Annotated in this window: 111 protein-coding genes and 1 riboswitch (1 of these 112 only partly in view); of the genes, 48 read left to right on the forward strand and 63 right to left on the reverse strand. The window is 72.7% G+C overall.

All coding sequences use genetic code 11. From position 1 onward, the window contains the following. Positions 1-137: 137 nt before the first annotated feature. A complete protein-coding gene (locus ACH4K4_RS17155) occupies positions 138-1,781 on the reverse strand; it encodes a cation acetate symporter (RefSeq protein WP_398168085.1) in 1,644 nt (547 codons plus the stop codon). Next, positions 1,778-2,122 carry a DUF485 domain-containing protein gene (locus ACH4K4_RS17160; protein ID WP_398168086.1) on the reverse strand — a complete coding sequence of 115 codons (345 nt, stop codon included), beginning with the start codon at positions 2,120-2,122 and terminating at the stop codon, positions 1,778-1,780. The genes ACH4K4_RS17155 and ACH4K4_RS17160 overlap by 4 nt, the downstream gene beginning before the upstream one ends. A gap of 190 nt (positions 2,123-2,312) precedes the next feature. Between ACH4K4_RS17160 and ACH4K4_RS17165 the strand changes: the two genes are divergently transcribed. Then, complete coding sequence (locus tag ACH4K4_RS17165) at positions 2,313-2,501, forward strand: hypothetical protein (protein ID WP_398168087.1); 189 nt, start codon at positions 2,313-2,315, stop codon at positions 2,499-2,501. A 199-nt stretch (positions 2,502-2,700) separates the two neighbouring features. Beyond that, on the forward strand, positions 2,701-4,221 hold the full coding sequence (locus tag ACH4K4_RS17170; RefSeq protein WP_398168088.1) for a S8 family serine peptidase: 1,521 nt from the start codon (positions 2,701-2,703) through the stop codon (positions 4,219-4,221). A 75-nt stretch (positions 4,222-4,296) separates the two neighbouring features. Here the strand turns inward: ACH4K4_RS17170 and ACH4K4_RS17175 are convergent, their stop codons facing one another. The 3 genes from ACH4K4_RS17175 to ACH4K4_RS17185 are packed head-to-tail and all read right to left on the reverse strand — an operon-like array spanning position 4,297 to position 6,983. Continuing rightward, positions 4,297-5,343 carry a zinc-dependent alcohol dehydrogenase family protein gene (locus ACH4K4_RS17175; protein WP_398168090.1) on the reverse strand — a complete coding sequence of 349 codons (1,047 nt, stop codon included), beginning with the start codon at positions 5,341-5,343 and terminating at the stop codon, positions 4,297-4,299. A gap of 18 nt (positions 5,344-5,361) precedes the next feature. Then, positions 5,362-6,069: a lysoplasmalogenase gene (locus ACH4K4_RS17180; RefSeq protein WP_398168091.1), complete on the reverse strand. Its 708-nt coding sequence runs from the start codon at positions 6,067-6,069 to the stop codon at positions 5,362-5,364. Beyond that, positions 6,066-6,983 carry a sterol desaturase family protein gene (locus tag ACH4K4_RS17185; protein WP_398168093.1) on the reverse strand — a complete coding sequence of 306 codons (918 nt, stop codon included), beginning with the start codon at positions 6,981-6,983 and terminating at the stop codon, positions 6,066-6,068. The genes ACH4K4_RS17180 and ACH4K4_RS17185 overlap by 4 nt, the downstream gene beginning before the upstream one ends. A 323-nt stretch (positions 6,984-7,306) precedes the next feature. Between ACH4K4_RS17185 and ACH4K4_RS17190 the strand changes: the two genes are divergently transcribed. The 5 genes from ACH4K4_RS17190 to ACH4K4_RS17210 all read left to right on the forward strand — a co-directional run bounded on the left by ACH4K4_RS17190 (position 7,307) and on the right by ACH4K4_RS17210 (position 12,101). Then, a complete protein-coding gene (locus ACH4K4_RS17190) occupies positions 7,307-8,338 on the forward strand; it encodes a DEDDh family exonuclease (protein ID WP_398168094.1) in 1,032 nt (343 codons plus the stop codon). Between the two features lie 63 nt (positions 8,339-8,401). Then, positions 8,402-8,635 carry a hypothetical protein gene (locus tag ACH4K4_RS17195; RefSeq protein WP_063726112.1) on the forward strand — a complete coding sequence of 78 codons (234 nt, stop codon included), beginning with the start codon at positions 8,402-8,404 and terminating at the stop codon, positions 8,633-8,635. A gap of 57 nt (positions 8,636-8,692) precedes the next feature. After that, the gene (locus tag ACH4K4_RS17200) at positions 8,693-9,526 is read left to right on the forward strand and encodes an SURF1 family protein (RefSeq protein ID WP_398168095.1); all 834 of its coding nucleotides are present in this window, start codon (positions 8,693-8,695) and stop codon (positions 9,524-9,526) included. Between the two features lie 29 nt (positions 9,527-9,555). Beyond that, positions 9,556-11,340, forward strand: coding sequence for a glycoside hydrolase family 15 protein (locus ACH4K4_RS17205; RefSeq protein ID WP_398168097.1), 1,785 nt, complete (start codon positions 9,556-9,558; stop codon positions 11,338-11,340). Positions 11,341-11,345: 5 nt separating this feature from the next. Further along, on the forward strand, positions 11,346-12,101 hold the full coding sequence (locus ACH4K4_RS17210) for an SDR family oxidoreductase (RefSeq protein WP_398168099.1): 756 nt from the start codon (positions 11,346-11,348) through the stop codon (positions 12,099-12,101). 48 nt (positions 12,102-12,149) lie between these two features. Here ACH4K4_RS17210 and amaP read toward each other — a convergent pair whose 3' ends face one another. The 5 genes from amaP to ACH4K4_RS17235 form a co-directional block, all read right to left on the reverse strand. Further along, entirely contained in the window at positions 12,150-12,755 is a 606-nt protein-coding gene (gene amaP / locus ACH4K4_RS17215) for an alkaline shock response membrane anchor protein AmaP (protein ID WP_398168100.1), read from the reverse strand. An 8-nt stretch (positions 12,756-12,763) separates the two neighbouring features. After that, on the reverse strand, positions 12,764-13,456 hold the full coding sequence (locus tag ACH4K4_RS17220; RefSeq protein WP_398168102.1) for a DUF6286 domain-containing protein: 693 nt from the start codon (positions 13,454-13,456) through the stop codon (positions 12,764-12,766). Next, positions 13,453-13,857, reverse strand: a complete 405-nt coding sequence (locus tag ACH4K4_RS17225) for a hypothetical protein (protein WP_398168103.1) — start codon at positions 13,855-13,857, stop codon at positions 13,453-13,455. Before ACH4K4_RS17225 ends, ACH4K4_RS17220 begins: the two co-directional genes overlap by 4 nt. 6 nt (positions 13,858-13,863) lie before the next feature. Continuing rightward, a complete protein-coding gene (locus tag ACH4K4_RS17230; protein ID WP_398168104.1) occupies positions 13,864-14,061 on the reverse strand; it encodes a hypothetical protein in 198 nt (65 codons plus the stop codon). Between the two features lie 78 nt (positions 14,062-14,139). After that, positions 14,140-14,622, reverse strand: a complete 483-nt coding sequence (locus ACH4K4_RS17235; protein WP_398168105.1) for an Asp23/Gls24 family envelope stress response protein — start codon at positions 14,620-14,622, stop codon at positions 14,140-14,142. A gap of 191 nt (positions 14,623-14,813) precedes the next feature. Between ACH4K4_RS17235 and ACH4K4_RS17240 the strand changes: the two genes are divergently transcribed. Then, positions 14,814-15,572 (forward strand): hypothetical protein, encoded by a 759-nt coding sequence (locus ACH4K4_RS17240; RefSeq protein WP_398168106.1) that lies wholly within the window; start codon positions 14,814-14,816, stop codon positions 15,570-15,572. Positions 15,573-15,575: 3 nt separating this feature from the next. Here the strand turns inward: ACH4K4_RS17240 and ACH4K4_RS17245 are convergent, their stop codons facing one another. From ACH4K4_RS17245 to abc-f, 3 genes are all read right to left on the reverse strand, one after another. Further along, entirely contained in the window at positions 15,576-16,355 is a 780-nt protein-coding gene (locus ACH4K4_RS17245; RefSeq protein WP_398168107.1) for an enoyl-CoA hydratase/isomerase family protein, read from the reverse strand. Positions 16,356-16,475: 120 nt separating this feature from the next. Continuing rightward, on the reverse strand, positions 16,476-16,697 hold the full coding sequence (locus ACH4K4_RS17250) for a helix-turn-helix domain-containing protein (RefSeq protein ID WP_030021347.1): 222 nt from the start codon (positions 16,695-16,697) through the stop codon (positions 16,476-16,478). Positions 16,698-17,031: 334 nt separating this feature from the next. Beyond that, positions 17,032-18,630, reverse strand: a complete 1,599-nt coding sequence (gene abc-f / locus ACH4K4_RS17255; RefSeq protein WP_398168108.1) for a ribosomal protection-like ABC-F family protein — start codon at positions 18,628-18,630, stop codon at positions 17,032-17,034. A gap of 323 nt (positions 18,631-18,953) precedes the next feature. Between abc-f and ACH4K4_RS17260 the strand changes: the two genes are divergently transcribed. Beyond that, entirely contained in the window at positions 18,954-19,370 is a 417-nt protein-coding gene (locus tag ACH4K4_RS17260; RefSeq protein ID WP_398168110.1) for a VOC family protein, read from the forward strand. Between the two features lie 119 nt (positions 19,371-19,489). Here ACH4K4_RS17260 and ACH4K4_RS17265 read toward each other — a convergent pair whose 3' ends face one another. The 3 genes from ACH4K4_RS17265 to ACH4K4_RS17275 all read right to left on the reverse strand — a co-directional run bounded on the left by ACH4K4_RS17265 (position 19,490) and on the right by ACH4K4_RS17275 (position 22,937). Continuing rightward, on the reverse strand, positions 19,490-20,926 hold the full coding sequence (locus ACH4K4_RS17265) for a hypothetical protein (protein WP_398168111.1): 1,437 nt from the start codon (positions 20,924-20,926) through the stop codon (positions 19,490-19,492). A 122-nt stretch (positions 20,927-21,048) separates the two neighbouring features. After that, positions 21,049-22,176 (reverse strand): alpha/beta hydrolase, encoded by a 1,128-nt coding sequence (locus ACH4K4_RS17270; RefSeq protein ID WP_398168112.1) that lies wholly within the window; start codon positions 22,174-22,176, stop codon positions 21,049-21,051. Positions 22,177-22,283: 107 nt separating this feature from the next. Then, positions 22,284-22,937 carry a class II aldolase/adducin family protein gene (locus ACH4K4_RS17275; protein WP_398168113.1) on the reverse strand — a complete coding sequence of 218 codons (654 nt, stop codon included), beginning with the start codon at positions 22,935-22,937 and terminating at the stop codon, positions 22,284-22,286. Positions 22,938-23,426: 489 nt separating this feature from the next. Here ACH4K4_RS17275 and ACH4K4_RS17280 point away from each other — a divergent pair, with 489 nt between their 5' ends. The 8 genes from ACH4K4_RS17280 to ACH4K4_RS17315 all read left to right on the forward strand — a co-directional run bounded on the left by ACH4K4_RS17280 (position 23,427) and on the right by ACH4K4_RS17315 (position 32,937). Continuing rightward, on the forward strand, positions 23,427-24,767 hold the full coding sequence (locus ACH4K4_RS17280) for an inorganic phosphate transporter (protein WP_398168114.1): 1,341 nt from the start codon (positions 23,427-23,429) through the stop codon (positions 24,765-24,767). A 38-nt stretch (positions 24,768-24,805) separates the two neighbouring features. Further along, entirely contained in the window at positions 24,806-25,042 is a 237-nt protein-coding gene (locus ACH4K4_RS17285; protein WP_398168115.1) for a hypothetical protein, read from the forward strand. A 176-nt stretch (positions 25,043-25,218) separates the two neighbouring features. Beyond that, positions 25,219-25,369: riboswitch (cobalamin riboswitch) on the forward strand. 130 nt (positions 25,370-25,499) lie between these two features. Continuing rightward, positions 25,500-26,471: a cobalamin biosynthesis protein gene (locus tag ACH4K4_RS17290; RefSeq protein WP_398168116.1), complete on the forward strand. Its 972-nt coding sequence runs from the start codon at positions 25,500-25,502 to the stop codon at positions 26,469-26,471. Between the two features lie 31 nt (positions 26,472-26,502). Beyond that, positions 26,503-28,122: a cobyric acid synthase gene (locus ACH4K4_RS17295; RefSeq protein ID WP_398168118.1), complete on the forward strand. Its 1,620-nt coding sequence runs from the start codon at positions 26,503-26,505 to the stop codon at positions 28,120-28,122. Then, complete coding sequence (locus ACH4K4_RS17300) at positions 28,122-30,251, forward strand: putative cobaltochelatase (RefSeq protein WP_398168120.1); 2,130 nt, start codon at positions 28,122-28,124, stop codon at positions 30,249-30,251. The genes ACH4K4_RS17295 and ACH4K4_RS17300 overlap by 1 nt, the downstream gene beginning before the upstream one ends. After that, positions 30,251-30,850 (forward strand): cob(I)yrinic acid a,c-diamide adenosyltransferase, encoded by a 600-nt coding sequence (cobO, locus tag ACH4K4_RS17305; protein ID WP_398168121.1) that lies wholly within the window; start codon positions 30,251-30,253, stop codon positions 30,848-30,850. Before ACH4K4_RS17300 ends, cobO begins: the two co-directional genes overlap by 1 nt. 55 nt (positions 30,851-30,905) lie before the next feature. Then, positions 30,906-32,303, forward strand: coding sequence for a cobyrinate a,c-diamide synthase (locus ACH4K4_RS17310; protein WP_398168123.1), 1,398 nt, complete (start codon positions 30,906-30,908; stop codon positions 32,301-32,303). Next, positions 32,296-32,937 (forward strand): VOC family protein, encoded by a 642-nt coding sequence (locus tag ACH4K4_RS17315; protein ID WP_398168125.1) that lies wholly within the window; start codon positions 32,296-32,298, stop codon positions 32,935-32,937. The genes ACH4K4_RS17310 and ACH4K4_RS17315 overlap by 8 nt, the downstream gene beginning before the upstream one ends. A gap of 50 nt (positions 32,938-32,987) precedes the next feature. Here ACH4K4_RS17315 and ACH4K4_RS17320 read toward each other — a convergent pair whose 3' ends face one another. Beyond that, positions 32,988-33,713, reverse strand: coding sequence for a ZIP family metal transporter (locus ACH4K4_RS17320; protein WP_398168126.1), 726 nt, complete (start codon positions 33,711-33,713; stop codon positions 32,988-32,990). A gap of 92 nt (positions 33,714-33,805) precedes the next feature. On the opposite strand from ACH4K4_RS17320, the gene ACH4K4_RS17325 reads away from it, so the two are divergent. From ACH4K4_RS17325 to ACH4K4_RS17335, 3 genes are all read left to right on the forward strand, one after another. Further along, positions 33,806-34,228, forward strand: coding sequence for a cobalamin biosynthesis protein (locus tag ACH4K4_RS17325; protein ID WP_398168127.1), 423 nt, complete (start codon positions 33,806-33,808; stop codon positions 34,226-34,228). 52 nt (positions 34,229-34,280) lie between these two features. Beyond that, positions 34,281-35,357 carry an Rv2231c family pyridoxal phosphate-dependent protein CobC gene (gene cobC, locus ACH4K4_RS17330; protein WP_398168685.1) on the forward strand — a complete coding sequence of 359 codons (1,077 nt, stop codon included), beginning with the start codon at positions 34,281-34,283 and terminating at the stop codon, positions 35,355-35,357. Positions 35,358-35,431: 74 nt separating this feature from the next. Continuing rightward, on the forward strand, positions 35,432-36,421 hold the full coding sequence (locus tag ACH4K4_RS17335; RefSeq protein ID WP_398168128.1) for a bile acid:sodium symporter family protein: 990 nt from the start codon (positions 35,432-35,434) through the stop codon (positions 36,419-36,421). A gap of 37 nt (positions 36,422-36,458) precedes the next feature. Here ACH4K4_RS17335 and ACH4K4_RS17340 read toward each other — a convergent pair whose 3' ends face one another. After that, a complete protein-coding gene (locus ACH4K4_RS17340) occupies positions 36,459-37,550 on the reverse strand; it encodes an amidohydrolase family protein (RefSeq protein ID WP_398168130.1) in 1,092 nt (363 codons plus the stop codon). A 453-nt stretch (positions 37,551-38,003) separates the two neighbouring features. On the opposite strand from ACH4K4_RS17340, the gene ectA reads away from it, so the two are divergent. The 4 genes from ectA to thpD all read left to right on the forward strand — a co-directional run bounded on the left by ectA (position 38,004) and on the right by thpD (position 41,364). Next, a complete protein-coding gene (gene ectA / locus ACH4K4_RS17345; RefSeq protein ID WP_398168131.1) occupies positions 38,004-38,567 on the forward strand; it encodes a diaminobutyrate acetyltransferase in 564 nt (187 codons plus the stop codon). A 61-nt stretch (positions 38,568-38,628) separates the two neighbouring features. After that, positions 38,629-39,897, forward strand: coding sequence for a diaminobutyrate--2-oxoglutarate transaminase (gene ectB, locus ACH4K4_RS17350; protein WP_398168132.1), 1,269 nt, complete (start codon positions 38,629-38,631; stop codon positions 39,895-39,897). 57 nt (positions 39,898-39,954) lie between these two features. Continuing rightward, positions 39,955-40,377, forward strand: a complete 423-nt coding sequence (locus ACH4K4_RS17355; protein WP_398168134.1) for an ectoine synthase — start codon at positions 39,955-39,957, stop codon at positions 40,375-40,377. Positions 40,378-40,464: 87 nt separating this feature from the next. After that, positions 40,465-41,364 (forward strand): ectoine hydroxylase, encoded by a 900-nt coding sequence (thpD, locus tag ACH4K4_RS17360; RefSeq protein ID WP_398168136.1) that lies wholly within the window; start codon positions 40,465-40,467, stop codon positions 41,362-41,364. A gap of 36 nt (positions 41,365-41,400) precedes the next feature. Here the strand turns inward: thpD and ACH4K4_RS17365 are convergent, their stop codons facing one another. The 4 genes from ACH4K4_RS17365 to ACH4K4_RS17380 form a co-directional block, all read right to left on the reverse strand. Continuing rightward, positions 41,401-42,678 (reverse strand): maleylpyruvate isomerase family mycothiol-dependent enzyme, encoded by a 1,278-nt coding sequence (locus ACH4K4_RS17365; protein ID WP_398168137.1) that lies wholly within the window; start codon positions 42,676-42,678, stop codon positions 41,401-41,403. Between the two features lie 76 nt (positions 42,679-42,754). Further along, on the reverse strand, positions 42,755-43,360 hold the full coding sequence (locus ACH4K4_RS17370) for an RNA polymerase sigma factor (RefSeq protein ID WP_398168138.1): 606 nt from the start codon (positions 43,358-43,360) through the stop codon (positions 42,755-42,757). A 139-nt stretch (positions 43,361-43,499) separates the two neighbouring features. After that, positions 43,500-44,561 carry an aminotransferase class V-fold PLP-dependent enzyme gene (locus ACH4K4_RS17375; RefSeq protein ID WP_398168139.1) on the reverse strand — a complete coding sequence of 354 codons (1,062 nt, stop codon included), beginning with the start codon at positions 44,559-44,561 and terminating at the stop codon, positions 43,500-43,502. Between the two features lie 127 nt (positions 44,562-44,688). Continuing rightward, entirely contained in the window at positions 44,689-45,399 is a 711-nt protein-coding gene (locus ACH4K4_RS17380) for a DsbA family oxidoreductase (protein WP_398168141.1), read from the reverse strand. Positions 45,400-45,526: 127 nt separating this feature from the next. On the opposite strand from ACH4K4_RS17380, the gene ACH4K4_RS17385 reads away from it, so the two are divergent. Next, positions 45,527-46,177 carry a class I SAM-dependent methyltransferase gene (locus ACH4K4_RS17385; RefSeq protein WP_398168142.1) on the forward strand — a complete coding sequence of 217 codons (651 nt, stop codon included), beginning with the start codon at positions 45,527-45,529 and terminating at the stop codon, positions 46,175-46,177. Here ACH4K4_RS17385 and ACH4K4_RS17390 read toward each other — a convergent pair. Continuing rightward, complete coding sequence (locus ACH4K4_RS17390; protein ID WP_398168144.1) at positions 46,158-46,700, reverse strand: GNAT family N-acetyltransferase; 543 nt, start codon at positions 46,698-46,700, stop codon at positions 46,158-46,160. The genes ACH4K4_RS17385 and ACH4K4_RS17390 overlap by 20 nt on opposite strands. Before the next feature lie 10 nt (positions 46,701-46,710). Beyond that, positions 46,711-48,285: an aldehyde dehydrogenase (NADP(+)) gene (locus ACH4K4_RS17395; RefSeq protein ID WP_398168145.1), complete on the reverse strand. Its 1,575-nt coding sequence runs from the start codon at positions 48,283-48,285 to the stop codon at positions 46,711-46,713. Between the two features lie 127 nt (positions 48,286-48,412). Here ACH4K4_RS17395 and ACH4K4_RS17400 point away from each other — a divergent pair, with 127 nt between their 5' ends. From ACH4K4_RS17400 to ACH4K4_RS17420, 5 genes are all read left to right on the forward strand, one after another. After that, the gene (locus ACH4K4_RS17400; RefSeq protein WP_398168147.1) at positions 48,413-49,183 is read left to right on the forward strand and encodes an IclR family transcriptional regulator; all 771 of its coding nucleotides are present in this window, start codon (positions 48,413-48,415) and stop codon (positions 49,181-49,183) included. 8 nt (positions 49,184-49,191) lie between these two features. Beyond that, positions 49,192-50,448 carry a sensor histidine kinase gene (locus ACH4K4_RS17405; protein ID WP_398168149.1) on the forward strand — a complete coding sequence of 419 codons (1,257 nt, stop codon included), beginning with the start codon at positions 49,192-49,194 and terminating at the stop codon, positions 50,446-50,448. After that, on the forward strand, positions 50,445-51,143 hold the full coding sequence (locus tag ACH4K4_RS17410; protein ID WP_398168150.1) for a response regulator: 699 nt from the start codon (positions 50,445-50,447) through the stop codon (positions 51,141-51,143). The genes ACH4K4_RS17405 and ACH4K4_RS17410 overlap by 4 nt, the downstream gene beginning before the upstream one ends. A gap of 320 nt (positions 51,144-51,463) precedes the next feature. Continuing rightward, positions 51,464-51,973: a hypothetical protein gene (locus ACH4K4_RS17415; protein WP_398168152.1), complete on the forward strand. Its 510-nt coding sequence runs from the start codon at positions 51,464-51,466 to the stop codon at positions 51,971-51,973. A 150-nt stretch (positions 51,974-52,123) separates the two neighbouring features. Beyond that, positions 52,124-52,816 carry a class F sortase gene (locus ACH4K4_RS17420; RefSeq protein ID WP_398168154.1) on the forward strand — a complete coding sequence of 231 codons (693 nt, stop codon included), beginning with the start codon at positions 52,124-52,126 and terminating at the stop codon, positions 52,814-52,816. On the opposite strand, the gene ACH4K4_RS17425 is transcribed toward ACH4K4_RS17420, so the two are convergent. Further along, positions 52,806-54,023 (reverse strand): hypothetical protein, encoded by a 1,218-nt coding sequence (locus tag ACH4K4_RS17425; protein ID WP_398168155.1) that lies wholly within the window; start codon positions 54,021-54,023, stop codon positions 52,806-52,808. The two genes, ACH4K4_RS17420 and ACH4K4_RS17425, sit on opposite strands and share 11 nt — an antisense overlap. Then, positions 54,023-54,970 (reverse strand): 5-dehydro-4-deoxyglucarate dehydratase, encoded by a 948-nt coding sequence (locus tag ACH4K4_RS17430; RefSeq protein WP_398168156.1) that lies wholly within the window; start codon positions 54,968-54,970, stop codon positions 54,023-54,025. Before ACH4K4_RS17430 ends, ACH4K4_RS17425 begins: the two co-directional genes overlap by 1 nt. Before the next feature lie 327 nt (positions 54,971-55,297). Between ACH4K4_RS17430 and ACH4K4_RS17435 the strand changes: the two genes are divergently transcribed. From ACH4K4_RS17435 to ACH4K4_RS17445, 3 genes are all read left to right on the forward strand, one after another. Further along, on the forward strand, positions 55,298-56,107 hold the full coding sequence (locus ACH4K4_RS17435) for an NAD-dependent epimerase/dehydratase family protein (protein ID WP_398168158.1): 810 nt from the start codon (positions 55,298-55,300) through the stop codon (positions 56,105-56,107). 114 nt (positions 56,108-56,221) lie between these two features. Then, a complete protein-coding gene (locus ACH4K4_RS17440) occupies positions 56,222-56,494 on the forward strand; it encodes a GlsB/YeaQ/YmgE family stress response membrane protein (RefSeq protein ID WP_360126140.1) in 273 nt (90 codons plus the stop codon). Positions 56,495-56,577: 83 nt separating this feature from the next. Further along, positions 56,578-57,798 carry a TerD family protein gene (locus ACH4K4_RS17445; protein WP_398168686.1) on the forward strand — a complete coding sequence of 407 codons (1,221 nt, stop codon included), beginning with the start codon at positions 56,578-56,580 and terminating at the stop codon, positions 57,796-57,798. An 80-nt stretch (positions 57,799-57,878) separates the two neighbouring features. On the opposite strand, the gene ACH4K4_RS17450 is transcribed toward ACH4K4_RS17445, so the two are convergent. Both ACH4K4_RS17450 and ACH4K4_RS17455 read right to left on the reverse strand, forming a co-directional pair. Further along, positions 57,879-58,898 carry an LLM class flavin-dependent oxidoreductase gene (locus ACH4K4_RS17450; protein ID WP_398168160.1) on the reverse strand — a complete coding sequence of 340 codons (1,020 nt, stop codon included), beginning with the start codon at positions 58,896-58,898 and terminating at the stop codon, positions 57,879-57,881. 74 nt (positions 58,899-58,972) lie between these two features. Continuing rightward, a complete protein-coding gene (locus ACH4K4_RS17455) occupies positions 58,973-60,421 on the reverse strand; it encodes an alkaline phosphatase PhoX (protein WP_398168161.1) in 1,449 nt (482 codons plus the stop codon). Positions 60,422-60,887: 466 nt separating this feature from the next. On the opposite strand from ACH4K4_RS17455, the gene ACH4K4_RS17460 reads away from it, so the two are divergent. Beyond that, positions 60,888-62,048, forward strand: a complete 1,161-nt coding sequence (locus ACH4K4_RS17460; protein ID WP_398168162.1) for a hypothetical protein — start codon at positions 60,888-60,890, stop codon at positions 62,046-62,048. A 23-nt stretch (positions 62,049-62,071) separates the two neighbouring features. Beyond that, positions 62,072-62,512: a hypothetical protein gene (locus ACH4K4_RS17465; protein ID WP_360126494.1), complete on the forward strand. Its 441-nt coding sequence runs from the start codon at positions 62,072-62,074 to the stop codon at positions 62,510-62,512. A gap of 127 nt (positions 62,513-62,639) precedes the next feature. Here ACH4K4_RS17465 and ACH4K4_RS17470 read toward each other — a convergent pair whose 3' ends face one another. Beyond that, positions 62,640-64,130 (reverse strand): hypothetical protein, encoded by a 1,491-nt coding sequence (locus tag ACH4K4_RS17470; RefSeq protein ID WP_398168163.1) that lies wholly within the window; start codon positions 64,128-64,130, stop codon positions 62,640-62,642. A 241-nt stretch (positions 64,131-64,371) separates the two neighbouring features. Here ACH4K4_RS17470 and ACH4K4_RS17475 point away from each other — a divergent pair, with 241 nt between their 5' ends. Further along, positions 64,372-66,237: an endonuclease/exonuclease/phosphatase family protein gene (locus ACH4K4_RS17475; RefSeq protein WP_398168164.1), complete on the forward strand. Its 1,866-nt coding sequence runs from the start codon at positions 64,372-64,374 to the stop codon at positions 66,235-66,237. A 125-nt stretch (positions 66,238-66,362) separates the two neighbouring features. Next, positions 66,363-67,217, forward strand: coding sequence for a 4-hydroxy-tetrahydrodipicolinate synthase family protein (locus tag ACH4K4_RS17480; protein ID WP_398168688.1), 855 nt, complete (start codon positions 66,363-66,365; stop codon positions 67,215-67,217). On the opposite strand, the gene ACH4K4_RS17485 is transcribed toward ACH4K4_RS17480, so the two are convergent. The 5 genes from ACH4K4_RS17485 to ACH4K4_RS17505 all read right to left on the reverse strand — a co-directional run bounded on the left by ACH4K4_RS17485 (position 67,174) and on the right by ACH4K4_RS17505 (position 70,889). Continuing rightward, the gene (locus tag ACH4K4_RS17485) at positions 67,174-67,980 is read right to left on the reverse strand and encodes an EI24 domain-containing protein (RefSeq protein ID WP_398168166.1); all 807 of its coding nucleotides are present in this window, start codon (positions 67,978-67,980) and stop codon (positions 67,174-67,176) included. The genes ACH4K4_RS17480 and ACH4K4_RS17485 overlap by 44 nt on opposite strands. 56 nt (positions 67,981-68,036) lie before the next feature. Further along, on the reverse strand, positions 68,037-68,603 hold the full coding sequence (locus tag ACH4K4_RS17490) for a hypothetical protein (RefSeq protein WP_398168167.1): 567 nt from the start codon (positions 68,601-68,603) through the stop codon (positions 68,037-68,039). 365 nt (positions 68,604-68,968) lie between these two features. Beyond that, positions 68,969-69,958: a 2,3,4,5-tetrahydropyridine-2,6-dicarboxylate N-succinyltransferase gene (gene dapD, locus ACH4K4_RS17495; protein ID WP_398168168.1), complete on the reverse strand. Its 990-nt coding sequence runs from the start codon at positions 69,956-69,958 to the stop codon at positions 68,969-68,971. A gap of 71 nt (positions 69,959-70,029) precedes the next feature. After that, on the reverse strand, positions 70,030-70,569 hold the full coding sequence (locus tag ACH4K4_RS17500; RefSeq protein WP_398168169.1) for a TetR/AcrR family transcriptional regulator: 540 nt from the start codon (positions 70,567-70,569) through the stop codon (positions 70,030-70,032). Then, positions 70,569-70,889 (reverse strand): DMT family transporter, encoded by a 321-nt coding sequence (locus ACH4K4_RS17505; RefSeq protein ID WP_398168170.1) that lies wholly within the window; start codon positions 70,887-70,889, stop codon positions 70,569-70,571. The genes ACH4K4_RS17500 and ACH4K4_RS17505 overlap by 1 nt, the downstream gene beginning before the upstream one ends. Before the next feature lie 87 nt (positions 70,890-70,976). Here ACH4K4_RS17505 and ACH4K4_RS17510 point away from each other — a divergent pair, with 87 nt between their 5' ends. Next, positions 70,977-71,852: an alpha/beta fold hydrolase gene (locus ACH4K4_RS17510; protein ID WP_398168171.1), complete on the forward strand. Its 876-nt coding sequence runs from the start codon at positions 70,977-70,979 to the stop codon at positions 71,850-71,852. 10 nt (positions 71,853-71,862) lie between these two features. On the opposite strand, the gene ACH4K4_RS17515 is transcribed toward ACH4K4_RS17510, so the two are convergent. From ACH4K4_RS17515 to ACH4K4_RS17525, 3 genes are read right to left on the reverse strand one after another with little or no spacing between them, the layout of a single operon-like run. Beyond that, positions 71,863-72,228: a VOC family protein gene (locus ACH4K4_RS17515; protein ID WP_398168172.1), complete on the reverse strand. Its 366-nt coding sequence runs from the start codon at positions 72,226-72,228 to the stop codon at positions 71,863-71,865. 40 nt (positions 72,229-72,268) lie between these two features. Continuing rightward, positions 72,269-72,484, reverse strand: a complete 216-nt coding sequence (locus ACH4K4_RS17520; protein WP_398168174.1) for a DUF397 domain-containing protein — start codon at positions 72,482-72,484, stop codon at positions 72,269-72,271. After that, positions 72,477-73,295, reverse strand: coding sequence for a Scr1 family TA system antitoxin-like transcriptional regulator (locus tag ACH4K4_RS17525; protein WP_398168175.1), 819 nt, complete (start codon positions 73,293-73,295; stop codon positions 72,477-72,479). Before ACH4K4_RS17525 ends, ACH4K4_RS17520 begins: the two co-directional genes overlap by 8 nt. A gap of 117 nt (positions 73,296-73,412) precedes the next feature. On the opposite strand from ACH4K4_RS17525, the gene ACH4K4_RS17530 reads away from it, so the two are divergent. Beyond that, complete coding sequence (locus tag ACH4K4_RS17530; protein ID WP_398168176.1) at positions 73,413-73,637, forward strand: hypothetical protein; 225 nt, start codon at positions 73,413-73,415, stop codon at positions 73,635-73,637. A 73-nt stretch (positions 73,638-73,710) separates the two neighbouring features. Here ACH4K4_RS17530 and ACH4K4_RS17535 read toward each other — a convergent pair whose 3' ends face one another. Genes ACH4K4_RS17535 through ACH4K4_RS17570 form a run of 8 tightly spaced genes read right to left on the reverse strand, consistent with a single transcriptional unit; the run spans position 73,711 to position 80,378 of the window. Next, positions 73,711-74,043, reverse strand: coding sequence for a metal-sulfur cluster assembly factor (locus ACH4K4_RS17535; protein ID WP_073760145.1), 333 nt, complete (start codon positions 74,041-74,043; stop codon positions 73,711-73,713). Further along, a complete protein-coding gene (gene sufU / locus ACH4K4_RS17540) occupies positions 74,040-74,498 on the reverse strand; it encodes a Fe-S cluster assembly sulfur transfer protein SufU (RefSeq protein ID WP_003983960.1) in 459 nt (152 codons plus the stop codon). Before sufU ends, ACH4K4_RS17535 begins: the two co-directional genes overlap by 4 nt. Positions 74,499-74,518: 20 nt before the next feature. Further along, the gene (locus ACH4K4_RS17545) at positions 74,519-75,775 is read right to left on the reverse strand and encodes a cysteine desulfurase (RefSeq protein ID WP_398168177.1); all 1,257 of its coding nucleotides are present in this window, start codon (positions 75,773-75,775) and stop codon (positions 74,519-74,521) included. Beyond that, positions 75,772-76,536 (reverse strand): Fe-S cluster assembly ATPase SufC, encoded by a 765-nt coding sequence (gene sufC / locus ACH4K4_RS17550; protein WP_398168179.1) that lies wholly within the window; start codon positions 76,534-76,536, stop codon positions 75,772-75,774. The genes ACH4K4_RS17545 and sufC overlap by 4 nt, the downstream gene beginning before the upstream one ends. A gap of 6 nt (positions 76,537-76,542) precedes the next feature. Continuing rightward, positions 76,543-76,878, reverse strand: a complete 336-nt coding sequence (locus ACH4K4_RS17555; protein WP_360126539.1) for a non-heme iron oxygenase ferredoxin subunit — start codon at positions 76,876-76,878, stop codon at positions 76,543-76,545. Continuing rightward, positions 76,875-78,059, reverse strand: a complete 1,185-nt coding sequence (gene sufD / locus ACH4K4_RS17560) for a Fe-S cluster assembly protein SufD (protein ID WP_398168181.1) — start codon at positions 78,057-78,059, stop codon at positions 76,875-76,877. The genes ACH4K4_RS17555 and sufD overlap by 4 nt, the downstream gene beginning before the upstream one ends. A gap of 55 nt (positions 78,060-78,114) precedes the next feature. Continuing rightward, the gene (gene sufB / locus ACH4K4_RS17565) at positions 78,115-79,536 is read right to left on the reverse strand and encodes a Fe-S cluster assembly protein SufB (RefSeq protein WP_398168183.1); all 1,422 of its coding nucleotides are present in this window, start codon (positions 79,534-79,536) and stop codon (positions 78,115-78,117) included. After that, positions 79,533-80,378 (reverse strand): helix-turn-helix transcriptional regulator, encoded by an 846-nt coding sequence (locus ACH4K4_RS17570; protein WP_398168184.1) that lies wholly within the window; start codon positions 80,376-80,378, stop codon positions 79,533-79,535. The genes sufB and ACH4K4_RS17570 overlap by 4 nt, the downstream gene beginning before the upstream one ends. Before the next feature lie 313 nt (positions 80,379-80,691). Here ACH4K4_RS17570 and ACH4K4_RS17575 point away from each other — a divergent pair, with 313 nt between their 5' ends. The 3 genes from ACH4K4_RS17575 to ACH4K4_RS17585 all read left to right on the forward strand — a co-directional run bounded on the left by ACH4K4_RS17575 (position 80,692) and on the right by ACH4K4_RS17585 (position 83,570). Further along, a complete protein-coding gene (locus ACH4K4_RS17575) occupies positions 80,692-81,654 on the forward strand; it encodes an ABC transporter ATP-binding protein (RefSeq protein WP_398168186.1) in 963 nt (320 codons plus the stop codon). Continuing rightward, complete coding sequence (locus ACH4K4_RS17580; protein WP_398168187.1) at positions 81,651-82,457, forward strand: ABC transporter permease; 807 nt, start codon at positions 81,651-81,653, stop codon at positions 82,455-82,457. The genes ACH4K4_RS17575 and ACH4K4_RS17580 overlap by 4 nt, the downstream gene beginning before the upstream one ends. Positions 82,458-82,541: 84 nt before the next feature. Next, positions 82,542-83,570, forward strand: coding sequence for a heme A synthase (locus tag ACH4K4_RS17585; protein WP_398168189.1), 1,029 nt, complete (start codon positions 82,542-82,544; stop codon positions 83,568-83,570). On the opposite strand, the gene ACH4K4_RS17590 is transcribed toward ACH4K4_RS17585, so the two are convergent. The 3 genes from ACH4K4_RS17590 to ACH4K4_RS17600 form a co-directional block, all read right to left on the reverse strand. Continuing rightward, a complete protein-coding gene (locus ACH4K4_RS17590) occupies positions 83,534-84,589 on the reverse strand; it encodes an amidohydrolase (RefSeq protein ID WP_398168190.1) in 1,056 nt (351 codons plus the stop codon). The two genes, ACH4K4_RS17585 and ACH4K4_RS17590, sit on opposite strands and share 37 nt — an antisense overlap. A gap of 170 nt (positions 84,590-84,759) precedes the next feature. Beyond that, a complete protein-coding gene (locus ACH4K4_RS17595) occupies positions 84,760-85,143 on the reverse strand; it encodes a hypothetical protein (protein WP_398168192.1) in 384 nt (127 codons plus the stop codon). Positions 85,144-85,279: 136 nt separating this feature from the next. After that, positions 85,280-86,230, reverse strand: coding sequence for a heme o synthase (locus tag ACH4K4_RS17600; RefSeq protein WP_398168193.1), 951 nt, complete (start codon positions 86,228-86,230; stop codon positions 85,280-85,282). A 475-nt stretch (positions 86,231-86,705) separates the two neighbouring features. Here ACH4K4_RS17600 and tkt point away from each other — a divergent pair, with 475 nt between their 5' ends. The 5 genes from tkt to pgl are packed head-to-tail and all read left to right on the forward strand — an operon-like array spanning position 86,706 to position 93,349. Next, entirely contained in the window at positions 86,706-88,784 is a 2,079-nt protein-coding gene (gene tkt / locus ACH4K4_RS17605) for a transketolase (RefSeq protein ID WP_398168195.1), read from the forward strand. Between the two features lie 35 nt (positions 88,785-88,819). Continuing rightward, positions 88,820-89,938, forward strand: coding sequence for a transaldolase (gene tal, locus ACH4K4_RS17610; protein WP_398168196.1), 1,119 nt, complete (start codon positions 88,820-88,822; stop codon positions 89,936-89,938). A 5-nt stretch (positions 89,939-89,943) separates the two neighbouring features. Continuing rightward, a complete protein-coding gene (gene zwf / locus ACH4K4_RS17615) occupies positions 89,944-91,467 on the forward strand; it encodes a glucose-6-phosphate dehydrogenase (RefSeq protein WP_398168197.1) in 1,524 nt (507 codons plus the stop codon). Continuing rightward, positions 91,464-92,570, forward strand: coding sequence for a glucose-6-phosphate dehydrogenase assembly protein OpcA (gene opcA, locus ACH4K4_RS17620; RefSeq protein ID WP_398168199.1), 1,107 nt, complete (start codon positions 91,464-91,466; stop codon positions 92,568-92,570). Before zwf ends, opcA begins: the two co-directional genes overlap by 4 nt. Next, positions 92,567-93,349 (forward strand): 6-phosphogluconolactonase, encoded by a 783-nt coding sequence (gene pgl / locus ACH4K4_RS17625; RefSeq protein WP_398168200.1) that lies wholly within the window; start codon positions 92,567-92,569, stop codon positions 93,347-93,349. The genes opcA and pgl overlap by 4 nt, the downstream gene beginning before the upstream one ends. A 342-nt stretch (positions 93,350-93,691) precedes the next feature. Here the strand turns inward: pgl and ACH4K4_RS17630 are convergent, their stop codons facing one another. From ACH4K4_RS17630 to ACH4K4_RS17695, 14 genes are all read right to left on the reverse strand, one after another. Next, positions 93,692-93,955 carry a hypothetical protein gene (locus ACH4K4_RS17630; protein ID WP_398168202.1) on the reverse strand — a complete coding sequence of 88 codons (264 nt, stop codon included), beginning with the start codon at positions 93,953-93,955 and terminating at the stop codon, positions 93,692-93,694. Continuing rightward, the gene (pgi, locus tag ACH4K4_RS17635; RefSeq protein ID WP_398168689.1) at positions 93,955-95,607 is read right to left on the reverse strand and encodes a glucose-6-phosphate isomerase; all 1,653 of its coding nucleotides are present in this window, start codon (positions 95,605-95,607) and stop codon (positions 93,955-93,957) included. Before pgi ends, ACH4K4_RS17630 begins: the two co-directional genes overlap by 1 nt. Positions 95,608-95,822: 215 nt before the next feature. After that, a complete protein-coding gene (locus tag ACH4K4_RS17640; protein ID WP_003986538.1) occupies positions 95,823-96,158 on the reverse strand; it encodes an RNA polymerase-binding protein RbpA in 336 nt (111 codons plus the stop codon). A gap of 161 nt (positions 96,159-96,319) precedes the next feature. Then, entirely contained in the window at positions 96,320-96,556 is a 237-nt protein-coding gene (secG, locus tag ACH4K4_RS17645; protein ID WP_003986537.1) for a preprotein translocase subunit SecG, read from the reverse strand. A 131-nt stretch (positions 96,557-96,687) separates the two neighbouring features. Then, positions 96,688-97,464, reverse strand: coding sequence for a triose-phosphate isomerase (tpiA, locus tag ACH4K4_RS17650; RefSeq protein ID WP_030017965.1), 777 nt, complete (start codon positions 97,462-97,464; stop codon positions 96,688-96,690). A gap of 6 nt (positions 97,465-97,470) precedes the next feature. Continuing rightward, the gene (locus ACH4K4_RS17655; protein WP_398168203.1) at positions 97,471-98,682 is read right to left on the reverse strand and encodes a phosphoglycerate kinase; all 1,212 of its coding nucleotides are present in this window, start codon (positions 98,680-98,682) and stop codon (positions 97,471-97,473) included. Positions 98,683-98,796: 114 nt separating this feature from the next. Then, complete coding sequence (gene gap, locus ACH4K4_RS17660; protein ID WP_398029991.1) at positions 98,797-99,801, reverse strand: type I glyceraldehyde-3-phosphate dehydrogenase; 1,005 nt, start codon at positions 99,799-99,801, stop codon at positions 98,797-98,799. A gap of 171 nt (positions 99,802-99,972) precedes the next feature. After that, positions 99,973-102,921, reverse strand: a complete 2,949-nt coding sequence (locus ACH4K4_RS17665) for a M14 family zinc carboxypeptidase (protein WP_398168205.1) — start codon at positions 102,919-102,921, stop codon at positions 99,973-99,975. A gap of 267 nt (positions 102,922-103,188) precedes the next feature. Further along, entirely contained in the window at positions 103,189-104,178 is a 990-nt protein-coding gene (whiA, locus tag ACH4K4_RS17670) for a DNA-binding protein WhiA (protein WP_003987139.1), read from the reverse strand. Further along, positions 104,169-105,233, reverse strand: coding sequence for a uridine diphosphate-N-acetylglucosamine-binding protein YvcK (yvcK, locus tag ACH4K4_RS17675; RefSeq protein WP_398168206.1), 1,065 nt, complete (start codon positions 105,231-105,233; stop codon positions 104,169-104,171). The genes whiA and yvcK overlap by 10 nt, the downstream gene beginning before the upstream one ends. Next, on the reverse strand, positions 105,230-106,192 hold the full coding sequence (gene rapZ, locus ACH4K4_RS17680; RefSeq protein ID WP_398168690.1) for an RNase adapter RapZ: 963 nt from the start codon (positions 106,190-106,192) through the stop codon (positions 105,230-105,232). The genes yvcK and rapZ overlap by 4 nt, the downstream gene beginning before the upstream one ends. A gap of 29 nt (positions 106,193-106,221) precedes the next feature. Beyond that, complete coding sequence (gene uvrC / locus ACH4K4_RS17685; RefSeq protein WP_398168208.1) at positions 106,222-108,252, reverse strand: excinuclease ABC subunit UvrC; 2,031 nt, start codon at positions 108,250-108,252, stop codon at positions 106,222-106,224. Between the two features lie 84 nt (positions 108,253-108,336). Then, positions 108,337-109,197: a hypothetical protein gene (locus ACH4K4_RS17690; RefSeq protein WP_398168210.1), complete on the reverse strand. Its 861-nt coding sequence runs from the start codon at positions 109,195-109,197 to the stop codon at positions 108,337-108,339. A gap of 4 nt (positions 109,198-109,201) precedes the next feature. Beyond that, the gene (locus tag ACH4K4_RS17695) at positions 109,202-109,846 is read right to left on the reverse strand and encodes a papain-like cysteine protease family protein (protein ID WP_398168211.1); all 645 of its coding nucleotides are present in this window, start codon (positions 109,844-109,846) and stop codon (positions 109,202-109,204) included. Positions 109,847-110,245: 399 nt separating this feature from the next. Here ACH4K4_RS17695 and ACH4K4_RS17700 point away from each other — a divergent pair, with 399 nt between their 5' ends. Next, positions 110,246-111,121: a hypothetical protein gene (locus ACH4K4_RS17700; RefSeq protein WP_398168213.1), complete on the forward strand. Its 876-nt coding sequence runs from the start codon at positions 110,246-110,248 to the stop codon at positions 111,119-111,121. Positions 111,122-111,146: 25 nt separating this feature from the next. Here ACH4K4_RS17700 and ACH4K4_RS17705 read toward each other — a convergent pair whose 3' ends face one another. Further along, positions 111,147-111,351 carry the 3' portion of an MTH1187 family thiamine-binding protein gene (locus ACH4K4_RS17705; protein ID WP_398168214.1) on the reverse strand. The gene runs 182 nt beyond the window's last position, so the window shows 205 of its 387 coding nt (coding positions 183-387); its start codon lies off the right edge, out of view; it ends in the stop codon at positions 111,147-111,149.

Here is a 111,351-nt window from a genome sequence, read left to right on the forward strand (position 1 = left end):
TTTTCTTTCTTTTGCCTGCTGGCCGTGGGGGTTTCTCACCCACTTCGCCTTGTTTGCTGCACGGGGGGGGGGGGGCGGGGTTTGGGGGCCCCCCCCCCCCCCCCCCCACCCGCCTCCCGTACAGGAGCCTGCCCGGGTCAGTGGGCCCCGGTGCCGGTCAGCGAGCGCACCTCCAGCTCGGCGTACTTCTTCACGTCCGGCTCCTCCTTGGACAGCAGCGAACCGAGCCAGCCCAGCAGGAAGCCCAGCGGGATGGAGATCAGGCCGGGGTTCTCCAGCGGGAAGAAGTGGAAGTCCACGCCGGGGAACATCGAGGTGGGCTTGCCGGAGACGACCGGCGAGAAGAGCACCAGCAGCACCGAGGAGACCAGGCCGCCGTAGATGGACCACAGTGCGCCCTGGGTGGTGAACCGCTTCCAGAACAGGCTGTAGAGGATCGTCGGCAGGTTGGCGGAGGCCGCGACGGCGAAGGCGAGGGCCACCAGCCCCGCGACGTTCAGGCCGCGCGCGAAGACGCCGAGGACGATGGCGACGGCGCCGATGCCCACGGTCGCCCAGCGTGCCGCGCGCACCTCCTCCTTCTCGGTCGCCTGGCCCTTGCGGATGACGTTGACGTACAGGTCGTGGGCGAAGGACGAGGACGAGGCCAGGGTGAGCCCGGCGACGACCGCGAGGATGGTCGCGAAGGCCACCGCCGAGATCACGGCCAGCAGGATCGCGCCGCCGGTGGAGTCGGCGCCGCCGCCGATCTCCTGGGCGAGCAGCGGTGCCGCCGTGTTGCCCGCCTTGTTGGACGCGACGATCGTGGCGGGCTTGATGAGGGCGGCGGCGCCGAAGCCCAGCGCGATGGTCATCAGGTAGAAGACGCCGATGATGCCGATCGCCCAGTTCACGGACTTACGGGCGGCCTTGGCGGTGGGCACGGTGTAGAAGCGGATGAGGATGTGCGGCAGGCCCGCGGTGCCCAGGACCAGCGCGATGCCCAGCGAGATGAAGTCGATCTTCGAGGTGGCGGTCACGCCGTACTTCAGCCCCGGCTCCAGGAAGGCGGCGCCCTTGCCGCTCTCCTCGGCCGCCTTGCCCAGGAGTGTGGAGATGTTGAAGTCGAACTTGAGCATCACCAGGAACGTGATGAGCAGGGTGCCCGCGATCAGCAGGACGGCCTTGACCATCTGGACCCAGGTGGTGCCCTTCATGCCGCCGATGGACACGTACAGGATCATCACGATGCCGACCAGGACGACGACCAGGATCTTGCCGGTCTCGCTGGTGATGCCGAGCAGCAGCGTGACCAGGGCGCCGGCGCCCGCCATCTGGGCGAGCAGGTAGAAGATCGAGACGACGATCGTCGAGACGCCGGCGGCGGTGCGGACCGGGCGCTGACGCATCCGGTACGCGAGGACGTCGCCCATCGTGAAGCGCCCGGAGTTGCGCAGCGGCTCGGCGACCAGCAGCAGCGCCACGAGCCAGGCGACGAGGAAGCCGATGGAGTACAGGAACCCGTCGTAGCCGAAGAGGGCGATGGCGCCGGCGATGCCCAGGAAGGACGCGGCGGACATGTAGTCACCGGAGATCGCCAGGCCGTTCTGGAAGCCGCTGAACTGGCGGCCGCCCGCGTAGAAGTCCTCGGCGCCCTTGGTCTGCCGGCCGGCCCAGACGGTGATGCCCAGGGTGCCGGCGACGAACACCGCGAACAGCGTGATGATCAGCGCCCGGTGCTCGCCGGCGCCGCCCGCCGCGAGCTGCTGTGCGCCGGTGGCGAGCTGCTGGGCCGGGCTCATGCGCCACCCTCCAGGCGGGACTTGATCGCTTCGGCCTTCGGGTCCAGGTTCGCGGCGGCGTGCCGGGAGTACCACCAGGCGATGAGGAAGGTGGTCACGAACTGTGCGACGCCCAGGACGAACGCCACGTTGACGTTGCCGAAGACCTTGGTGCCCATGAAGCCGCCCGCGTAGCTGGAAAGCAGCACGTACAGCAGGTACCAGGCGATGAACGCCACGGTGAGCGGAAAGGCGAACGAACGGTAGGAACGGCGCAGTTCGGTGAATTCCGGGCTCGTCTGGACCTCGGCGAAGTCCGGCGGCCGGTGCGACCCCGGATCGGTGGGCGGTGCGGTGCTCACGGAATCTCCCGGTTGCGTAGCGGTTGCGTAGGTACGGACGACGGAGCCCGACGATAAAGGGTGCGTAAGTGATTCGGATCACGCATCGTAGAGGGGTGGCATGCGAAGCGACAGAGGTCGGTTGGTTGAATTCCGCAGGAAGCGCGGGTGCCGGCCGCCACCGCGGCGGGGCCCGTTCGTTGGGCAGCGTGTGACCTCCACGCCGCCCGCCGAGCCCACGGGGCCCGGCCGCCGCCCGTACGGAACCGTGCGGCTGGCCGCCCCCGTCGCGCCCTCGGCGGCCCTCCGGCGCCCCGTCCGGGCGGCCCCGGGGCGCTGGTACGGCCCGCGGCTGCCACTGCCGCCGCTGAGCCTGGCGTCGCTGCGGCATACGTCCTGACGCGGGACGCGCGTTACTGACGGGGCATCAATCCGCGGCTTGTGGCAGGTTTTCTCCCTGATCCATTGATGTTCCGTGGTCGACACGGATAACTTCACGGGGACTTGCCGCGCGACGGGGCCATTCCCCCGTACGGCGGTATTCACCTGCCCGCACGCGACCCGTGTGCGGGCGGTTTCACGGATGAGGTGGAGTACCCATGGCGCATCCCCGATCCAGACGGGTGCGGGCGCTGGCCGTACCGCTCGGACTGGCCCTGACGGCATCCCTCGGCTTCCTGCCGGGCGCGGCCACCGCCGCCCCCCAGGACGCGGCCCCGGCCGCCGTCACCGCCGACGGCCCGCTGCTCTCGTACGTCGTCAACGCCACGCCCGGCCGTGCCTCGGTCGGCCAGGTGTCGAAGGCGATAACCAAGGCCGGCGGGAAGGTGATCGTCGCCCACGAGAAGATAGGCGTGATCGTCGTCCACTCGGCGAACCCGCTGTTCGCGGCCACCATACGCAAGGCGCCCGGCGTGCAGTCCGCCGGCGCCACCCGTACCGCGCCGCTCAAGGCGTCCGGCACCACGGACGTCGGCAAGCCCCAGAAGGTCGAGAAGCTCACCGCCGACAAGGCGGCCAAGGCGGCCCGCGCGGCCACGGCCAAGGGCGACGACCAGGAGCCGCTGGAGCCCCTCCAGTGGGACCTCCCCGCCATCAAGGCGGACCAGGCCGCGAAGATCGACGAGGGCAGCAAGAAGGTCACCGTCGCCGTCATCGACACCGGCGTGGACGACACCCACCCCGACCTGAAGCCCAACTTCGCCCCCAAGCAGTCGGCGAACTGCGTAGGCGGCGTGGCGGACACCTCCCCCGGCGCCTGGCGCCCGTACGACCCGGCCGAGGACTACCACGGCACGCACGTCGCGGGCAGCATCGCCGCCGCGCGCAACGGTGTCGGCGTGGCCGGTGTGGCACCGGGTGTGAAGCTCTCCGCCATCAAGGTCAGCGAGCCCAAGACGAGCCTGTTCTACGCCGAGAGCGTGGTGTGCGCCTTCGTCTTCGCGGCCGACCACGGCGCCAAGGTGACGAACAACAGCTACTTCGTCGACCCGTGGATGTTCAACTGCAAGGACGACCTGGACCAGGGCGCCATCGTGGACGCCGTCGGCCGGGCCGCGAAGTACGCCGAGGGCAAGGGCGTGGTGAACGTCGCCGCGGCCGGCAACTCCAACATGGACCTGGCGGCGGCGCAGCTGACCGACACCGGCAGCCCGAACGACTCGACGCCGGTCACGCGCACCATCGACCCGAAGAAGTGCTGGGACGTGCCGACGCAGCTGCCGGGCACCGTCACGGTGGCCTCGACGGGCGTGAAGGGCCTGAAGTCGTACTTCTCGAACTACGGCAACGGCGTGATCGACGTGGCGGCGCCGGGCGGCGACAACCGCCAGGTCCCGGAGCTGCCCGCCAAGCACGGTGGCATCCTGTCCACCATGCCCGGCGGTGACTACGGCTACCTGCAGGGCACCTCGATGGCCAGCCCGCACGTCGCCGGTGTCGTGGCGCTGCTGAAGGGCACCCACCCCAAGTCCAGCCCGCAGGAGATCCAGTGGCTCCTGAAGATGCAGGCCGACAACCCGGGCTGCCCGGCCGCCGACAAGACGTGCACCGGTACGCAGCACGTCAACGGCCACTACGGCTACGGCATCGTGGACGCCCTGGACGCGGTCCGGGACTGAAGCGCCTGAAGGACCGGTGACGGTCCGGTGGGGGCCGGGCGGGACACCGCCCGGCCCCCGAGGCGTCTTCGCCGGTCAGGGCTTGACCAGTACCTTCAGTGCGCTGCGGTCGTCCATGGCGCGGTAGCCGTCGGGCACGCCGTCGAGGTCCACGGTCAGGTCGAAGACCGGCGACGGGTCGACGGTGCCGTCCAGGACGTCGGGCAGCAGCTCGGGGATGTAGGAGCGGACGGGGGCGACACCGCCACGTACCGCGATGTTGTTCTGGAACAGCGTCCCCATGTCCAGGCCGCTGCCGCTGCCGTGCGGGACGCCGACCCAGCCGATGGCGCCGCCCGGGCGGGTGATGCCGACGGCCGTGGCCATGGACTGCTCGGTGCCGACGGCCTCGATGACGGCGTGCGCGCCGCGGCCGCCGGTCAGCTCGCGGACCGCGGCCACGGCCGCGTCGCCGCGCTCGGCGACCACGTCGGTGGCGCCGAAGGTGCGGGCCAGGTCGGTACGGGCGGTGTGCCGGCCGAGCGCGATGATCCGCTCGGCACCCAGCCGCCTGGCGGCGAGCACACCGCACAGGCCGACCGCGCCGTCGCCGACCACCGCGACCGTCGCGCCGGGCCGTACGCCCGCGCCGACCGCCGCGTGGTGGCCGGTGCCGAGCACGTCGGAGAGCGAGAGCAGCGCGGTGAGCAGCCGGTCGTCGCCGGCCGCGTCGGCGGGCAGCCCGACCAGGGTGCCGTCGGCGTACGGGACACGGACGGCCTCGCCCTGGCCGCCGTCCGAGCCGGGGGTGCCGCCCCAGAAGCCGCCGTGCTCGCAGGAGGTCGTCAGGCCCTCGGCGCAGAACTCGCACACGCCGTCGGACCAGGTGAAGGGCGCGACGACGAGGTCGCCCGGGCGGAAGCCGGACACCGCGGGGCCGGTCTCCTCGACCGTGCCGAGGAACTCGTGGCCGATCCGCTGCCCGCACTCGCGGTGGGTCTCGCCCCGGTAGGCCCACAGGTCGCTGCCGCATATACAGGCCCGCAGCACCCGCACCACCGCGTCCCCCGGCTCCCTGACCGCGGCGTCCGGCACCTCCTCGACGCGGATGTCACGGGGTGCGTGGATGGTGGTGGCGCGCATACGTACGTTCCTTGCACTTCAGACGGTTGTACTACGCACCTCACCGTACGCCCGTGTGGTACCGGCGCCCCCGGTCCGTTCGCGCCCCGCGTACGCCCGCCGTACGCCGTCGGCCAGCGCGTACTGGGCCGCCGTGTAGGTCAGCATGACCCAGAACTGGGCGGCGGGCGGCTGCTGCCAGTGGGCCAGACCTGTGGCGAGCAGCGTGTCGGAGAACAGGAAGAGCAGCCCGCCGAGCGCGGCCCCCGGGCCGAGCCGCAGGGCGCCGAACGCCGTCGCGGTGAGCAGCAGGCTGTACCCGGCCACCGGCCCGCGCAGGTCCGCCGCCAGGTCGGGCCACAGCAGGGCGACGGCCCCGAGCCAGGCGGCCGCGTATCCGGCGGCGAGCGGTCCGGAGAGCCGGCGCCCGCCGGGGAACGCGCCGCGCCGGGCGAAGAGCACCAGGTAGCAGACGTGCCCGGCGGCGAAGGAGCCCATGCCGACGAGGAACAGCCCGTCGTCGCCGGTCTGGAGGAGGGTGTCGCCGCCGCAGCCGAAGAGCAGCGCGGCGGCGAGCAGCCGGGGCGCGCCGGCCGCCAGCACGTACGCGGCCAGCACCGGCATCAGCGCGGGCTTGGTCAGGTGGGCGACGGTGGTCGCGGCGGTGAGCAGCGCGCCGAGGTGGACGACGGCGAGCACGGCGAAGGCGCCGAGCAGGACCCGCGCCGTCCGTGCGGTGGTCGTCACGCGACGGGCTCCTTCGTGGCGGGCTCCTTCGCGGCGGCGGTCTCGGCGGCCTTGGGCGCCTTGACCGTGTCCGGTGCCCCGGTACCGGCCGGCTGCCACCCCGGCCCCCGGAACACCCGCCCCGCCCGCTCGCTCCAACTGCCCGCGGCCCGCACGTCGCGCGCGATGGCCGCGTACTCGTGGGTGGCGACCCGCAGCGGGTTGTAGGTGTTGATGTTCTTGGTGAGCCCGTACACCGGCCGTTCCGTCTCCGGCACGAACGAGCCGAACACCCGGTCCCAAATGATGAGGATGCCGCCGAAGTTGCGGTCCAGGTAGCCGCCTTGCGAGGCGTGGTGCACCCGGTGGTGGGAGGGCGTGTTCAGGACGTACTCGAACGGCCTGGGCAGCTTGCCGACGCGCTCGGTGTGCACCCAGAACTGGTAGACGAGGTTGGTCCCCGAGCAGAACGCGACCGCGGCCGGGTGCACGCCGAGCGCGATCATCGGTACGTAGAACGGCCAGACGGTCCAGGTCGTCCAGGGCTGGCGCAGCGCGGTGGTGAAGTTGAACTTCTCGCTGGAGTGGTGCACCACGTGGCAGGCCCACAGGACGCGGATGACGTGGTGGCCGCGGTGCGACCAGTAGTAGAAGAAGTCCTGCGCGAGCAGCATCAGCGGCAGCGTCCACCACAGCACGGGCACCCGCAGCGGCGTCAGCGTGTAGACGGCCGAGTAGACCGCCACGATCGGGATCTTCCACAGCGCGTCGAAGACGAGGCTGCCCAGTCCCATACCGACGCTGGTCGCCGCGTCCTTCGCCGCGTACCCGGCCGCTTCCTCGTCGGGACGCAGCCGGTAGCTCACCATCTCCACGACGGTGAGCAGGACGAAGGCGGGCACGGACCACAGCACGACATCGGGCAGGTGCGGCATGTCGGCACCATAGAGGCGCCGACGGGGGCCTCGCTAGGGGTGGTTACCGAGAAGTATGTAAGACGGGGTGTCAGCGGCGGGCCTTCCGTATGCACCACCGCGAACCGGACCTTTGCGACTTAACGCCACAGGAGGGGTCCGGCGGCAGCCCGACACGGGAGGGGACCGCGCGCCACCGCGTGGCCGCTTCCCCCGTTCGGGGCCCAACGGACGGCGAGCCGCCCCGCGTTCACGCAGGCCCGCCACCCGGCGTGCGGGCGCGGACCCGGCGGGGGCGGGGAGGGCGGTGGTGTTGTCAGTGGGGGCCCGTATCCTCAGTGACCATGCTCGAAGACCGTATGGCAGCAGCCCGCCCGATCACCCCGGCGATCGGGCAGCAGCCGTCCCCTCCGGAGGCCGCGACCTCCTGGCCGGACGCGTACCCGAAGGGGTACGCGGTCGTCGACGTGGAGACCACCGGCCTGGCCCGCGACGACCGGATAGTGTCCGCCGCCGTGTACCGGCTCGACACCCACGGCGAGGTCGAGGACCACTGGTACACCCTGGTCAACCCGGAGCGGGACCCGGGCCCGGTGTGGATCCACGGCCTGACGAGCGACGTGCTGTCCGCCGCGCCGCTCTTCCCGGAGATCGTCCCCGAGCTGTCGAAGCGGCTGGAGGGGCGCGTCCTGGTCGCGCACAACGCGATGTTCGACTGGTCGATGATCGCCCGCGAGTACGCCCGCGCCGAGGCCGAGGCCCCCGTGCGGCAGCGGCTGTGCACGATCGCGCTCTCCAAGGAGCTGCGGCTGCCGCTGCCCAACCACAAACTGGAGTCCCTCGCCGCCCACTACGGCGTCGTGCAGCAGCACGCCCACCACGCGCTCGACGACGCGCGGGTGCTCGCCGAGGCGTTCCGCCCCAGCCTGCGGCTGGCCGCCCAGGCCAACCTGCGCCTGCCGCTGCTGGCCTGCCAGCCGCTCACCGAGTGGGCCGAAGGACCGGCGGCGCCCCGGCAGCGGCCCGCCGCTGCCGCCTACCGCCCGACGAGCTGGCGCCCGGCACGCAAGCGGCCCGCCTGCCCGTACCCGAACCCGGGGCGGTACGAGCCCGGCGCCCGTCTCGTGCAGGGCATGCGGGTGGCGTTCTCCGGCGACACCTCCGTCGACCGCGAGCTGCTGGAGGACCGGGCGATCGAGGCCGGCCTGCATGTGGCCACCAGCGTCTCCCGGCTGACCAGCCTGCTGGTCACCAACGACCCCGACGCGCGCACGTCCAAGACCGCCAAGGCCGCCTCCTTCGGCACGCCGGTGATCGACGAGGCGGCCTTCATGCAGCTCCTCCAGGACGTGGCCCCGGCGCCTGCGTCCGGGTGAAGCCCCACAACACGCCTGGGGCAGGCTCGCCCCGCCGCCCGTCGCACCCGCACCCTGTGGCGCATGGCACGTTGTGAGGTCTGCGGAAACGAATACGGCATGACGTTCGAGGTGCACGCACAGGGCGCGGTGCACGTCTTCGACTGCTTCTCCTGCGCCATCCACCGCATGGCGCCGATCTGCGAGCACTGCCGGTGCCAGATCATCGGCCAGGGCGTGGAGGCCGCCGGGCGGTGGTTCTGCGGCGCCCACTGCGCCCGCGCGGAGGGGCAGGCGGGCATCGTCGACCGGGTCTGAGGGGCTCGGCCGACCCCGGCTCGGAGGGGCCGGACGCCGGAGTTGTACCTTCATGGGGTGTACCGCTTCCTGTTGTCCCGGCAGTGGGTGATCCTCACCCTCGTGGGCCTCGTGCTGATCCCAGTGATGATCAAGCTGGGCTTCTGGCAGTTCCACCGCCACGAACACCGGGTCGCGCAGAACCAGCTCATCTCGGACAACCTGCACGCCCGTCCGGTGCCGGTCACCGACCTGACCGCCCCCGGCCGGAAGCTGCCCCGCGACGACATGTGGCGCCGGGTCACCGCCACCGGCACGTACGACACGGAGCACGAGGTCGTGGTCCGCCAGCGGACCGCCGCCGACGAGCAGACCATCGGCTACTACGTGCTGACCCCGCTGGTGCTGGACCAGGGACGCAAGGGCGCCACCGTCCTGGTCAACCGCGGCTGGATCGCCGCCGGCAACGACCTCACCCGCTTCCCCGAGGTGCCCGCGGCCCCCAAGGGCCAGGTCACCGTCACCGGCCGGATGATGGCGGACGAGACCACCGAGGGCAGCGGTATCAAGGACAAGCGCGGCCTGCCGGAGCGCCAGGTCATGCTGATCAACAGCGAGCGGCAGGCAGCGGCCCTGCACCGCCCGGTCCTCGGCGGCTACATCGAGCAGACCGCGCCGAAGCCGCCCGGCGGCAAGCCCGAGCCGGTGCCCGAGCCGGACCACGACAGCATCGGCCCGCACATGGCGTACGCGGTCCAGTGGTGGCTGTTCGCCGCCGCGGTGCCCGTCGGCTGGTTCGTCCTGGTCCGCCGGGAGCGGCGGGACCGGCTCGCGGCCGCCGCCGGGGGCGCCGACACCGCCGAATCCGCCCCTGCCGCGCACCCGGGCCGTACAGTCGCCAGCACCGAATAGCCGCCGGCCGCTGACGGAAGGGGCGCCGCGTGCACGCACCCATCGAGGACTACGCGCTCATCGGTGACCTGCAGACCGCCGCCCTGGTCGGCCGCGACGGCTCGGTCGACTGGTTGTGCCTGCCCCACTTCGACTCCGCCGCCTGTTTCGCGGCGCTGCTCGGCGACCGGGAGAACGGGCACTGGCTGCTCGCCCCCGCCGGCCCCGACGCCCGCCCCGAACGCTCCTACCGCGGCGACTCCCTCGTCCTGGACACCGTCTGGCACACCGGCACCGGCCGGGTGCGGGTCACCGACTTCATGCCGCAACGCGACCGCGCGCCGGACGTCGTGCGCATCGTGGAGGGCCTGGAGGGCGACGTCGCCATGCAGGGGGTGCTGCGGCTGCGCTTCGACTACGGCCTGGTCGTGCCCTGGGTCCGGCACGTCGGCGACTGCCGCGTCGCGGTGGCCGGGCCCGACTCCGTATGGCTGCGCACCGAACCCGAGGTCAAGACCTACGGGCAGGGGTTCAGCACCCGCTCGGAGTTCACCGTCGCGGCCGGCGAGCGGGTGGCATCCGTGCTGACCTGGCACCCCTCGCACGAGCCGCGCCCGGCCGTGATCGACCCGTACGAGGCGCTGGAGAACACCCTTGAGGACTGGCAGGCGTGGTCGGCGCGCTGCCGCTACGACGGGCCCCACCGCGCGGAGGTGCTGCGCTCGCTGATCACGCTCAAGGCCCTCACCTTCGCCCCCACCGGCGGCATCGTCGCGGCACCCACCACCTCGCTGCCCGAGGAGCTGGGCGGCGTGCGCAACTGGGACTACCGCTTCTGCTGGCTGCGCGACGCCACGCTGACCCTCAACTCCCTGGTGACCGCCGGATACACCGAAGAGGCGGCGGCCTGGCGGGACTGGCTGCTGCGCGCCGCGGCCGGCAACCCGGCCGACCTCCAGATCATGTACGGCCTGGGCGGCGAGCGGCGGCTGCCGGAGACCGAGCTGCCCTGGCTCGGCGGCTACGCCGGCTCCACTCCCGTACGCATCGGCAACGCCGCCGTCGACCAGCGGCAGCTCGACGTCTACGGCGCGGTGCTGGACTCCTTCCACATCGCGCGCGTCGCGGGCCTGCCCTCCAAACCGCACGCCTGGAACATCCAGCGCGCGCTGCTGGACTTCCTGGAGTGCCACTGGCGCGAACCGGACGAGGGGCTGTGGGAGGTCCGCGGGCCCCGCCGGCACTTCGTGCACTCCAAGATCATGGCGTGGGTGGCCGCCGACCGCGCCGTCAAGGCGGCCGAGTCCCGGCCCGAGCTGGAGGGGGACGTCGGGCGCTGGCGCGCGATGCGCGACGAGGTGCACCGCGAGGTGTGCGAGAAGGGGTACGACGCGGAGCGCAACACCTTCACCCAGTCCTACGGCTCGGACCTGCTGGACGCGGCGACCCTGCTGATCCCCCGCCTCGGCTTCCTGCCCGGCGACGATCCGCGGGTCGTCGGCACGGTCGACGCGGTCCGCGGGGAACTGGCGCACGGCGGCTTGATACGGCGCTACAGCGCCGACGCCACCACCGTGGACGGGCTGCCGGGCGGCGAGGGCGCGTTCCTGGTGTGCTCGTTCTGGCTCGCCGAGGCCCTGCATCTGACCGGGCGGCCGGAGGAGGCCCGCGAGCTGTTCGACCGGCTGCTGGAACTGCCCAACGACCTGGGGCTGCTGGCGGAGGAGTACGACCCGGTCGCCGGCCGCCAGCTGGGCAACTTCCCCCAGGCGTTCAGCCACATCGGCCTCATCGGTACCGCCTTCACCATGTTCGGGTGCGGCGGGGCAGACTGACCCCTATGGATCTAGGACTCACCGACCGGACCTACATCGTCACCGGCGCCACCCGCGGCCTGGGCCTGGCCACCGCGCGCGAACTCGTCGCCGACGGCGCGAACGTCGTGCTCACCGGCCGTACGGAGGACAGCGCGCGGACCGCCGCCGCCTCGCTCGGCGACCGGGCGCACGGCGTCGCGGCGGACAACGCCGACCCCACCGCCGCCGCGCGCCTGGTCGAGACGGCCCGCGAGCACTTCGGCCGGCTCGACGGCATCCTCGTCAGCGTCGGCGGCCCGCCGCCAGGACAGCCCACCGAGAACACCGACGAGCAGTGGCAGGCCGCCTTCGAGACGGTCTTCCTCGGAGCGGTACGGCTCGCCCGCACGGCGTCCGCCGCGCTCGGCGACGGCGGCGCGATCGGCTTCGTCCTGTCCAGCTCCGTCTACGAACCGGTCAACGGGCTGGCCATCTCCAACGGCCTGCGGCCTGGCCTGGCGGGCTACGCCAAGGCGCTCGCCGACGAGCTGGGCCCGCGCGGCATCCGGGTCTTCGGCGTCCTGCCGGGACGGATCGCCACGGACCGGCTGACGCAGCTGGACGCGCTGTCCGGAAACCCCGAGGAGGCCCGCGCCCGCAACAGCGCGGCGATCCCGCTGCGCCGCTACGGCGAACCGGAGGAGTTCGGCCGCACCACCGCGTTCCTGCTGTCGCCGGCGGCCTCGTACGTCACGGGCGTGATGGTGCCGGTGGACGGCGGCGCCCGGCGCGGCTTCTGACCACGGCCGGCCGTGCGGCGCCCGGCGGGCGCCGCACGGGCCCGGTGGCTAACTCACCCGCTCGGCCCGGTGCTTGACCGCCCGCAGCCGTACCTCGGCGGGCAGCCGCTCCAGCCCGGCCGAGGTGCGCGCGCGCTCGATCGCCTCCGAGGAGAGCCGCGCGACCACGGCACAGGGCTCCGCGTGCGGGGCGAGCGCCAGACCGACCCGTACCCGCGGCTCCGTACGCCGTCCGGTCAGCAGCACCCGGGCCCGGTTCACGCCCTCCAGCGACTCCGACTCCGCCGCCAGCACGCTCTCCAGCGCGCGGCCGCGCAACTGAGCGCCCTCGCCGTCGCCGCTGTCCACGAGCATCTCGCGCAGCCGGTGCCGGCGGAACTGGGACAGCAGCCACCACAGCGCCAGCAGTACGAGCACGGCCAGCGCGGCGATGACCACCGGCCACCACCAGCCGCTGTCCGTCCAGCGCGTCCGGTCCTCGGCCCGCAGCAGGACGTCGCCGGGCCCGGACCAGCGCCAGCCGGACGGCATGCCGAAGCCCCACTTGCGCGGCAGGTCGAGGCCGCCGGCGAGCACCGTGCCGCCGACGCCGATCAGGACCAGCCCCGCCAGGGCGAGCAGCACCCGGTTGACCGTTCGCAGGGTCTTGCGCATCGCCGTGCTCACCTCTTCGCCGACCGGCGGACCCGTACGGACAGCGCGAGCCGCCGGGCGAGGCCCAGCTGCCGCAGGCCGTCGCCGAGCGCCGTTTCCAGGTCACCCCGTACCTCGTACAGTTCACGGAAGTGCGAGACCGCGCGCGCCTTGGCCCGGCGGCGGCCGACGGCGACCCGTACGGCCTGCACGCCCGGCACCTCCATGGCCCGGTCGCGGAGCACCAGCGCGGCCGCCGCGCGGTCCAGGCCGCCCCGTACGCCCGGTGTCGAGCGCCGCATCGGCAGCACGGCCCGCAGGCCGGGCGTCACCGCGAGCAGCACCAGCCAGACGCCGAGGACCACGGCCACCGCGGCGCCCGCCAGCACCCACACGTCGTCCAGGTGACGGGCCGCCAGCTCCGCGGCGAGGCGCTTGCGCCAGGCCATCGCGGGATGGTCGGCGCGCACCGCGGCCACGTCGTAGAGCAGCAGTCCGGCGGCGCCGAGGAGGACCAGGGCGGCCAGCACGGACGGCACCCGGCGGGCCGCCCAGAAGCGCCGGGCCCGCCCGCCGCCGTCCGTCTCCTGGCCGGGCTGCCCGCCGGTGTCCGCCGGGTCCGTGCGCGCCGGTTCGGCCGCCGGGTCCTGGGTGGCGCCCGCCGGCTTGTCGAGGGTGGGCAGCCGCTCGGTGCGGCGCAGGTCGGGATCGTCGTCGTTCATCGCACCCTCCCGCGGCCCGCCCGCTCCCACTGGGGCGCGTGCAGCCGCTCGACCTGTACGGCGATCTCGGGCACGGACATCCCCGCCAGCTCCCGCACCCGCTGGGAGACCTGGCGGCGCACGGCGCCGCACTGGGCGCCGATGTCGGAGGGGTAGCCCAGTTCCACGGCCACCCGTACCCGGGCCTCGCCGAAGTCCTGCCGCCCGTCGCGCCGGCGCACCGTCACCGACGCGTGGGCGTCGGTGGGCGCGGTGGAGGCCTCGCGCAGGGCCTCGCGCGCCGCCTGCGCGGCGATCTTCGCCACGACCCGGTCCGCGACCCGCGTGGCGCCCCGCTCACCCGCCGGGACGACGGGGTGCGCGGCGCCGGGCGCGGCGGCCGCCGGGGTCACGGTCGCCACCGGGCGTCACCTCCGCCGGTCGCCGCGGTCGCCCGTATGCGTCCGGAAGAACTCGCCGGGTTCCAGGTCCCCGTCCACGAATCTCCCCACGATGAATCCGATGGCGCCCAGTGCCGCCACCAGTACGAAGGCTCCGAAGCCGCCGAAGTATCCGGCGAAGCCCAGCGCCATTCCGGCCAACAGACCGACCACGGCCATGCTCATGTCCGCGCTTCCCTTCGCTACCGCCCCGGCCGGGCCCTCAGGAGCCTCGGCTTGTCCGTCCGTTCGTTCCCCGCCCGGTTACTGGAGCCGCGGCTCCTCGTCGTCCTCGTCCTCCTCGTCGTCGGGCAGCTTCACGTCGCTCACCGCGATGTTGACCTCGACGACCTCCAGGCCCGTCATGCGCTCGACGGCGGAGATCACGTTCTCCCTGACGGCTCTGGCGAGGTCCGCGATGGAGACGCCGTACTCGACGACGATCTCCAGGTCCAGCGCGGTCTGCACCTCGCCGACCTCGGCCTTGACGCCGCGGGTCACCGACTTGCTGCCGCCGGGCACCCGGTCGCGCACCGCGCCGAGCGTGCGGGCGAAGCCGCTGCCCATCGCGTGTACGCCCACCACGTCGCGGGCCGCCATTCCGGCGATCTTCTCCACGACCCCGTCGGCGATGGTCGTCCGTCCGCGGGTCGCGGGGTCGCCGCCGCCCCGCTTGGCACCCAGTGTCTTGCCCGGCGAGTCGCCGGTCCTGGGCTCGGGCCGGTTGCCTTGTGCGCTCTCGGTCATCGCCGTTCGTCCCTTCCGAGGGGCGGAGCTCTGAGCCGCTCCGTTTTCCACAGTAAGTCCGCTTCCCCGTGCCCGCTGCGGGGATGCGGCAGCGGGGTGCACCATTTGCGGCCATTCGGGGTACGCGACCCTGCCGCACGCGCGGGTGTGCGGCAAGGTGGAGGAACCGTTCGGGAAAGAGGTGACGGCCGGTGGCCGGTGACCAGTTGGTGACAGCGGTACGGCAGCAGCTCGGGCTGGGCCGGTTGCTGCCGCTCGGCAGCCCGGCGGACGGCTCGTGGATCGCCGAACGGGCGGCCGCCGGGGTGCTGCGGGCGGCCGGCGACGCGCTGCCCGGACTCCGTGTCGGTACGTTGCGGCTCTCTCTGGAGGACGCCGGCGCCGCGCCGGAGCCGGCGGTTCCCGCGCCGCCGAGTGCGCTGCCGCCGGGGCCGCTGCGGATCGATGCCGAGTTCGCGGCCACGCCCGTCCGGCCGGTCCCGGCCACCGCGGAGCTGCTGCGCGACGCGCTGCTGGCCTGCGCCGCCGACCGGCTGGGGCTGGAGGTGTCCGCCGTCGACCTGCGGGCCACGGACCTTCTCGACGAGGACGAGGACGAGGACGAGGACGGACGCGGGGGCGGGCACGGAAACGGGGCCGGGGAGACCGGCACGGCCGAAAGCGGCGGTGTCCAGGGAGCGTACGGGGCCACGGCGGACGACGCCGGTCCCCTGGAGACGGCGGTGCTGGGCGTACCGGGCGTCGTCCGGCTCGTACCGGCCCTGGGGGCGCTGTCCCGCCCGGTGCGCGAGGAGCGCGGGCACGTACTGGTCCAACTGGCCGCGGCGGCGGACCGGCGGACGCTGGAGGTGGCGCGGGCGGTACGCGGCGCGGTCGAGGCGGCGGCCGCCGGGGACCGGCCCACCGTCGCGGTGCTCGTCGCCGCCCTCGAACCGGCCGCCGCGCCCTGAGGCTTACTCCCCCAGCCCCGCCAGGTCCCGCAGGCGGCGTGCCTGGGCGGCCCGTTCGGCGGCCCGCTGCTCGTCGTACGTACGGGCGGCGGCGCCCATCAGCAGGGCCTTGGTCTCGATGACGGCGTCGCGCGGCGCGGCGGCCAGGGCGCCCGCCAGGTCGGCGACGGCGCCGTCGAGGTCGGCGGCGGGCACGACGAGGTTGGCCAGGCCGATGCGCTCGGCCTCGTCGGCGTGCACGAAGCGGCCCGTGGCGCAGATCTCCAGCGCGCGGGCGTAGCCGACGAGCGCGACCAAGGGGTGGGTGCCGGTCAGGTCCGGCACCAGGCCCAGGCTGGTCTCGCGCATGGCGAACTGCGCGTCGTCGGCGCACACCCGCAGGTCACAGGCGAGCGCCAGCTGGAAGCCCGCGCCGATCGCATGCCCCTGGACAGCGGCTATCGACACCAGGTCGGTGCGACGCCACCAGGTGAACGCTTCCTGGTACTCGGCGATCGTGGCGTCCAGTTCGCTGTCCGAGCCACGTGCCATGTCGATGAAGGACGGTTCGCCGTCGAAGCCTTCGGGCGTGAACGCCTGCCGGTCCAGGCCGGCGGAGAAGGACTTGCCCTCGCCGCGCAGCACCACGATCCGGACGTCTCCCGGCAGCAGTGATCCGGCCTCCGCCAGCGCCCGCCACAGGGCGGGCGACTGCGCGTTGCGCTTGGCCGGTCCGGCGAGGGTCACCGTGGCGATCACGTCGTCCACGGTGAGCCGCACACCGTCCTTGTCGAGCAGAGTCATGGGGCGCCTCCGAGTCAGCCGACCGCACTTGCGTGCTTAAGTGACTGAACAGTAACCACCCGGTCGCCTGCTCGACCGACCGGGTGGCACCGTAGCTCCCGGAACCGCCGACCGCCTCGGTCAGGCCGAGGCGGCCTTCTTGCCCCTGGTCGCTCCGCCACGACCACGCAGGGTCACACCGGATTCGCTGAGCATCCGGTGCACGAACCCGTAGGAGCGGCCGGTCTCTTCGGCCAGCGCCCGGATGCTCGCTCCGGAGTCGTACTTCTTCTTCAGGTCTGCCGCGAGCTTCTCGCGCGCGGCGCCGGTTACCCGGCTGCCCTTCTTCAGAGTCTCGGCCACCCGTGCCTCCTCGTGGGAAGTGCGCTCTGGACTCTCATGATCACCCCTCGCGGGCTTCCTGGCCACCCATTCAGCAAGGTCCGTAGGACATCGTTTGCCGTCAGAGGCGCCGTATTGACCCTTGGAATCAGGGATTCCTTTCGGAATTCGAACGCTCCGCACGCTGAATTCTCGGAGAACAGGCAGGTCAGAGGGGGGTTGTACGAAATGATGACGGCCGGGGCCACAGCGCCCGGCCGTCACAGGGAGGCTCGCCGATGTACGAGCCGCTCTCACTCAGATGATGGATCACCCGTCGGCCGAATGATCCATACGTCCTTGATCCCGCCCGGCCTCAGGCCAGCGCCACCAGGTCCGCGTAGTCCTGGCCCCACAGGTCCTCGACGCCGTCCGGAAGCAGGATGATGCGCTCCGGCTGGAGGGCGTCCACGGCGCCCTCGTCGTGGGAGACCAGGACCACCGCGCCGGTGAAGGTGTGCAGCGCGCCGAGGATCTCCTCGCGGCTGGCCGGGTCGAGGTTGTTCGTCGGCTCGTCCAGGAGCAGCACGTTGGCGGAGGAGACGACCAGGGTGGCCAGCGCCAGGCGGGTCTTCTCGCCGCCGGACAGCACGCCGGCGGGCTTGTCGACGTCGTCGCCGGAGAAGAGGAAGGAGCCGAGCGTCTTGCGGATGTCGACCAGGTCCATGTCCGGCGCCGCGGAGCGCATGTTCTCCAGGACCGTACGGTCCGGGTCCAGCGTCTCGTGCTCCTGGGCGTAGTAGCCCAGCTTCAGGCCGTGCCCGGGGCGCACCTCGCCGGTGTCCGGCTTCTCGACGCCCGCCAGCAGCCGCAGCAGCGTCGTCTTGCCCGCGCCGTTCAGGCCGAGGATGACGACCCGGGAGCCCTTGTCGATGGCCAGGTCGACGTCGGTGAAGATCTCCAGCGAGCCGTACGACTTGGACAGACCCTCGGCGGTGAGCGGGGTCTTGCCGCAGGGCGCGGGGTCGGGGAAACGCAGCTTGGCGACCTTGTCGGAGACGCGCTTGGCGTCCAGCCCGGCGAGGAGCTTGTCGGCGCGCTTGGCCATGTTCTGCGCGGCGACGGTCTTGGTGGCCTTGGCCCGCATCTTGTCGGCCTGCGAATGCAGCTGCGCGGCCTTCTTCTCGGCGTTGGCGCGCTCGCGCTTGCGGCGCTTCTCGTCGGCCTCGCGCTGCTGCTGGTAGAGCTTCCAGCCCATGTTGTAGATGTCGATCTCGGAGCGGTTGGCGTCCAGGTAGAACACCTTGTTCACCACGGTCTCGACCAGGTCGACGTCGTGGGAGATCACGATGAAGCCGCCGCGGTACGTCTTCAGGTAGTCGCGCAGCCAGACGATGGAGTCGGCGTCGAGGTGGTTGGTCGGCTCGTCCAGGAGCAGGGTGTCGGAGTCCGAGAAGAGGATCCGGGCCAGCTCGACGCGGCGCCGCTGGCCGCCGGAGAGGGTGTGCAGGGGCTGGCCGAGGATGCGGTCGGGCAGGCCCAGGCTGGCGGCGATGGTCGCGGCCTCCGCCTCGGCCGCGTACCCGCCCTTGGTCAGGAACTCCGTCTCCAGGCGCTCGTACTTCTTCATCGCCTTCTCGCGGGTGGCGCCCTTGCCGTTGGACATCCGGTCCTCGTTCTCGCGCATCTTGCGCAGGACCTCGTCCAGGCCGCGGGCCGACAGGATGCGGTCGCGGGCGAGCACGTCCAGGTCGCCGGTGCGCGGGTCCTGCGGCAGGTAGCCGACATCGCCGGAGCGGGTGACCGTGCCGGCGGCCGGGATGCCCTCGCCCGCCAGGACCTTGGTGAGGGTCGTCTTGCCGGCGCCGTTGCGGCCGACGAGACCGATCCGGTCGCCCTTGGCGATACGGAAGGAGGCGGATTCGATGAGGACGCGGGCGCCGGCGCGCAGCTCAAGGCCGGAGGCGGTGATCACGGGAAGACTCCAGGGCAGGTGAGGACAGCGGAAAGGACGGGAATGATCACGGCCGCGCGGCGCGCCCCGCACCCGGCACGGGCGGGTGCCGACGGGGCGGCACGGACGGGTGCCGGTGCCGTCTAATGCACGAGGAGAATTGCCATACGGACCAGTCTAGCGGTGACTTGCAACCAGTTTTCGCGGGCCGCCGGCCCGGCCGCGCGGGCCTTCGGCGGCGCTGGTCGGGGCCGGTTCGGGAGGCGTTGTCAGACCCCGGTGCCAGACTGTGATGTGGGTCTCGGCAGGGACTCGCAGGACCGATCGCAGGGATGGTGATCGTCATGACCGGTGAGATGGCAGGGGCACCCACGTTCTGCCCGACGCTGCACTACCGCGACGCGAAGGCCGCGATCAAGCAGCTGACGGAAGCCTTCGGATTCACCCGGAGCGCGTTGTACGAGAGCGAGGACGGCACGGTGGTGCACGCCGAGCTGTCCTACGGCAACGGGGTGGTGATGCTGGGCTCGAAGGGCGTCGGCGGAGCGTACGAAGAGGCGCTGGGCGGCAGTGGCCCGGTCGGCGTGTACACGGTCGTCGAGGATCCGGACGCGCATCACCGGCGGGCCGAGCAAGCGGGGGTGGAGATAGCGCTGCCGCTCACGGACCAGGACTACGGCTCCCGCGAGTACACGGCCCGCGATCTGGAGGGCAACCTCTGGACCTTCGGCACGTACACACCGGTCGCACCGCCGGCCTGAGGAGCGGCGGCGCGCCGGGGCCGGGGGCGCCGGGCCGAGGGGCGCCGGGCGGAGGGGCGTCAGACGGAGGGGCGGGACCCAGGCACCGCGGCCGGGTGCCGGGTTCCCGCCCCGGAGCGTCAGGCGCCGCCGGTGTGGACCTGGAAGGCGGCGCGGCGCACGGCCTTGGCGAGGGCCGGGTCGGGGTGCGCGGCGGCCAGCGCGACCAGCACCTGCACGGTGCGCGGGTGGCCGACGGCCCGTACCTCCTCCAGCAGGCGCGGGACCGAGCCCTGGACCGCCGATTCGAGGTGGCGGACCAGCAGCTGGCCCTCGCCGTGGTCGGCGACGGCCGCGGCGGTGTCCACCCACAGCCAGGTCGACTCCTCGCGGGTGAGCACGTCCGGGGCGGTCTCCGGGTCGCCGCCCTCGTGCTCGACCAGCCAGAGCAGGGCGTACGGCCGCAGCCCCGGCTCCTCGGCGGCGGCGCGCACGGCCGGCTCGGCGGGGGCGCCGACGGCCCGCAGCGCCTCGAAGGCGAGGCCGCGCAGCAGCGCGTCCTCGCCGCGGGCCACGGCGAGCAGTTCCTCGACCGCGCCGCCGGCGGACCGGGCGGCGAGCCAGGCGCGGTATTCGGCGCGCGCCGGTCCCGGGGTCAGCCGGGCGCAGCCGCGCAGCATCGCCTCGGCGGACTGCTCGATGTTGCCGGCCGGGCTCTGCGCGGCGACGCAGATCCGCTCCAGTTTGACCCAGACCGACCAGTTGCCGAGGGGGGTGAGCAGCGCTTCGCGTTCGGCGGGCACGCCGGTCTTCGCGCCGTCGCGCACGACGAGCGCTCCCACGGCGGTGAGGCCGTCCAGCGCCCAGTCCAGAAGCACCGCGAGTGACGCCCCCGCGGCGTCACTCACCGCCCCGCCCTGCTCCGCGCCCGCGCCCTGACCGGGTCCGTACGGCACTTCGCAGCGCTCGGTGCGGAGTTCGGCGACCCGCTGCTCCAGCATGTCGAGGAGGACCGGGAGGCGGACCGGGCCGGCGGACAGGTGCAGCAGGGACAGCAGCTGCGGTACGGCTTCGACGACCTCGGCGACGGCGGTCGGCCCGGCGCCGGGCGGCGCGGGGCGCGCCAGCGACCAGGCGTCGAAGAGCGCGACCCAGCCGCGCAGCGCGGCGGTGTCGTCGCGTTCCCAGGCGCGCAACCGCCAGCCGGGGCGGGCCAGGCCGCCGTGCAGTTCGACGAGTCCGGCCAGCCTGGCCAGGTCCCAGTCCGTGCGGACCTGCTGCGGGGTCAGCCGCAGATCGTGCGCCGCCTGTTCGGCGACGTCCGCCGGGAGGGCTCCGTCCTGGCCGGCCCGCAGCCCGGCACCGGTGCCGTGTTCGCCGTCGGCCCAGCGGGCGAGGCGGACGGCACCGGCCAGGCCGGCGCGGGCCTGGCGCGCCAGTTCCGCGGGCGGCGGTGTGCCCTGGGGCGGCCGGGGCGCCGGCCTGGCGGCCCGGGTGCTCACCGCTCGTCGGGCGGCGGCAATCGGTTGACGGGGGACGAGTCGGAGCCGGGAGTCGCGCGGAGTACGGGACGTCACAGGGGCAGTCTTCCCGCTGACGGCCCGAAAGCCCAATCGGAACGGTCGGTACGTTCCCGCGGCACGTCGCGCGAAGGGTGCGCGGACCGGTCGCCGCCGCCGTACGAGCGGGCTTCCGCGGCTCACATGAGGGGCGTGAGGAAGCGGCGCAGGGTCTCTTCGTACGTGGCGGGGTCCGCGTTCCACATGGCGGCGTGCGGGGCGTGCGGAACGGGGTGAAGGGTGATCAGGTCCGGGCGGCGGGCCGCCAGTTCCCGGGAGGCCGCCCAGGGGGCGAGGGTGTCGTGCGGCCCGTGGACCAGGAGCGTCGGCACGGTGAGCAGGTCCGGGGCCCAGGCCTCGGCCAGCCGCCCGGCGTGCAGCCCGGTGCTGCCCTCGGCGGCCCGTACGGCCAGTGGGAGCAGCGGGCGCGGGGTGCGGCGGGCGGCCGCCAGGGCGCGGACGGTGGCCTGCCAGTCCAGGACCGGCGAGTCCAGGACGAGGCCGGCGACGCGGTCGCGCAGGGCGGAGTTGGCCGCGGCGTGCAGGGCCATGGACGCGCCGGTGGACCAGCCGTGCAGGACGACGCGCCGCGCGCCGTAGCGGACGGCGTAGCGGATCGCGGCGTCCACGTCGCGCCATTCGGCGTCGCCGAGGTGGCTGATGCCGTCGGCGGTGTGCGGGGCGCCGGAGTCGTTGCGGTAGGCGAGGTTCAGGACGGGCAGCCGCTGGTCGGCGAGGAACGGCAGGACGACCATGGGGTGCTCGCGGGTGGTGCCCAGCCCGTGCACGGTGATCACCCAGGTCTCCCGGTCGCCGGGCGCGAACCAGGCGGGCAGCGCGCCCAGCTCCCCGGGGATGTCGACGTCGGCGCAGTCGATGCCCAGCGCGTCGCGCGGGTTGCCGATGTGCACCTGGGGTGTCATCCGCATCCGGGCGCCCGGCTGGAGGGTGCCGTGGGTGACCCGTTCCAGGCGGCGGACGACGGTGTCGGCGGGGTGCGGCACGTTGTCCAGGAGGGGGCCGACGATCGCGTGGGCGCCCGCGCCGGTGAGGCCGTAGGTGCCGGGCCGCAGCGAGGCGAGGCTGCGGGTGAGGGTGATCCGTCCGGGCCCGGTGGAATGCACCGTGAGCCGGGGGTCGCCCGGCAGCGGCCGGTCGAGGGCGGGCTTGAGGACCATGCCGCTGGCGTACCGGCCGGCCGCCACCGCGGCCGCGCCGGCACCGATCACCGTGGTGGCGGCCGCTGCCGCCGCAGTACCCAGACGCATCCTCCCCAGTGTGGACGGGGGCCGCGTCCGCGGCCAGCGGGCGGGCGCGGCCGGGTGACGGCGGGGGCGTCCGCGGGCGGCCGGGCGGGCGCGGGCGGCGGCGCGCGTCAGCGGCGCTGCCCGTAGCCGCGCAGCCGGTCGCCCGCCGCCCCGACCTGTTCCGGTGTGAGCAGGGCGGGTTCGCGACCCGGCACCGAGCTGGCGGCGAGCCACACGCGGCACATCCACTCCAGCTGGGCGGTGCGGTCGTACGCCTCGTCCAGGGTGTCGCCGTACACGACGGTGCCGTGGTTGCGCAGGAGGCAGCCGGTGCGGCCGCGCAGTGCGCCGAGCATGTTCCCGGCCAACTCCTCGGTGCCGTAGAGGGCGTAGGGCGCGACTCGGACGGGGCCGCCGAGGGCCGCGGTCATGTAGTGCACCGGCGGGAGTTCGGTGACGAGGGTGGAGACGGCGGTGGCGTGGGCGGCGTGGGTGTGGACGACGGCGGTGGCCCCGGTGGCACGGTAGACGGCCAGGTGCATGGGGAGTTCGCTGGTGGGCCGCAGCGTGCCGCGGGCCTGGCGTCCTTCGAGGTCCACCGCGGTGAGGTCGCCGGGCCCGAGCCGGTCGTAGCGGACGCCGCTGGGGGTGACCAGGACCAGGTCGCCGACGCGGACGGAGACGTTGCCCGAGGTGCCGACGACCAGGCCGTCGGCGACCGTGCGGCGGGCGGTGTCGACCAGTTCGCGCCAGGCGCGGCCGAGGGCTTCCGGGTCCGTCATGCGTGTGCCTCCGGTGTGCGGTGCGGGCGGTGGCCGGCCGAGCGCGCGGGCGTGGTGCGCGCGGGGCTGCCGACACCGTACGGGCCGGGAGCGGGGCCGTGGGGCGGACCCTCGCGCTCCGGTATCCGCTATGTCGGGTTTGACGGTGTGCTGACGTGACCGCGGCGGAGGCGGCGGGCGCCGTGGGCAGGGCGGTGTACGCGAAGGCGCGCGCAGGCCCGGCGCTTCCTGCGCAACGGCGGCGGGTGGCGGGCGGACGGCCGGGCGTTCGCCGCCACCCACCCGCTGTGGCCGGCCCACTGGCACGGCACGCCGGGCAAGCTCCCCGCCGGCTGGGGCTGAACGGCCGGGGCCCGAGTGGCGGGGCGGGTGCCTTCGCGCGACTCCTTCGGGGGCGTCACCGTGCCGCCCGTCCCAGTTCACCTTCCGTTCACCCGTCGTCCGTACGGTCCCGAGCGTCACTGCCCATCGAACTGATTGCCTGGGTGAATGGAACACATCACGCTTCTCATCGGGATCGTGATCGTCACGGCCTTGGTGTTCGACTTTACGAACGGCTTCCACGACACGGCCAACGCCATGGCCACCACCATTTCCACCGGGGCACTCAAGCCCAAGACCGCGGTGGCGATGTCGGCGGTCCTCAACCTGGTCGGCGCGTTCCTGTCGGTGGAGGTCGCCAAGACCATCTCCGGCGGGATCATCGACGAGACCGCCGGCATCAGACCAGAAGTGATCTTCGCGGGGCTGGTCGGCGCCATCGTCTGGAACCTGGTCACCTGGCTGGCCGGACTCCCCTCCAGCTCCTCGCACGCCCTCTTCGGCGGCCTGATCGGCGCGACCCTGGTGTCCGTGGGCACCAGCGGCGTGCACGCCGACGCCGTGGTCATGAAGGTCCTCATCCCGGCCGTCGCCGCGCCGGTCGTGGCCGGCCTGGCCGCGCTGGCCGCGACCCGGCTGACCTACCGGCTGGCCCGCAACCGCGCCGAGGAGGACACCGCCAAGGGCTACCGCGCCGGGCAGATCGCCTCCGCCGCGCTGGTCTCCCTGGCGCACGGCACCAACGACGCGCAGAAGACGATGGGCGTGATCACCCTCGCGCTGATCACCGGCGGCGTGGTCGCCCCGCACGCCGACCCGCCGCTGTGGGTCATCGCCTCGGCCGGTGTGGCCATCGCGCTCGGCACCTACCTCGGCGGCTGGCGCATCATCCGCACGATGGGCAAGGGCATCACCGACATCCAGCCGCCGCAGGGCTTCGCCGCCCAGACCGGCGCGGCGGCCACCATCCTGGCCTCCTCCCACCTCGGCTTCGCGCTCTCCACCACCCAGGTCTGCTCGGGTTCGGTCATGGGTTCGGGCCTGGGCCGCAAGGGCGGCGTGGTGCGCTGGTCCACGGCGGGCCGGATGGTCGTCGCCTGGGGCCTGACGCTGCCGGCCGCCGGCCTGGTCGCGGCGGGCGCCGCGTTCCTGGCCGAGCAGGGCGACTGGGGCATCGCGACCGTGGCGGTCCTCGGGCTCGCCGTGTGCGGCGCGATCTGGGCGGCCTCCCGGCGCAAGCCGGTGGACCACACCAACGTCAACGAGGGCCCGGCGGCGGAGCCGGTGGGTGTCGTCACCGCCGCGCTGCAGGCCGTGACCCCGCCGCCCGCCGGGCCGGTCGTGTCCGCGCCAGCGATGGCCGTCGCCACGGTCCCCGCACCCGCGATGGCCGACACGCCGCTCACGGACCCGGTCGGCACCGCCCCGGTGATCACCGCCCCGGCGGCCGCCCACCCGCACGAGACGCACGCCCAGCGCCGCGCCAAGGCCGGCTCGGCGGTCGGCTGACCCGGCCGCACGGCACCCACGAAGGAACGAGAACGCGAATGAGCATCGACTGGGCAGCTCTGGGCCAGGTCTTCGGCGTCACGCTCGTGGTGACGGTCGGCATCGTCGGCCTGTTCACCCTCGGCATCGTCGGCACGTCCCGCGCCCCGCGGCAGGAGGACGGGGCGGCCGCCGCCGACGGCCCCGGCGCGCCGGCCAGGGCCGGGGCGTACGCCTGCTTCGCGCTGTGCGCGGCGGCCGTGGCGTACGGCATCTATCTGATCGTCGCCGCCTGACGGGCGCCGGCACGGCACTCCGGGGCGCCCGGTGGTCGGCGGCGGACGCCGCGGCCGCCGGGCGCCCCGCGCTGTGTCCTGGGACACAGCCACTGCCACCGCCTGCGGCGCAGGTCAAGCGCGAGTTGACGGGCTCTCGCGGAGCGTGGTGGACTGCCGGAGCCATTCGGCGACAGATGAGGAAGTCCGGTGAGAATCCGGCGCGGTCCCGCCACTGTCACCGGGGAGCGCCCCTCCACCAAGGGCCACGGTCCACGTCGCAGCCGAGAGGTTCCCGTACGGACTGGAAGGCCGGGGGAAGCGCCGATCCGGGGAGCCAGGAGACTCTTGTCGCCGTACCCGTCGAACCAGGGCGCGGACCCTGAGTGAGGACCTACCGTCATGCCCGGCCGCAGTTCGCGATCTTCTGTGCCTTCCCCCGTACCGTCCCTCCGAGGCGCGACGGCGGTCTGATCCGATGCGTGCCGAACACGCCGGCTACGCGTGCGGCGCGGCCCTCGGCTTCCTCGGCGACCTGGTCGCGGGCGATCCCCGGCGCGGCCACCCCGTGGCCGCCTTCGGGCGGGCCGCGGCCGCCGTGGAACGCCGGCTGTGGCGCGACGACCGCGGGCGCGGGGCCCTGCACACCGCGCTGTGTGTCGGCGGGACCGCCGCCGGCGCCGCGCTGCTGGAACGTGCCGTACGCCGCTCCTCCCCCGCCTCCGTCGCGCTGACCGCCGCCGCCACCTGGGCCGTCCTGGGCGGTACCTCGCTGTGCCGCGAAGCGCGGGCCGTCGGCGGCGCGCTCGCCGCAGGCGACCTCGACGTGGCGCGGGAGCGGCTGCCGCACCTGTGCGGGCGCGACCCGCAGGCCCTGGACGGGCAGCAGATGGCGCGCGCGGTGGTGGAGTCCGTCGCCGAGAACACCTCGGACGCGGTGGTCGGCGCCCTCGTGTGGGGCGCGGTCGCCGGCGTACCGGGGCTGCTGGCCTTCCGTGCCGTCAACACGCTGGACGCGATGGTGGGGCACAAGTCGCCGCGCTACCACCGCTTCGGCTGGGCCTCGGCCCGGCTCGACGACGTGGCCGGGTTCCCCGGCTCCCGGCTGACCGCCGCGCTGGCGGTACTGGCGGGCCCCGACCGGCGGGGCGCGTGGCGTGCCTGGCGGCAGGACGGCCCGTCGCACCCGAGCCCCAACGCGGGTCCCGTGGAAGCGGCGTTCGCGGGGGCGCTGGGCGTACGGCTGGGGGGCACCCTGGCGTACGGCGGCCGGGTCGAGCACCGGCCGGTGCTGAACGGTGCCGCCGGGCACCCCGTGGCGGTGCCGGACATCGGGCGGGCCGTGACGCTGTCGCGCCGGGTGAGCGCGCTGGCGCTGGCGGCCACGGTCGCGGGCCGGTGCGCGGCAGGGGCCGTGCGGCGGGCCCGTACGGCCGGGAGGGCCAAGTGAGCAGTGACATGCGGACGGCGAGGAGCGCCACGTGAACGGACCGGGTCGAACGCCGCTCGGCGGCGGGCTGCTGGTGGCGGGCACCACGTCCGACGCGGGCAAGAGCGTGGTGACGGCGGGCATTTGCCGCTGGCTGGCGCGCAAGGGCGTCAAGGTGGCGCCCTTCAAGGCGCAGAACATGTCGCTGAACTCGTTCGTGACGCGCGAGGGCGCGGAGATCGGGCGGGCGCAGGCCATGCAGGCCGCGGCGGCGCGCGTCGAGCCGAGCGCGCTGATGAACCCGGTGCTGCTGAAGCCGGGCAGCGACCGCAGCAGCCAGGTCGTGCTGATGGGCAAGCCGGTGGGCGAGCTGAGCGCGCGCGGCTACCACGCGGGGCGCCAGGAGCAGTTGCTCGGTACGGTCACGGACTGCCTCCAGGAGCTGCGCCGTACGCATGACGCGGTGATCTGCGAGGGCGCCGGCAGCCCCGCGGAGATCAACCTGCGGCGCACCGACATCGTGAACATGGGCATCGCGCGGGCCGCCCGCATCCCGGTCGTGGTGGTCGGCGACATCGACAGGGGCGGCGTGTTCGCCTCCTTCTTCGGCACCACGGCGCTGCTGTCCCGGGAGGACCAGGCGCTGGTCGCGGGCTATCTCGTCAACAAGTTCCGGGGTGATGTGACGCTGCTGGAGCCCGGCCTGGAGATGCTGAGGGAGCTGAGCGGTCGGCCCACCCTCGGGGTGCTGCCGTTCGCGCACGGCCTCGGCATCGACGAGGAGGACGGCCTGCGGGTGTCGCTGCGCGGCGCGGTCCGCGAGAGCGTCGTCGCGCCGCCGCACGGCGCCGACGTCCTGCGGGTCGCGGTGGCCGCCGTACCGCTGATGTCGAACTTCACGGACGTGGACGCGCTCGCCGCCGAACCCGGCGTCGTGGTGCGCTTCGTGGACCGCGCCGAGGAGCTGGCCGACGCCGACCTCGTCGTGCTGCCCGGCACCCGCGGCACCGTCCGGGCGCTCCAGTGGCTGCGCGAGCGGGGCATCGCGGACGCGGTGCGGCGGCGGGCGGCCGAGGGCCGCCCGGTGCTCGGCATCTGCGGCGGCTTCCAGATGCTCGGCGAACGCATCGAGGACGAGGTCGAGTCCAAGGCCGGCACGGTGGACGGGCTGGGCCTGCTGCCTGTACGCGTACGGTTCGCCGCGGACAAGACCCTGGCCCGGCCGTCCGGCGAGGCGCTGGGCGAGCCGGTCGAGGGATACGAGATCCACCACGGCGTGGCCGAGGTCCTCGGCGGGCAGCCCTTCCTGGACGGCTGCCGGTCCGGATCGGTCTGGGGCACCCACTGGCACGGCTCCCTGGAGAGCGACGGCTTCCGGCGGGCGTTCCTGCGGCGGGTGGCCGCCGACGCGGGCCGCGCGTTCGTCCCGGCGCCGGACACCAGCTTCGCCGCGCTGCGCGAGGAGCAGCTCGACAAGCTGGGCGACCTGATCGAGGAGCACGCGGACACCGACGCGCTGCTGCGGCTGATCGAGGACGGGGTGCCGGCGGGGCTGCCCTTCGTGCCGCCGGGAGCGCCGCCGGTACCACCGCCGTCCCGCACCCCGGCCGCACCCGGCGCGGCCTCCCCCGCGCCCGCACACCGCACGTCCCTCGAAGGGGGTACTCCTTAATGGCATCGGTCCCTTACCCGTTCACCGCGGTCGTCGGCATGTCCGACATGCGGCTGAGCCTGCTGCTCAACGCCATCTCGCCGGCCATCGGCGGGGTGCTCGTCCGTGGGGAGAAGGGCACCGCGAAGTCGACGATCGTGCGCGGTCTGACGGCGCTGATGCCCGACGTCCCCGTCGTCACCGGGTGCCGCTTCTCCTGCGACCCCGCGGCGCCCGACCCGGCGTGCCCGGACGGCCCGCACGAGACGGGCGGCTCGGAGGAGCGCCCGGCCCGCATGGTCGAACTCCCCGTCGGCGCCTCGGAGGACCGGCTGGTCGGCGCGCTGGACATCGAACGGGCCCTGTCGGAAGGCGTGAAGGCCTTCGAGCCGGGTCTGCTGGCGGACGCGCACCGCGGCATCCTGTACGTCGACGAGGTCAACCTCCTCCACGACCACCTCGTGGACCTGCTGCTGGACGCCGCCGCCATGGGCGCCTCGTACGTGGAGCGCGAGGGCGTCTCCGTACGGCACGCGGCGCGCTTCCTGCTCGTCGGCACCATGAACCCCGAAGAGGGCGAACTGCGGCCGCAGTTGCTGGACCGCTTCGGCCTCACCGTGGAGGTCGCCGCGTCCCGCGAGCCGGACCAGCGGGTCGAGGTCGTGCGGCGCCGGCTGGCGTACGACGCCGACCCGGCGGGCTTCGCGGCACGCTGGGCCGCCGAGGAGAACGAGCTGCGGGAGCGGATCGCGGCCGCGCGGGCGCTGCTGCCGGACGTGCTGCTCGGCGACGCGGTGCTGCGGCAGATCGCCGCGGTCTGCGCCGCGTTCGAGGTGGACGGCATGCGCGCCGACATCGTGATGGCGCGCACCGCGTGCGCGCTCGCGGCCTGGGCGGGCCGTACGGACGTCCGCGAGGAGGACGTACGGCAGGCCGCCCTGCTGGCGCTCCCCCACCGGCGCCGCCGCAATCCCTTCGACGCCCCCGGCCTGGACGAGGACAAGCTCGACCGGACGCTGGAGGAGTTCGCCGCGGACGAGGACGACGACCCGGAACCGGACGGCGGCCCGGACGACGATCCCGACGGACCGGGCGGCGGCCGGCCGCCGCAGGACGGCGACGGCGGCACGGACGGCCCGCAGGGCGAAGACGCCCAGGCCCCGCACGACCAGCCGCAGGCCCACGACCAGCCGCAGCTGCCCGAGCAGTCGCAGGCCCCGGAGGCGGACCCGGCGCCCGCCGACCCGAAGGCGCAGTCCGGAAGCGAAGGGGAGAACGCTCCGGGCGAGGGCGGCGAGAAGGCCGCCGTCGGCGCGGGCGAGCCGTTCCGTACCCGGCGGCTGGACGTGCCGGGGCTCGGCGAGGGCGCGGACGGCCGCCGTTCGCGGGCCCGTACGGCGCACGGCCGCACCACCGGCGCCCGCCGCCCGCAGGGCACCCTGACCAAGCTGCACCTGGCCGCGACCGTACAGGCCGCCGCGCCGCACCAGGTCGCGCGCGGGCGGAGCGGTCCGGGGCTGGTCGTCCGCCGGGACGACCTGCGCGAGGCGGTACGCGAGGGCCGCGAGGGCAACCTCGTGCTGTTCGTCGTGGACGCGTCCGGTTCGATGGCGGCGCGCAAGCGGATGAGCGCGGTCAAGGGCGCGGTGCTCTCGCTGCTGCTCGACGCCTACCAGCGGCGCGACAAGATCGGCATGATCACCTTCCGCGGTGCGGAGGCCGAGCTGGCGCTGCCGCCCACCTCGTCGGTCGAGGCGGGCGCCGCCCGGCTGGAGTCGCTGCCCACCGGCGGCCGCACACCGCTCTCCGCCGGCCTGCTCAAGGCCCACGAGGTGCTGCGCGTGGAACGGCTGCGGGACGCCTCGCGCCGGCCGCTGCTGGTGGTCGTCACCGACGGGCGCTCCACCGGCGGCCCCGAGCCGCTGGTGCGCACGTCCCGCGCGGCGCGGCTGCTGGGCGCCGAGGGCGTCGCCTCGGTGGTCGTGGACTGCGAGGCGGGGCCGGTACGGCTGGGGCTGGCCGGCGAGCTGGCCCGGGACCTCCAGGGCACTGCCGTCACCCTCGACGAGCTGCGCGCGGACAGCGTCTCCGCGCTCGTCCGCGACGTACGCGGACAGGGCACCAACCACACCCACCGGAGGGCCGCTTAATGCCACAGGGACAGCCGTCCGTCGTACCGGACGACGGGCTCACCACACGCCAGCGGCGCAACCGCCCGCTGGTCCTCGTCCACACCGGCCCCGGCAAGGGCAAGTCCACCGCCGCCTTCGGGCTGGCGCTGCGGGCCTGGAATCAGGGCTGGCCGGTCGGGGTGTTCCAGTTCGTGAAGTCGGCGAAGTGGAAGGTGGGTGAGGAGCGGGCGCTGCGGGTACTCGGCGAGACCGGCGAGGGCGGCACGGTCGCCTGGCACAAGATGGGCGAGGGCTGGTCCTGGGTCCAGCGCGACTCGCAGTTCAGCAACGAGGAGGCGGCCCGCGAGGGCTGGGAGCAGGTCAAGCGGGACCTGGCCGCCGAGACGTACAAGCTGTACGTGCTCGACGAGTTCGCCTACCCCATGCACTGGGGCTGGGTGGACCCCGCCGAGGTCGTCTCCGTCCTGCGCGACCGCCCCGGCAACCAGCACGTCGTCATCACCGGCCGCAACGCGCCGCAGGAGCTGTGCGACTTCGCGGACCTGGTCACCGAGATGACCAAGGTCAAGCACCCGATGGACGCGGGCCAGAAGGGCCAGCGCGGCATCGAGTGGTGACCGCGCCACCAGGCAGTACGGCAACGAGAGCAGCAGGACCAGGAGCAGCCAGACCGTGAGCACCATCCCCCGGCTCGTCATCGCCGCGCCCGCCTCGGGCAGCGGCAAGACGACCGTCGCCACCGGCCTGATGGCGGCCTTCACCGAGGCCGGGCTCACGGTCTCCCCGCACAAGGTGGGCCCCGACTACATCGACCCCGGCTACCACGCCCTGGCGACGGGCCGGCCGGGCCGCAACCTGGACGCGTACCTCTGCGGCACCGACCAGGTCGCGCCGCTGTTCCTGCACGGGGCGGCCGGCGCCGACCTGGCGGTCGTCGAGGGCGTGATGGGGCTGTACGACGGCGCCTCCGGGCTCGGCGAGCTGGCGTCCACCGCGCAGGTCGCCAAGCTGCTGCGGGCGCCGGTGGTGCTGGTCGTCGACGCCTCGGCGCAGTCCAGGTCGGTGGCCGCGCTGGTGCACGGCTTCGCGTCCTGGGACCCCGAGGTGCGGCTGGCCGGGGTGATCCTGAACAAGGTGGGCTCGGACCGGCACGAGGAGCTGCTGCGCGCGGCGCTGGACGAGTCGGGCGTGCCGGTGCTCGGCGCGCTCCGCCGGGCGCCGCAGATGCGGACGCCGTCGCGGCACCTGGGCCTGGTCCCGGTCGCCGAGCGGCAGGCCGAGGCGCTGGAGTCCGTACGGGCGCAGGCCGCGCAGGTCCGCGAGGGCTGCGACCTCAAGGCGCTGCTGGCGCTGGCGCACAGCGCGCCGGAGCTGCCCGGCACGCCCTGGGACCCGGCGCGGGCCGTCGCGCAGGGGGCCGGCGGCGCGGCGGCGGTGTCCGGCAAGCCCGTGGTGGCCGTCGCGGGCGGCGCCGCCTTCACGTTCTCCTACGCCGAACACGCCGAACTGCTGGCGGCCGCCGGTGCCGAGGTGGCCGTCTTCGACCCCCTGCGGGACGAGCGGCTGCCGTCCGGCACGCAGGCGCTGGTGCTCGGCGGCGGCTTCCCCGAGGTGTACGCGCCCGAGCTGTCGGCGAACGCGCCGCTGCGCCGGGCCGTGGTGGCGCTGGCGGCCTCCGGGGCACCGCTCGTCGCCGAGTGCGCCGGGCTGCTGTACCTGTCCCGGTCCCTGGACGGCAAGCCGATGTGCGGGGTGCTGCCCGCCGACGCGCGGATGTCGCAGCGGCTCACGCTGGGCTACCGGGAGGCGGTGGCGCTGGAGGACAACGCGCTGGCGGTGGCCGGTACCAGGGTGCGCGGCCACGAGTTCCACCGTACGGTGCTGGAACCGGGCGCGGGCACGTCCCCCGCCTGGGGCATGACCCACCCCGCGCGCCGGGTGGAGGGCCACGTACAGAACGGGGTACACGCCTCGTACCTGCACGTCCACTGGGCGGCCGAGCCGTCGCTGGCCCGCCGCCTGGCCCGCAACGCCGCCGCCCGACCGCCGCTGGAGGCCCTCTGTGGCTGACGCCGTCCTGGATCACCTGGTCCTCGCCACGCCCGACCTGGAGCAGACCGCCGCCCAGGTCGCGGCGCTGACCGGCGTCCGCCCGGTGCCGGGCGGCGGCCATCCGGGCCGGGGCACCCGCAACGTCCTGCTGGGGCTCGGGGACGGCGCCTATCTGGAGATCATCGGCCCGGACCCCGGGCAGCCGGCGCCACCGTCCCCGCGCTGGTTCGGCATCGACGCCCTGTCCGGGCCCCGGCTGGCCCACTGGGCGGTCCGGGTCCGCGGCATCGCAGGGCACGTCGCGCGGGCCCGCGTGCTGGGTTACGACCCGGGCGAGCCGGTGGCGATGTGCCGCAGGACGCCGGACGGCGGCACGCTCTCCTGGACGCTGACGCCGCCGCGTACCGGCGGCGGGCTGGTGCCGTTCCTGCTGGACTGGGGCGACACCCCGCACCCGGCCGCCGGTGAGCTGCCCGTCGTACCCCTGCGCTCCTTCTCCGGGACGCACCCCGACCCCGCGACGATCCGTGCCGAGCTGGGCGCCCTGGGCGCCACGCTGGCCGTCGAGGCGGGGGACGAGCCGGGGCTGACGGCCGTGCTGGACGGACGCAACGGGCCGGTCTCCGTCGGTGTGGGAGCCGGCGCGCCGTGACTGCCGTGTCCGGTGCCGGGCACGCCCGGCGCACCGGCTCGCGCACCCGTTCAGCCCGCGAGACCGATCACCAGCCAGATGAACGCCACGCCCGCCACCGTGCACAGCAGGGTGGACAGCGCGGGGTGGTCGTGATGTGCCTCGGGCAGGATGTCGGAGGTCGCCAGGTAGAGCAGGACGCCGCCGAAGAAACCCAGGTAAATCCCGAGCCATTGCTCCGGAAGGGTGAACAGCAGCGTGGAGGCGGCGCCGGCCAGCGGGGCGAGCGCGTCCGCGCCCAGCATGAGCAGCGCCCGGTTGCGGGCGTTCCCGTACAGGCTGGTGATCGTGTACGTGTTGAAGCCGTCCGCGAAGTCGTGGGCGATGACGGCGAGCGCCACGGCCACCGCCATCTCCCGGCCGACCTGGTAGGCCAGGCCGATCGCGAAGCCGTCCATGAAGCTGTGCACCACCATCGCGGCGGCCGCCGTCAGGCCCACCTGCGGCACGCGTTCGTGCGGATCCATGCCGTGCGCCGCCTTGCGGACGGCGAGCAGCCGTTCCACCGCGTGCGCGGTCAGGAAGCCCAGCACGAAGCAGAGCAGCGCGGCCGGGACGCCGTGGATCTCCCGGCCCGCCGCTTCCAGCGCCTCGGGCAGCAGGTCGAGGCCGACGACGCCCAGCATCAGGCCGCCGGCCAGCCCCAGGACCAGGTGCCTGCGGTCGGTGACGCGGTGTGCGACCCAGCCGCCGAACAGGGTCATCAGGAACGCGCCCAGCGCGATGGCCACCGGCACGGTCTCACCCCTTCCCCACGGATCTGCCACCCCTCACTCCTGCTTACTGACCGGCCGGGCATCCCGCATGTCCGGGCCCGTGGACCGCGGTGGTGAGTGCGGCACGGGTCGTCGTCGGCGTCGGTGCGCGCCGGGGCGTCACGGCGGCCGAGGTGCTGGCGCTCGTCGTGGACAGCCTCGCCTCGGCGGGGCTGGCCCCGTGCGCGGTCACCGCGCTGGCGACCGTGGACACCAAGGCGGCCGAGCCGGGGGTGGCCGGGGCCGCGGCCCGGCTCGGCGTGCCGTTGCTGGCGTACCCGGCCGGGGTACTGGCCGCCGTGCCCGTACCGCACCCGTCGGCGGCGCCGCTGGCCGCCGCCGGCACGCCGAGCGTGGCGGAGGCCGCCGCGCTGACCGCGGCGGGCGGTGGCCCCGGCGCGGGGGCCGCCGAGCTGGTCGTCGGCAAACGCAAGTCCGCGCGGGGGGCGCGGGCCACCTGCGCCGTGGCCCGGCGCGCCCCCCGCGCCCGTGATTAGTACGCACCAAGGAGATCTCGTGCCCACCCCGCAGCCCGCCACTCCCTCCGGCATACCCGGCGCCGGTCCCGGCCCGTGCGAGCCGGACCTGCGCCACCACGGCGACGCCGAGGTACGCGGCGCGGGCGCCGCGCTGACCGACCTCGCGGTCAACGTGCGCACCGGTACGCCGCCGGCCTGGCTCAAGGCCCGCATCGCCGCCTCCCTGGACGGGCTCGCCGCCTATCCGGACGGGCGCCCGGCGCGCCGGGCGGTGGCGGCGCGGCACGGGCTCCCGCCCGAGCGGGTGCTGCTGACGGCAGGCGCGGCGGAGGCGTTCGTGCTGATCGCCCGTGCCGTGCGGGCCCGCCGGCCGGTCGTGGTGCACCCGCAGTTCACCGAGCCGGAAGCGGCGCTGCGCGACGCCGGGCACGCGGTGGAACGGGTGCTGCTCACCGAACGGAACGGCTTCCGCCTGGCCGCGGACGCGGTCCCCGACGACGCCGACCTCGTCGTCGTCGGCAATCCGACCAACCCCACCTCCGTCCTCCACCCCGCCGAGGAGATCGCCGGGCTGGCCCGGCCCGGGCGCGTCCTGGTCGTGGACGAGGCGTTCATGGACGCGGTCCCCGGCGAGCACGCGTCGCTGGCGTCGCGGACGGACGTACCGGGGCTCGTCGTACTCCGCAGCCTGACCAAGACGTGGGGCCTGGCGGGCCTGCGGATCGGTTACGTACTGGCCGCCCCGGAGATCGTCACGGACCTGGAGCGGGCGCAGCCGCTGTGGCCGGTCTCCGCCCCCGCGCTGGCGGCGGCCGAGGCGTGCTGCGAGCCGGCCGCGCTGGCGGAGGCGGCGGAAGCGGCCCGGCGGATCGCGGCGGACCGGGACCACCTGCTGGCCCGGCTGGCGGAGGTCCGCGGACCCGACGGTCACGAGGTGCACGCGGTGACGCCGGCCGACGGGCCGTTCGTCCTGATCCGGCTGCCGGACGCGGCGGCCGTCCGTACCCGGCTGCGCGCGCTCGGCTTCGCGGTCCGCCGTGGCGACACGTTCCCGGGGCTGGGTCCCGGGTGGCTGCGGCTGGCGGTACGGGACCGGGCGACGACGGACCGCTTCGCGGAGGCCCTGGAAAAGGCCCTGACGGGCTGACGCCCGTACCCGGCCGCCGTCCACCATCCGAAACCCGTTGTCCCATACACGCAGACCGGCGCTAAGGTGCCGCCGTGCCGACCGAACAGCTCAGCCAGCGCCCCGCCCCCACCGGTGACCAGCCTGCCTCCGACCGCGCGGCGCGGCGGGCCGTCACCGTCTTCCCCCTGCTGGTGATCGCGGCCGGCGCGGCCGGGCTGCTGTGGCCCGCGCCGTTCACGGGCTGGGCGCCCGCGGTGCCGTGGTTGCTCGGCGTCGTGATGTTCTCGATGGGCCTGACCCTGACGCCACCGGACTTCACGGCGGTCGCCAAGCGCCCCTGGGCGGTGGGCCTGGGCCTGGCGGCCCACTACGTGATCATGCCGGGACTGGGCTGGCTGATCGCCACCGCCCTCCACCTCCCCCCGCAGCTCGCGGCCGGCGTCATCCTGGTCGGCTGCGCGCCCAGCGGCACCGCGTCCAACGTCGTGACGTACCTGGCCCGCGGCGACGTCGCACTGTCCGTCTCGGTCGCCACCGTCTCCACGGTGCTCGCGCCGCTCGTCACGCCGCCGCTGACACTGCTGCTCGCCGGGCAGTTCCTGGACGTGGACGCCGGGGCGATGGTGACCGACATCCTCAAGACCGTGCTGCTGCCGGTGGTCGGCGGCCTGGTGGTCCGGCTCGTCGCCGGCCGCTGGGTGGACCGGGCGCTGCGCGCGCTGCCGTGGCTGTCCGCCGTGACGATCGCGGCCATCGTGCTCGTCGTGGTGTCCGGCAGCGCCGCGCGCATCAAGGACGCGGCGGCCCTGGTCGTCCTCGCCGTCGTCCTGCACAACGGCCTGGGCCTGGCCCTCGGTTACGCGGCGGGCCGGCTGGCCCGGCTGGGCGAACCGGCCGGGCGGGCGATGGCCTTCGAGGTCGGCATGCAGAACTCCGGCCTCGCGGCGTCCCTGGCCACCGCCCACTTCAGCCCGACGGCGGCGCTGCCGGCGGCGGTCTTCTCCGTATGGCACAACATCTCGGGCGCGGTGGTGGCCGCGCGGATGGCGCGCGAGCGCTCGGGCGCGCGCCGGGACCGGTAGGAGCAGGCGCCCCGCCATCGCCGCGGCCGAACGGGGATCAGCCCACGACCCGCCCCCGCAGCACCACCCGCCGCGGCGCCGCCAACACCCGTACGTCCGCGCGCGGGTCGCCGTCGTACACGACGAGGTCCGCCGGGGCGCCCTCCTCCAGCCCCGGGCGCCCCAGCCACTGCCGCGCCCCCCACGTCGTCGCGGCGAGCGCGTCCAGCGCGGGGATGCCGGCCTTGGTCAGCTCCGCGACCTCCTGGGCGATCAGGCCGTGGGCGAGCGAGCCGCCCGCGTCGGTGCCGGCGAAGATGGGCACCCCGGCGTCGTACGCCGCGCGTACGGTGTCGTAGCGGCGCTCGTACAGGCTCCTCATGTGGCTCGCCCAGGCGGGGAACTTCTTCTCACCTCCGGCCGCCAACCGGGGGAAGGTCGCGATGTTCACGAGCGTGGGCACGATCGCGACGCCGCGCTCGGCGAACAGCGGAATGGTCTCCTCGGTGAGGCCGGTGGCGTGTTCGATGCAGTCGATGCCCGCTTCGACCAGCGGGGCGAGGGTTTCCTCGGCGAAGCAGTGGGCGGTGACGCGCGCGCCGAGGCGGTGCGCCTCGGCGATGGCCGCCGCGACGGCGCCGCGCGGCCAGCACGCCGCCAGGTCGCCGGTCTCGCGGTCGATCCAGTCGCCGACCAGCTTGACCCAGCCGTCGCCGCGCCGGGCCTCCCGTGCCACGTACGCCACCAGGTCCTCGGGCTCGATCTCGTGGGCGTAGTTGCGGATGTAGCGGCGGGTGCGGGCGATGTGCCGGCCGGCCCTGACGATCCGCGGCAGGTCCTCGCGGTCGTCGATCCAGCGGGTGTCGGACGGCGAGCCGGCGTCCCTGAGGAGCAGGGTGCCCGCCTCCCGCTCGGTCAGCGCCTGTTTCTCGCTGGTGGCCTCGTCGACCGGCCCGTGGGCGTCGAGCCCGACGTGGCAGTGCGCGTCGACCAGTCCCGGCAGCGCCCAGCCCCGTACGGTCGTGATGTCCCGTGCCCCGGCGGGCCGTTGGTATGTCACCCGGCCGTCGACGACCCAGAGTTCGTCGCGCTCGTCGTACGGGCCGGCCAGGACCCTGCCCTTGATGTGCAGCACCGCGCTCTCGCTCATGGCCGCACTGTATGACGCGGGGTACGCCGGGCGGCACGGGGCCCGTGCGGCGTGCGCGGGCCACTGTCCGCCCCGCACCGTCCCACCATCCGGCAATCCGTTTCACGTAAACACCACGGACCATCGGGCTTTTCTTGCGGTACATCTGTTACCGACGAATTCCCTATTCTTATCCGCGCAGCTTCCCGTATTCTTCTGCCCGCTTTTTCGCAGCTCAAACGCCAAGATTTCGCTAGTGCCGGAGGTCGTAATTCCGGCTCGCTTCGAGGACGTTACGGAGCTGTGACCGAGGACACAAACTGTCCACTTCGCCCCATATTTTCCGGGCAAACCGGCACATCACGTAGGCCCTTCGCGCGCTCGTGCGCCCTCGCGCGATAACACAGGACCCCGCCCGTACGTAACCCCTCACCCCGATGCATTTTCCTTTTTCCCTGGGTAAATTGAATTCGCATGACCGCCGCACAAGCAGACGCAGGTCCCCGCAGCGATTACAGAGAAATGCCGGAGGGATTCAAGCTCGACACACCGCGCGTGGAGGACGGAGCCGCGATCTGGCGCATCGCCCGCGACTCCAAGGCACTGGACCTCAACTCCTCCTACAGCTACCTGCTGTGGTGTCGCGACTTCGCCGCCACCTCCGCCGTCGCCCGGGACGCGGAGGGCGAGCCGGCCGCCTTCGTCACCGGCTACGTCCGCCCCGAGTCCCCGGACACGCTCGTCGTGTGGCAGATCGCCGTCGACGACGCGCACCGCGGCCGCGGACTGGCCACCGCCCTTCTGGACGGCCTGGTCGCCCGCGCCGTACGGGAGCTGGGCGTCCGTCGCGTCGAGACCACGATCACCCCCGGCAACGCGGCGTCCAACCGGCTGTTCGCGTCGTTCGCCGAGCGCCACGGAGCGTCCCTGACGCGCGAAGTCCTCTTCGACGCCGGGCTCTTCCCCGAACAGGGGCACGACCCCGAGGTGCTCAACCTCATCGGCCCGCTCGGTCCCCCTGCCGGGCAGCGGCCCTGACGGCCTTTCGGCCCCCGCAGACTCCTCCCCGCTCACGCCACTCATCTCCCAGGAGCATGTTGTGACCATCACCCAGCCCGACCTGAGCGTCTTCGAGACCGTGGAATCCAACGTACGCAGCTACTGCCGCGGCTGGCCCACCATCTTCGACCGCGCCCAGGGCAGCCGCATGTACGACGAGGACGGGCACACCTACCTCGACTTCTTCGCCGGCGCCGGGTCCCTGAACTACGGGCACAACAACCCCGTACTCAAACGCGCCCTGATCGACTACATCGAGCGCGACGGCGTCACCCACGGCCTGGACATGTCCACCACGGCCAAGCGCGCGTTCCTGGAGACCTTCCAGAACACCATCCTGCGCCCGCGCGACCTGCCCTACAAGGTCATGTTCCCGGGCCCGACGGGCGCCAACGCCGTGGAGGCCGCGCTCAAGCTGGCCCGCAAGGTCAAGGGCCGCGAGTCGATCGTCTCGTTCACCAACGCCTTCCACGGCATGTCGCTGGGCGCCCTCGCGGTCACCGGCAACGCCTTCAAGCGCGCCGGTGCCGGCATCCCGCTCGTGCACGGCACCCCGATGCCGTTCGACAACTACCTCGACGGCACCTACCCGGACTTCCTCTGGTTCGAGCGCCTGCTGGAGGACAGCGGCTCCGGCCTGAACACGCCGGCCGCCGTGATCGTGGAGACGGTCCAGGGCGAGGGCGGCATCAACGTGGCCCGCGCCGAGTGGCTGCGCGCGCTGTCCGACCTGTGCAAGCGCCGCGACATGCTGCTGATCGTCGACGACATCCAGATGGGCTGCGGCCGCACCGGCGCGTTCTTCTCCTTCGAGGAGGCGGGCATCGTGCCGGACATCGTCACCGTCTCGAAGTCCATCAGCGGCTACGGCCTGCCGCTCGCGCTCACCCTGTTCAAGCCGGAGCTGGACGTGTGGGAGCCGGGCGAGCACAACGGCACCTTCCGCGGCAACAACCCGGCCTTCGTCACCGCCGCGGCGGCCCTGGACACGTACTGGGCCGACGGCCAGATGGAGAAGCAGACGCTGGCCCGCGGCGAGATCATCGAGTCGCACCTGCGCGCCATCGTCGAGGAGCACCCCGGCGCCATCGCCGAGTACCGGGGCCGCGGCATGGTCTGGGGCCTGGAGTGCTCCGACAAGCCGCTCGCCAACAAGATCGCCAAGCGCGCCTTCGAGCTGGGTCTGCTCATCGAGACCTCCGGCCCGGAGAGTGAGGTCGTCAAGCTGCTGCCGGCGCTGACGACCACCCCCGAGGAGCTGGACGAGGGTCTGCGCACCCTCGCCCGCGCGGTCCGCGACTGCGCCTGAGAGCACCGCGTCACCGCACCACTCCTTGTCCGCACCACAGAAAGGTACGAGAACACCGTGATCGTCCGATCCTTCAAGGACATCGAAGGCACCGACCGCCACGTCAAGGCCAAGTCGGGCACCTGGGAGAGCAAGCGCATCATCCTCGCCAAGGAGCGCGTCGGCTTCTCGCTGCACGAGACCACCCTGTACGCGGGCACCGAGACGTCGATGTGGTACGCCAACCACATCGAGGCCGTGCTGTGCGTGGAGGGCGAGGCCGAGCTCACCAACGACGAGACCGGTGAGAAGCACACCATCACCCCGGGCACGATGTACCTGCTCGACGGGCACGAGAAGCACACCATGCGCATCAAGGAGGACTTCCGCTGCGTGTGCGTGTTCAACCCGCCGGTGACCGGTCGTGAGGACCACGACGAGAACGGCGTGTACCCGCTGCTCACCGAGCCCGAGCCGGAGCCGGCCCCCCAGACCGGCTGACGCGCGCGGCGCGACCGGCTGCCCCGTCCGGCAGTTGAGGAAGGCGCGAGAAGAAAGCACCGTACGAGAGGAGAGGAAGGCAACACCATGACCACCGCACCCGAGCGCACCGCCGACCTGTACCCGACCCGGGGGACCACCGAGGTGATGACCCCGCGGCAGGACCCGGTGGTGTGGTCGCAGCCCGGCACGGAGGGGCCCTTCCAGCCGGCCGAGCTGAGCGACTTCGAACGCGACGGTTTCTTCGCCATCGGGGAACTGCTGACGGCGGAAGAGGTCGCGGTGTACCGCGCCGAACTGGACCGCCTGGTCAACGACCCGGCGATGCGGGCGGACGACCGCTCCATCGTCGAGCCGCGGTCCCAGGAGATCCGGTCGGTCTTCGAGGTGCACAAGATCAGCGAGGTGTTCGCCAAGCTGGTCTCCGACCCGCGCGTGGTGGGACGCGCCCGTCAGATCCTCGGCTCGGACGTCTACGTCCACCAGTCCAGGATCAACGTCAAGCCGGGCTTCGGCGCCTCCGGGTTCTACTGGCACTCCGACTTCGAGACCTGGCACGCCGAGGACGGCCTGCCGAACATGCGGACCGTGTCGGTCTCGATCGCGCTGACGGAGAACTACGACACCAACGGCGGCCTGATGATCATGCCGGGCTCGCATCGGCACTTCCTCGGGTGCGCCGGCGAGACGCCGCGGGACAACTACAAGAAGTCGCTGCAGATGCAGGACGCCGGCACGCCCTCGGACGAGGCGCTGACCAAGCTGGCCGACGCGCACGGCATCAAGCTGTTCACCGGCAAGGCCGGCTCGGCCACCTGGTTCGACTGCAACTGCATGCACGGTTCCGGCGACAACATCACGCCGTACCCGCGCAGCAACGTCTTCATCGTGTTCAACAGCGTGGAGAACACCGCGGTGGAGCCCTTCGCGGCGCCGGTCCCGCGCCCGGACTACATCGGCGCGCGTGACTTCACCCCCGTGCGGTAACCCCCGCGCGCCGCGCCGTGCCGGCGGGGCACGGCGTCACAGCCAGGCCAGCGACGTGGCCGTCTCCAGCAGCCGCTGCGAGGCGGCCCCGTCGCCCGCCTGGCCGCGCGCGATCTCGTCGGGGTCCTGCCGCCCGCCGACGAGCAGGAGGAAATCGGTGGCCTCCAGGACCAGTTCGGCGGCGATCGGCTCGGCGTCCGAGCCGAGCACCCAGTCGCCGCCCGCCTCGCCCTCCACCGACAGCAGCACCGGCCGCGCGTCGGGCCCCAGCGCCAGGTCGAGAATGCGTACGGCCAGCCCCACGAACCGTTGCAGGTGCACCGGCAGCGGCGGCGGCACGGTACGGCCGAGGGCCCGCCCGATGTCCCGGGTGTGCACCCAGGTCTCGAACGCGCGGATCACGTAGTGGTCGGCGACCGGCAGCCGCAGCCCCATCAGCGTGGTGGCCGTGGCGGCCAGCTGCTCGTCGCCCGCCTCCGGCAGCGCGAGCAGCCCGTGCGCCTGGGTCCGCCACGCCTCCCGGGTCTCCGCCGGCGGCCGAGTGTGCTCGTAGGCCACCACCTCTTCGGTACGGGCCGCCCAGCGCAGCTCCCACGGGGCACCCGCGCCGGCCGGCCGCCCCGGCCCCGGCCGCTCGCCGGGCCCCGTGGTGGCGTCCGGGCCGAAGCCCCCTTCCAGCCCTGGCCCCGCTTCCGGCCCTGGCCCCGGGCCGAGGACCGGCCCCAGGCCCGCGCCCGCGTCCGTCACCGGCGCCAGGCCCAGCCGCTCGGCCAGCACCTCGTCCGCCGCCACCAGATGCGCGACGGTGCCCTGGACGTCCCAGTCGTGCACGACGGGCGTGCCCCAGCGGGCCGGGGCGCGGTCCAGTTCCCGCAGCAGCGCGTCCAGGCCGGCCACCGCACCGGCGTACGGGGCGGCGTGCGCGGCCAACGGCCCCTGGCCGGGCCGCGCGGCGCGGGCCGCGGCCATCAGCCGCCCGCGGGCCAGGCCGGCATTGGCCTTGCGCCCGGCGCCCCGCCCCGTTCCGCCCGGCGCGGGCTCGTCCAGCAGCCGTACGGCCTCCCGCAGCCGCCGTGCCTCGGCCGCGCACGGCGCGCAGTCGCGCAGGTGGCCGCGGACCCGCGCGTCGTCGCCCGGCATGCCGGCGCCGAGCGCCCACGCGGCGAGCAGCGCGCTGACCTCCTCGTGCGCGGCGGACGGGCCGCCCGCGCCACCGGGTCCGTCCGGGCCCGGCGGGTCCGCCGGGTCCTCCGGCCCGCCGCTGCCGCCCGGATTGCCCGTACCGTCCCGGCCGTTCCTGCCGCCCGCGGTCATCGCACGCCCCTCTCCGCCACCCGGCCGGTCCGTGCGCACGGACCGTGTCGTCCTTGCTGCTGCCCGCGGCCGCCGCTCAGCACTCGTCCCGGGCCTCGTCGGCCGGGTTTCCGGGTGCCGGCGGCCCGGCGAGCCGGTCGGCGAGGCCGCACAGGGCCGACCGCAGCCGGGCGGTGGCCGCCGCCTCCGCGATGCCCAGCTCCACGGCGACCTGCCGGTACGTGCGCCCGGCGAAGCACGCCAGGTGCAGCGCCTCCCGCTGGGGCAGGGGCAGTTCGCCGAGCGCGGTGTGCAGCGCCGCCCGCGCCGTCGCCTCGGGTTCCGGCACCGCGGGGCCGCCCGCGTCGTCCGCCGCCCGCACCGCCCCGGCCTCGCTCACCCGGGCGACCGCGCCGTCGTGCCCGCGCATGCTCAGCCAGGCGCGCAGCGAGCCGTGGCCCGGCGCGAACGCGTACGGGCAGGTCCACAGTTCGAGGAAGACGCGCTGCGTCACCTCCTCGGCGACCGCCGCGCTGCCGGTCACCCGCCGGGCCACCGCCCGTACCAACGCGCCGTAGGCGTCGTACGCCTCGCCCAGCGCGGATTCGTCCCCGTACACCAGCCGCCGGTGCAGCTCCTGGTCGCGCGGCGGGTACCTGGTTGTCCCGTCCACCGGCACCACCTCGTGAGTGTGTGGTGACATTCCTAGCCTTTGGCCCTGCTCCGCGGTAGCCGTCCGCCCGGCCGAATTGCGCGACGCCCGTGCGGTGCCGGGGGCCGGTGCGGCGCGGGGCGGCAGGGCTGGTACGCGAGGTGGGCGGCGGCCCGTGCGCCGGGGCCCGTCAGCTCTCCCCCAGCAGTTCCAGCAGCCGGTCCACATCGCCGGACGAGTTGTACAGGTGGAAGGCGGCCCGCAGGTTGCCCGCGCGGACGGCGACCCGTACGCCCGCCGCTTCCAGCCGGTCCGCCGCGTCCGCGAGCCCCGGCACGGACACGATCGCCGAGCCCGGCGCGGGCAGCGGGGTGTGGCCCAGCTCCGCGAGGCCCGCGCGGTAGCGGTCGGCCAGCGCGACGTCGTGGGCGTGCACGGTCTCCACGCCGATCTCCTCGAAGAGGGCGAGGGAGTGCCGGGCGGCGACGTACGAGTAGTGGGCGTGCGGCTCGTCGTAGCGGTGCGCGTCGGCCGCGAGCTGCCGGATCGGCCCGTAGTTGGACTCCATCGGGTCCGCGCCGGCCACCCATCCGGCGTGCAGCGCCGCCGGCCCGTCCTCCGCCGTCCCGCACACCAGGAAGGAGGTGCCGCGCGGGCACAGCAGCCATTTGAACGCCCCGCACACCAGGTAGTCGAAGTCGCCGGCCCGCAGCGGCAGCCAGCCGGCGGCCTGGGTGACGTCCACGAGGGTGCGCGCCCCGTGGGCGCGGGCGGCGGCCCGTACGGCTTCCGTGTCGGCGATCCGGCCGTCCTTCGCCTGGACCGCGCTGAACGCGACGAGGGCCGTGCCGGGCCGTACCGCGTCGGCCAGCCCGGCCAGCGGCGCGGTGCGCACCTTCAGCCCGTTCCCGGCCACCGCGAACGGGTTGACCAGCGAGCTGAACTCGCCCTCGGGGACGAGCACTTCCGATCCCTGCGGCAGCGATCCGGCGATCAGCGCGGCGTGCACGGCGACCGCGCCGCCGATCGCGACGCGCTCCGGCGGTACGTGCATCAGCCGGGCGAAGGCGGCCCTGGACGCCTCCGCCGGGCCGAAGTAGTCCTGGCCCATGGTCCCGTAGGAGGCCGACTCCTCGACCGCCGCGCGCAGGGCGGCGGCCGAACGGGCGGGCAGCAGCCCGCTGGAGGCGGTGTTCAGATACGTCGTCAGAGGCGTGAACTCGTCGCCGCCGAGTGGCTCGATTCGCTGCATGCCCCCACTCTGGCTGCCGAGCCGCCCGCCGTCCATGGCGAATATCTTTGGAACGCCGTCAAGCAACGCTTATCGGCGCAGCTCAGGGCGCCCCTTGGTGAACCGTCCGGCTTACGGGGCCCGGAATTCAGGCTCCCGCTCCGGGCGTACACACCCCGTCAGCGCACCCGTCACCACTGCCGTCGCCGTCCGGCGCCGCGGTCCCCCCGGCCTCCCGCGCCTGCTCCAGCGCCTGCCGGAAGACCTCTGCCGGCTGCCCGCCGGAGATCCCGTACCGCCGGTCGATGACGAAGAACGGCACGCCCCTGGCGCCCAGCTCCGCCGCCTCCCGCTCGTCGGCCCTGACCGCTTCCGCGTACGCGTCCCCGTCCGCCAGCACCCGCCGGACGTCCGCCTCGTCCAGCCCCGCCGCCACGGCCACCCGGGTCAGCTCCGCCGCGTCCCCCAGCGGCCGCGCCTCCGCGAAGTTGGCCCGGTACAGCGCGCCGAGCAGCGCGTCCTGCTTTCCCCGCTCCTTGGCCAGGTGCAGCAGCCGGTGCAGGTCAAAGGTGTTCCCGTGCACCCGGTCGGACCGGTATCCCAGTCCCTCCCCGGCGGCCGCCTCGGCCACCCGCGCCTCCATGGCCTCGGCCTGCTCCCGGGACACCCCGTACTTCTCCGCCAGCATGTCCAGCACCATCACGCCACCGGCCGGCGCCGCCTGCGGGTCGAGCTCGAACGACCGGTGCACGACCTCCACCTCGTCCCGGTGCGCGAACCGGGCCAGCCCCTTCTCGAAGCGGGCCTTGCCGATGTAGCACCAGGGGCAGGCGATGTCCGACCAGATTTCGACGCGCATGACAGGTGTTTCCTTGATTCCTGATGTCCGGACCCGCAACGGCTCCGGAGTCCCCCGGAAAGGGGACAGTCCGGGACAACCGCGCGGGGGCGGGAGGTATTCCCCGTGGCCGGGGTAGCGTCCGGGTATGAGGACGCGCCGGGCATCGCACGGGTTCTGGGAGACGACCGGGGCCGCCAAGACGTTCACCCATCCGCTGGATCACGGGTTGCTGGACGCGTACCTGCCGCGTGACGTGCCGGTGCTGGACTACGGCTGCGGGTACGGGCGGCTGACCGCGGAGATGGTGGCGGCGGGGTATGCGGACGTGCGCGGGGTGGATGTCTCGAAGGCGCTCGTCGAGCGGGCGGGGCGGGAGCATCCGGGCCTGCGGATCACGCGCTGTCCCGGGCCGCCGCTGCCGTTCGCGGACGGCTCCTTCGGGGCCGCGCTGCTGTTCGCCGTGCTGACGTGTGTCCCCGGCGACGGCGCGCAGCGGGACATCGCCGCCGAGCTGGGGCGGCTGGTGCGGCCCGGCGGGGTGCTGTACGTGAGCGACATGCCGTTGCAGGGCGACGCGCGCAACGTGGCGCGGTACGAGGAGTTCGCCTCCCGGTACGGGACGTACGGGGTGTTCGAAACGCCCGACGGCGGAGTGTTCCGGCACCACGGGCCCGGACACCTGCACGAGCTGGTCCGGGCGCACGGCTTCGCGGTGGAAGCCGAGCGCACGGACACCGTCACGACCTTGGACGGGCACACCGCCGAGCGGCTTCAGCTCATCGCGCGGCGGGAGTGAGGGGCAGGACGAGGCCGAGGTGGGTGTCGTCGGGGACCGGGCGGCGGGACTCGTCCGGCCGCCAGCCGTGCCGCGTGTAGAAGGCGCGGGCCCTGCTGTTGTGCCAGTACACCTCCAGGCGGGCGGTGGCGATGCCCGCCGACCGCCAGCCGGCCACGCAGGCGCGGTGCAGGGCGGTGCCGACGCCGCCCCGCCAGCAGCCGGGGTCCACGTGGAGCTGGTGGAGCGTGACGGTGCCGGCGGGCGCCCCGTCCTCCCGGCGGTAGGAGGCGGCGCCGACGACGGTGCCGTCCCGTTCGGCGCACAGCACGGTGGCGTCCGGGCGGGCGAGTGCACGGGTCCAGCCGTCGCGCCGGCGGTCGCGTTCGGCCGGGCTGTCCGGCTGCGCGTCGGGCAGGCGCCCGCGGTAGTACGTGGCGCGGGCGCGGGAGTGCAGGTCGGCGATGGCGTCGAGGTCGGCGGGCGTCGCGGCGCGCACGGTGGTGGCGCCGGGGTTCTCCGGCGCGTTCGGGTCGTTCGTCACGGGCGGGTTCTCATCCTTCGCGGCGGCCGTCGATGCGGCGGGGCAGTGCGAGCGGGTTGTCCTCGCGCAGTTCGGGCGGGAGCAGCGCGGGCGGGGTGTCCTGGTAGGCGACCGGGCGCAGCCAGCGTTCGATCGCGGTGCCGCCGACGGAGGTCGCGGTGGAGGTGGTGGCCGGGTAGGGGCCGCCGTGGTGCTGGGCGGGGGCCACGGCGACGCCGGTCGGCCAGCCGTTGACGAGCACCCGGCCGGCCAGCGGGGTGAGCGCGGCCAGCAGGCGCGCCCCGCGTCCCGTGCCGTTTCCGTCCGGCCCTGGCGGCGCGTCCTCGCCCGCCGACTCGGCCGCGCCGAGCTGGAGCGTCGCGGTGAGGTTGCCGGGCAGCCGGGCCAGTACGGCGCCGGCCTCGGTGTCGTCGGCGTAGCGCGCGAGGACGGTGACGGGTCCGAAGCACTCCTCCAGGAGGAGGTCGTGCGGGCCGCCCGGCTCGGCGAGCCGGGCGGCGGGGACGGTGAGGAAGCCCGCGCTGACGGTGTGCTCGCCGTCGGCGCCGGGCGCCACGGGCGCCTGGACGTCCGGCAGCGCGGCGCGTTCCCGTACGCCGTCGACGAAGGCGTCCCGCATGCGGTGGTCCAGGAGCACCCCGGCCTCGGTGGCGCGTACGGCGTCCGCCAGGGAGCGCGCGAGCCGGTCGCCCGCCGGGCCGTGCGGCGCGAGGACCAGTCCCGGTTTGACGCAGAACTGGCCGGTGCCGAGCGTCATCGAGCCGGCGAGGCCGGTGCCGATCTGCTCGGCGCGCTCGGCGGCGGCGGCCTCGGTGACCACGACCGGGTTGAGGCTGCCGAGTTCGCCGTGGAAGGGGATGGGGTGCGCGCGGGCGGCGGCCGCGTCGTACAGGGCGCGCCCGCCGCGTACGGATCCGGTGAAGCCGGCGGCGGCGACGAGCGGGTGCCGGACCAGCTCGATGCCCGCGTCGAAGCCGTGCACCAGGCCCACGACGCCTTCGGGCACGCCCAGTTCGGCCGCGGCGCGGCGCAGCAGCGCGGCGCTCAGTTCGGAGGTGGCCGGGTGGCCGGGGTGGGCCTTGACGACGACCGGGCAGCCGGCGGCGAGCGCGCTGGCGGTATCGCCGCCGGGCACGGAGAAGGCGAGCGGGAAGTTGCTTGCCGCGTAGACGGCGACGACGCCGAGCGGGATCTTGTAGCGGCGCAGGTCGGGGCGGGGCGGGGTGAGCGCGGGGTCGGCGTGGTCGATCAGCACGTCGAGGAAGGCGCCCTCGTCGACGACGTCGGCGAAGGCGCGCAACTGGTAGGTGGTGCGGGCCAGTTCGCCGGTGAGCCGCCCGGGGCCGAGCGCGGTCTCGGCGTCGGCGGCCTCGGTGATCCGTTCGCCCGCGCCGTCGAGCAGGTCTGCGGCGCGGCGCAGGAAGGCGGCTCGTGCGCCGCGGTCGGCCAGCGCGTCCCGGGCCGCGTGCGCGGCCCGTACGGCGGCGTCCACCGCGGCCGCCGTGGCCTCGACCGCGACCTGTTCGCGACGCTTCCCGGTCCGGGGGTCGACGCTCCACACTGGTGCTGCCGCCGCTGCTGCCACCGCGCATTCCTCCCAGCGAACTCTTGCCGCGCCCACGACGCCGTTCGGTATGCTGAACGCCGTCCCAGCTGGTGAATTTGACGTCCGCTGGGACTCTATGGCTGTCCGAACTGAGGGGTCAAGGGCGATGTCCGCTGCCGAGGCCGCAGGAGCGCAGGTCAAATCCGCCGTACGGACGGTGGAACTGCTGGAGTACTTCGCGGGCCGGCCCGGCATGCACAGCCTCGCCTCCGTCCAGGAGGCCGTCGGCTACCCGAAGTCCAGCCTCTACATGCTGCTGCGCACCCTCGTCGACCTGGGCTGGGTGGAGACCGACAACACCGGCACCCGGTACGGGATCGGCGTCCGCGCCCTGCTGGTCGGCACCTCCTACATCGACGGCGACGAGGTGGTGGCCGCCGCCCGCCCCTCCCTGGACCGGCTCGCCGACGACACCACCGAGACCATCCACCTGGCCCGGCTGGACGGCACCAACGTCGTCTACCTCGCCACCCGCCAGTCCCAGCACTACCTGCGCCCCTTCACCCGCGTCGGCCGGCGGCTGCCCGCGCACTCCACGTCCCTGGGCAAGGCGCTGCTCGCCACGTACACCGACGAGCAGGTGCGGGCGCTCCTCCCGGAGAAGCTCGACGCGCTCACGGAGCACACCGTCACCGACCGCGAGCGGCTCGTCGAAGAGCTGCGCCTGGTGCGCGAGCAGGGGTACGCCGTGGACCGCGAGGAGAACACCCTGGGCCTGCGGTGCTTCGGCGTGGCGATCCCGTACCGTACCCCGGCGCGGGACGCGGTCAGCTGCTCGGTGCCGGTCGCCCGGCTGACCCCGGCACACGAGCAGCTGATCAAGGACGCGCTGTTCGACGCGCGGGACCGGCTGACCCTGGCGACGCGGCGGCTCTGAGGCGTGCGATGCGGGTGACGTTCCGCCGCTGGGTGCATCTCGTGCTCGGCGGCGCCCTCCTGATGCCGTTCCACTTCCTGATGGCGGTCGTCACGCCGGTGTTCCACGACGGCGCGAACGCCTTCACCGAGTTCCCGTGGCAGTTCGTCGCGTTCGGTACCGCGCTGCCGGTCGCGGCGCTCTGTGCGCTGCTCCTTCCGCCGCTGCGCACGCTGGAGACGACGGCCGCGCGGTCGCTGTGCGGGCTGCCCGCCGACGCGACGGCCGAACTGGCCGAGGAGCCCGCCGACTCGTGGGCGGCCCGGCGGCGTACGGCACTGTGGTTCGTGGCCCACTGCGCCGCCGGCGGCATCGTCAGCGGCATGACGCTGGCCGCGACACCCCCCGCCTTGATGCTGCTCCTGCTGCCGCTCGCGGACCCGCTGCGGCACGAGGAGGCGGGCTGGCCGCAAATGGACGGCGCGCTCGGCCCGCTGGCCGGGCTGGCGCTGCTCGCCCTGGTGCTGACGACGATCTGGCTCTGCGGCAGGCTGCTGGCCCACTGGGCGCCCGTCCTGCTGGGCCGTACGCCCGCCGACCGGCTGGCCGCCGCCGAACGGCGGGCCGCCGACCTCGCCTCCCGCAACCGGCTCGCCCGCGAACTGCACGACTCCGTGGGGCACGCGCTCAGCGCCGTCACGCTCCAGGCGAGCGCGGCCCGCCGGGTGCTGGACGCCGACCCGGAGTTCGCGCGGCAGGCGCTCGCCGCGATCGAGGAGACCACCCGCGACGCGGTCGCCGAACTCGACGCCGTACTGGGCCTGCTGCGCGAGGACGGCGATCCCCGCAGCACCGCCCCGGCCCCGGCGCTGGACGGCCTGGACGGGCTGCTCGACCGCACCCGCGCCGCTGGGCTGCGGATCGAGGCGGCCGTGGCCGACGGGTGCGAGCGGCTGCCGCCGCTGGTCTCGCGGGAGGCGTACCGGGTGGTGCAGGAAGGGCTGAGCAACGCGCTGCGCCATGCCGGTGCCGTACCGGTACGGCTGCGGATCGCCCTCGGCGCGGACGCGTTGACGATCACGATGGAGAACCCGATGGGGGACACGGCGATGGACACAGAGACGGACACGAGAGCGGACGCGGCGGGGCGGGCGCGGCCGGGCGGCGGGCGCGGCCTGCGCGGCATCGCCGAACGCGCCCGGCTGCTGGGCGGCGAGTCCCGGGCCGCGGGCGAGGACGGCGTGTGGCGGCTGACCGTACGCCTGCCGCTGGCGGCGTCCCGGTGAGCGGCCTTCCGGAGGGTGCCGCTCCGGCACCGGCGGCGCCGCTGCGCATCGTCCTCGCGGACGACGAGCGGATGGTGCGGACGGCGCTTCGCGCGATCATCGGCGCCGAGCCGGACATGGAGGTCGTCGGCGAGGCGGCCACCGGCGCCGAGGCCGTACCGCTGATCCGCGAACTGCGCCCGGACATCGTGCTGATGGACGTCCGGATGCCGGAGATCGACGGCATCCGCGCGACCGAACAGGTACTGGCCGGCCTCGCCGATCCGCCGCGCGTCATCGTGGTGACGACCTTCGAGAACGACGCGTACGTGTACGACGCGCTGCGCGCCGGCGCGAGCGGGTTCCTGCTGAAGCGGTCCGGCGCCGAGGACCTGGTGCAGGCGGTGCGGATGGTGGCGCGCAGCGACTCGCTGCTGTTCCCCGCGGCGGTACGGGAGCTGGCGGCGCGGTACGCGGGGGCGCGGGCCGCCCGGGAGTCGGCGCGGGCGCTGCGGGAGCGCCTCTCCGGCCGGGAGGCGGAGGTGCTGCGGCTGATGACCAAGGGCCTGACGAACGCGGAGATCGCGGCACTGCTGACGGTGGGCCCGGCGACAGTCAAGACCCACGTGGCGGGAGTGCTGGCCAAACTGGGGGTGCGGGACCGCACCCAGGCGGTGATCGCGGCGTACGAGAGCGGGTTCGTGCGGCCCGGGTGAGGCGCGAGGGCGCCCGCCGGCCGGACACCCTCCGTAACCCCCGGCTACACACCGCCACTACCACATTCCGCGAAAAAAATCCGTCACCCGTTCACCGCAATCCGCAACGTCACCGAACGTCACCGCCACCCCGCCCCTGACCTGCCGAAACGTAACCGATCACGTGCGACACGCCGACGCGGCGCGGGAGTTCTGACATCGCGTCAACAGGCTCCCGGCGCGCCCGGCCGTTTACCTCGGACTGAGGAAGCGCGGAACTCCCCCAACTTCCTTTGCGGCGCGCTGGTGTGCCGCGTCCGCGCTTCGTGGAGGTTCGTCACATGCGTTCCACTCGCGTTCTCACCGGTGCCGCGCTGTCCGTCGCCGCCCTCGGCCTGTCCACCTCCGCGGCGTTCGCCGGTGACTTCGGCAAGATCGAGGTGACGCCCAACCCGGTACAGGCCGGCAAGACGGTCAATCTCAACAGCAGTGACTGCGGCAAGAACGGATCGGCCACCGTCGATGCGAGCACCCTGGGCGCCGGCAAGGTCACGCTGTCCTCGAAGGGCCAGACCCACACCGAAAACGTGCAGGGCTCCCTGCGGGTGCCGGCCAGTACCAAGCCCGGCAACTACGGCATCGGCGGCAAGTGCTCCAACGGCCGGGAGATCACCGGCACGGTACGGGTCACCTCCGGCGCCACGCCCCACGGCAAGACCAGGACCGGCATCGGTACCACCAGCGACGGCACCGGCACCACGGAGATCGCCGCCGGTGCGGGCGTGCTGCTGGCGGCCGCGGCCGGTGGCGTATGGATGGTGCGCCGCCGCCGCGCCGACGGCTCGGCCTGAACCGGGCCGTCCGGACACACCGGCCGGTACCGGCACCGCCGGTCCGCCGGCCGGCGGCCCCGGGCCTCCTGGAGACGTGGCGTATCCAGGAGGCCCGGGCCGCGTCTTCGACCGCAGCCCGCCCGAGACCCGGAGGCACGAGGAGAAGCCATGGGAACCACCCCCCGCTCCCCCGGCGGCCAAGGCGTCATCGCGCTGCTCGCCGCGGGCGCGATGTGCACCGGCCTCTGGCTGATCGGCCACGGCGCCCAGGCCAAGGCGCCGCCGCCGCAGCCCTCCGCCGACCAGGGGTTCGGCGCGCCGCCGCCGGGCTCCCGGCCGTCCGCGGCCCCCGCGCCGCCGCCACCGCCGCTGCCGGCGTCCAGGCCGCTGCGGGTGCGTGTCCCGTCGGTCGGGGTGAACGCGCCGCTGATGCGGCTCGGCCTCGACGAGCGCGGCAGCCTGGCCACCCCGCCGGAGGAGGACGGGAACCTCGCCGGCTGGTACGAGAACGGCAACACCCCCGGCACCACCGGCACCTCGCTCATCGCGGGCCACGTCGACAACCGCTCGGGCCCCGCGGTCTTCTACAACCTCGGCTCCCTGAAGAAGAACCACACCGTGGAGGTGGCCCGCGCGGACGGCCGGACCGCGGTCTTCTCCGTCGACGCCGTCGAGGTCTACGACGGCGACGACTTCCCCGACAAGAAGGTCTACGGCCGGGCCGCCCGCCCCGAACTACGGCTGATCACCTGCGGCGGCGGTTTCAACAAGGTCCGGCAGGAGTACCTGGGCAACGTGGTGGTCTTTGCCCACCTCACCGCCGTCAAGCGGGAGCCGGCCCCGCACCGCGCTACCCGCTGAGCCCTGCCAACGCGCGCCGTACGGCCGCCAGATCGCCGTCGCCCGCCAGGCCCGCGTGGTAGAGCCGCAGTTCGTCGGCGCCGAGCGCGGCGGCGTGCGCGGCGTCGGCGGCGAGGGTGCCGGGGCTGCCGCCCATGGCGGTGACGACGGTGAGGTTGGCCGCGAGGACGCGGCCTGGTGCGCTGCCCTCGCGCGCAGCGGCGAACGGTGCCAGCGCGTCCTCACGGGCCGCGTCGTCCCCCGTGCACGGCACCACCACCCCGTCGGCGTACGCGAGGACGTCCCCCGGGTCGGCGCCCGCGTCGGCGCCGCAGCGGTGCGCGGCCGGGTCGGCGTGCAGCAACACTTGGAACCCGGCGCCGGCGGCCGCCCGTACGGCCGCGACGGCCTCCCGCCGGAGCGCGCGCGCCGCGCCGTCCCGCCAGCTCCGTACGAGCGCCGACAACTCCCCACCGAGCAGCCGCTCGACCCCGCGCCACTCCCCCGCCCGTCCGCCGCCCGCTCCGCCGCCACCGTCCGCGCCCGCCCACACCGGCTCCAGGGCCCGTACGACCGCGCGGCGCACCTCCTCCGCCGGCACGCCCAGTCCCGTGTAACCCGCCGCGCAGACCTCGCAGAAGCACAGCGACATCAGGTACTGCGCGGCGCCGGTGAGCGGCACCCCGCCGGTCTTGTCGTGCGCGTGCGGATGCGCCAGCCCGTACCAGCCGCAGGACTCCAGCTCGGTGCCGCGCGCACCGGGGCGCACGGCCGCCTCCGCGGCCAGGTCGCGGAGGTAGGCGCGCACTTCGGCGCGTGCGATGCAGGGCGCCCACGGGTACCGGTCGCCGTAGGCGTTGCGTACGGCGATGGCCGGGTGCTCGGTGCCCAGGCGCGAGTTGTGGGCCAGCACGACCCAGCTGTGCACCTCCAGACCGGCGTCCGCGAGCGCCTGCGCCGCCTCTCCGAAGGGGTCGGCGCCCGCCACCCAGTCCTGCGGGTACGGGCGCAGGGCGCGCCCCGCCCAGCGTTCGGCCGCGGGCGGGTACAGGACGGCCGCGTGCCGGGCGGTGACGACGCGGTGGCGTGGGTGCCGCGGGGTCAGCGCCCGGGTGGAGTGGTAGGCGGCGGCCAGGGTGACCTGCCGGACGCCGAGGTCCGCGACGCGGCGGGCGGCGTCCGGGTCGCCTGCCACGTCCCACGGGTACAGGAACGCGGCGGCCCGCATCACCGGCCGTCCGCCGGGGCGCCGACCAGCGCCAGGCCGCGTTCGATCAGCCCGGCGAGCGCCTTGACGTGCTCGGGTGCCGGTTCGCTCAGCGGCGCCCGCACCCCGCCCACCTCCGTCCCGCGGAGCCGTACTCCGGCCTTGACCAGGGATACCGCGTAGCCGCTGCCCTGGTTGCGCAGTTCGACCAGCGGCCGGTAGAAGCCGTCCAGCAGCCGCGCGACCGTCGCGTCGTCGCCGTCGGACAGGGCCCGGTGGAAGGCGGTGGCGATCTCCGGCGCGAAGGCGAAGACGGCCGACGAGTACCGGCGCACGCCGAGCCCCCGGTAGGCGGGCGCGGTGAGTTCGGCGGTCGGCAGCCCGTTGAAGTAGAGGAACTCCCGCCCCTTTGCCCCGGTCCGCACGGCACTGATGGTCCGTTGCAGCAGTTCGAGGTCGCCGAGGCCATCCTTGAGGCCGATGATGCCGGGGGTGCGCGCGAGGGCGACGACGGTGTCCGGGGCGAAGACGGCGTTGTCGCGCTGGTAGACGATGACGGGCAGCGCGGTGGCGGCGGCGAGTTCGCCGTAGTGCCGCAGCAGGCCGGCCTGGCCGGCGGCGACGAGGTACGGCGGCATGGCCAGCAGCCCGTCGGCGCCCGCCTCCTCGGCGAGGCGGGCGAAGCGCGTGGCGAGCGCGGTGCCGTAGCCCACCCCGGCCAGCACGGGCACCCGGCCGTCCGCCTCCAGGACCGCGGCGGCGACGCAGTCCCGGAACTCCTCGGGGATCAGCGCGTGGAACTCGCCGGTGCCGCAGCAGGCGAAGACGGCGGCCGCGCCCGCGTCCACGCCGCCGCGTACGTGGGTGCGGAAGGCGGCCAGGTCCGGGGCGCCGTCGGGCCCGTACGCGGTCACGGGGAAGAACAGCAGTCCGTCGAGGCGCTCGGCGAGCGGCGGTGCTGGGGTCACGGGCTCTCCCTGGCATGCTCGTACAGGACGCGTGCACGCCGCTGTGACGCCACCACTCGTGTGCACGTCGCTGACCTATGTCCACATCTCTGAACGCAGTCACGCTAGAGCAGCCCTCTCCGGCCGGTCAAGGACCCGGAACGCCCGCCCCGCAAGCGGATCCGGCCGTCCCACGAGCCGATCCGGCCGCCCCGTCAAGCGTCTTGACCGGCCCGGACGGCCCTCCCTACGGTGACCTTCACCGTCCATCGTCCATCCATCTGAACGCCATCCGCAGATGAATCCGGGTCACCGCCGAGACCCGGCCGGCCGGAGGAGTCCCGCACCATGCCCGCACCCCGCACCGTCCTGCTCACCGGCGCCGCCGGCGGCGTCGGCACCCTGATGCGCGACCTGCTGCCCCCGTACGGCTACCGGCTCCGGCTCCTCGACCAGCGCGCCATCGAGGACGCGCCGGACGCCGTCACCGCCGACCTGGCCGACAAGGACGCCCTGCGCGAGGCGGTACGCGGCGTGGACGCGATCGTCCACCTCGCCGGCATCTCCCTCGAAGCCCCCTTCGAGAAGATCCTGCGCGCCAACATCGAAGGCACCTACCACCTCTACGAGGCGGCGCGCGAAGCCGGCGTGCGTCGTGTCGTGTTCGCCTCCTCCAACCACGCCGTCGGCTTCGCCCCGCGCCCCGCCGACGGCTCCGGCGCCATCCAGGTGGACGCCCCGCGCCGCCCCGACACGTTCTACGGCCTCTCCAAGGGCTTCGGCGAGGACCTGGCCTCCCTCTACTGGGACCTGCACGGCATCGAGACGGTCTCCGTCCGCATCGGCTCCTGCTTCCCGCGGCCCACCACCGTCCGCATGCTCTCGATCTGGCTGAGCCCGCCCGACTGCGCGCGCCTGCTGCACGCCGCGCTCACCGCCGAAGGCGTCGGCCACACCGTGGTCTACGGCTCCTCGGCCAACACCCGCCTGTGGTGGGACCTGACGACGGCCCGCTCCCTCGGTTACGAGCCCCGGGACGACTCCGAGCCGTACGCCGCCGAGCTGATCGCCGCCCACGGCGAACTCGACACCGCCAACCCCGAACACACCCACCTGGGCGGCTCCTTCTGCGTGAACCCGCCCATCTGGCCGTACTGAACGGCCGTGGCCCCGGCCACGCCGGACCCAGCCGACGCAACCCGCCCCGCCCCTCCTGCGTCCTTGTGTGCGTATCAATTATTTGCGCAACCGTGCAGGAACGAGGAACGCACCATGGGCATCATCAGCTGGCTCGTACTGGGACTGATCGCAGGCGTCATCGCCAAGGTCCTGCTCCCCGGACGGGACCCGGGCGGACTCGTCGGCACCACCCTCATCGGCATCGTCGGCTCGTTCATCGGCGGCTGGCTCTCCACGAAGATCCTGGACAAGCCGATCCCGAAGGACTTCTACGACCCGTCGATGTGGATCGCCGCCATCGCCGGCTCCCTGGTCCTCCTCATCGCCTACCGCCTGCTGTTCGGCAACAGCCGCGAACGCCGCTGAGCCCCCGCGGGGCAGCCGCCCCGCCCGGCCCTCGGTAATGGAACCGCAAAGGAAGGCCACTCGTTATCCCCGGCATGACCGCTATGACTCCTGGCTCGAACCTCCCGCTCACCGCTTCGCGGGTGGCGGTGGACGTCACCGCGCCCGTGCGGCTCGATGTGTCGGGCCTGCTGCTCACCGCCGACGGCAAGGTGCGCTCCGACGACGACTTCGTCTTCTACAACCAGCCCAACGGGCCGGGCGTGACCCACACGTCCGCGGCGGGCGGCATCGGCGACACGATCACGGTGGACACCGCCTCGGTGCCCGCCGGCATCGAGAAGATCGTCGTGACCGCCAGCCTGGACGCGCCCGGCGCCACCTTCGCCGGCACCGAACCGACCGGCACGGTCCGCAACGCCGCCGACGGCAGCGTCATCGCCTCCTTCACCCCGCCCCGGCTCGGCGCGGAGACCGCCCTCGTCGTCGTCGAGATCTACCGGCGCAACGGCGCCTGGAAGGTCCGCGCAGTCGGCCAGGGCTACGCGAACGGCCTGGCCGGCATCGCCACGGACTTCGGCGTCAGCGTCGAGGAGCCCGCGGCCCCCGCCGCTCCCGCCGCCGCCCCGGCCCCGCAGGCTCCCCCGGCCCCGGCCGCCCCTCCCACCGCCCAGTGGGGCCCGCCCACCGGCACCCCGGCCCCCGCGGCACCCCCGGCCCCGGCGCCCGCCCCCGCCCCCGGAAGCGGCAAGATCAACCTCGACAAGGGCCGCGTCAGCCTCCAGAAGAACCAGACCGTCTCCCTGGTCAAGGGCGGCAAGCCGCTCCTGTCCTCCGTCCGCATGGGCCTCGGCTGGGAACCGGCCTACCGCGGCAAGGACATCGACCTGGACGCGTCCGTGATCGCCTACGGCCCGGACCGCAAGAAGGTCGACAACTGCTTCTTCGGCAAACTCCAGATCCTCAACGGCGCCATCCAGCACTCCGGCGACAACCTGACCGGCGAGGGCGCGGGCGACGACGAGTCCATCACCGTCCACCTCGGCGGCATCCCCCCGCAGGTCACCGGCCTGGTCTTCACGGTGAACTCCTTCTCGGGCCAGAAGTTCTCCGACGTCGCCAAGGCCTACTGCCGCCTGGTGGACGCCCAGACCGGCGAAGAACTGGTCCGCTTCGACCTCACCCAGTCCGAGCCGCGCACCGGCGTCATGATGGCCAAGCTCATCCGCCAGTTCTCCGGCGAATGGGAAATGACGGCAATGGGCGAATTCGTCGACGCCCGCACCGTCCGCGGCATGGCCAAGCCGGGGGGCGCGGCACTCTGACCCCGCCGGGGGCGGCCCCGTACAAGCGGGCGCCGCCCCTGGGCCTCACTTGGTCCGCATGATCTGGAAACGAAGCACTATCAACCCCCCAGCCCCGCCACCCGCGCCAGCCGCTCGTACGACTCCAGTAGCCCCGCCCGGTCGTATGTGCTGGTCGTCACCAGGAATTCGTCGGCGGCGGTGGAGGTGAGCAGGGCGTCGAGTTCGGCGGCGACCTCTGTCTCCGTGCCGTAGACGTGGCCGCGGAGGGCGGACTCGTAGGAGGCGCGGGCCTTCGGGGGGAGGGAGGGCTCGCGGGCGGTGATCGTTTCGGCCGGTTCCAGGGGCGGGAAGACGCCGTGGGTGCGGGAGTAGGCCATCGACCAGGCTTCGGGGAGCAGGAGGTCGCGGGCCTGGGCGCGGGTTCCGGCCACGGCGACGGTGCCGGAGACGATGACGTACGGGCGGGGCCAGAGCGGGGAGGGCTCGAAGGCGGCGCGGTAGCGGTCGACGGCTTCCCGCATCGCGTCGCGGCCGCGCAGGTCTCCGATGACCAGGGCCAGGCCCGCGCGGGCGGCGATGTCCGCGCCCGCGCCGGTGGCCAGGACGAAGGCGGGGACGCGCAGGCCCTCCGCCGGGCGGGCGTGCACCTGGGGGTGAGGGCGCGGGCCGCCGGTGAAGTAGGCGGTGAGTTCGGACAGTTGGGTGGCGAAGGAGTCGGCTGCTTCCTTGTCGGTGTCCAGGGCGCGGCGGATGCCGTCGGTGAAGCCGACGGACCGGCCGAGGCCCGTGTCGATGCGGCCGGGGAAGAGGGATTCGAGGACACCGAACTGTTCGGCGACGACCAGCGGGCGGTGGTTGGGCAGCATGACACCACCGGTGCCGACCCGGATGCGGGAGGTCGCGGCGGCCACCGTGGCGGCGAGCACGGTCGGTGCCGAGCCGGCGACGCCCGGCACGCTGTGGTGTTCGGATACCCAGAAGCGGTGGTAGCCGAGTGCTTCGGCGTGCCGGGCGAGGTCCACCGTGTCGCGGAGCGCCTCGGCCTCCGGGTGGCCCTGGCGGGTCCGGGAGCGGTCGAGGAGGGAGAAGGGGGTGGTTTTGGTCGTCCGCGTGCTCACTTCTGGTGCAACGGTGCGGGGAGGGGCACGATTCCCCGCGGGGCGCGGCCGCGTACGCCCCGGCTACCGCGCGGTCACCGCTGGCGCCGCCACGGCCCCGTGATCGCCAGCATGATCCCGGGCTCCTGGATGTTGGTGAACAGCGTGCGGCCGTCGAGCGAGAAGACCGGGCCGGTGAACTCGCTGTACGCGGGCTCGGCCGCGGTGCCGATGTTCAGTTCGTTGCGGGCGATGGGGTACGTACGGCCGTCGTCCGTGGCGCCGAAGAGGTGCTGTACGCCCTCGCCGTCCTCGGCGATGATCAGGCCGCCGTACGGCGAGACGGTGATGTTGTCGGGACCGTCGAAGGCGCCGTCCCGGCCGGGGTCGGTGTTGACGCCGAGCAGCACCTTGAGGGTCAGGGTGCGGCGGCGGGGGTCGTAGAACCAGACCTGGCCGTCGTGTTGGACCGGGCTCTCCTCGCGGGCGAACGAGGCGACGAGGTACGCGCCGCCGTCCGCCCACCACATGCCCTCCAGCTTGCGCGCCCGGGTGACCGCGCCGTCGTGGAACTGCTTGCGGACCGGGGTGGTACGGGCGTCGCGGTCCGGGACCTCGGTCCAGTCGACGCCGTAGACCGTGCCGGTCTTGGTCGCGCGGGAGAGGTCGTCGACGAACCGGCCGCCGGAGTCGTAGCAGCGGGGCGCGGCCAGGACGCCCGCGTCGTCGGCGAGGGCGCGCAGCCGTCCGCGGCCGTGCTTGAAGCCGTGCGGCGGGGTCCAGCGGTAGAAGAGGCCGTTGGGGCGGTCGGCGTCCTCGGTGAGGTAGAGGTGGCCGCGCTTGGGGTCGACGACGACGGCTTCGTGCGCGTACCGGCCCAGGGCTTTTATCGGCCGCGGGCCGCGGGCGGCGCGTGCGTCGTGGGGGTCGACTTCGAAGACGTAGCCGTGGTCCTTGGTCATGCCGTTCTGGCCGGCCCTGTCCTCGGTCTCCTCGCAGGTCAGCCAGGTCCCCCAAGGGGTGCGTCCACCCGCGCAGTTGGTGGAGGTGCCCGCTATGCCGACCCGTTCGGCGACGTGCGAGCCATCGTGGGAGACCTCGACGACGGTGCAGCCGCCGGCTGCCGCCGGGTCGTAGACCAGGCCTTCGGCGAGCGGTACGGGGTGCGGCCACTTCGCGCGGGGGCCCTTCAGCTCGTGGTTGTTGACGAGCAGGGTGCTGCCGCGCGGGCCTTCGAAGGTGGCGGTGCCGTCGTGGTGGGAGGGGGTGGATTCGCCGCTCTCCAGCTTGGTGACGCCGGTCCGGGTGATGATCTTGTACGTGAACCCGGCGGGCAGGGCCAGGATGCCCGCCGGGTCCGGGACCAGCGGCCCGTACCCCGGCCCGCACTTGCGCGCGGCGGCCGCCGGGGCGGGCTCCGGCGCGTCGGGGACCTCCTGCCCGATGGCGCCGGGCGCGGTGGCGAGTACGCCCACGCTGCCGGTGAGCGCGACGCCCGCGCCGGCGGCGGAGCGCACGGCGAAGTCTCTGCGGGTGAGCGGCATGTCGTCTCCAAGATGGCCGGTTCGTGCCCCAGTCCTTGCGGGCACACCCTGGCGCGCCCCGCGGAACTCCGGTTGAACCCTCCACAACGCCGCGGTGTCCGGGAAGCGATACCCTCCGCCCCGGAAAACCATGGCAAACAAGGTCATCAGCGGCATCTGCGCAGTAAGCGCAAGATTTATCGCGTACCTCCTTGACCGCCGTCCGGCCCGGCAATAGACAGTCCCTACCTGCATCACCCGTAGGGAGAGCGGGGCGACCCGCGGCCGCACGGAACTGCCCGGGGAGCGTTCCGTGCCGGGTTCCCGCCCTCCTCTCAGAGCCCGCCGCCGCGACGGCCAGGGCTCGTCAAGCGAACGCGGTCCCGCCCCGCAGCCGTCACCACCCTGTGCGCCCGAGCCTGTGCGCGCACGGCCCGTGCCGGCTGAGAGCCGCGCGGGACGTCTACCGGGGAAGAGGTGGTCTGGTGTGAACCAGCCCGAGATGATGCGCGGACCCACCGGCGGCCAGGTCAGTGACACCTCCCGCCAACAGGCACTGTCCGACTTCATGCACCCGCAGAACCCGACCGCGAACGTGGTCGGCTTCGGCCACGGCGTGAAGTGGACCAACGGCGAGCCCACCGGCGAGGAAGCCGTCCTGGTCTTCGTCACGCAGAAGGTCCCGGAGTCGATGCTGCCCGAACGGGACCTGATCCCCCGGGAGATGGACGACGGCACCCCGACCGACGTCCTGGCCGTCGGCCACATCTCCGCCCAGGCCCAGCAGCGCGTGCCGCGCGGCCAGGGCCGGTCGCCGATGGGCGAGGAGCAGTCCCTCGCAGGCGACAGCGGCCGGCTGGGCTCGCTGTCCCAGCCCATGCTCGAAGAGCTGAGCCAGCTCGGCAGCGCCCTGGAGCCGCAGCTCCTCAAGCGCCGGATGCGCCCCTGCCCGGCCGGCTTCTCGGTCGGCAACGTGCAGGTCACCGCGGGCACGCTGGGCAGCGTGGTGTACGACTTCCTGCCCGGCGCCGCGACCAACCCGCCCGCGCCGGGACTCGGCGCACCGGGCAAGTTCTACATCCTCAGCAACAACCACGTGCTGGCGGACTCCAACCGCGCGCCGCTGGGCAGCTCCGTCCTGCAGCCGGGCAAGTTCGACGGCGGTACGGACCCCGCGGACCGGATCGGCACACTGGACCGCTTCATCTCGATCCAGTTCGCCCCGCAGATCCCGCTGACCCAGCACAACAACGTGGTGGACGCGGCGCTCGCGAAGATCGAGTTCGAGGACGCCACGCGGCAGCAGTACTTCAGCGGCGCGCCGCGCGCGTGGCGCCGCAAGTCGTCGGTCGCGGTGGGCGACATGGTGAAGAAGACCGGCCGGACCACCAACATCAGCTTCGGGCGGATCATCTCCACCGACGCCACGGTCGACGTCAACTACGGCACGGCCGGCACGGCGCGCTTCAAGGACCAGATCATGACCACGAACATCTCGGCGGGCGGCGACTCCGGTTCGCTGGTCACCTCGCTCGACAACGTCGCGGTCGGACTGCTCTTCGCGGGCTCGTCGACGGTCACCATCGTCAACCACATCGAGACCGTCCGCACGCTGCTGCGCGTCGAGATCGCCGAGCAGCTGGCCTGACCCACCGAGCCCGAGGGAGAGCCATGACAAGCGCAGCGCAGAAGAGGAAGGGCCCGGGCCGCGAGCACCAGTTCGTCAACGCCCAGGGCTCCGAGGTCAAGACCCGCGACGAGGCCTTCGCCGTACAGCGTGACGTCTCGGCGGAAGCCCTCCAGGTCACCCAGAAGATGGCGCTCCACAACCAGGCGCTCACCTTCGACATGGAGGTCACCTACAACCCGAACACCAACGTCATCACGGGCGGCCGGATCACCACCGGCATTTGCGGCGCCCCGTGGGACATCACCGGCGGCTCGATCGGTTCGTCGCTGCGCATCGACGCCAAGCGGCCGGGCAGCGGCGGCAACTGCGCCGCGACCGTCACCATCATCGGCCAGTTCCAGGTTCCGCTGTCCTACCGCGGCACCTACGGCTTCAACGGCCAGTCCACGTCGTTCAACTGCGTGACCCAGCTGGTGTGCTGACGGCGCGCCGCCGCAGGATCAGGCCGGTGGGCGGCGGGAGCGCCGCGGTGTTCCCGTCACCCGCCGGCCGCGGCTCCCGGGGGCGCGGCGGTCTGGCCGTACCCCCGGGAGTCCTGTACGCGGGTGCTCAACCCGCCTGGCGGGAGCGTGCCTTGAAGGCGGCCTTACGGGCTTCCTTGGCGGCCTTCTTGTCCGGGTGCAGCCGGCCCATGGCCTCCAGTACGTCGGCGGTCGCCGGGTGGTCCACCCGCCAGGCCGCGTCGAAGAACCCGTTGTGCTGCCCGACCAGCCCCTCGACGAGACCGCGCAGCTCGGCGGCGCTCTCCTCGCCCGCCTCTGCCGCGTCGAGCTGGGCCGCGATGGTGTCCACGGTGAGCCAGAAGATCATGTCCTGGGACGGCTCCGGGATGTCCGCTGCGCCGCGCTCGGCGAGCCACACCCGGGCCAGCCCGCCCAGCTGCCGGTCGTCGAGCACCTCGCGCAGCGCGGGCTCGGCGTCCGGCCCGGCCAGCGACAGCGTCTGCTGGCAGGCGAGCCGGCGCAGCGGCGCGTTCTCGTCGTCGCCGCGGGCGGCCGCGAGCAGGTCGCGGGCGGCGTCGGCGGGCTCGCGGGCCGCGAGCCACTGCTCGGACTCGGCCTGCGCGAGGGTTTCCGGGTAGCCGGGCAGCGCGTCCAGCAGCACGTCGGCGCCCTTGTCGGTGAGGTCGCCGACGGCCGGGGCCTCGATGCCGGCGTCCAGCATCCGGGCGCGTACGGCGTAGACGCCCAGCGGGGTGAGGCGGACCATGCCGTAACGGGAGACGTCCTCGTCCTCCAGGGGCTCGGCGGACCTCGTGGTCACGCCGTCCTCGTCCAGCTCCTCGATGAGCGCCTCGTCCACCGGCCGGAAGGCGACCAGGCCGATCGGCTCCAGGACCCGGAACTGGTCGTCGAGCCGCATCATCGCCTCGGACACCTCTTCGAGGATGTCGTCGGTCGGCTCGTCCATGTCGTCCGGCACGATCATGGAGGCGGCGAGCGCGGGCAGCGGTACGGCCTGCTCGGGGTCCTCGTTCAGGGCGGTCAGCAGGTAGAGGTTGCCGAGGATGCCGTCCAGCAGCTCGGCCTCCTCCTCCGGGTTCCAGTCGATCGCGTCCAGGTCCAGTTCGCCGCCCTCGGCGATCTGGTCGGCGATGTCGGAGAGGTCGGGCGCCACGGCGTCGGCGAGCACGGTCTCCATGCCGCCGAGCCAGATGTCGAGGATGTCCTGCGGGCTGCCCGAGGTCAGCAGCGACAGCTCCTCGCCGGGGGTGGCGGTGCCGACCGCGGCGTCGCCGGGCCGGTCGTCGTCCTCCTCGGCGGTCTCCTCGATCTCCACCAGGCCGGTGTCGACCGCCAGCTGCCACGCCTCGGCGGCGTACCCGGCACCGTCCTCGTCGTCCTGGAGGCCGAGGTGGGCGACGGCGTCGGCCAGCTGCTCTTGGAGGATCTCGCCGCCCACCCCGACGGGCACACCCGGTTCGGCCCAGCGGGCCAGCTTCGCGGCCCGGGCGAGCAGCGGTGCGCTCAGCGCGTCCCGCGCCAGCTCCGCGTCGGAGTGCAGCCGCACCGGCGGCAGGGTGGGGCGGTCTGCGGACATCTCGGGTTCAGCTCCTCGTGCGGACTACGGCTCGTACGAAGCCCCAGCGTAGACGGAATTCCGTGCATCTCGGGCGGTTCACCTTGGTTTCCGTACCCGGGCACCCGGCGAACCTTGACAACTGCCGGGAGCACACAAGAGATTGACGCGCGTAGAGACGGCCGGACCGTTTCCGCTCCGCCGCATCTCCGCCTTCTTCCGCGCTGTACCCCACCCCTCGCCCGCCTTCCGGAGGCCCGCCGTGTCCGCGCACATACCGCCGCACGAACCGTCCCGTACGCCCTGCCGCCGCACGCTGCGCAGATCGGCCGCGCTGACCGCGGCGGTCGCCGCCGCGCTGACCGGCGGGCTGCTCGCCGTGCCCCAGTCCGCCTCGGCCGCGGGCACCCGCATCCACGATCTCCAGGGCACGACCCGCCTCTCGCCGTTCGCGGGCAAGCAGGTCGCCGACGTGCCCGGCACGGTCACGGCGGTACGGGCCTTCGGCTCGGCCCGCGGCTTCTGGGTGCAGGACCCGCGCCCTGACCGCGACCCGGCCACCAGCGAGGCGGTCTTCGTCTTCACCGGCAAGGAGACGCCCAAGGCCGCCGTCGGCGATTCCGTACGGGTCTCCGGCACGGTCAGCGAGTACTACCCGGGTGGCGAGCAGGCGGGCCTGCAGTCCGTCACCGAGATCACCGGCGCCGCCTGGACCGTGGTCTCCTCCGGCAACCCGCTGCCGGCCGCTTTCAAGCTCAACGCCGCTTCCGTGCCGGACCGTTACGCCCCGTCGGCGGGCGGCAAGAGCATCGAGGGCCTGCCGCTGCGCCCGCACTCCTACGCCCTGGACCGCTACGAGTCGCTGGAGGGCATGCGGGTCTCGCTCGCGGACGCGTCCGTCGTCGGCCCGACCAGTTCGCACAACGAACTGTGGGCGACCGCCGAGCCCCGCCACAACCGCACCGTGCGCGGCGGCGCGCTCTACGGCTCGTACCAGGACCCCAACTCCGGCCGCATCAAGATCACGTCGCTCATCCCCTTCGCCCAGCGGCCCTTCCCCGTCGCGGACACCGGCGACGAGCTGACCGGCACCACCGCGGGCCCGCTGGACTACGACAACTTCGGCGGGTACGGCATCGCGGCCACCGAGCTGGGCACGCTCACCGACCGCGGCCCGGCCCGCGAGACCACGCGGGGGCAGGCCGCCGACGAGCTGGCCGTGGCCACGTACAACGTCGAGAACCTTTCCCCGAAGACGCCGCCCGCCAAGTTCGCGCGGCTGGCCGAGGCGCTGGTGAAGAACCTCGCCGCGCCCGACATCGTGGCGCTGGAGGAGGTGCAGGACGACAACGGCCCGGCGAACGACGGCACCGTCTCCGCGAACGCGACGCTCAAGCGGCTCACCGAGGCCGTCAAGGCGGCCGGCGGCCCGTCCTACGAGTGGCGCCAGATCGACCCGGTGAACAACCAGGACGGCGGCCAGCCCGGCGGCAACATCCGCACCGCGTTCCTCTTCAACCCGGCGCGCGTCTCGTTCACGGACATCGCCGGCGGCGACGCCACCACCCCCGTCAAGGTGACCGGCTCCCACGGCAAGCCGCGCCTGACCGCCTCCCCCGGCCGCATCGACCCCGGCAACGCCGCCTGGGCCAACAGCCGCAAGCCGCTGGCCGGCCAGTTCTGCTTCCGGGGCCGCCCGGTCTTCGTCGTCGCCAACCACTTCAACTCCAAGGGCGGCGACCAGGGCATCGACAGCCGCTTCCAGCCCCCGGCCCGTACGTCGGAGGCCCAGCGCGTCCAGCAGGCGCGAGCCGTGAACGCCTTCGTGAAGGACGTCCTCGCCGTGGCCCCGAAGGCCGACGTGGTGGTGGCCGGCGACCTCAACGACTACCAGTTCTCCCCTGCGCTCAAGGCCCTGACCGCCGGCGGCGTCCTCACCGACCTCGTCGACCGGCTGCCGCGCGGCGAGCGGTACGGCTATGTCTACCAGGGCAACTCGCAGGTGCTGGACCACATGCTCACCAGCCGCCACCTGCGCCGCGTGGACTACGACATCGTCCACATCAACGCGGAGTACGCCGACCAGTCGAGCGACCACGACCCGCAGGTGCTGCGCCTGAAGCCGTAGCAGTGCTTAAGGCTTACCTCAGCACAACTAAGTAGACCTGAAGGTTTGGCGGGGACAGACTCCGTTCCGTGACCACAACGAGCGCTGTCCCGTCCCCGCCCCCCTTCGGCCGTACCGCCGCCGCGATGATCACGCCGTTCCGCACGGACGGCGGCCTGGACCCGGACGGCGCGCAGCGCCTCGCCGTCCACCTCGTCGGCGAGGGCTGTGACGGCCTCGTCCTCAGCGGCACCACCGGCGAAGCGCCGACGACCACCGACGCCGAGAAGGAAACCCTGATCCGGGCCGTCGTCGAGGCGGTCGGCGACCGGGCGCGGATCACCGCCGGGGTCGGCACCGGCGACACCCGGCACAGCACCGAACTGGCCCGCACCGCCGAACGCGCCGGCGCCCACGGCCTGCTCGTCGCCGCCCCCGCCTACTCCTGCCCCGGCCGGGAAGCCGTCGCCCACCACCTGCGCACGGTCGCCGGCGCCACCGGCCTGCCGGTCATGCTGTACGACATCCCCGGGCGCACCGGCACCGGCACCGCACTGGCCGCCGACACCCTCCTGCGCCTCGCGGAACACCCGCGCGTCGCGGGCGTCAAGGACTGCGCGTACGACCTCATGAAGACCGCGAAGGTGCTGGCGGCCACCGACCTCGCGTACTACGCGGGCTGCGACGAGCAGGCCCTCCCGCTGCGGGCCATCGGCGCCGTCGGCTGCGTCAGCACGGTGGCCAACGCCGCGCCGCGCGAGGTACGGGCCGTCCTCGACGCGTACGACGCGGGCGACCCGGCCGGGGCCACGCGCCGCTACCTCCGCCTGGTACCGCTCATCGAGACGATGATGGGCACCGAACACCCCGGCGCGGTCACCGCCAAGGCGCTCCTGAACACGCTCGGCCTGCCCGCCGGACCGGTCCGCGCGCCTCTCCTGGCAGCAGGCCCCGGGATCACCAGCGCGCTGGCGAAGGCTCTGAAGACCGCTCAGCGGTAACTCCGTCCTCCTCGGCCGCTTCCTCGTCCTCCCCGGTGAGATCACGGACGAGCAGCGTCGCGCCGGCCACCGCCCCCGGCATCAGGAACACCGCCACGAACGGCACGAGGAACAGCAGCACCAGCGGAGTACCGAAACCGACGGCGAGCCCCTTGCGGCCGCGCAGCATCCGCAGCCGTTCCCGCACGGGGATGCCGCGCCGCTGCATCGCCACCGACGTCAGCTCCACCGTCAAGAAGAAGCCCGAGACGCAGAAGCCGATCGCGGGCACCACGGTCTGCCCGACCACGGGGATGAACCCCAGCGCGAAGAAGAGCAGCCCGAAACCGGCAGCACGCACCAGAACGTGCACGCTGTCCCGCAGCGAGATCCACAGTTCCCGCCACAGCGGCAGTCCGGGCCCCGGCGGGCAGCCGCCCTCGCTCTCCTCCACCTTCTCCGACAGCGACTCGTAGAAGGGGTCGCCGATCAGCAGCGTGACGGCGGTGAAGGTCAGCACGGACAGCAGCAGGCCGCCCGCGAAGAGCAGCGCGACGAACAGCCCGCGCAGCGCCCCCTGCCAGGGCGTTCCCCAGCCGTCCGCGAACGGCGTCGCCCAAGAGGCGAGGTCGCCCGCGTAGAAGGCGAGCGCGACCAGCGCCGCCGCGTACAGCACGAGAGCGATGAGTGCGGGAATCATCCCGAACCCCCACCACCGGCCGTGCCGGGCAACCCAGCGCTGCCCCTTCCCCAGATACCCCGTTCCCGCCACAAGATCGCGCATGCGGTCAGCGTAGCGGGCTCATGACATGCCCCCGTCTCCGTACCGTACGGATACGGTTACGGGCCGCCCTCCGGTTCGCCGCCCGCCACGATCCGCAGCGGCCCGCCCCCGAGCCGTACGAACTCCGCGAAGCCGACCGCCGTCCAGGACGCGAACGCCGTCCGCCCGCGCAGCGCCGCACACTGCGCGCAGACGGCGGTCAGCACCCGCCAGCCCGTACGCCCCCACCCCGCGTCCGCGAACCCGCACGGCTCCATGCCGCACGCGCACGCGCCGACCCGCGCCACCCGCACCCGCTGCCGCGCGTACCGCATCCCGCGCTCGAAGCGGATGTACGAGCCGAGGACGGTCACCTCCAGCAGCACCGCCCGGTGGTACTCGCTCGCACACGCCAGGGCCAGGGCCTGGTCGAACGTGTGCAGGCAGTAGAAACCGCAGTCACAGCGCAGGGCGGGGCAGCGGTGGCGCCTGCCGTACACGCAGCGGGCCTCGTCGAGGAACCCGTACGGCAGCGCACCGCCGAGCGAGATCCCCGCGAACCCGACCCGGGTGCCGTCGTGGGAGATGACCGGGTGCGCCAGCTTGTACCCCAGGGGCGGCGACGCGGGTCGCTCCTCGGGCAACCGCAGCCTCATCGGCCGGCCGGCACGCGTTCCTGTCGCAATTCACCGGCACCTGACGTCTCAACCCCACCGCCGGAAACCGGCACCCCGGCCTCCTTTGTCACCGCCTGAGGCCCTGCCGCCCTCTCCTCGACCTCCACGTCCTCCGCGATACCGACAGCGAGCGGTTTACCCAGCCTCATGACGCCTCCCGGTCCGGTCGGTCCGTTGGACACCGTCCCGCCATGGTGCCCAGGAACGGCGCGGTTGGCACCGTCCGATACCGGCCAGGACACGGCAGCGGCCCGGCGGGGAAACCTCGGAAGGTCCCGCCGGGCCGCTGTGCGCGCCGGGTGCGCCGCCCGTTGCGGGCGCGGCGCACGGGCTCAGTTGTGGCTGTGCAGCACGTCGTTCAGGCCGCCCCAGTCGGCCTTGTTCGGGCGGGCCTCGACGGTGCCGGTGGTGGAGTTGCGGCGGAAGAGGATGTTGTCGGCGCCGGACAGCTCGGCGGCCTTGACGATCTGGCCGTCGGGCATGGTGACGCGGGTGCCCGCGGTCACGTACAGACCGGCCTCGACCACGCACTCGTCGCCCAGCGCGATGCCGATGCCGGACTCCGCGCCGAGCAGGCAGCGCTCGCCGATCGAGATGATCTGCTTGCCGCCGCCGGACAGCGTGCCCATCGTGGAGGCGCCGCCGCCGATGTCCGAACCGTCACCGATGACGACGCCCGCGGAGATGCGGCCTTCGACCATCGAGGTGCCGAGCGTGCCCGCGTTGAAGTTGACGAAGCCCTCGTGCATGACGGTGGTGCCCGCGGCGAGGTGCGCGCCGAGCCGCACCCGGTCGGCGTCGGCGATCCGTACGCCCGCCGGAGTGACGTAGTCCGTCATCCGGGGGAACTTGTCGACGCTGGTGACCTGAAGGTGCAGGCCCTCGGCGCGGGCGTTCAGGCGCGCGGTCTCCACCTGGTCGACGGGCACCGGGCCCAGCGAGGTCCAGGCGACGTTGGCCAGCAGGCCGAACATGCCCTCCAGGCTCTGGCCGTGCGGCTTGACCAGCCGGTGGCTGAGCAGGTGCAGGCGCAGGTACACGTCGTGCGCGTCCAGCGGCTTGTCGTCCAGCGAGGAGATGACCGTACGGACGGCCACGACCTCGACGCCACGGCGCGCGTCGGTGCCGACCGCCTTCGGCGCGGCCTCGCCGAGCAGCTCGACGGCGCGCTCGTCGGTCAGCCGCTCGGTACCGGCGGGACCGGGGTCGGCCACCAGCTCCGGCGCGGGGAACCAGGTGTCGAGGATGGTGCCGTCGGTGGTGACGGTGGCGAGGCCGGCGGCGACGGCGCCGGTGGTACGGGAGGTAGCAGCTTCGGTCATATCGAAAACCTAACCGGAGGGGGGCCACGGAGGCGAACCGGTCCGGAGACCGGGATGCCCCGGCGACCACCTCAGCCCAGCACCCGCACCACCGCGTCCCGCACCTCCGCCCGGTCGAACTCCCGGCCCGTCAGCAAATGTTGCAACGTCAGCCCGTCGATCAGTCCGACCAGCGCCCGCGCGGTGCCCTCGTCACCGGTCCGCCGCGCCAGCAGCTCGACCATGGCGTCGAGACACTCGGCCGCGAGCGGCCGCACCGCCTCGTGCCGCAGCGCGGCGAGGTACAGCTCGTACTCCAGCTCCGCCCGTGCCCGGTCGCCGGTCAGCGACTCCTCGACCAGCCGCGTCAGCTCGTCCGCCAGCGGGACCGAGGCGTCCACCCCCCGCTCCCACTCCTCGATCCCGGCCAGCCACGCCCCGTTGACCTGCCGCAATGCCGCCACCAGCAGATCGTCCAGCGAGGCGAAGTGGTACGTCGTGGACCCGAGCGGTACGTCCGCCTCGGCCGCCACCGCGCGATGGCTGAGCCCGGCGATGCCCCGCTCGCCCACCACCCGGATCGCCGCGTCGATGATCCGCTGCGGCCGGTCCGGGTCGTAACGGCGCGGCATCAGTGCGCCCCGCCCAGATTCAGCACGACGACCCCCGTGATCACGAGCACCACCCCGATGATCCGCGCGGCGGTCGCCGCCTCCCCCAGGAACACCATCCCGATCGCCGCGACGACGGCCGTACCGGCCCCCGACCAGATCGCGTACGCCGTACCGACGTCCATCGTCTTCAGGGTCTTCGCGAGCAGCACGAACGCGACGACATACCCCAGCACGGTCCCCAGCGAGGGCCACAGCTTGCTGAAGCCGTCGCTGTACTTCATCGCGGTCGTCGCGAGGATCTCGGAGGCAATCGCTCCGGCAAGCGTCAGGTACACCATACGTACGAGCGTACACAACGTTGCGTACGGTCGTACACAAGGGAAATTCGGATGCGGGGCACCCTGCTCCCGGCCATGATGTTGATCATGTCTGAATTCTTCGATGCACCTGATCGGCTGGGCGAAAGCGCCCTGCCTGACGGGCGGTTGCTCGGCTGGGCCGAGTGGGGGCCGCCGGACGGAGCGCCCGTTCTGCTGTGTCCGGGTGCGGCCACGAGCCGGTGGCTCGGCTTCGGCGCAGGCGTCGTCGAGGCGCTTGGAGTGCGCCTCGTCTCCGTGGACCGCCCGGGGCTCGGCGCCTCGACGCCCGCCCCCGGGCGCACGTTCTCCGAGTTCGCCGACGACATGCGGCACCTCTGTCTGCTGCGCGGGCTGGGGCACCCGGCCGTGGTCGGGAACTCGCAAGGTGCGCCCTTCGCCCTCGCCTGCGCCGCGGAGGGCGTCGCCTCGGCACTGGCCGTCGTCTCCGGTGCGGACGAGGTCGCCGCGCCGCAATTCGCTTCCGTTCTGGAGCCGGACCTGCGCGGTCTCGTCGAGCGGACCGAGCGCGATCCGGCCGGCGCCGAAGAGCTGTTCGCGAGCTTCACCGCAGATGCGATGTGGGACATGGTCATGGCCGGCAGCCCGGAGTGCGACCTCGCCGTCTATCAGGACCCTGATTTCGCGTTCGGCTACCGCAGGGCCTTGGACGAGGCATTCGCCCAAGGCGCCGCCGGTTACGCCCGCGACACCGTCCTGGCGATGGGACGGTGGCCCTTCGCCCTCGACGAGATCCGCGTCCCGGTCGACATCTGGTACGGCGAGCAGGACACCAGCCACTCGCCCGACAACGGAGCACTGCTCGCTGCCCGTATACCCGGTGCGCATCGCCATGTCGTGCCGGGAATCGGCGGTGCTCTGCTATGGACACACCCCCGGTCGATCCTCACGTCGCTCGTCGGGAAAGCCACCTCCGGCGGGTAGGTGACGCCGGTCAGTCCAGCAACGACTTCTTCGGCCGCAGCACGCAGAACTCGTTCCCCTCCGGGTCCGCCAGCACCACCCAGCTCACGTCGTCCCCCTGCCCCACATCCGCCCGACGCGCCCCGAGCCCGACGATCCGCTCGACCTCGACGGCCTGGTCGTCCGGCGCGAGGTCGATGTGCAGCCGGTTCTTGCCCGCCTTCGCCTCGGGTACGGCGAGGAAGGTGATGCCCGGCAGCGCATGCTCATCGGCCGCGATGATCACCTCCTCCGCGTCCTCGTAGACGATGCGCCAGTCCAGCACCTGGGCCCAGAAGGTGGCGAGGCCCTTCAGATCGTGGGCGTCGACAGCGAGTTGATACAGAGAAACGGCCATGCCCGCCAGTGTGCCGGGCGGGCATGGCCGTGTCAGGGGGTCAGGACAGCCGGACAGCCCCGACGAACGACGCGAAGGCCGCGTCGGAGAAGACAAGCACCGGACCATCCGGATTCTTGGAGTCCCGCACCAGGACTATCCCTGTCGCGCCATCCGCCACTTCGAGGCAGTTCCCCTCACTAGCGCCGCTGTAGCTGGACTTCCGCCACGTCGACAACACCGACGCGCGGGCGATGACGTACTGGCTGCTACCCATGTTCGTACTCCTCCGCGACAGCCCTGACCAAAGCCAGGGAATCTTCGTGCGACCGCGCATCACCCAGGGCGAGGGCGTAGGAGGACTGGCAGTTGTGGACCACATCCGGGCTGTCCAGGATGGTGCCGGTGCGCAGCCCCTCGACGTAGACGATAGGCGGCGCGTCGTCGAACCACATCAACGTCGTACCGCTTTCCAGTATCGCGTGGACGCCCACCGAGAACGGAATGACATGGACGCGAACCCGCCCCCGTTCGCCCATGCCCGCGATATGCCGGAGTTGTTCGGCCATGACGGCTGGCCCGCCCACCGGACGCCGCAACACCGCTTCGTCAAGGAGCACCCATAGCGCAGGTGTTACGGCGTCTTCGAGGATGCTCTGGCGCGCGATTCGCGTGACGACAGCGTCGTCACAATCCTTGTCGCTCATGGGAGGGAATCCCGATCGGAATACCGCTCGGGCGTAGGCCCTGGTCTGCAAAAGCCCCGGCACGAGCGTGGCCCCATACTCCTGAACCATCGTCGCCTGCTGTTCGAACAGCGCGGCCTGTTCGTAATGATCGGCCACCGGCCGCCCGTCGAGCGTCGGCAGGAACCGGGCGAACACGCCTCCCGTGACCAGCACTTGATCCAGGCGCCGCGCGTCGTCCGGTGCCGGTTTCCGGCGCCCCGCCTCGATGTGGGCGATATGCGTGCGCGACATGACCACTTGCTCGCTCAGCTTTTCCTGGGTGAGGCCGGCCGCCTCCCGCCGCTTTCTCAGCTCCTCCCCGTAGGCCGTACGTGACGGAGGAATGCGGCTATCGCTCATATGGGCAACTCCTTTGCGTGACCTGCCCTTTGTCACTCTGTGCCTACTGGCGAGCGTACTCGTGCGACTCCACGCTGTAAGCGGAAACAGCTACCCCCCCCCACGGAGGCACACCGCATGACCAACCGCTTCGAGAACATGTCCCCCGCCGAAACCGCCCGCGAAATCATGTGCGACCTCGGCGAGGCCGCACGGGCCGTCGGCGTTCAGTTCCCCAGTCTGCGGCTGGACCCGCATCCGGTGGCCGGGCTCGGTACGCCTGTGCACCTCATCGACACCGGCCGTATCAACCTCACCACCGCCATGCAGATGACCGAGGTGTTCCGCGCGGCGCGCAAGTAGGCACGAAAACGGCTGTGCCCGCCGGGGAGACCCGGCGGGCACAGCCGTTCGCGCAAAAGCGATCCCTGCGGGATCAGACGTTGAAGCCGAGCGCCCGCAGCTGCTCGCGCCCATCGTCCGTGATCTTGTCCGGGCCCCACGGCGGCATCCAGACCCAGTTGATCTTCAGTTCGTTGACGATGCCGTCCGTGGCGGACTTCGCCTGGTCCTCGATGACGTCGGTCAGCGGGCAGGCCGCCGAGGTGAGCGTCATGTCGATGGTGGCGATGTTGGCGTCGTCGACGTGGATGCCGTAGATCAGGCCCAGGTTGACGACGTCGATGCCCAGCTCGGGGTCGACGACGTCGTACAGGGCCTCGCGGACCTCTTCCTCCGAGGCCGGCTTCGTGGTTACTGCGTCGGTCATGCGGTCTTCGCCTCCTCGGACAAAGCCTTGGCCGTGGCGTCCTTCCAGGCCATCCAGCTCAGCAGCGCGCACTTCACGCGTGCCGGGTACTTCGAGACGCCGGCGAACGCCACCGCGTCCTCCAGCACCTCCTCCATCGCGTCGTCGGGCTCCAGCTGGCCGCGGGACTGCATCAGCTCCAGGAAGGTCTCCTGGATCTTCTGCGCCTCGCCCAGCTCCTTGCCGACCAGCAGGTCGTTGAGCACGGACGCGCTGGCCTGGCTGATGGAGCAGCCCTGGCCCTCGTACGACACGTCTTCCACGGTCGCACCGTTGAGCCGTACGCGCAGCGTGATCTCGTCACCGCAGGTCGGGTTGACGTGGTGCACCTCGGCGTCGCCGTCCCGAAGACCGCGCCCGTGGGGGTGCTTGTAGTGGTCCAGGATGACGTCCTGGTACATGGAATCCAGCTTCACGGCTCAGTCAGTCCTCGTCCTCATCCGAAGAAGTTGCGGACGTGCTCCAGCCCCTCGACGAGGGCGTCGACCTCGGCCGGAGTGGAGTACAGATAGAAAGACGCTCGCGTGGTCGCGGGAATTCCGTAGCGCAGGCAGACCGGCCGCGCGCAGTGGTGGCCGACCCGGACCGCGATGCCCTGCTCGTCCAGTACCTGGCCCACGTCGTGCGGGTGGATGTCACCGAGCGTGAAGGAGATCGTCGCGCCGCGGTCCTCGGCCGTGGCGGGGCCGATGATGCGCAGGTCCGGGACCTCCAGCAACCGCTTGACGGCGTACTCGGTGATCGCGTGCTCGTGCGCGGCGATGTTCTCCATGCCGATCGAGGTGAGGTAGTCCACGGCCGCGCCGAGGCCGACGGCCTGGGCGATCGGGGGCGTACCGGCCTCGAACTTGTGAGGGGCGGGGGCGTAGGTCGAGGAGTGCATGGACACTGTCTCGATCATTTCGCCGCCACCGAGGAACGGCGGGAGGTCTTCCAGCAGCTCCTGGCGGCCCCACAGGACGCCGATGCCGGTCGGGCCGCACATCTTGTGGCCGGTGAAGGCCACGAAGTCCGCCTGGAGCGCCTGGACGTCCAGCGGCATGTGCGGGGCGGCCTGCGAGGCGTCGATGCAGACCAGCGCGCCGACCTCCTGGGCGCGGCGGATGATCGCCTCGACCGGGTTGACGGTGCCCATCAGGTTGGAGACGAGCGTGAAGGAGACGATCTTCGTGCGGTCGGTGATGACCTCGTCGATCGTGTCCAGGTCGAGCCGGCCGTCGTCGGTCAGCCCGAACCACTTCAGCTTCGCGCCGGTGCGCTGCGAGAGCAGCTGCCACGGCACGATGTTGGAGTGGTGCTCCATCTCCGTGATGACGATCTCGGTGTCCTGGTCGACGCGGTACGGCTCGTCGGCCCAGCCGAGCATGTTCGCCACGAGGTTGAGCGACTCGGAGGCGTTCTTGGTGAAGATCACCTCGTCGCGGCTCGGCGCGTTGACGAACGCGGCGACCTTGTCGCGCGCGCCCTCGTACAGCGCCGTGGCCTCCTCGGCGAGCACGTGCACACCGCGGTGGACGTTGGCGTTGTAGCGCTCGTAGTACCCGTTCAGCGCGTCGAGCACCTGGCGGGGCTTCTGGGAGGTCGCCGCGTTGTCCAGATACACGACCTTCTTCCCGTCGTGGATCCGTCGCTCCAGGATGGGGAAGTCCTTGCGGATCGCCTCTGTGTCGAGGAGGCCCGGCAGCTTTGTCACGCGGTTGCGCCACCCTTCACGTACGCCTCGTAGCCCTCGGCCTCCAGCTTGTCCGCCAGCTCCGGGCCGCCGGACTCGGCGATCCGGCCGTTGGCGAAGACGTGCACGTGGTCGGGCTTGATGTACCGGAGGATCCGGGTGTAGTGGGTGATCAGCAGGGTGCCCACGTCACCGCCCTCGCGGACGCGGTTGACGCCCTCGGAGACGACGCGCAGCGCGTCGACGTCCAGGCCGGAGTCGGTCTCGTCGAGGATCGCGATCTTCGGCTTGAGCAGCTCCAGCTGGAGGATCTCGTGGCGCTTCTTCTCACCGCCGGAGAAACCCTCGTTGACGTTGCGCTCGGCGAAGGCCGGGTCCATGGACAGCCGCTCCATGGCCTCCTTGACCTCCTTGACCCACGTACGCAGCTTGGGGGCCTCGCCGCGGATGGCGGTGGCGGAGGTGCGCAGGAAGTTGGAGACCGAGACGCCGGGGACCTCGACCGGGTACTGCATGGCGAGGAAGACGCCGGCGCGGGCGCGCTCGTCGACGGACATCTCCAGGACGTCCTCGCCGTCGAGGGTGACGGTGCCGCCGGTGATCGTGTACTTGGGGTGACCCGCCAGCGAGTAGGCGAGGGTGGACTTGCCGGAGCCGTTGGGGCCCATGATGGCGTGCGTCTCGCCCTGCTTCACGGTCAGGTCGACGCCCTTCAGGATCTCGCGCGGGCCGCCTTCGGCCTCGACGGAGACGTGCAGGTCGTGGATCTCAAGCGTTGCCATGGGGACTCAGGACTCCTGGGTGACGGAGACGAGCACGGAAGCGTCCGGGCCCTCTCCTTCGATCTTTACGGGGTATACGGGGACGGGCTGCGTCGCGGGGAGGCCGGACGGCTTGCCGGTGCGCAGGTCGAAGCTGGAGCCGTGCAGCCAGCACTCGATCGCACAGTCCTCCACCTCGCCCTCGGACAGGGAGACGTTCGCGTGCGAGCAGATGTCGTTGATCGCGAACACCTCGCCCTCGGTACGGACGAGCGAGACCGGTACGCCGTCGAGTTCGACCCGCTTGGGGCTGTCCTCCTCCAGCTCGGACAGCCCGCAGGCGCGTACGTAGGCCGGGCTCATGCCACGGACGCTTCCAGCTCGGCCTCGATCTTGGTGATCAGGCGCTCTTCCACGTCCGGCAGGCCGATCTGCTGGACGAGTTCGGCGAAGAAGCCGCGGACGACCAGACGGCGGGCCTCGTCGGCCGGGATGCCGCGGGCCATCAGGTAGAACAGCTGCTCGTCGTCGAAGCGGCCGGTGGCGCTCGCGTGGCCGGCGCCGACGATCTCGCCGGTCTCGATCTCCAGGTTGGGCACCGAGTCGACCCGCGCGCCGTCGGTCAGCACGAGGTTGCGGTTGAGCTCGTAGGTGTCCGTGCCGGTGGCGGCGGCGCGGATGAGGACGTCGCCGATCCAGACGGCGTGCGCGTCCTGGCCCTGGAGGGCGCCCTTGTAGACGACGTTGGAGCGGCAGTTGGCCGCCTCGTGGTCGACGAAGAGGCGGTGCTCCTGGTGCTGGCCGTTGTCGGTGAAGTACAGGCCGTAGAACTCGGCCTCACCGCCGGGCGCCGCGTACGTGACGCGCGGGTGCAGCCGGACCAGGTCGCCGCCGAAGGTGACGATCACGGACTTGAAGCCGGCGTCGCGGCCGACCAGCGCGTTGTGCTGGCCGACGTGGACGGCGGTGTCGTCCCAGTCCTGCACCGAGACGACGGTCAGCTTGGCGCCGTCGCCGATCAGGTAGTCGACGTTGGCGGCGAGCGTGGCGTCACCGGTGTGGTCGATGACGACGACGGCCTCGGCGAACGCGCCCAGCTCGATGACCTGGTGGCCGAAGGCCGTGCCGCCCTCGCCGTGCACGGCGATGCGGATCGGCTCGGTCAGCACCGTGTCCTTGGGCACCGAGACGACGGATGCCTTCTCGAAGGAGCTGTACGCCTGGGCGGCGACCCGGTCGACCGGCTTGCCGGCCTTGCCGACGCGGGGGTCGGCGCGGTCGACGAGCTCGTGGGTGACGCCTTCGGGCGCCTTGATGTCGATCTTCAGGTCGGCGCCGGACGCGACGGCGGTGCCGTCGTGCAGGCCCTTCAGGCGCGCGAGGGGCGTGAAGCGCCACTCCTCCTCGCGGCCGTGCGGTACCGGGAAGTCGGCCACGTCGTAGGACGGCGGGGCGCTCATCCGGGTGGCGACGGTGGACTCGGCGGCCACCGCGATCGAGCCGGTGGTGGTGGAACCCGCCGGAATTGTCTGAGCCTCAGCCATGGCTGTCGTCGTGCTCTCTTCCTCGTTGAGAATCAGTCGCTGCTCGCTGCGGCCGTCAGCCGACCGCGCCTTCCATCTGCAGCTCGATCAGCCGGTTCAGCTCCAGCGCGTACTCCATCGGCAGCTCGCGGGCGATCGGCTCGACGAAGCCGCGCACGATCATCGCCATGGCCTCGTCCTCGGACAGGCCGCGCGCCATCAGGTAGAAGAGCTGGTCGTCGCTGACCTTGGAGACGGTCGCCTCGTGGCCCATGGACACGTCGTCCTCGCGGACGTCCACGTAGGGGTAGGTGTCCGAGCGGGAGATGGTGTCCACCAGCAGGGCGTCGCAGAGCACGTTGGACTTGGAGCCCTCGGCGCCCTCGCCGATCTCGATGAGACCGCGGTAGGACGTACGGCCGCCGCCCCGCGCCACCGACTTGGAGACGATGTTGGACGAGGTGTGCGGGGCCATGTGGACCATCTTGGCGCCCGCGTCCTGGTGCTGGCCCTCGCCCGCGAAGGCGATGGACAGGGTCTCGCCCTTGGCGTGCTCGCCCATCAGGTAGACGGCCGGGTACTTCATCGTCACCTTGGAGCCGATGTTGCCGTCGACCCACTCCATGGTCGCGCCCTCGTAGGCGACGGCGCGCTTGGTGACCAGGTTGTAGACGTTGTTCGACCAGTTCTGGATCGTCGTGTAGCGGCAGCGGCCGCCCTTCTTGACGACGATCTCCACGACCGCGGAGTGCAGCGAGTCGGACTTGTAGATCGGGGCGGTGCAGCCCTCGACGTAGTGGACGTAGGCGTCCTCGTCGACGATGATCAGCGTCCGCTCGAACTGGCCCATGTTCTCGGTGTTGATCCGGAAGTAGGCCTGCAGCGGGATGTCCACGTGGACGCCCTTGGGCACGTAGATGAACGAGCCGCCGGACCACACCGCGCTGTTCAGCGAGGCGAACTTGTTGTCGCCGACCGGGATGACCGTGCCGAAGTACTCCTGGAACAGCTCCGGGTGCTCCTTGAGCGCCGTGTCGGTGTCCAGGAAGATCACGCCCTGCGCCTCCAGGTCCTCGCGGATCTGGTGGTACACGACCTCGGACTCGTACTGGGCCGCGACACCGGCGACCAGGCGCTGCTTCTCCGCCTCCGGGATGCCGAGCTTGTCGTACGTGTTCTTGATGTCCTCGGGCAGGTCCTCCCAGGAGGCGGCCTGCTGCTCCGTGGAGCGCACGAAGTACTTGATGTTGTCGAAGTCGATGCCCGACAGGTCCGAGCCCCAGTTCGGCATGGGCTTCTTGCCGAAGAGCTTCAGACCCTTGAGGCGGAGCTTGAGCATCCACTCGGGCTCGTTCTTCTTCGCCGAGATGTCGCGGACGACGTCCTCGGACAGGCCGCGCTTGGCGGAAGCGCCGGCCACGTCGGAGTCGGCCCAGCCGTATTCGTACGTGCCCAGGCCCTCAAGCTCAGGGTGAGCAGTCTCCGTGGGGAGAGTCATGCGGGGTTCCTCCCGGCCGTGCTTGCAGAAGCGTTGGTGGTCTTGGTGGTGCTGTGGGCGGTCTTGCCGGCCTCGCGGCCCTTCGGGACGAAGGTCGTGCAGACACCGTCGCCGTGGGCGATGGTGGCAAGACGTTGCACGTGGGTCCCCAGCAGGCGGGAGAAGACCTCGGTCTCCGCCTCGCACAGCTGCGGGAACTGCTCGGCGACGTGGGCGACCGGGCAGTGGTGCTGGCAGAGCTGCTCACCTAGCTGATGACTGGGCGCGCTGCGCGCCGTAGCAGCGTACCCGTCCGCGGTCAACGCCTCGGCAAGTGCCTGTGTACGGCCTTCGGGGCGGGCGGCCTGGACGGCCGCGCGGTAGCTCTCGGCCAGTGCCGCGAACCGGGCGCGGGCGAACGCGGCGACCGCCGCCTCGCCCAGCTCGCCGCCGCCGGCGCTCTCCGCGATCCAGCGCAGCGCGTCGGCGGCGAGCTGGTCGTAGGACTGGTCGAAGGCGTCCCGGCCGCAGTCGGTGAGCGCGAAGACCTTGGCCGGGCGGCCGCGGGTGCGCGCGCCGTAGACGCGCTTCTCGCGGGGCTCGACCACGTTCTCCGCGACGAGGGTGTCGAGGTGGCGGCGGACGGCCGCCTGGGTGAGCTCCAGCCGCAGGGCCAGCTCGGCCGCGGTGGACGGGCCGTGGTCCAGGATGGAGCGCGCGACGCGGTTGCGCGTGCCCCGCTGCTCGTCGTGGGCGGGCGCGGCGCCGGAGACGGCCCGCGCGGCCCGCGCGGGCGCGGGGCGGTCCGGCCCGCCGGCCGGGCGGGCCGCGGTGCCTTCCTGGTCCTCGCTCGCGTATTTCACAACGCCATTGTTGCGTAATTCCTCAAGCCGAGACAACCCTCGACGGGATCACGGACTGGTGGCCTCGATCACTTAGGGTCACCTAATCGGCTCGCCACCCAGGGGCCGCAGACAGGCGGCCACACCCTACCTGACCTGCGGGTTTACGAGTCACTGGCGGGTCCGCCCGGTCCAGCGCGCGCCGGACGCCGGAACGGCGGGGATGTACGCCCCGCACCGGGGCCCCGGGCCCCCGCGCTCCCCCAGCCGAGGGAGCCCGTCCCTTTTCGCCCCCGCGCCCGCCGGCCCCCACGCGCTTCGTAGACTGCCGGTCATGCGCAGCGCCTCCTCCGGGGACACCTCCCGGACCCCCGGCCGTCCGCCTGCCGTCGAAGTCGCCGGCCTGGTCAAGCGGTACGGGACCAAAACCGCGGTCGACGGCCTCGACCTCAGGGTCGCGGCGGGCTCGGTGACCGCCGTCCTCGGCCCCAACGGCGCCGGGAAGACCACCACCGTCGAGATCTGCGAGGGCTATCGCCGCCCCGACGCGGGCACCGTCCGCGTCCTGGGCCTGGACCCGGTGGCCGACGCGGCGGCGCTACGCCCCCGTATCGGCGTCATGCTCCAGTCGGGCGGCGTCTACGCGGGCGCCCGTGCGGAGGAGATGCTGCGGCACACCGCGAGCCTGCACGCGCACCCCGTGGACGTGGACCTGCTCATCGACCGGCTGGGCCTGGGCGGCTGCGGCCGGACGAGCTACCGGCGGCTGTCCGGCGGGCAGCAGCAGCGGCTCGCGCTCGCCATGGCCGTCGTGGGCCGCCCCGAGCTGGTCTTCCTCGACGAGCCGACGGCCGGCCTGGACCCGCAGGCCCGGCACGCCACCTGGGACCTCGTACGGGAACTGCGCGCCGACGGCGTCAGCACCGTGCTGACCACCCACTTCATGGACGAGGCCGAGCAGCTCGCCGACGACGTCGCGATCATCGACGGCGGCCGGGTGATCGCCCAGGGCAGCCCCGAGGAGCTGTGCAAGGGCGGCGCCGAGAACACCCTGCGCTTCACCGGCCGGCCCGGCCTCGACCTGGGCGCGCTCCTGAAGGCGCTGCCCGCGGAGAGCGCGGCGGCCGAGCTGACGCCCGGCACGTACCGGGTGACCGGGAAGATCGACCCGCAGCTGCTGGCGACCGTCGCCTCCTGGTGCGCGCAGCACGGCGTACTGCCGGACGCCATAGCCGTCGAGCGGCACACCCTGGAGGACGTCTTCCTCGAACTCACCGGCAAGGAGCTGCGTTCATGACCGCCACCGGCACGACGGACCGGGACGGCGCGGCCGGCACCCCCGGCACCTTCGCCCCCCGGCCCGGTGCGGCGCCGCTGCCCCGGATGATCCGCGCGCAGGCGCTCCTCGAAACGAAGATGCTGCTGCGCAACGGCGAGCAGTTGCTGCTGACGGTCGTCATCCCGACGCTGCTGCTGGTGCTGTTCTCGGCCGTCGACATCGTCGACACGGGCGCGGGCAAGGCGGTCGACTTCCTCACCCCGGGCATCCTGGCGCTCGCCGTGATGTCCACCGCCTTCACCGGGCAGGCCATCGCCACCGGCTTCGAGCGCCGCTACGGGGTCCTCAAGCGGCTGGCCGCCTCCCCGCTGCCGCGCTGGGCGCTGATGACGGCCAAGACCTGTTCGGTACTGGTCACCGAGATCCTCCAGATCGTGCTGCTGACGGTGATCGCGTTCGTGCTGGGCTGGTCCCCGCACGGCAACCCGCTGTCGGTGGTGCTGCTGCTCGTCCTCGGTACGGCGGCGTTCTCGGGCCTCGGGCTGCTGATGGCGGGCACGCTCAAGGCGGAGGCGACGTTGGCGGGGGCCAACCTCGTCTTCCTGCTGCTGCTGGTGGGCGGCGGCGTGATCGTGCCGCTCGACAAGTTCCCGGACGCGGCGCAGTCGGTGCTCGGGCTGCTGCCGATCTCCGCGCTCTCGGACGGCCTGCGGGACGTCCTCCAGCACGGCGCCGGCATGCCCTGGGGCGACCTCGGCATCCTCGCCGTGTGGGCGGTGCTCGGTCTGGGCGCGGCGGCCAAGTTCTTCCGCTGGGAGTAGCCGTGACCTGCGGTGACCCAAACGGCCCGCGCGTTGCCCACCCCCTCGTGAAACTTTGCACAAGCCGCCGCCTACGATGGCTGGGTGCCGAACACGTGGAACCCCTTTGAGCTGATCGCGCGCCGCTGGCAGCCGACGGCCGCCTTCGTACGGCGGGCCGCGCTGGCCACCGTCGTGATGTCCGTCGTCATCGTCGTGACCGGCGGCGCCGTCCGGCTCACCCAGTCCGGGCTGGGCTGCTCGACCTGGCCCAAGTGCACCCCGGACAGCCTGACGCCGACCGCCGCGATGGGCATCAACGGCCTCATCGAGTTCGGCAACCGCCTGCTGACGTACGTGCTCTGCGCGTTCATCGGCCTCTTCATCATCGCGGCCCGCGCCCGCGCGCCCCGGCGCCGCTCGCTCACCCGGCTCGGCTGGGCGATGTTCTGGATCGTCATGGGCAACGCCGTCTGGGGCGGCATCGTCGTCCTGACCGGCCTGAACCCGTACCTGGTCGCCGCGCACTTCCTCCTCACCACCGCCCTGCTCACGGTCTCCGTGCTGGCCTGGCGGCGGGCCGCCGAGGGCGACGAGGCACCGCGCGACCTGGTCGCCCGCCCGGTGCGCCAGCTCGCCGGACTGCTGGTGCTGGCGACCGGCGCGCTCACCGTCCTCGGCACGGTCGTCACCGGCGCCGGACCGCACGCGGGCGACGCCAAGAAGGTCCACCGCATCCCGGTCGACTGGCACGAGATCACCCAGTTGCACGTCGACTTCGTCTACATCGTCGTCGGCCTGTCCGTCGCCCTGTGGTTCACGCTGCGCGCCGTCAAGGCACCGGCCGCGCCGCGCCGCATGATGCTGGAGCTGTTCGGCTGCATCGTGCTCCAGGGCGTCCTCGGCTACGTCCAGTACTTCGCGGGCCTGCCGGAGATCGTCGTCGGCCTGCACATGCTGGTCTCGACGCTGGTGTGGATCTGCGTGCTGCGGATCCACCTGGCGCTGCGCGACCGGGGCCCCGTACCCGCCGGGGCGGGCGGGACTCCCGCGCCCGAGGCCGAGGTGCCCGCCCCCGCCGCGGAAGCCACCGGGCCTCAGCCGGCCGCCGGCGCGTCCGCCTCCAGCCGGTAGACGCGGCGCGCGGTCCCGGATGTGATCATCTCGGTGATCCGCCGCGCGTCCGCCGCCGCGCACAGGCCCTCCTCGGTCCACTCCCCCACGACCCGCTCCACGGCCCGTACGAAGAACCGCGCGCCCGTCACGTACAGCTCGGGCAGCGCCCGCGCCCCCGTGGAGAACAGCAGCTTGCCGAACGGGGCCTGGGCGAGTGTCTCCTCCGGGCACGGCCCGGCGTCCGCGTAGACGTGCGGGTGGACCGCCGCCAGCTGCGCCGCCCGCCGGTGGTGCGGTGACCCGGTCAGCAGCACCAGATCCGTACCGATCCCGCTGGTGGCCCGCAGGAAGCCCGCCAGCGGCCGGGGGTCGGCGCAGTGCAGCTGTACGGGCACGCCGGTGGCCACCGCGCTCCACAGCAGGTGCCGCAGCAGCGTCGGGTCCGCCAGCCGCTCCCCCGGCCTGCGGCCGCTGAGCCACCGGTCGGCCGCGCGCCGCACTTCGCCGGCCTCGGGGGCGCGCCCCTCGCAGAAGGGGGCGCCGGAGGCGAAGGCGGTGGCCTCCTGGGTGGCCGCGTAGACGGCCTCTGCCGTGTAGCCGATGAAGGAGTCGACGCTGCCGGAGGTGTCGGCGATCTGTTCGGCGAGGGGTTCGAGCCGTACGATCTCGTGGGCCCGGCCCCCGGCGGCGGCGGCCAGTTCGCCGGCCGACGTCAGCTCGCTGGGCGCGCCGGTGTCCAGCAGGAACGTGCCGATGCCGGTGCCGCGCAGCAGCAGGCGGCTCGCGCGATAGGCGCCCAGCTCCCGCCTGCGGGCCAGGTAGCGGGCCGGCGGGCAGTGCGCCTCCAGACCCAGCAGGGGCGGGCACCAGCGGCGTACGCCGAGGCCGGTCCAGCTGTCGAAGAAGGTGGTGCCGGCGGGCGCCGGGCCGTGTCCGCCGCAGGCGGCGGCGAGGTGGGCCTCGAAGGCGCCGAGGCCCAGGTCCCCGTGGAGCGCGCCGTGGCTGTACTGGTCCACGAGCGGTGGCAGCCCGTCCATCCGCTCCTCCTCGTCCGGGCGCCCGCGACGCCGAAAGCCCACCAGGCGCGGCACGGACGCCGCCCCTGGTGGGCTCAACGGACGACGGGGCCGTCAGGTAGCGGGCCCGGCCGGGCCGCGCGGGCCGTTCGAACCGGGCCGCGCCGGCGGCCGCGCGCCCGGCCGCGGCCTCAGGTGTTGGCCGGGCCACCCACCTGGATGCCCGCCATCCGCGACCATTCGTACGGACCGGTGCGCACCTTGGCCGCCAGGTCGCCGTCGAACGCGTCGTGCAGTTCGACGCCGGCCCGCTCGGCCGCGGCCCGCGCGATGTCCCGCGTCTCGGCGACGAGGTTGCCCCACTGGCCGTCGGCGCCGACCAGCGCGATCCGGATGCTGCCGCGGGCGATGTGGGCGAGCTGCCCGTCGGCGCTGCCGCCGTGCGCTGCGGCGAAGGCCGCGATCTCCTTGGCCAGCCGCGCGGTCCGCCGCTCGGCCCGCTTGTCCGCGCGGCCCCGGCCGGCCTGCTCCTCGACCTGCTCGTCCGCCGCGTCCGCCTGCTGAGTGTCTGCCATGGACAGGATGCTACCCGCCGGTAATCAGCGGGGGAAGAGCCGCCCGGGTGGGCCGTACGGGATGCCGCGCCACACGCCGCGGGCCCGCCACGAACGGATCGTGACGGGCCCGGCGCAAGCCTCGGCGGACGCGCGCCTACCGCAGGAACGGGTCCACGGCGACGGCGACGAACAGCAGCGACACATAGGAGATCGACCAGTGGAACAGCCGCATCTCCTTCAGCTTGGGGCCGGTGATCCCGGCCTTGGCGCGGGCCTGGAGACCGTGCGCCTCCTTCAGCCAGAAGGCGCCGCAGAGCACCGCCACCACCGTGTAGAACCAGCCGGTGTAGCCCAGCGGCTGGAGCAGCAGCGAGACCAGGACCATCACCCAGCTGTAGGCGACGATCTGCCGCGCGACCGCCTTGTTGCCCGCGATGACCGGCAGCATCGGCACGCCGACCCGCTCGTAGTCGTCCTTGGCCTTCATCGACAGCGGCCAGTAGTGCGGCGGCGTCCAGAAGAAGATGACGAGGAAGAGCACGGCCGAGGCCCAGGAGACGGTGTTGGTGACCGCGGACCAGCCGATGAAGACCGGCATGCAGCCCGCGATGCCGCCCCAGACGATGTTCTGGGCGGTGCGCCGCTTGAGGATCATCGTGTAGACGACGACGTAGAAGAGCAGCGCGCCGAGCGAGAGCATCGCCGAGAGCGGGTTGACCAGGAACCAGAACCACGCGGTGGAGCCGACGGCCAGCGCGGTCGCGAAGACCAGGCACTCGCGGGGCGAGACCATGCCGGTCACCAGCGGCCGCTGCGAGGTGCGGTCCATCAGGGCGTCGATGTCGCGGTCGATGTACATGTTGAAGGCGGCGGCGCCGCCCGCGGAGAGGTATCCGCCGACGCAGGTGGCCAGCACCAGCCAGAGGTCGGGGACACCACCGGCCGCCAGGAACATCACCGGGATCGTCGTCATCAGCAGCAGCTCGATGACGCGCGGCTTGGTGAGTGCCACGAACGCCTTGACACGGGCCCCGAACGGACGGTGACCTGAACCCTGCGGGCCCTGGACTAGGACCCCCGCAGGACGGGATTCGACGGCCGTCACGCACACCCCTGGAAGTAACATCAGCGGCTTGCGCCGCGAAGATAAGGCCAGCAAGCGTCCCCGGCCGTGAAGACCCGGTTAAGGCTTGCGCGTACCACGCCACTTTAGACGTTGGCCATACGACGGCCTTCGCGGGGGTGGGGTCGTGTTGAGGACGGCCCCGGGGCCGTTCGTGCGGTCCGGGCGCGCGTCGCGCCCTCACCTTCCCGCGCGTCGCTCCCGCCGCTTCGCGCGCCGTTCACGCCGTTCGAGAGGCGAAGGCGGGCACCGCCCGGCAGGCTGGTGATGTGGCCGTCTCGTCCGGGGCGGGAATGCCCGGCGTCCGGATTTGGTTGCCTAAGGCGTCGAGTTTCATCCCGGCGAGCCGTCGACGCTCCGTCGAAAAGACGCACGTACTCGCAGGGGTAGGCTCGACAACGCCGGGCGGACAAACCGTCCCCGGCATTCGACATGTGGAGAGGAGCCCTGACTCAGGGTGAGCACCAAGCCGACCACCACAGATTTCGAGTGGACTGATCTGGACCAGCGGGCCGTCGATACCGTTCGCGTTCTGGCCATGGATTCCGTGCAGAAGGTCGGTAACGGCCATCCGGGTACCGCCATGAGCCTCGCGCCGGCCGCCTACGTCCTCTTCCAGAAGCTGATGCGGCACGACCCCGCCGACGCGAAGTGGACCGGCCGCGACCGGTTCGTCCTTTCCGCGGGCCACTCCAGCCTGACCCTCTACATCCAGCTCTACCTGGCCGGCTACGGCCTGGAGCTGGACGACCTGAAGTCCTTCCGCACCTGGGGCTCCAAGACCCCGGGCCACCCGGAGTACGGGCACACGGTCGGCGTGGAGACCACCACGGGCCCGCTCGGCCAGGGTGTCGCCAACGCCGTGGGCATGGCCATGGCCGCCCGCTACGAGCGCGGCCTGTTCGACCCGGAGGCGGCGCCCGGCACCTCGCCGTTCGACCACACCATCTGGGTCATCGCCGGCGACGGCTGCCTCCAGGAGGGCGTGTCGGCCGAGGCGTCCTCGCTCGCCGGCCACCAGAAGCTCGGCAACCTCGTCATGCTGTGGGACGACAACCACATCTCCATCGAGGGTGACACCGAGACCGCGATCTCCGAAGACACCATCAAGCGCTACGAGGCCTACGGCTGGCACGTGCAGCGCGTCGAGCAGCTGCCCAGCGGCGACCTCGACCCGGTCGGCCTGGCCAAGGCCCTCAAGGCCGCCCAGGAGGAGACCGAGCGCCCCTCGTTCATCGCGGCCCGCTCGATCATCGCCTGGCCCGCCCCGAACGCCCAGAACACCGAGGCCGCGCACGGCTCGGCGCTGGGCGACGAAGAGGTCGCGGCCACCAAGAAGGTGCTGGGCTTCGACCCGGAGAAGTCCTTCGAGGTCTCCGACGAGGTGCTCGCGCACACCCGCGCCGCCTGGGAGCGCGGCAGCCAGGAGCACGCGAAGTGGGAGAAGTCCTTCGCCGCCTGGCGCTCCGCCAACCCCGAGCGCGCCGCCGACTTCGACCGCATCCAGGCGGGCGAGCTGCCGGACGGCTGGGAGAAGGCGCTGCCCGCCTTCGAGACCGGCAAGGGCGTCGCCACCCGTGCGGCCTCCGGCAAGATCCTCCAGGCGCTGGGCGCGGTCGTGCCCGAGCTGTGGGGCGGCTCCGCCGACCTCGCCGGCTCGAACAACACCACGATCGACAAGACCTCGTCGTTCCTGCCCGAGGGCAACCCGCTGCCCGAGGCCAGCCCGTACGGCCGCACGGTCCACTACGGCATCCGCGAGCACGCCATGGGCTCGACCATGAACGGCATCGCGCTGCACGGCAACACGCGCATCTACGGCGGCACCTTCCTGGTGTTCTCCGACTACATGCGCCCCGCCGTCCGGCTCGCCGCGCTCATGCAGCTGCCGGTGACGTACGTGTGGACGCACGACTCCATCGGTCTCGGCGAGGACGGCCCGACCCACCAGCCGGTCGAGCACCTGTCCGCGCTGCGCGCCATCCCGGGCCTGAACATCGTGCGCCCGGCCGACGCCAACGAGACCGCCACCGCCTGGGCCGAGATCCTGCGCCGCCACCAGTCCAAGCCGGCGCCGCACGGCCTCGCGCTCACCCGCCAGGGCGTGCCGACGTACGAGGCGAACCCGGCCGCGGCCAAGGGCGGCTACGTGCTGTTCGAGGCCGAGGGCGGCGAGCCCCAGGTCATCCTGATCGGCACCGGCTCCGAGGTCCAGCTCGCCGTCGAGGCGCGCGAGGCGCTCCAGGCCGAGGGCATCCCGACGCGCGTCGTCTCGATGCCGTCCGTCGAGTGGTTCGAAGAGCAGGACCAGGGGTACCGCGACAGCGTGCTGCTGCCGACGGTCAAGGCCCGGGTCGCGGTCGAGGCCGGCATCGGCCTGACCTGGCACCGCTACGTGGGCGCGCAGGGCCGGATCGTCTCCCTGGAGCACTTCGGTGCCTCGGCGGACGCCAAGGTCCTCTTCCACGAGTTCGGCTTCACCGCCGACGCGGTCGCCACGGCGGCCAGGGAATCCCTCGCAGCGGCCACGCGCTGACGCCCGTACACCATCTAGTAGGAGATGCAAACCCCATGACAGACGCACTCAAGCGCCTCTCCGACGAAGGCGTCGCGATCTGGCTGGACGACCTGTCCCGCAAGCGGATCACGTCCGGCAACCTGGCCGAGCTGATCGACCAGCAGCACGTCGTCGGCGTCACCACCAACCCGTCGATCTTCCAGAAGGCGATCTCGCAGGGTGACGGCTACGACACCCAGCTCGCCGACCTGGCGGCCCGCGGGGTCACCGTCGAGGAAGCCATCCGCATGATCACGACGGCGGACGTCCGCGACGCCGCCGACATCCTGCGCCCGGTCTTCGACGCCACCGACGGCCAGGACGGCCGGGTCTCCATCGAGGTCGACCCGCGCCTGGCGCACAACACCCGCGCCACCGTGGCCGAGGCCAAGCAGCTGGCCTGGCTGGTGGACCGCCCCAACGCGCTGATCAAGATCCCGGCCTCCAAGGCGGGCCTGCCGGCGATCACCGAGACGATCGCCCGCGGCATCAGCGTCAACGTCACGCTGATCTTCTCGCTGGAGCGCTACCGCGAGGTGATGGCCGCCTACCTGGAGGGCCTGGAGAAGGCCAAGGCCGCCGGCCTGGACCTGAGCAAGATCCACTCGGTGGCGTCCTTCTTCGTGTCCCGCGTGGACACCGAGATCGACAAGCGCCTGGACGGCATCGGCACCGACGAGGCCAAGGCCCTCAAGGGCAAGGCCGCGCTGGCCAACGCCCGTCTGGCCTACCAGGCGTACGAGGAGGTCTTCTCCTCCGACCGCTGGGCCGCCCTGGAGAAGGCGCACGCCAACAAGCAGCGCCCGCTGTGGGCCTCGACCGGCGTCAAGGACCCGGCGTACAAGGACACCCTGTACGTCGACGAGCTGGTCGCGCCGAACACGGTCAACACCATGCCGGAGGCCACCCTGGAGGCCACGGCCGACCACGGTGAGATCACCGGTGACAAGGTGCGCGGCACCTACGAGCAGGCGCAGGCCGACATGGACGCGCTCGCCAAGGTCGGGATCTCGTACGACGACGTCGTGCAGCTCCTGGAGGACGAGGGCGTCGAGAAGTTCGAGGCGTCCTGGAACGACCTGCTCAAGTCCACTGAGGCGGAGCTCAAGCGCCTCGCTCCTTCGGAGGGCTGACCAACTTGTCCAGCAGCAATCCGCTGCGTGACGCTGCAGACCGACGGCTCCCGCGTATCGCGGGGCCGTCGGGCCTGGTCATCTTCGGCGTCACGGGCGATTTGTCCCGTAAAAAGCTGATGCCCGCCGTTTACGACCTGGCCAACCGCGGCCTGCTGCCGCCGGGCTTCTCCCTCATCGGCTTCGCCCGCCGCGAGTGGGAACACCAGGACTTCGCGCAGGAGGTGTACGAGGCCGTCAAGCAGCACTCCCGTACGCCGTTCCGCGAGGAGGTCTGGCAGCAGCTCGTGCAGGGCTGCCGGTTCGTCCAGGGCAACTTCGACGACGACGAGGCGTTCGAGACCCTCAAGGACACCATCGAGGAACTCGACAAGGCACAGGGCACCGGCGGCAACTTCGCCTTCTACCTGTCCGTACCGCCCAAGTTCTTCCCCACCGTCGTCCAGCAGCTCAAGAAGCACGGCCTGGCCGACCAGAAGGGCGACTGCTGGCGCCGCGCGGTCATCGAGAAGCCCTTCGGCCACGACCTGGCCAGCGCCCAGGACCTGAACCGGATCGTCCACGAGGTCTTCCCGCCCGAGTCGGTCTTCCGGATCGACCACTACCTCGGCAAGGAGACCGTCCAGAACATCCTGGCGCTCCGCTTCGCCAACACGCTGTTCGAGCCGCTGTGGAACCGGTCCTACGTCGACCACGTCCAGATCACGATGGCCGAGGACATCGGCATCGGCGGCCGCGCCGGCTACTACGACGGCATCGGCGCCGCCCGTGACGTCATCCAGAACCACCTGCTCCAGCTGCTCGCGCTGACCGCCATGGAAGAGCCCGCCTCCTTCGACGCGGACGCCCTGGTCGCCGAGAAGACCAAGGTGCTGGGTGCCGTACGGCTCCCCGCCGACCTCGGCAAGGAGACGGTGCGCGCCCAGTACACGACCGGCTGGCAGGGCGGCGAGAAGGCCGTCGGCTACCTCGACGAAGAGGGCATCGACCCCCAGTCGAAAACCGACACCTACGCCGCGGTCAAGCTGGAGGTGGACAACCGCCGCTGGGCGGGCGTCCCCTTCTACCTGCGGACCGGCAAGCGCCTGGGCCGCCGCGTCACGGAGATCGCGGTCGTCTTCCAGCGCGCGCCGCACTCCCCCTTCGACCACACCGCGACCGAGGAACTGGGGCAGAACGCCCTGGTCATCCGCGTCCAGCCGGACGAGGGCGTCACGATGCGGTTCGGCTCGAAGGTGCCCGGCACCTCCATGGAGGTCCGGGACGTCTCGATGGACTTCGCGTACGGCGAGTCCTTCACCGAGTCCAGCCCGGAGGCGTACGAGCGCCTGATCCTGGACGTACTGCTCGGTGACGCCAACCTCTTCCCGCGCGTCGAGGAGGTCGAGCAGTCCTGGCGGATCCTCGACCCGATCGAGGAGTACTGGGACAAGCACGGCAAGCCCGCGCAGTACCCGGCCGGGACCTGGGGACCGGTCGAGGCGGACGAAATGCTCGCACGAGACGGACGGAGCTGGCGTCGGCCATGAAGATCGATCTGACGGAGACCACGGCCAGCAAAATCAACAAGGCGCTGGTCCAGGGCCGTCGTACCATCGGCACCCCCGCCATCGGCATGGTGCTCACCCTCGTCATCGTCACCGACGAGGAGAACGCCTACGACGCCCTGAAGGCCGCCAACGAGGCGTCCCGCGAACACCCCTCGCGCACCCTCGTCGTCATCAAGCGCGTCAGCCGGTCGCCCCGCGACCGCGCCAAGGCCCGCCTGGACGCCGAGGTCCGCGTCGGCGCGGACGCCGGCACGGGTGAGACGGTCGTCCTGCGGCTGTACGGCGAAGCCATCAACCACGCCCAGTCCGTGGTGCTGCCGCTGCTGCTGCCGGACGCCCCGGTCGTCGTGTGGTGGCCGGTGAACGCCCCGGTGGACGCGGCCGGCGACCCGCTCGGCGCGCTCGCCCAGCGGCGCGTCACCGACATGTACACCGCCGAGAACCCCATCAGGGAACTCGCCGAGCGCGCCGACGCGTACTCGCCCGGCGACACCGACCTGTCCTGGGCCCGCATCACGCCCTGGCGCTCCATGCTGGCGGCGGCACTGGACCAGCTGCCGTGCAAGGTCGCCGAGGTCGAGGTCGAGGGCGAGGAGTTCAACCCCAGCGTCGAACTGCTCGGCATGTGGCTCGCCGACCGGCTGAACGTACCCGTCCGGCGGCTGCTCTCGGCCGGCCCCGGCCTGACGGCCGTCCGGATGGAGACGGACTGCGGCCCGGTCGCGCTGGACCGCGCGGACGGCTCACTGGCCACGCTCTCCATGCAGGGCCAGCCGGACCGCAACGTCGCGCTCAAGCGGCGCGAGACCGCCGAGCTGCTGGCCGAGGAACTGCGCCGGCTCGACCCGGACGACATCTACGCCTCCGCGCTCAAGTACGGCGTGGACCGGCTCGGCGAGCCGGAGCGGGCACAGACGCCGCTGGCGGCGAAGGCGGCCGAGTCGTCCGACGAGCCGGTTGCCGCGGACGCGGACGCCGCCGGCGCGGCGGACGCGGCGGAGGCCAAGTCCGACGCCAAGCCCAAGGCCCCCGCCAAGAAGTCCGCCTCCAAGAAGGCGGCCTCGAAGGCGGCCTCCGAATGAGCGCGCCGCAGGTCGTCGTCCACCGCGACAAGGACCTGATGGCCAAGGCCGCGGCGGCCCGGCTGATCACGAAGATCGTGGACGCCCAGGCCGCCCGCGGCGCGGCCTCCGTCGTCCTGACGGGCGGCCGCAACGGCAACGGGCTGCTCGCGGCCCTCGCCGAGGCGCCCGCCCGGGACGCGGTGGACTGGTCGCGCCTCGACCTGTGGTGGGGCGACGAACGGTTCCTGCCGGACGGCGACCCGGAACGCAACCACACGCAGGCCCGTGACGCCCTGCTGGACAGCGTCCCGCTGGACCCGGCGCGGGTACACGCCATGGCCCCGTCCAACGGCCCGTACGGCAACGACGCGGACGCCGCGGCGGAGGCGTACGCGGTCGAACTGGCCGCGGCCGCGGGCCCCGAGGACCACGCTCCCGTCCCGTCCTTCGACGTCCTCCTGCTGGGCGTCGGCCCGGACACCCACGTCGCGTCGCTCTTCCCTGAGCTGCCGGCCGTCCGCGAGACGGAACGCCCGGTCGTCGCCGTCCACGGCGCCCCCAAGCCTCCGCCCACCCGCATCTCCCTCACCCTGCCCGCGATCCGCGCGGCACGGGAGGTCTGGCTGCTCGCGGCGGGCGAGGACAAGGCGAAGGCCGCGGCGATGGCGCTCTCCGGCGCCGGCGAGATCCAGGCCCCGGCCGCGGGCGCGTACGGCCGCAGCCGCACCCTGTGGCTCCTGGACGAGGCGGCTGCGTCGCAGTTGCCGCGCAGCCTGTACCCGCCGGCTTCGGCCTGACACCGCCGTATTGACGAACGGCCCCGTTCCCGGGTGGGAACGGGGCCGTTGTGCGTGGGTGTCCAACTGACCAAGAGGGTTTCGGCGCCTGGTGGCGGGCTGGGCACCGTGGCCGACCACTGCCCGTACCGGGGGGCGCTCCCCGTACCCGGGCACGGGACCGGCCCTCCAGACTCCGTCCTACGGGCCGCCCCCTCCCGTCGTACGGCGACGTTCTGCCGGTGGGGGCAGGCGTCCCCCTGCCCACGCCGCGAAAGCCGAACACGTACGGGAGGGTGCGGGACCGTAGGACGAAGTCTGTAGGGCCCGGGCCCGCGCCACACCCCACCTGGCCTCAGTCCGTCACAACCGTCGTTCCTGTTCCTGGCGGACCATCGCATCGGCGAGGTGGCCGGGGTCCTGGAGGTCGCCGACCGCGACGCCCTCCACCTGCGTGTCGTGGGTGTCGTACCGCCCCAGGCCGTGTTCCTTGTCGCCTTGTACGGCTTCGAGGTGACGCACCGCCACGTCGCGCTGCTCGCCCTCCGGGAGGCTCTGGAGCCATGCCCGGTTCTCCGGGGTGAGGAGGTCCAGGAAGCTCGCCAGAACCTCTTCCTCCGCCGCCATCAGCGACCCCGCATCTCACGGTACGTGGCGACCAGGGACCTCGTGGACGCGTCCAGCCCCTCGACCTCCGAGCCCTCGGTCAGCGCGGGCTCGACCCGCTTGGCCAGGACCTTGCCCAGCTCCACGCCCCACTGGTCGAAGGAGTCGATGTTCCAGATCGCGCCCTGGACGAACACCTTGTGCTCGTACAGCGCGATCAGCTGGCCCAGTACGGACGGGCTCAGTTCCTTGGCCAGGATGGTGGTGCTGGGGCGGTTGCCCTTGAAGGTCTTGTGGGTGACCAGGTCCTCGGCCACGCCCTCGGCGCGTACCTCGTCGGGGGTCTTGCCGAAGGCCAGCGCCTGGCCCTGGGCGAAGAGGTTGGCCATCAGCAGGTCGTGCTGGGCCACCAGGCCGGGCTGGAGGTCTTCCACCGGGTTGGCGAAGCCGATGAAGTCAGCCGGGATCATCTTCGTGCCCTGGTGGAGCAGCTGGTAGTAGGCGTGCTGGCCGTTCGTGCCGGGCGTGCCCCACACGACGGGGCCGGTCTGCCAGTGCACCGGGTTGCCCTCGCGGTCCACGGACTTGCCGTTGGACTCCATGTCGAGCTGCTGGAGGTACGCGGTGAACTTGGAGAGGTAGTGGCTGTACGGCAGGACCGCGTGCGACTGGGCGTCCCAGAAGTTGCCGTACCAGACGCCGAGCAGGCCGAGCAGGAGCGGGACGTTCTCCTCCGCGGGTGCGCAGCGGAAGTGTTCGTCGACGAGGTGGAAGCCGGCCAGCATCTCGCGGAACCGCTCCGGGCCGATCGCGATCATGAGCGAGAGGCCGATCGCGGAGTCATAGGAGTAGCGGCCGCCGACCCAGTCCCAGAACTCGAACATGTTGTCGGTGTCGATGCCGAAGTCCGCGACCTTCTCGGCGTTGGTCGACAGCGCGACGAAGTGCTTGGCCACGGCCTCCTCACCGGCGCGCAGGCCGGTGAGCAGCCAGTTGCGGGCGGAGGTGGCGTTGGTGATCGTCTCGATGGTGGTGAAGGTCTTCGAGGCGACGATGAAGAGCGTCTCCGCCGGGTCGAGGTCGCGGACGGCCTCGTGCAGGTCCGCGCCGTCCACGTTGGAGACGAAGCGGAACTGCATGTCGCGGTCGGTGTAGGCGCGCAGCGCCTCGTACGCCATCGCCGGGCCCAGGTCGGAGCCGCCGATGCCGATGTTGACGACCGTCTTGATGCGCTTGCCGGTGTGGCCCTTCCACTCGCCCGAGCGCACCCGGTCGGTGAAGACCTGCATCTTGCGCAGTACGGAGTGCACGGCGGGGGCGACGTTCGCGCCGTCGACCTTGACGGAGGCGGATTCGGGGGCGCGCAGCGCGGTGTGCAGCACGGCCCGGTTCTCGGTGACGTTGATCTTGTCGCCGCGGAACATCGCATCCCGCAGTTCCGCCACCCCGGTCGCCGCGGCGAGGTCGCGCAGCAGGCGCAGCGTCTCGTCGGTGACCAGGTGCTTGGAGTAGTCCAGGTGCAGGTCGCCGACCTGGAGGGTGTAGCGTCCGGCGCGGCCCGGGTCCTGGTCGAACAGTTCGCGCAGGTGCACCTCCCCGAGCTGCTCCCGGTGCTTGTTCAGCGCGGTCCACTCAGGCATCTGGTCGAGCCTGCTGCGGCCTTCTGCGTTCATCTCGGACATCAGCCTTCTTCTTCTCGTACCGGCCCCGCCACCTTCCAACCTAATTGATCAGGGTGCGGGATGAGGGGTCCCCCCGCTGTCGGCCGCCCCGGCGAACCGTTTCAGCACCTCCCGCCGGTACCCGGCCGAGAGGCCGGATACGCGGACGGCCCGGCCGGGAGGGTGGTTTCCCTCCGGCCGGGCCGGTCGTCACGTGTGCCGGTCCGTCAGATCTCTCCGCGCAGCTTGGCGAGCGCCTCCGCGAGGATCGCCTCGCCGTCGGCGTCGCTGCGGCGCTCCCGGACGTACGCGAGGTGCGTCTTGTACGGTTCGGTGCGCGGCGGGTCCGGTGGATTGTCCCGGTCCTTGCCTGCCGGGAAGCCGCAGCGCGGGCAGTCCCAGGTGTCCGGAATCTGCGCGTCGCCGGCGAAGCTGGGCTGAGTCTCGTGCCCGTTCGAGCACCAGAAGGAGATGCGGATGCGCGGCGCGGACTCGCCTCGCTCGGCCTCCCCCATCGGCCCCGCCCCGACCCGACTTCCTCGGATCGCGTTGCCACTTGCCACGGTTGTAACTCCCTGCGTAATGGTGCTGCGAAGCATCGAACAGCAGCTGCGCTGCGAGGCGCCCCAGTCTACGTAAGGCCCAACGCGCGTCCAGTGACAGGAGTTACTACACCCCCGCCGAGGACGCCGCCCTCATGATAGGCCGCGTCCTCGACAGTTCGTCAGCTGTCCAGCTTCATCAGGACGCCGAGTACGACGATGCAGGCGAACCAGAGCAGGGCGATCACGATGGTGATGCGGTCCAGGTTCCGTTCCGCGACGGAGGAGCCGCCGACCGAGGACTGCATGCCGCCACCGAACATGTCGGACAGGCCGCCGCCCTTCCCCTTGTGCATGAGCACCAGCATCATCAGCAGCAGGCTGAACACGATGAGGGCTACCGAGAACCCGATGACCACGGCTGGACCAACTCTCTAGGACTGGCGGACGGGACGTACCGAAGAAGATCGAATGGTACGGGGCCGGGCGGTGCGCGGCACCGGGCCCGGCCCCGACAGGGTACGACGGGCCGGGCCCGTCGTCATAGCTGCTACTGGTCGCGGAAGCGGACGATCTTGACGAACTCGTCCACGTCCAGCGCCGCACCGCCGATCAGGGCGCCGTCCACGTCCGGCTGCGCCATGATCGCGGCGACGTTGCCGGACTTGACCGAGCCGCCGTACTGGATGCGGACCTTGTCGGCCAGCTCCTGGCTGTACAGCTCGGCGAGGCGGCGGCGGATCGCGCCGCAGACCTCCTGCGCGTCCTCCGGCGTGGCGACCTCGCCGGTGCCGATGGCCCACACCGGCTCATAGGCGATGACGATGGTCTCGGCCTGCTCGGCGGGGACGTCCTTGAGACCGCCGTCGACCTGGGCGAGGGTGTGCTCGACCTGATTGCCGGCCTTGCGGACGTCCAGGCCCTCGCCGACGCACAGGATCGGGGTGATGCCGTGCTTGAAGGCGGCCTTGACCTTGGCGTTGCAGATCTCTTCGTTCTCGCCGTGGTACTGGCGGCGCTCGCTGTGGCCGACGGCCACGTAGCTGCACTTGAGCTTGGCGAGCATGCCGCCGGAGATCTCGCCGGTGTACGCGCCGGAGTCCTGCGCCGAGAGGTCCTGGGCGCCGTACTTGATCTTGAGCTTGTCGCCGTCGACCAGCGTCTGCACCGAGCGGAGGTCGGTGAAGGGCGGCAGGACCGCGACCTCGGTGGCCTCGTAGTCCTTGTCGGCGAGCGCGAAGGCGAGCTTCTGGACGTGCGCGATGGCCTCAAGGTGGTTGAGGTTCATCTTCCAGTTGCCCGCCATCAGCGGGGTACGGTCAGTCACGGTTCTTCAGTCCTCCAGAGCGGCGAGGCCGGGGAGCGTCTTGCCTTCGAGGTATTCGAGGCTGGCGCCGCCACCGGTCGAAATGTGGCCGAAAGCATTCTCGTCGAAGCCGAGCGAGCGCACGGCCGCGGCCGAGTCGCCGCCGCCGACGACGGTGAAGCCGTCGCAGTTCAGCAGGGCCCGCGCGATGGCGGTGGTGCCACCGGCGTAGTCGGGGTGCTCGGCGACGCCGACCGGGCCGTTCCAGAAGACGGTCTCGGCGTCGGCGATCTTCGAGGCGAACAGCTCGCGGGTCTTCGGGCCGATGTCCAGGCCCTCCTTGTCGGAGGGGATCTTGTCGGCGTCGACCGTGACGAAGTCGGCCGGGGCCTTCGTCTTCAGGTCGGGGAAGTCGGCCGAGGCCAGGATGTCGACCGGCAGGACCAGCTCGACGCCGTTCGCCTCGGCCCGCTCCATGTACTCGGTGACGACCGGGATCTGGTCCTCCTGGAGGAGGGAGATGCCGACCTCGTAGCCCTTGGCCTTCAGGAAGGTGTACGCCATGCCGCCGCCGACCAGCAGACGGTCGGCCTTGCCGAGCAGCTCGTCGATGACGTCGAGCTTGTCGGAGACCTTGGCGCCGCCGAGCACCACCACGTAGGGGCGCTTGACGTCCTCGGTGAGCTTCTTCAGGACGGTGACCTCGGCGGCGATCAGGTCGCCCGCGGCGTGCGGCAGGCGGGCCGGCAGGTCGTAGACGGAGGCGTGCTTGCGGTGCACGGCGCCGAAGCCGTCGCCGACGTACACGTCCGCGAGGGCCGCGAGCCGGTCCGCGAAGGCGCCGCGCTCGGCGTCGTCCTTGCTGGTCTCGCCCGCGTTGAAGCGCAGGTTCTCCAGGACGGCCACCTCGCCCTCGCCGAGCCCGTCGACCACCGAGCGGGCGGACTCGCCGACCGTGTCGGTGGCGAACGCGACGTCGCGGCCGATCAGCTCACCCAGCCGCTCGGCCGCGGGGCGCAGCGAGAAGGCGGGGTCCGGGGCGCCCTTGGGGCGGCCCAGGTGCGAGGCGACGATCACCTTGGCGCCGAGCTGGGCCAGCTTGGCGATCGTCGGCTGGACGGCGCGGATGCGGCCGTCGTCGGTGATGGTGGTGCCGTCCAGCGGCACATTGAGGTCGGCGCGGACGAAGACCCGCTTGCCGGACAGCCCGTCCCGGGCGAGATCGTCGATCGTCTTCATGCGAAGTGACTCCGTTGCGTAGGTCGGTCATGGGAGGGGGCCCGTACGGCGCTTCGGTGCGCCCTACGAGCCCCTTCCGCACTTCTACGTGCCCTGGCCTTGGTGAGGCAGGTGTCAGAGCTGGCCACCGACGAAGGTGGTCAGGTCCACCAGGCGGTTGGAGTAGCCCCACTCGTTGTCGTACCAGCCGATGACCTTGACGCTCTTGCCCTGCGCCATCGTCAGGGAGGAGTCGAAGGTGCAGGAGGCCGGCCAGTTGACGATGTCCGAGGAGACGATCGGGTCCTCGGTGTACTCCAGGATGCCCTTGAGCTGGCCCTCGGACGCCTTCTGGAACGCGGCGTTGATCTCGTCCTTGGTGACCTCGCGCTCCAGCTCGATGACCAGGTCGGTCACGGAACCGGTGGGGACCGGGACGCGCATGGCGATGCCGTCCAGCTTGCCCTCCAGCTGCGGGAGGACCAGCGCGGTGGCCTTGGCGGCACCGGTCGTGGTCGGGATGATGTTCTCCGCGGCGGCGCGGGCGCGGCGCAGGTCCGAGTGCGGGAAGTCCAGGATGCGCTGGTCGTTGGTGTACGCGTGCACCGTGGTCATCAGGCCCTTGACGATGCCGAAGTTCTCGTCGAGAACCTTGGCCATCGGCGCCACGCAGTTGGTGGTGCAGGAGGCGTTGGAGATGACGTGGTGGTTGGCCGCGTCGTACTTGTCCTGGTTGACGCCCATCACGATCGTGATGTCCTCGCCCTTGGCGGGCGCGGAGATCAGGACCTTCTTGGCACCGGCCTGGATGTGCTTCTCGGCGTCGGCCTTCTTGGTGAAGATGCCGGTCGACTCGATGACGATGTCGGCGCCCAGCTCGCCCCAGGGGAGGGCCGCCGGGTCGCGCTCGGCCATCGTCTTGAAGGTCTGGTTACCGACCGTGATGGTGTCGTCGGTGTGGCTGACGTCGTGCTTCAGGCGACCCAGGATGGTGTCGTACTTCAGCAGGTGAACCAGGGTGGCGTTGTCGGTCAGGTCGTTGACACCGACGATCTCGATGTCCGCGCCCTGCTCCAGGAGCGCGCGGAAGTAGTTGCGACCAATGCGGCCGAATCCGTTGATGCCTACGCGGATCGTCACGAACCGATCTCCTCGTTGGTGCGCCGGTGCAGTACCGGCGAGCTGTATGGGATGTCCCCGACCGCCTCCGACCCTACCCCCAATACGAGACGTACGTGACATTGACAGGGGCGCCCCACGCCCACTCGCGGGGCCGCGGGGCGTCTGTTCGCCGAGAGAGGACGCGGCGGATCAGCCGTCGAGGGCGCGGAGCGCCGCCCCGGCCAGTTCGGACCGTTGTGCGGCGTTCTGTACGTGCTCCAGGCCGAAGCCCAGCAGAACGGTGTTACGGGTGGTCACCGCGGCCGCGGCCCGGAACAGCTCCTTGGAGCGGACCCAGTCGGCGGTGGCGGCGGGGCTGCCGGCGGGCGGTCCGGGGACCGTCCAGGGGCCGAGGGAGGTCTCGAAGCCCTCCACCGGCTCGCCGCCGGTGCCGGTGGTGAGCCGGGCGTTGTCCACGAAGACGCCGCGGCCGCCGGTGCCGGGGTCGGTGACGTAGGAGAGGGCCAGCTCGACCCGCTGCCCGGCGTAGGCGGACAGGTCGACGGAGACGGCGCGCCACCCGTTCGAGGAGCCCGTGAAGCGGTTCCAGGAGCCCGTGGTGCCGGTGTTGCGGCACTCGGTGCCGGTGCGGGTCAGGTAGTGCCGGAGGAACGGGTGGGCCGTCATGTAGTAGCCCTGGCCGCACTCGGCGGGTACGTCGGTGCCGGTGCCGCCGTTGGCGTCGGGCAGCGTCGTCCAGTCGTCCTTGCCGGCGGTGTACGCCTCGATGAAGGCGTTGTCGAAGCCCTCCTCGGTGTCGTGGCTGAGCATGAACCGCAGGGCGGGCCTGTCACTCGCCGTCACGCCGGTCAGGTCGATGGTGCGGGCCAGCCGCATCCAGGAGTTGTCCTGGTGTTTGGCGGCGGCGAACCAGTCGCCCTCGTACGGCTGGAACGGTGTCCGCGCACCCGGGTACTCGCCGGCCGCCGCGCTGGCGAACTGGGGGAACGTGGCCGGTGGCAGTTCGTCGGAGATGACCGTGTGGACGCCGGCGGCGTCCAGCGGGTTGCCCGCCGCGCCGCCCAGCCCGGCCTCCGCGCCGGCCAGCTTGCCGGCGCCCTTGAAGGCCGGCGGGGACTTCAGGGAGATCCGGCTGCCGGCGCCCAGGTAGTACTGGCTGAAGTCGTCGGTCAGGGCGCGGCCGACCGTGGAACTGCCGCCCGCCTGCTCGCCGGCGGTGAGCAGCTTGCCGCCCTCGTTGAGGTAGTCGCGTACGGCCAGCAGGGTGGCGCCGCCCGGCCGGCCCGCCCCGGTGTACCAGACGACGTTCTCGAAGTGGCTCAGCACGCCGAGCGCGTCCGGCGCCCCCCGCTCGGCGACGTCCCAGACCGCGGCGCGGTGGCCGTTGCCGGCGAGCGCCCTGGTGTAGGCGGCGGTGTGCTGCGCGGGAGCGGTGCCGCCCTCCTCGGCGATCACGAGGGTGTCGGCGCGCGGCCGCTCGGCGACGGTGTAGGTGAAGGGTTCGCTGCGGGTGGCCTTGCCGTCGCGGGTGCGGCCGGAGAACCAGACCTCGACCTTGTCGCCCGGGTCGGCGCCCTCGACGGCGGCGCGGTACTGGTCGAAGTGGATGTTGTCCTCACCGCCGTAGGTCTCGCCGCCCTCCCAGGCATCGAGTTCCGCGGTGTGCCTGCGGCCGCCGTTGACCCGGTAGTTGAGCTCCTTGTCGCGCACCGACTTGCGGGCCGTCACGGCGGCTTCCTGGTCCTCGCCGCGGGCGTAGGAGGTGGCGAAGGCGTGCGGGGTGAAGTCGGGCGCTTTCAACCCCACGGCCGAGACGGGCTGGTCGGGGCGCTTCGCGCTCTCGGCGACGGAGAGCGCGAAGGGGATGTTCTTCTCGAACTCCGCCTGGATCAGCTTCTCGGAGTCGGGGAAGTTGAAGATGGACTGGCAGTCGGCGGCGTGCCACTCGTCGTTCGGGTCGGCGTTGGAAACCGTCTGACAGGTCGACATCTCCGGGGTGAACATGGGGATGCCGTTGACGTTGCCCGCGTGGCCGTCCGCCTCGCCGTTGGTCGTGTACAGCTCGGAGGAGACCTGCGGGCGGTAGCCGGGGATCGCCGGCTTCTCGGGCGTGCCGGCCAGCGCCCGGTACAGGACGTCGTCCGGGGTGGGCGTGGCCACCTGCCAGCCGACGCCGTACAGGATCAACTCGGCGGCGGAATGGTAGTTGATGGCGTACCGGAAGCCGATGCGCTTCTCGAAGGCGTCCAGCGCCTTGGTCTCCGGCTCGGAGGCGGCGGACGGGCCGCGGTAGGTCTCGCCGGCCGGGTTCGGAGACGAACCCTCGTTGTCGTAGCCCCACTTGTAGGAGAAGTTGCGGTTGAGGTCGACGCCGTCGCCGGGGGCGGTCCTGCCGTCGCCGTTGTTGTCGCGCAGGTTCTTGCGCCACAGCCGGTTCTTCGGGTCCTCGAAGGTGTAGTCGTAGCCGTCCGGGTTGGCGGAGAGCACGAACCACAGCTCGGTGGTGTCGAGGATCCTGGTCAGGCGCGGGTCCTTGCCGTATCCCGCCAGGTAGTAGCGCATCAGCCGGCGGGTCATCTCCGGGGTGATCCACTCCCGCGCGTGCTGGTTGGACAGGTACAGCACCGCGGGCTTGGCGCCGTCCTCGGTGGTGCCGGCGTTCTTGGTGAGCTTCAGGGCCAGGATGTCGCGGCCCTTGACGGTCTTGCCGATGCTGACGACCTTCGCGAGGTTCCGGTGGAGCCGCGCGGTGTCGATCATCTCCTTCATCAGCCCGTTGGCGCCCGTGTACGGGCGGAACACCCGGTCACCCTGGGCCTTCAGCTTGCGCTGCGTCTCCGCGGAGACCGTCTTGCGGGCCAGTTCTACGCCCTGCTCGCGCAGCCCGGCCGCCTGCTCGCCGGAGAGGTACAGCTCGACCTCCGCCTTGCCGGTCTTCGGTACCCGCGCGCTCAGCTCGTGACCGTCCACCCCCGCCTTGAGCAGCAGCGGCACCTGCGCCTGGGTGACCTCGGCGGTCCAGGTCCCGATGGCGCCGCGCCCGCCGCCGTCCGCCTGCGCCTGCGCGGCCGGCGCCGCCGCCAGCCCTCCCAGCAGCAACGATGCCGCCGCGAGTAAGGATCTCGCCTTGCGTCTCATGAGCCCCCTTGCCGTCGTCCATCTCGTGAATGGGCAGACGCCAGACTCGTCACGCTGCATGATCATGTCAATACGGGGTGTCATGAACGGCCGGTGTGGCCGAGAAGCCCCGCGGGGCTCCGCGCCCGGATGAACCGCCGCCACCCCACCGGCGGCCGAACGCCCTACAGGCCCGTACGGGAGGCATGGCGCGGGCCCGGGCCCGACGGAGCCCGGCCCGGCGCCGGCCGTCGCGACCCGCGCCGCCGCCCGAAGACCGCCACCGCCTCAGCCGACCATCCCGTCCGCCATCTCCTCCGACAGGTTGGACTCCGTGCCGGGGATGCCCAGGTCCTGGGCGCGCTTGTCCGCCATGGCCAGCAGGCGGCGGATGCGCCCCGCGACGGCGTCCTTGGTCAGGGGCGGGTCGGCGAGGGCGCCCAGCTCCTCCAGGGAGGCCTGCTTGTGGTCCATGCGCAGACGGCCGGCGGCCGCCAAGTGCTCGGGGACCTCCTCGCCGAGGATCTCCAGGGCGCGCTGGACCCGGGCGCCCGCGGCGACCGCGGCACGCGCCGAGCGGCGCAGGTTGGCGTCGTCGAAGTTGGCGAGGCGGTTGGCCGTGGCCCGGACCTCGCGGCGCATCCGCCGCTCCTCCCAGGCCAGTACGGATTCGTGGGCACCCAGGCGCGTCAACAGCGCGCCGATCGCATCACCGTCACGGACGACGACGCGGTCCACGCCGCGCACCTCGCGGGCCTTGGCGCCGATGCCGAGCCGGCGGGCGGCGCCCACCAGCGCGAGGGCCGCCTCGGGCCCCGGGCAGGTGACCTCCAGGGAGGAGGAGCGGCCGGGCTCGGTGAGCGAGCCGTGGGCGAGGAAGGCCCCGCGCCAGGCCGCCTCGGCGTCGCAGGTGGCCCCGGAGACGACCTGCGGGGGCAGGCCGCGGATGGGCCGGCCGCGGCCGTCGACCAGGCCGGTCTGGCGGGCGAGCTGGTCGCCGCCGGCGACGACCCGTACGACGTAGCGGCTGCCGCGCCGCAGCCCGCCGGGGGCCATCACCACCAGGTCCGAGGAGTGGCCGAAAATCTCCAGGATGTCCTTGCGCAGCCGCCGGGCCGCGATGCCCGTGTCCAGCTCCGCCTCGATCACGATGCGCCCGCTGACCAGGTGCAGACCACCCGCGAACCGCAGGATCGACGAGACCTCCGACTTCCGGCAGCAGGTCCGGGTGACGGGGAGCCGGGAGATTTCGTCCTTCACCGCTGCCGTCATCGCCATGGGCCGATCCTTCCATGCATCCGAAAAATACGGTCGTACGCGGCGGCCAGCAGCTCCGGGTCGTGCCGGGCGGCACCCTTGTGGGTCTCCGCCGTGCCGCAGGGGCTGCCGGGCGCGGCGACCGCCGCCAGCTCGACCTCGCTGCCGACGAGCTGCTTGGCAGCGACGGTCAGGCTTTCGGTGTCGGGCACGGCGGCCTTGTCGGCCAGCACCACGTCGAAGGCGAGTTTAGGGGCGTGTCGGGCCAAAACCTCCAAATGACGCTGCGGGGAAAAGCCGTCGGTTTCACCCGGCTGGGGTGCCAGGTTGAGCGAGAGGACCTTGCGGGCCTTGGTTTCCTCCAGCGCCTCGCGCAGCTCGGGCACGAGCAGGTGCGGGATGACGGAGGAGAACCAGGAGCCGGGGCCGAGCACCACCCAGTCGGCGTCGCGCACCGCGGCGACGGCCTCGGGCACCGCCGGCGGGTCCTCCGGGACGACGTGCACGGACTGCACCTCGCCGGGGGTGAGCGCGACCGTGGCCTGGCCGCGGACCGTGGAGATCTCGTCGGGGCGGCTCGCGTCGTGGCCCTTGACCAGGGCCTGGAGCTCCAGCGGCACGGCGGACATGGGCAGCACCCGGCCGTGCGCGCCGAGCAGCTTGCCGACCAGGTCCAGGGCCTTGACATGGTCGCCGAGCTGTTCCCACAGGGCGACGATGAGGAGGTTGCCGACGGCGTGGTCGTGCAGCTCGCCCTCGCTGGTGAAGCGGTGCTGGATGACCCGGGACCAGGTCTGGCCCCAGTCGTCGTCCCCACACAGCGCGGCGAGCGCCTTGCGCAGGTCGCCGGGCGGCAGGACGCCCAGCTCGTCGCGCAGCCGCCCGCTGGAGCCGCCGTCGTCGGCGACCGTGACCACGGCGGTCAGGTCGCCGGTGATCCGGCGCAGCGCGGCCAGTGAGGCGGACAGGCCCATGCCGCCGCCGAGCGCCACGACCTTGGGCGTGGCGCCCCTGCCGGAGCGGCTGCCCGGGACCAGCTTGCGGACCCGGCGCAGCCGCAGGGGACGGGCGGTCATTCGCGCCCCATGTCCCGGTGGACGACGACGGTCTCGACGCCTTCGGAGACCAGGCGGTGGGCCAGCTTCTCGGACATGGCGACGCTGCGGTGCTTGCCGCCGGTGCAGCCGACCGCGATGGTCACGTACCGCTTGCCCTCGCGGCGGTAGCCCTCGGCGACGATGCGCAGCAGCTCCGCGTAGCCGTCCAGGAACTCCTTGGCGCCGGGCTGGCCGAAGACGTAGCCGGAGACCTCGTCGTTCAGGCCGGTGTAGGGGCGCAGCTCGGGGACCCAGTGCGGGTTGGGGATGAAGCGGCAGTCGATGACCATGTCGGCGTCGACGGGCAGGCCGTACTTGAAGCCGAAGGACATGACCGTGGCCCGCAGCTCGGGCACCTCTTCGCCGGCGAACTGGGCGTCCATCTTGGCGCGCAGCTCGTGGACGTTCAGGCTGGAGGTGTCGATGACCAGGTCGGCGTCGCCGCGCAGCTCGCGCAGCAGGTCGCGTTCGGCGGCGATGCCGTCGACGATGCGGCCGTCGCCCTGGAGGGGGTGCGGGCGGCGCACGGACTCGAAGCGGCGCACCAGGGCCTCGTCGGAGGACTCCAGGAAGACGATGCGGCGCTTGACGTTCTGCGCGTCGAGGGTGGCCAGGGACTCCTTGAGGTTGTCGAAGAAGCGCCGGCCGCGGACGTCCACGACGACCGCGATGCGCGCGACGTTGCCCTGCGAGCGGGCGCCCAGCTCGACCATGGGCGGGATCAGCTCGGGCGGGATGTTGTCGACGACGAACCAGCCGAGGTCCTCCAGGCACTTGGCCGCGGTGCTGCGGCCGGCTCCCGACATACCGGAGATGATCACCAGCTCGGGGATGGCGGCGCTCTCGCCCGCGTCGGCTTCGCGCATCGTGCCCGTACTCACCTGTGCACCGTCTCTCTCGGTCGCGCGGGAGCGCTGCGTGTCCTGGGCTTCCCGCATGTCGTGCTTGTCCTGCTCAGTGCTGCTGCTCATCGTTCCTGCCCCCGTTCTGACGACAACACGGCCGGTGGGGTCGCGTCATCCTCAATGATCTCTCCTGTGGCGGTGTTCACCGCCGGGGCGGCCGGGGCCGTGCCGGCCAGGGCCGCCGCGATGGTCTCGGCCGTCTTGCGGCCGATGCCCGGGACCTCGCAGATGTCCTCGATCCGCGCGGCCCGCAGCTTCTTCACCGAGCCGAAGTGCTTCAGCAGGGCCTGGCGGCGACTCTCGCCGAGGCCCGGGACGCTGTCCAGGGGCCCGGCCTTGAGGCGCTTGCCGCGCTTGTTGCGCTGGTAGGCGATGGCGAAGCGGTGGGCTTCGTCACGGACACGCTGGAGGAGGTAGAGGCCCTCGCTGCTGCGGGGCAGCACGATGGGGTCGTCCTCGTCCGGCACCCAGACCTCTTCGAGGCGCTTGGCGAGGCCGCAGACGGCGACGTCGTCGACGCCCAGCTCGGCCAGGGCCCGCTGGGCGGCGGCGACCTGCGGCTGCCCGCCGTCGACGACCACCAGCTGCGGCGGGTACGCGAAGCGCTTGGGGCGCCCTTCCTCGTCGGTGGGGCCGGTGGCCGCGGGCCCGTCCTCGCCGGCCGGCGCCTCCTCGTCCCACTCCCCCGTCTGCTGCTTCTCCTGGAGGTAGCGCTTGAAGCGGCGCCCGACGACCTCGTGCATGGACCGGACGTCGTCCTGGCCCTCGAAGGTCTTGATCTGGAAACGGCGGTACTCGCTCTTGCGGGCCAGGCCGTCCTCGAAGACGACCATCGAGGCCACCACGTCGTCGCCCTGGAGGTGGGAGATGTCGAAGCACTCGATGCGCAGCGGCACCGAGTCCAGGCCGAGGGCCTGGGCGATCTCCTCCAGGGCGCGGGAGCGGGTGGTCAGGTCGGAGGCGCGCTTGGTCTTGTGCAGGGCCAGGGCCTGCTGGGCGTTGCGCTGGACCGTGGCCATCAGGTCCTTCTTGTCGCCGCGCTGCGGGATGCGCAGCGAGACGCCGGCGCCGCGGCGCTCCGCGAGCCACTGCTGGACCGGCTCGACCGGTTCGGGCAGGGCGGGGACCAGCACTTCCTTCGGTACGGCGTCGCCGCTCTCCTCGCCGTACAGCTGCTGGAGGGCGTGCTCGACGAGGGCGGCGCTGTCCACGTTCTCGACCTTGTCGGTGACCCAGCCGCGCTGGCCGCGCACCCGGCCGCCGCGGACGTGGAAGATCTGCACGGCCGCTTCGAGCTCGTCCTCGGCGAGCGCGATCAGGTCGGCGTCGGTGGCGTCGGCGAGCACCACGGCGCTCTTCTCCATCGCCTTCCTGAGCGCCTCTATGTCGTCGCGCAGCCGGGCGGCCCGCTCGTACTCCATCTCCTCGGCGGCCTCCTGCATGCCCTTCTCCAGGCGGCGGAGGTAGGCGCCGGTGCGCCCGGCCATGAAGTCGCAGAACTCCTCGGCCAGTTCGCGGTGCTCCTCGGCGGAGACGCGGCCGACGCAGGGGGCCGAGCACTTGCCGATGTAGCCGAGCAGGCAGGGGCGGCCGATCTGGGCGGAGCGCTTGAAGACCCCGGCGGAGCAGGTCCGCACGGGGAAGACGCGCAGCATCAGGTCGACGGTCTCGCGGATGGCCCACGCCTGGCCGTACGGGCCGAAGTAGCGCACGCCCTTCTTCTTGGCGCCGCGCATGACCCGGACCCGGGGGAATTCCTCGTCGAGGGTGACGGCCAGGTACGGGTAGCTCTTGTCGTCGCGGTACTTGACGTTGAACCGCGGGTCGTACTCCTTGATCCAGGTGTATTCGAGCTGGAGCGCCTCCACCTCGGTGCTGACCACCGTCCACTCGACGGAGGCCGCGGTGGTGACCATCGTGCGGGTGCGCGGGTGGAGGTTGGCCAGGTCCTGGAAGTAGCTGGACAGGCGCTGGCGCAGGCTCTTGGCCTTGCCGACGTAAATGACGCGGCGGTACTCGTCACGGAATCTGTAGACCCCGGGCGAGTCGGGGATCTGTCCCGGCTTGGGTCGGTAACTGCTGGGGTCTGCCATGCCGCCCACCCTACTTGGGGGCGGTGACAGCGGGCGGACCGCGCCCGGGCGGGTGTGGGGCCCGCCCGGGTGCGGTTCCGGGCCTCAGCGGCCGCGGCGGCGGCGCAGCGCGGCGGTGCCGGAGAGGCCGAGGGCGAGCAGGGCCGCGGCGCCCGCGACGGCCGAGGCGGCGGTCACCGGGCCGCTGCCGCCCGCCGTCGCGGCCGCGACGGGCCGCGCGGGCGGGCCCGCCTGCGGTCCGTATCCGCCCGCGGCGCCGCGCCGGTCGTACGCGGAGCCGGGCAGCTTGTCGCCGTACGCCTTCGCCACGCGCTGCTGGTAGGCGGCGACGGTGGTGCCGCCCGCGCCGACCGCCTCGCGCGCCGCGGCGTCCAGCGGCCGGATACGGTCGCCGCGCTGTTCGTACCAGGCGTCGATCTGCGGTTCGTGGAAGACCGTGCCGCCGTCCGCCGCCGCGCTGTAGCGGGCCTCGTCGTCGCCGGTGGCGATGTTGACGACCTTCCAGGCGCCGCGGGTCTCCGCGGTCCACACGGACGCCTTCTGCCCGTCGGCGGAGACCGCCGTGCTGGCCAGGAAGTCCAGCCGGGAGACCGGCGCCCCCGCCGTGCCGCGCACGAAGTCGGGCGAGAGCACGTACACGGGCACGGTCCGCCCCTCGATGCGCGGCCGCGCCTTCGCCGCGGCGACCGCGCCGTCGCGGGCGAAGAACCGGGAGAGCGTCGCGAGGGTGCCCGGCGCCGCGGCGGCCTCGTGGGCGGCCGCGACGGCGGAAGCGGCGGGCGCGGGCGGCGGTGCCGGGGTGGCGGCCAGCGCGCTCTGCGGCGCGAGGCCGAGGAGGGCGGCGGCGAGCGTCCCGGTGGCGGCGGCCCGTACGGCGGTGCGCCGGGCCGGGGCGCGACGCACGGGCCCGGTGGCGGATGCGGCCTGAGCACTGTGCTGCGTCATGGCCTCAGGCTCCGATCCGGTAGAGGGAGTGGGTCCAGGAGAAGGAGTTGCCGTTGACGTAGTAGTTGTAGTCGCCCCAGTTGTAACGGCTGTTGGAGCCCCAAGGGTCACCCCAGTACACCCAGTTGTTCGCGGTGTCGAAACCGTAGATCACGTGCATGTGCCCGCCGCCCGAGGACCACTGGATGCGGGTCTCGACGGGGCGGCTCGCGTTGATCTCGGTCTGTACGGTGCCGTAGCGCAGGTGGCCCGTGACGTACGAGCCGGGGTTGATGCCGATCCAGTCGAGCGCGTTCTGGACGTTGCCGAGAGTTGCCTGGTTGTTGGGGCAGGTGGTGTTCTGCTGGCGGTTGAAGGCCGCGTTGCAGAACTGGTTCTGGCTGTACCTCGCTCCGTAGAACGTCGCGATGGTGTTGCCGGATGCGGCCCAGCACCAATTGGTCTTCTGCTGGGCCTGCATGGAGATGTCGAGCCGGTTCGCGGCGAGCGCGGCACGCGGGGTGCCCGGCGCCTGTGTGGTGGGGGCGGCCGTGCCGGTGGGGACGGCGGCGGCCGGTGCCGCGGGTACGGCGGTCAGCGCGGCGGCCGACAGGGCCGCGGCCGACAGCCATCTGCGGCGCGTACCGCGGGTGCGCGGTGCACGGGTCATGGCGTTCCTCCCGAACGAGGGGGTGGGTACGGAGGAGCGCATCCGGATGCTGTCCAGGAGCATCGGGTGTTGTCCTGAGCAGGTCAACACGCTTCAATGCGGGGTGACATGGGGGTGTGGACGTCCGGTGCCGGGTGTGAACGACCCGTGCCCGGCGTACTGCAGCGGACAGGCAGGGGCAGCGCACGGTGTGCAGTCCGGTTGTGAACGTTCACCGCGCGCGCCGGAGGGTTGGCGATGACACAGCACACGGCACAACAGGCGTCTCTTGCACCTCATGAACACCAAGGAACTCACCAACAAATTCCACACCAAGAGCCCCGGGAACACCCGGAAAGCACCCCGGACTCCCCCGGCTCGGCCGAGCTGACGCGGATTTTGCGGACCGGACCGTTCCACTTGGCCTTGCGGGCCGCCCTGGCCGCCCGCGGCCTCGCCCTGCACCGCGTCCAGCACAAGCTGGCGCAGCGCGGCATCAAGGTCGGGGTGACGAGCCTGAGTTACTGGCAGCAGGGGGCCCGGCGCCCGCAGCGCCCCGAGTCGCTGCGCGCCGTACGGGCCCTGGAGGAAGTCCTCGACCTGCCCGCGCAGTCCCTGCACCGCCTGCTGGTCCCCGAGGGCGGCCGGCGGACGGTCACCGAGCGCCCCGCCGCCCGCTCCTACCGTGCGCTCGTCGACCCCTCCGACGCCTTGCACCGGCTCCTCGCCGACCTCCAGGCCCCCACGGACGGCGGGCTGCACACGGTCGGCCACCACGAATGGGTACGCATCGGCCCCCGCCGCGAGCTGAGCGGGCGCCGGTCGCTCCACGTCGTGCGCGCCCACCGGGACGGCGTCGACCGCTACGTCGCCATACACCAGGGCGACGCGGGCTGCGATCCGTCCCGGGTGGCGGTCACGGCCGGCGAGAACTGCCGCCTGGGGCGGGTGCGCTGGGACGGGGCCACCGCCGTGGTGGTCGCCGAACTGCTCTTCGACACCCGGCTGCGCGCGGGCGACACACACGTCTTCGGGTACGGCTTCGAGGACGGCAGCGGCGGCCAGAGCGCGGAGTACGTACGCGGCTTCCGCTTCGCCGGCGGCCAGTACGTCCTTCAGGTCCGCTTCGACGAGGCGGCGCTGCCGGTGGGCTGCCGCAGCTTCACCCAGGCGAAGGCGGGCGCGCCGCGCACCGCCCGGCAGGAGCTGACACTCGGCGGCCGGCACCGGACCGTACACCTGGTGGAGCAGGGCGTACGGCCCGGGATCGTGGGGATCGGGTGGGACTGGGGGTAAGGGCCCGCCGCGCCCTCGCGCCTGCCTAGGGGGTGGCGTCCGGCGCCGTCGCCGGCACGCCCGACGCGTCGGCCTCCGCGGCCGCGGCGCTGCCCTCCAGGGCGCCCGCGGCCGCCGCGTTGTCCGCGACGCGCTGCTCCAGCATGGCGATCTTGCCGTCGAGCGGGCGGTCCATCCCCGGCCACACGTCGGCCTTGATGCTGACCTGGACGCGCGGCACCCGCGCCGCG

Source organism: Streptomyces sp. NPDC017529, assembly GCF_044329785.1.
Classification (GTDB): domain Bacteria; phylum Actinomycetota; class Actinomycetes; order Streptomycetales; family Streptomycetaceae; genus Streptomyces.

Coding starts and splice junctions, on each gene's coding strand:
- ACH4K4_RS17455 (WP_398168161.1), bottom strand. CDS start 60,421: ATGCCGCTCACCCGCAGAGACTTCGCCGTGCGCTCCGCCGCCGGCGCG.
- ACH4K4_RS17275 (WP_398168113.1), bottom strand. CDS start 22,937: ATGACGGACCCGGAAGCCCTCGGCCGCGCCTGGCGCGAACTGGTCGAC.
- ACH4K4_RS17505 (WP_398168170.1), bottom strand. CDS start 70,889: ATGGTGTACCTGACGCTTGCCGGAGCGATTGCCTCCGAGATCCTCGCG.
- ACH4K4_RS17470 (WP_398168163.1), bottom strand. CDS start 64,130: ATGTCCGCAGACCGCCCCACCCTGCCGCCGGTGCGGCTGCACTCCGAC.
- amaP (WP_398168100.1), bottom strand. CDS start 12,755: ATGCGCAAGACCCTGCGAACGGTCAACCGGGTGCTGCTCGCCCTGGCG.
- ACH4K4_RS17510 (WP_398168171.1), top strand. CDS start 70,977: ATGTCTGAATTCTTCGATGCACCTGATCGGCTGGGCGAAAGCGCCCTG.
- sufB (WP_398168183.1), bottom strand. CDS start 79,536: ATGACTCTCCCCACGGAGACTGCTCACCCTGAGCTTGAGGGCCTGGGC.
- ACH4K4_RS17535 (WP_073760145.1), bottom strand. CDS start 74,043: ATGACCGACGCAGTAACCACGAAGCCGGCCTCGGAGGAAGAGGTCCGC.
- ACH4K4_RS17340 (WP_398168130.1), bottom strand. CDS start 37,550: ATGAGCGAGAGCGCGGTGCTGCACATCAAGGGCAGGGTCCTGGCCGGC.
- ACH4K4_RS17285 (WP_398168115.1), top strand. CDS start 24,806: ATGAGCATCGACTGGGCAGCTCTGGGCCAGGTCTTCGGCGTCACGCTC.
- ACH4K4_RS17400 (WP_398168147.1), top strand. CDS start 48,413: ATGTCCGCTGCCGAGGCCGCAGGAGCGCAGGTCAAATCCGCCGTACGG.
- ACH4K4_RS17630 (WP_398168202.1), bottom strand. CDS start 93,955: ATGGCGGCGGAGGAAGAGGTTCTGGCGAGCTTCCTGGACCTCCTCACC.
- ACH4K4_RS17480 (WP_398168688.1), top strand. CDS start 66,363: ATGATCACGCCGTTCCGCACGGACGGCGGCCTGGACCCGGACGGCGCG.
- ACH4K4_RS17465 (WP_360126494.1), top strand. CDS start 62,072: ATGACAAGCGCAGCGCAGAAGAGGAAGGGCCCGGGCCGCGAGCACCAG.
- ACH4K4_RS17580 (WP_398168187.1), top strand. CDS start 81,651: ATGACCGCCACCGGCACGACGGACCGGGACGGCGCGGCCGGCACCCCC.
- ACH4K4_RS17590 (WP_398168190.1), bottom strand. CDS start 84,589: ATGGACGGGCTGCCACCGCTCGTGGACCAGTACAGCCACGGCGCGCTC.
- sufC (WP_398168179.1), bottom strand. CDS start 76,536: ATGGCAACGCTTGAGATCCACGACCTGCACGTCTCCGTCGAGGCCGAA.
- ACH4K4_RS17420 (WP_398168154.1), top strand. CDS start 52,124: ATGGGAACCACCCCCCGCTCCCCCGGCGGCCAAGGCGTCATCGCGCTG.
- ACH4K4_RS17190 (WP_398168094.1), top strand. CDS start 7,307: ATGCTCGAAGACCGTATGGCAGCAGCCCGCCCGATCACCCCGGCGATC.
- ACH4K4_RS17520 (WP_398168174.1), bottom strand. CDS start 72,484: ATGGGTAGCAGCCAGTACGTCATCGCCCGCGCGTCGGTGTTGTCGACG.
- tal (WP_398168196.1), top strand. CDS start 88,820: ATGACAGACGCACTCAAGCGCCTCTCCGACGAAGGCGTCGCGATCTGG.
- opcA (WP_398168199.1), top strand. CDS start 91,464: ATGAAGATCGATCTGACGGAGACCACGGCCAGCAAAATCAACAAGGCG.
- ACH4K4_RS17555 (WP_360126539.1), bottom strand. CDS start 76,878: ATGAGCCCGGCCTACGTACGCGCCTGCGGGCTGTCCGAGCTGGAGGAG.
- ACH4K4_RS17485 (WP_398168166.1), bottom strand. CDS start 67,980: ATGCGCGATCTTGTGGCGGGAACGGGGTATCTGGGGAAGGGGCAGCGC.
- ACH4K4_RS17155 (WP_398168085.1), bottom strand. CDS start 1,781: ATGAGCCCGGCCCAGCAGCTCGCCACCGGCGCACAGCAGCTCGCGGCG.
- ACH4K4_RS17175 (WP_398168090.1), bottom strand. CDS start 5,343: ATGCGCGCCACCACCATCCACGCACCCCGTGACATCCGCGTCGAGGAG.
- ACH4K4_RS17530 (WP_398168176.1), top strand. CDS start 73,413: ATGACCAACCGCTTCGAGAACATGTCCCCCGCCGAAACCGCCCGCGAA.
- ACH4K4_RS17385 (WP_398168142.1), top strand. CDS start 45,527: ATGAGGACGCGCCGGGCATCGCACGGGTTCTGGGAGACGACCGGGGCC.
- ACH4K4_RS17210 (WP_398168099.1), top strand. CDS start 11,346: ATGGATCTAGGACTCACCGACCGGACCTACATCGTCACCGGCGCCACC.
- ACH4K4_RS17300 (WP_398168120.1), top strand. CDS start 28,122: ATGGCATCGGTCCCTTACCCGTTCACCGCGGTCGTCGGCATGTCCGAC.
- dapD (WP_398168168.1), bottom strand. CDS start 69,958: ATGACCGAAGCTGCTACCTCCCGTACCACCGGCGCCGTCGCCGCCGGC.
- ACH4K4_RS17380 (WP_398168141.1), bottom strand. CDS start 45,399: ATGCGCGTCGAAATCTGGTCGGACATCGCCTGCCCCTGGTGCTACATC.
- ACH4K4_RS17515 (WP_398168172.1), bottom strand. CDS start 72,228: ATGGCCGTTTCTCTGTATCAACTCGCTGTCGACGCCCACGATCTGAAG.
- ACH4K4_RS17365 (WP_398168137.1), bottom strand. CDS start 42,678: ATGACCGCGGGCGGCAGGAACGGCCGGGACGGTACGGGCAATCCGGGC.
- ACH4K4_RS17665 (WP_398168205.1), bottom strand. CDS start 102,921: ATGAGACGCAAGGCGAGATCCTTACTCGCGGCGGCATCGTTGCTGCTG.
- ACH4K4_RS17290 (WP_398168116.1), top strand. CDS start 25,500: ATGCGTGCCGAACACGCCGGCTACGCGTGCGGCGCGGCCCTCGGCTTC.
- ACH4K4_RS17170 (WP_398168088.1), top strand. CDS start 2,701: ATGGCGCATCCCCGATCCAGACGGGTGCGGGCGCTGGCCGTACCGCTC.
- ACH4K4_RS17370 (WP_398168138.1), bottom strand. CDS start 43,360: ATGTCACCACACACTCACGAGGTGGTGCCGGTGGACGGGACAACCAGG.
- ACH4K4_RS17185 (WP_398168093.1), bottom strand. CDS start 6,983: ATGCCGCACCTGCCCGATGTCGTGCTGTGGTCCGTGCCCGCCTTCGTC.
- ACH4K4_RS17445 (WP_398168686.1), top strand. CDS start 56,578: ATGACTCCTGGCTCGAACCTCCCGCTCACCGCTTCGCGGGTGGCGGTG.
- ACH4K4_RS17375 (WP_398168139.1), bottom strand. CDS start 44,561: ATGCAGCGAATCGAGCCACTCGGCGGCGACGAGTTCACGCCTCTGACG.
- sufD (WP_398168181.1), bottom strand. CDS start 78,059: ATGGCTGAGGCTCAGACAATTCCGGCGGGTTCCACCACCACCGGCTCG.
- ACH4K4_RS17575 (WP_398168186.1), top strand. CDS start 80,692: ATGCGCAGCGCCTCCTCCGGGGACACCTCCCGGACCCCCGGCCGTCCG.
- ACH4K4_RS17440 (WP_360126140.1), top strand. CDS start 56,222: ATGGGCATCATCAGCTGGCTCGTACTGGGACTGATCGCAGGCGTCATC.
- uvrC (WP_398168208.1), bottom strand. CDS start 108,252: ATGGCAGACCCCAGCAGTTACCGACCCAAGCCGGGACAGATCCCCGAC.
- ACH4K4_RS17655 (WP_398168203.1), bottom strand. CDS start 98,682: ATGAAGACGATCGACGATCTCGCCCGGGACGGGCTGTCCGGCAAGCGG.
- ACH4K4_RS17280 (WP_398168114.1), top strand. CDS start 23,427: ATGGAACACATCACGCTTCTCATCGGGATCGTGATCGTCACGGCCTTG.
- ACH4K4_RS17595 (WP_398168192.1), bottom strand. CDS start 85,143: ATGGCAGACACTCAGCAGGCGGACGCGGCGGACGAGCAGGTCGAGGAG.
- ectA (WP_398168131.1), top strand. CDS start 38,004: ATGACCGCCGCACAAGCAGACGCAGGTCCCCGCAGCGATTACAGAGAA.
- ACH4K4_RS17245 (WP_398168107.1), bottom strand. CDS start 16,355: ATGACTCTGCTCGACAAGGACGGTGTGCGGCTCACCGTGGACGACGTG.
- ACH4K4_RS17435 (WP_398168158.1), top strand. CDS start 55,298: ATGCCCGCACCCCGCACCGTCCTGCTCACCGGCGCCGCCGGCGGCGTC.
- pgl (WP_398168200.1), top strand. CDS start 92,567: ATGAGCGCGCCGCAGGTCGTCGTCCACCGCGACAAGGACCTGATGGCC.
- yvcK (WP_398168206.1), bottom strand. CDS start 105,233: ATGACCGCCCGTCCCCTGCGGCTGCGCCGGGTCCGCAAGCTGGTCCCG.
- ACH4K4_RS17695 (WP_398168211.1), bottom strand. CDS start 109,846: ATGACCCGTGCACCGCGCACCCGCGGTACGCGCCGCAGATGGCTGTCG.
- ACH4K4_RS17260 (WP_398168110.1), top strand. CDS start 18,954: ATGACCGGTGAGATGGCAGGGGCACCCACGTTCTGCCCGACGCTGCAC.
- ACH4K4_RS17405 (WP_398168149.1), top strand. CDS start 49,192: ATGCGGGTGACGTTCCGCCGCTGGGTGCATCTCGTGCTCGGCGGCGCC.
- ACH4K4_RS17230 (WP_398168104.1), bottom strand. CDS start 14,061: ATGAGCATGGCCGTGGTCGGTCTGTTGGCCGGAATGGCGCTGGGCTTC.
- ACH4K4_RS17415 (WP_398168152.1), top strand. CDS start 51,464: ATGCGTTCCACTCGCGTTCTCACCGGTGCCGCGCTGTCCGTCGCCGCC.
- pgi (WP_398168689.1), bottom strand. CDS start 95,607: ATGAACGCAGAAGGCCGCAGCAGGCTCGACCAGATGCCTGAGTGGACC.
- whiA (WP_003987139.1), bottom strand. CDS start 104,178: ATGGCGATGACGGCAGCGGTGAAGGACGAAATCTCCCGGCTCCCCGTC.
- ACH4K4_RS17525 (WP_398168175.1), bottom strand. CDS start 73,295: ATGAGCGATAGCCGCATTCCTCCGTCACGTACGGCCTACGGGGAGGAG.
- rapZ (WP_398168690.1), bottom strand. CDS start 106,192: ATGCGGGAAGCCCAGGACACGCAGCGCTCCCGCGCGACCGAGAGAGAC.
- ACH4K4_RS17690 (WP_398168210.1), bottom strand. CDS start 109,197: ATGACGCAGCACAGTGCTCAGGCCGCATCCGCCACCGGGCCCGTGCGT.
- ACH4K4_RS17235 (WP_398168105.1), bottom strand. CDS start 14,622: ATGACCGAGAGCGCACAAGGCAACCGGCCCGAGCCCAGGACCGGCGAC.
- cobO (WP_398168121.1), top strand. CDS start 30,251: ATGCCACAGGGACAGCCGTCCGTCGTACCGGACGACGGGCTCACCACA.
- ACH4K4_RS17220 (WP_398168102.1), bottom strand. CDS start 13,456: ATGAACGACGACGATCCCGACCTGCGCCGCACCGAGCGGCTGCCCACC.
- ACH4K4_RS17195 (WP_063726112.1), top strand. CDS start 8,402: ATGGCACGTTGTGAGGTCTGCGGAAACGAATACGGCATGACGTTCGAG.
- ACH4K4_RS17500 (WP_398168169.1), bottom strand. CDS start 70,569: ATGCCGCGCCGTTACGACCCGGACCGGCCGCAGCGGATCATCGACGCG.
- ACH4K4_RS17425 (WP_398168155.1), bottom strand. CDS start 54,023: ATGCGGGCCGCCGCGTTCCTGTACCCGTGGGACGTGGCAGGCGACCCG.
- ACH4K4_RS17270 (WP_398168112.1), bottom strand. CDS start 22,176: ATGCGTCTGGGTACTGCGGCGGCAGCGGCCGCCACCACGGTGATCGGT.
- thpD (WP_398168136.1), top strand. CDS start 40,465: ATGACCACCGCACCCGAGCGCACCGCCGACCTGTACCCGACCCGGGGG.